General features: G+C 72.2%; 88 protein-coding genes and 3 pseudogenes (1 of these 91 running past the window's edge). 50 read left to right on the top strand and 41 right to left on the bottom strand.

Features of this window, described 5'->3' with window-relative positions; translation table 11 throughout:
• The 4 genes from AQJ11_RS27775 to AQJ11_RS27760 form a co-directional block, all read left to right on the top strand.
• Nucleotides 1–560: the final stretch of an AfsR/SARP family transcriptional regulator gene (locus AQJ11_RS27775; RefSeq protein WP_244218368.1), read on the top strand. 802 nt of this gene lie to the left of the window's left edge; only the last 560 of its 1,362 coding nucleotides appear in the window; its start codon lies beyond the left edge, outside the window; it ends in the stop codon at nucleotides 558–560.
• Nucleotides 561–727: 167 nt separating this feature from the next.
• Nucleotides 728–1,951, top strand: a complete 1,224-nt coding sequence (locus AQJ11_RS27770; RefSeq protein ID WP_014675589.1) for an arginine deiminase — start codon at nucleotides 728–730, stop codon at nucleotides 1,949–1,951.
• Nucleotides 1,952–2,040: 89 nt separating this feature from the next.
• Nucleotides 2,041–3,063 (top strand): ornithine carbamoyltransferase, encoded by a 1,023-nt coding sequence (gene argF / locus AQJ11_RS27765; RefSeq protein ID WP_059264881.1) that lies wholly within the window; start codon nucleotides 2,041–2,043, stop codon nucleotides 3,061–3,063.
• 110 nt (nucleotides 3,064–3,173) lie between these two features.
• Entirely contained in the window at nucleotides 3,174–4,619 is a 1,446-nt protein-coding gene (locus AQJ11_RS27760) for an amino acid permease (RefSeq protein WP_014675591.1), read from the top strand.
• Here AQJ11_RS27760 and AQJ11_RS27755 read toward each other — a convergent pair.
• Nucleotides 4,579–5,031 (bottom strand): ATP-binding protein, encoded by a 453-nt coding sequence (locus AQJ11_RS27755; RefSeq protein WP_014675592.1) that lies wholly within the window; start codon nucleotides 5,029–5,031, stop codon nucleotides 4,579–4,581. The genes AQJ11_RS27760 and AQJ11_RS27755 overlap by 41 nt on opposite strands.
• 322 nt (nucleotides 5,032–5,353) lie before the next feature.
• On the opposite strand from AQJ11_RS27755, the gene AQJ11_RS27750 reads away from it, so the two are divergent.
• Together AQJ11_RS27750 and AQJ11_RS27745 are read left to right on the top strand one after the other, a co-directional pair.
• On the top strand, nucleotides 5,354–6,181 hold the full coding sequence (locus AQJ11_RS27750) for an enoyl-CoA hydratase family protein (protein ID WP_014675593.1): 828 nt from the start codon (nucleotides 5,354–5,356) through the stop codon (nucleotides 6,179–6,181).
• 6 nt (nucleotides 6,182–6,187) lie between these two features.
• The gene (locus tag AQJ11_RS27745) at nucleotides 6,188–8,461 is read left to right on the top strand and encodes a bifunctional salicylyl-CoA 5-hydroxylase/oxidoreductase (RefSeq protein ID WP_059264879.1); all 2,274 of its coding nucleotides are present in this window, start codon (nucleotides 6,188–6,190) and stop codon (nucleotides 8,459–8,461) included.
• Between the two features lie 13 nt (nucleotides 8,462–8,474).
• Here AQJ11_RS27745 and AQJ11_RS27740 read toward each other — a convergent pair whose 3' ends face one another.
• Nucleotides 8,475–9,287 carry a PaaX family transcriptional regulator gene (locus tag AQJ11_RS27740; protein ID WP_059264877.1) on the bottom strand — a complete coding sequence of 271 codons (813 nt, stop codon included), beginning with the start codon at nucleotides 9,285–9,287 and terminating at the stop codon, nucleotides 8,475–8,477.
• Nucleotides 9,288–9,302: 15 nt separating this feature from the next.
• A complete protein-coding gene (locus AQJ11_RS27735; RefSeq protein WP_014675596.1) occupies nucleotides 9,303–10,895 on the bottom strand; it encodes an AMP-binding protein in 1,593 nt (530 codons plus the stop codon).
• Nucleotides 10,896–11,103: 208 nt separating this feature from the next.
• Here AQJ11_RS27735 and AQJ11_RS27730 point away from each other — a divergent pair, with 208 nt between their 5' ends.
• The 3 genes from AQJ11_RS27730 to AQJ11_RS27720 all read left to right on the top strand — a co-directional run bounded on the left by AQJ11_RS27730 (nucleotide 11,104) and on the right by AQJ11_RS27720 (nucleotide 13,202).
• Nucleotides 11,104–12,234, top strand: a complete 1,131-nt coding sequence (locus AQJ11_RS27730; RefSeq protein WP_059264875.1) for an acyl-CoA dehydrogenase family protein — start codon at nucleotides 11,104–11,106, stop codon at nucleotides 12,232–12,234.
• On the top strand, nucleotides 12,231–12,629 hold the full coding sequence (locus AQJ11_RS27725; RefSeq protein ID WP_058082355.1) for a RidA family protein: 399 nt from the start codon (nucleotides 12,231–12,233) through the stop codon (nucleotides 12,627–12,629). Before AQJ11_RS27730 ends, AQJ11_RS27725 begins: the two co-directional genes overlap by 4 nt.
• Before the next feature lie 144 nt (nucleotides 12,630–12,773).
• A complete protein-coding gene (locus tag AQJ11_RS27720; protein ID WP_059264873.1) occupies nucleotides 12,774–13,202 on the top strand; it encodes a DUF6299 family protein in 429 nt (142 codons plus the stop codon).
• A 19-nt stretch (nucleotides 13,203–13,221) separates the two neighbouring features.
• On the opposite strand, the gene AQJ11_RS27715 is transcribed toward AQJ11_RS27720, so the two are convergent.
• On the bottom strand, nucleotides 13,222–14,040 hold the full coding sequence (locus tag AQJ11_RS27715; RefSeq protein ID WP_059264871.1) for a GntR family transcriptional regulator: 819 nt from the start codon (nucleotides 14,038–14,040) through the stop codon (nucleotides 13,222–13,224).
• 302 nt (nucleotides 14,041–14,342) lie between these two features.
• Here AQJ11_RS27715 and AQJ11_RS27710 point away from each other — a divergent pair, with 302 nt between their 5' ends.
• From AQJ11_RS27710 to AQJ11_RS27670, 9 genes are all read left to right on the top strand, one after another.
• Nucleotides 14,343–15,623, top strand: a complete 1,281-nt coding sequence (locus AQJ11_RS27710) for an extracellular solute-binding protein (protein WP_014675602.1) — start codon at nucleotides 14,343–14,345, stop codon at nucleotides 15,621–15,623.
• A gap of 78 nt (nucleotides 15,624–15,701) precedes the next feature.
• Nucleotides 15,702–16,700, top strand: a complete 999-nt coding sequence (locus AQJ11_RS27705; RefSeq protein ID WP_059264869.1) for a carbohydrate ABC transporter permease — start codon at nucleotides 15,702–15,704, stop codon at nucleotides 16,698–16,700.
• The gene (locus AQJ11_RS27700; RefSeq protein ID WP_014675604.1) at nucleotides 16,697–17,527 is read left to right on the top strand and encodes a carbohydrate ABC transporter permease; all 831 of its coding nucleotides are present in this window, start codon (nucleotides 16,697–16,699) and stop codon (nucleotides 17,525–17,527) included. The genes AQJ11_RS27705 and AQJ11_RS27700 overlap by 4 nt, the downstream gene beginning before the upstream one ends.
• Nucleotides 17,528–17,535: 8 nt before the next feature.
• Nucleotides 17,536–19,047, top strand: coding sequence for a glycoside hydrolase family 3 protein (locus AQJ11_RS27695; RefSeq protein WP_059264867.1), 1,512 nt, complete (start codon nucleotides 17,536–17,538; stop codon nucleotides 19,045–19,047).
• 105 nt (nucleotides 19,048–19,152) lie between these two features.
• Nucleotides 19,153–20,184 (top strand): phytanoyl-CoA dioxygenase family protein, encoded by a 1,032-nt coding sequence (locus AQJ11_RS27690; RefSeq protein WP_014675606.1) that lies wholly within the window; start codon nucleotides 19,153–19,155, stop codon nucleotides 20,182–20,184.
• Complete coding sequence (locus AQJ11_RS27685; protein WP_059264865.1) at nucleotides 20,181–21,470, top strand: DUF6271 family protein; 1,290 nt, start codon at nucleotides 20,181–20,183, stop codon at nucleotides 21,468–21,470. The genes AQJ11_RS27690 and AQJ11_RS27685 overlap by 4 nt, the downstream gene beginning before the upstream one ends.
• Complete coding sequence (locus AQJ11_RS27680; RefSeq protein WP_059264863.1) at nucleotides 21,467–22,681, top strand: type III PLP-dependent enzyme; 1,215 nt, start codon at nucleotides 21,467–21,469, stop codon at nucleotides 22,679–22,681. The genes AQJ11_RS27685 and AQJ11_RS27680 overlap by 4 nt, the downstream gene beginning before the upstream one ends.
• A 1-nt stretch (nucleotide 22,682) precedes the next feature.
• Nucleotides 22,683–23,186: a GNAT family N-acetyltransferase gene (locus AQJ11_RS27675; RefSeq protein ID WP_014675609.1), complete on the top strand. Its 504-nt coding sequence runs from the start codon at nucleotides 22,683–22,685 to the stop codon at nucleotides 23,184–23,186.
• Nucleotides 23,186–24,373 (top strand): MFS transporter, encoded by a 1,188-nt coding sequence (locus AQJ11_RS27670; RefSeq protein WP_059264860.1) that lies wholly within the window; start codon nucleotides 23,186–23,188, stop codon nucleotides 24,371–24,373. The genes AQJ11_RS27675 and AQJ11_RS27670 overlap by 1 nt, the downstream gene beginning before the upstream one ends.
• Before the next feature lie 76 nt (nucleotides 24,374–24,449).
• On the opposite strand, the gene sbnA is transcribed toward AQJ11_RS27670, so the two are convergent.
• The 5 genes from sbnA to AQJ11_RS27645 are packed head-to-tail and all read right to left on the bottom strand — an operon-like array spanning nucleotide 24,450 to nucleotide 33,481.
• Nucleotides 24,450–25,472: a 2,3-diaminopropionate biosynthesis protein SbnA gene (gene sbnA, locus AQJ11_RS27665; RefSeq protein WP_014675611.1), complete on the bottom strand. Its 1,023-nt coding sequence runs from the start codon at nucleotides 25,470–25,472 to the stop codon at nucleotides 24,450–24,452.
• 37 nt (nucleotides 25,473–25,509) lie between these two features.
• Entirely contained in the window at nucleotides 25,510–26,580 is a 1,071-nt protein-coding gene (sbnB, locus tag AQJ11_RS27660) for a 2,3-diaminopropionate biosynthesis protein SbnB (protein ID WP_059264858.1), read from the bottom strand.
• Nucleotides 26,577–27,581 carry a TauD/TfdA family dioxygenase gene (locus tag AQJ11_RS27655; protein ID WP_014675613.1) on the bottom strand — a complete coding sequence of 335 codons (1,005 nt, stop codon included), beginning with the start codon at nucleotides 27,579–27,581 and terminating at the stop codon, nucleotides 26,577–26,579. Before AQJ11_RS27655 ends, sbnB begins: the two co-directional genes overlap by 4 nt.
• Before the next feature lie 40 nt (nucleotides 27,582–27,621).
• A complete protein-coding gene (locus AQJ11_RS27650) occupies nucleotides 27,622–30,891 on the bottom strand; it encodes a non-ribosomal peptide synthetase (RefSeq protein WP_059264856.1) in 3,270 nt (1,089 codons plus the stop codon).
• Between the two features lie 13 nt (nucleotides 30,892–30,904).
• Nucleotides 30,905–33,481 carry a Pls/PosA family non-ribosomal peptide synthetase gene (locus AQJ11_RS27645; RefSeq protein WP_059264854.1) on the bottom strand — a complete coding sequence of 859 codons (2,577 nt, stop codon included), beginning with the start codon at nucleotides 33,479–33,481 and terminating at the stop codon, nucleotides 30,905–30,907.
• 338 nt (nucleotides 33,482–33,819) lie between these two features.
• Here AQJ11_RS27645 and AQJ11_RS27640 point away from each other — a divergent pair, with 338 nt between their 5' ends.
• Both AQJ11_RS27640 and AQJ11_RS27635 read left to right on the top strand, forming a co-directional pair.
• Nucleotides 33,820–35,010 carry an NAD(P)/FAD-dependent oxidoreductase gene (locus AQJ11_RS27640; protein WP_059264852.1) on the top strand — a complete coding sequence of 397 codons (1,191 nt, stop codon included), beginning with the start codon at nucleotides 33,820–33,822 and terminating at the stop codon, nucleotides 35,008–35,010.
• 10 nt (nucleotides 35,011–35,020) lie between these two features.
• Entirely contained in the window at nucleotides 35,021–35,959 is a 939-nt protein-coding gene (locus tag AQJ11_RS27635; protein WP_059264850.1) for a sigma-70 family RNA polymerase sigma factor, read from the top strand.
• Between the two features lie 215 nt (nucleotides 35,960–36,174).
• On the opposite strand, the gene AQJ11_RS27630 is transcribed toward AQJ11_RS27635, so the two are convergent.
• A complete protein-coding gene (locus tag AQJ11_RS27630; protein ID WP_059264848.1) occupies nucleotides 36,175–36,825 on the bottom strand; it encodes a peroxiredoxin-like family protein in 651 nt (216 codons plus the stop codon).
• A 153-nt stretch (nucleotides 36,826–36,978) separates the two neighbouring features.
• Between AQJ11_RS27630 and AQJ11_RS27625 the strand changes: the two genes are divergently transcribed.
• Nucleotides 36,979–37,578 (top strand): TetR/AcrR family transcriptional regulator, encoded by a 600-nt coding sequence (locus AQJ11_RS27625; protein WP_058082371.1) that lies wholly within the window; start codon nucleotides 36,979–36,981, stop codon nucleotides 37,576–37,578.
• Nucleotides 37,579–37,788: 210 nt separating this feature from the next.
• On the opposite strand, the pseudogene AQJ11_RS52750 reads toward AQJ11_RS27625, so the two are convergent.
• A pseudogene (locus AQJ11_RS52750) lies at nucleotides 37,789–37,962 on the bottom strand (sodium:solute symporter); the annotation flags it as partial.
• A gap of 348 nt (nucleotides 37,963–38,310) precedes the next feature.
• Nucleotides 38,311–39,840, bottom strand: a complete 1,530-nt coding sequence (locus AQJ11_RS27620; protein WP_014675621.1) for a helix-turn-helix domain-containing protein — start codon at nucleotides 39,838–39,840, stop codon at nucleotides 38,311–38,313.
• Between the two features lie 450 nt (nucleotides 39,841–40,290).
• Here AQJ11_RS27620 and acnA point away from each other — a divergent pair, with 450 nt between their 5' ends.
• Nucleotides 40,291–43,008 carry an aconitate hydratase AcnA gene (gene acnA / locus AQJ11_RS27615; RefSeq protein WP_014675622.1) on the top strand — a complete coding sequence of 906 codons (2,718 nt, stop codon included), beginning with the start codon at nucleotides 40,291–40,293 and terminating at the stop codon, nucleotides 43,006–43,008.
• A gap of 158 nt (nucleotides 43,009–43,166) precedes the next feature.
• Here acnA and AQJ11_RS27610 read toward each other — a convergent pair whose 3' ends face one another.
• The 5 genes from AQJ11_RS27610 to AQJ11_RS27590 form a co-directional block, all read right to left on the bottom strand.
• Nucleotides 43,167–45,896: a SpoIIE family protein phosphatase gene (locus AQJ11_RS27610; RefSeq protein WP_208616626.1), complete on the bottom strand. Its 2,730-nt coding sequence runs from the start codon at nucleotides 45,894–45,896 to the stop codon at nucleotides 43,167–43,169.
• Nucleotides 45,897–46,782: 886 nt separating this feature from the next.
• Nucleotides 46,783–47,232, bottom strand: coding sequence for a nucleotide exchange factor GrpE (grpE, locus tag AQJ11_RS27605; protein ID WP_059264846.1), 450 nt, complete (start codon nucleotides 47,230–47,232; stop codon nucleotides 46,783–46,785).
• Nucleotides 47,233–47,234: 2 nt separating this feature from the next.
• Nucleotides 47,235–49,127, bottom strand: coding sequence for a molecular chaperone DnaK (dnaK, locus tag AQJ11_RS27600; protein ID WP_058082375.1), 1,893 nt, complete (start codon nucleotides 49,125–49,127; stop codon nucleotides 47,235–47,237).
• 35 nt (nucleotides 49,128–49,162) lie between these two features.
• Nucleotides 49,163–49,546: a J domain-containing protein gene (locus AQJ11_RS27595; protein ID WP_244218367.1), complete on the bottom strand. Its 384-nt coding sequence runs from the start codon at nucleotides 49,544–49,546 to the stop codon at nucleotides 49,163–49,165.
• An 85-nt stretch (nucleotides 49,547–49,631) separates the two neighbouring features.
• Nucleotides 49,632–50,018 carry a hypothetical protein gene (locus AQJ11_RS27590; protein ID WP_059264842.1) on the bottom strand — a complete coding sequence of 129 codons (387 nt, stop codon included), beginning with the start codon at nucleotides 50,016–50,018 and terminating at the stop codon, nucleotides 49,632–49,634.
• A gap of 651 nt (nucleotides 50,019–50,669) precedes the next feature.
• Here AQJ11_RS27590 and AQJ11_RS27585 point away from each other — a divergent pair.
• Nucleotides 50,670–53,939 carry a GH92 family glycosyl hydrolase gene (locus AQJ11_RS27585; RefSeq protein ID WP_059264840.1) on the top strand — a complete coding sequence of 1,090 codons (3,270 nt, stop codon included), beginning with the start codon at nucleotides 50,670–50,672 and terminating at the stop codon, nucleotides 53,937–53,939.
• An 88-nt stretch (nucleotides 53,940–54,027) separates the two neighbouring features.
• Here the strand turns inward: AQJ11_RS27585 and AQJ11_RS27580 are convergent, their stop codons facing one another.
• Nucleotides 54,028–57,255, bottom strand: coding sequence for a tetratricopeptide repeat protein (locus tag AQJ11_RS27580; protein ID WP_059264838.1), 3,228 nt, complete (start codon nucleotides 57,253–57,255; stop codon nucleotides 54,028–54,030).
• Between the two features lie 214 nt (nucleotides 57,256–57,469).
• Nucleotides 57,470–61,273: a GH92 family glycosyl hydrolase gene (locus tag AQJ11_RS27575; protein WP_244218366.1), complete on the bottom strand. Its 3,804-nt coding sequence runs from the start codon at nucleotides 61,271–61,273 to the stop codon at nucleotides 57,470–57,472.
• Between the two features lie 342 nt (nucleotides 61,274–61,615).
• Here AQJ11_RS27575 and ngcE point away from each other — a divergent pair, with 342 nt between their 5' ends.
• The 11 genes and pseudogenes from ngcE to AQJ11_RS51270 form a co-directional block, all read left to right on the top strand.
• Nucleotides 61,616–63,061 (top strand): N-acetylglucosamine/diacetylchitobiose ABC transporter substrate-binding protein, encoded by a 1,446-nt coding sequence (ngcE, locus tag AQJ11_RS27570; protein ID WP_041665539.1) that lies wholly within the window; start codon nucleotides 61,616–61,618, stop codon nucleotides 63,059–63,061.
• Between the two features lie 29 nt (nucleotides 63,062–63,090).
• Nucleotides 63,091–64,017, top strand: coding sequence for a carbohydrate ABC transporter permease (locus AQJ11_RS27565; RefSeq protein WP_014675631.1), 927 nt, complete (start codon nucleotides 63,091–63,093; stop codon nucleotides 64,015–64,017).
• A gap of 4 nt (nucleotides 64,018–64,021) precedes the next feature.
• Nucleotides 64,022–64,948: a carbohydrate ABC transporter permease gene (locus AQJ11_RS27560; protein ID WP_014675632.1), complete on the top strand. Its 927-nt coding sequence runs from the start codon at nucleotides 64,022–64,024 to the stop codon at nucleotides 64,946–64,948.
• Nucleotides 64,949–65,152: 204 nt separating this feature from the next.
• Nucleotides 65,153–66,352: an ROK family transcriptional regulator gene (locus tag AQJ11_RS27555; protein WP_059264836.1), complete on the top strand. Its 1,200-nt coding sequence runs from the start codon at nucleotides 65,153–65,155 to the stop codon at nucleotides 66,350–66,352.
• Nucleotides 66,353–66,485: 133 nt separating this feature from the next.
• Nucleotides 66,486–67,595: a sugar ABC transporter substrate-binding protein gene (locus AQJ11_RS27550; RefSeq protein WP_175252294.1), complete on the top strand. Its 1,110-nt coding sequence runs from the start codon at nucleotides 66,486–66,488 to the stop codon at nucleotides 67,593–67,595.
• Between the two features lie 199 nt (nucleotides 67,596–67,794).
• Nucleotides 67,795–68,586, top strand: a complete 792-nt coding sequence (locus AQJ11_RS27545; protein WP_041665540.1) for an ATP-binding cassette domain-containing protein — start codon at nucleotides 67,795–67,797, stop codon at nucleotides 68,584–68,586.
• On the top strand, nucleotides 68,583–69,863 hold the full coding sequence (locus AQJ11_RS27540; RefSeq protein WP_014675636.1) for a sugar ABC transporter permease: 1,281 nt from the start codon (nucleotides 68,583–68,585) through the stop codon (nucleotides 69,861–69,863). Before AQJ11_RS27545 ends, AQJ11_RS27540 begins: the two co-directional genes overlap by 4 nt.
• A gap of 192 nt (nucleotides 69,864–70,055) precedes the next feature.
• Nucleotides 70,056–71,984, top strand: coding sequence for a 1-deoxy-D-xylulose-5-phosphate synthase (gene dxs / locus AQJ11_RS27535; RefSeq protein ID WP_014675637.1), 1,929 nt, complete (start codon nucleotides 70,056–70,058; stop codon nucleotides 71,982–71,984).
• A 149-nt stretch (nucleotides 71,985–72,133) separates the two neighbouring features.
• Nucleotides 72,134–73,654, top strand: a complete 1,521-nt coding sequence (locus AQJ11_RS27530; RefSeq protein ID WP_059264834.1) for an amino acid permease — start codon at nucleotides 72,134–72,136, stop codon at nucleotides 73,652–73,654.
• Between the two features lie 72 nt (nucleotides 73,655–73,726).
• A complete protein-coding gene (locus AQJ11_RS27525; protein WP_059264832.1) occupies nucleotides 73,727–75,181 on the top strand; it encodes a glycosyltransferase family 39 protein in 1,455 nt (484 codons plus the stop codon).
• Between the two features lie 24 nt (nucleotides 75,182–75,205).
• A pseudogene (locus tag AQJ11_RS51270) lies at nucleotides 75,206–75,301 on the top strand (DUF5914 domain-containing protein); the annotation flags it as partial.
• Between the two features lie 173 nt (nucleotides 75,302–75,474).
• On the opposite strand, the gene AQJ11_RS27520 reads toward AQJ11_RS51270, so the two are convergent.
• Nucleotides 75,475–75,870 (bottom strand): PIN domain-containing protein, encoded by a 396-nt coding sequence (locus AQJ11_RS27520; protein WP_059264830.1) that lies wholly within the window; start codon nucleotides 75,868–75,870, stop codon nucleotides 75,475–75,477.
• A 73-nt stretch (nucleotides 75,871–75,943) separates the two neighbouring features.
• Here AQJ11_RS27520 and AQJ11_RS27515 point away from each other — a divergent pair, with 73 nt between their 5' ends.
• Together AQJ11_RS27515 and AQJ11_RS27510 are read left to right on the top strand one after the other, a co-directional pair.
• Nucleotides 75,944–76,960, top strand: a complete 1,017-nt coding sequence (locus AQJ11_RS27515; protein WP_059264828.1) for a PLL family lectin — start codon at nucleotides 75,944–75,946, stop codon at nucleotides 76,958–76,960.
• A gap of 15 nt (nucleotides 76,961–76,975) precedes the next feature.
• Nucleotides 76,976–77,365, top strand: coding sequence for a hypothetical protein (locus tag AQJ11_RS27510; RefSeq protein ID WP_014675642.1), 390 nt, complete (start codon nucleotides 76,976–76,978; stop codon nucleotides 77,363–77,365).
• Between the two features lie 77 nt (nucleotides 77,366–77,442).
• Here the strand turns inward: AQJ11_RS27510 and AQJ11_RS27505 are convergent, their stop codons facing one another.
• Nucleotides 77,443–79,572: a 3-hydroxyacyl-CoA dehydrogenase NAD-binding domain-containing protein gene (locus AQJ11_RS27505; RefSeq protein WP_059264826.1), complete on the bottom strand. Its 2,130-nt coding sequence runs from the start codon at nucleotides 79,570–79,572 to the stop codon at nucleotides 77,443–77,445.
• Complete coding sequence (locus tag AQJ11_RS27500) at nucleotides 79,569–80,786, bottom strand: thiolase family protein (RefSeq protein WP_014675644.1); 1,218 nt, start codon at nucleotides 80,784–80,786, stop codon at nucleotides 79,569–79,571. The genes AQJ11_RS27505 and AQJ11_RS27500 overlap by 4 nt, the downstream gene beginning before the upstream one ends.
• 373 nt (nucleotides 80,787–81,159) lie before the next feature.
• Here AQJ11_RS27500 and AQJ11_RS51265 point away from each other — a divergent pair.
• Nucleotides 81,160–81,261, top strand: a pseudogene (locus AQJ11_RS51265) (carbohydrate ABC transporter permease); the annotation flags it as partial.
• Nucleotide 81,262: 1 nt separating this feature from the next.
• Here AQJ11_RS51265 and AQJ11_RS27495 read toward each other — a convergent pair.
• The 3 genes from AQJ11_RS27495 to AQJ11_RS27485 form a co-directional block, all read right to left on the bottom strand.
• Nucleotides 81,263–82,549 carry a ribonuclease D gene (locus AQJ11_RS27495; RefSeq protein WP_203349044.1) on the bottom strand — a complete coding sequence of 429 codons (1,287 nt, stop codon included), beginning with the start codon at nucleotides 82,547–82,549 and terminating at the stop codon, nucleotides 81,263–81,265.
• Between the two features lie 147 nt (nucleotides 82,550–82,696).
• Nucleotides 82,697–83,356 carry a response regulator transcription factor gene (locus tag AQJ11_RS27490; protein ID WP_014675646.1) on the bottom strand — a complete coding sequence of 220 codons (660 nt, stop codon included), beginning with the start codon at nucleotides 83,354–83,356 and terminating at the stop codon, nucleotides 82,697–82,699.
• A gap of 261 nt (nucleotides 83,357–83,617) precedes the next feature.
• Nucleotides 83,618–84,295: a DUF3000 domain-containing protein gene (locus AQJ11_RS27485; RefSeq protein WP_078611836.1), complete on the bottom strand. Its 678-nt coding sequence runs from the start codon at nucleotides 84,293–84,295 to the stop codon at nucleotides 83,618–83,620.
• Nucleotides 84,296–84,421: 126 nt separating this feature from the next.
• Between AQJ11_RS27485 and hemE the strand changes: the two genes are divergently transcribed.
• Nucleotides 84,422–85,480 (top strand): uroporphyrinogen decarboxylase, encoded by a 1,059-nt coding sequence (gene hemE, locus AQJ11_RS27480; protein WP_014675648.1) that lies wholly within the window; start codon nucleotides 84,422–84,424, stop codon nucleotides 85,478–85,480.
• A 30-nt stretch (nucleotides 85,481–85,510) separates the two neighbouring features.
• Here the strand turns inward: hemE and AQJ11_RS27475 are convergent, their stop codons facing one another.
• Nucleotides 85,511–86,335: a rhomboid family intramembrane serine protease gene (locus AQJ11_RS27475; RefSeq protein ID WP_014675649.1), complete on the bottom strand. Its 825-nt coding sequence runs from the start codon at nucleotides 86,333–86,335 to the stop codon at nucleotides 85,511–85,513.
• A 119-nt stretch (nucleotides 86,336–86,454) separates the two neighbouring features.
• Here AQJ11_RS27475 and AQJ11_RS27470 point away from each other — a divergent pair, with 119 nt between their 5' ends.
• Nucleotides 86,455–86,697: a hypothetical protein gene (locus tag AQJ11_RS27470; protein ID WP_175252444.1), complete on the top strand. Its 243-nt coding sequence runs from the start codon at nucleotides 86,455–86,457 to the stop codon at nucleotides 86,695–86,697.
• 64 nt (nucleotides 86,698–86,761) lie between these two features.
• Here the strand turns inward: AQJ11_RS27470 and AQJ11_RS27465 are convergent, their stop codons facing one another.
• Nucleotides 86,762–88,162: an FAD-dependent oxidoreductase gene (locus tag AQJ11_RS27465; protein ID WP_014675651.1), complete on the bottom strand. Its 1,401-nt coding sequence runs from the start codon at nucleotides 88,160–88,162 to the stop codon at nucleotides 86,762–86,764.
• Nucleotides 88,163–88,493: 331 nt separating this feature from the next.
• Between AQJ11_RS27465 and AQJ11_RS27460 the strand changes: the two genes are divergently transcribed.
• From AQJ11_RS27460 to hemQ, 3 genes are all read left to right on the top strand, one after another.
• Nucleotides 88,494–90,761, top strand: a complete 2,268-nt coding sequence (locus tag AQJ11_RS27460) for an N-acetylmuramoyl-L-alanine amidase (protein WP_244218372.1) — start codon at nucleotides 88,494–88,496, stop codon at nucleotides 90,759–90,761.
• Nucleotides 90,762–90,930: 169 nt separating this feature from the next.
• Nucleotides 90,931–92,400 carry a protoporphyrinogen oxidase gene (gene hemG / locus AQJ11_RS27455; RefSeq protein WP_079082420.1) on the top strand — a complete coding sequence of 490 codons (1,470 nt, stop codon included), beginning with the start codon at nucleotides 90,931–90,933 and terminating at the stop codon, nucleotides 92,398–92,400.
• A gap of 5 nt (nucleotides 92,401–92,405) precedes the next feature.
• Nucleotides 92,406–93,137 carry a hydrogen peroxide-dependent heme synthase gene (gene hemQ, locus AQJ11_RS27450; RefSeq protein ID WP_014675654.1) on the top strand — a complete coding sequence of 244 codons (732 nt, stop codon included), beginning with the start codon at nucleotides 92,406–92,408 and terminating at the stop codon, nucleotides 93,135–93,137.
• Between the two features lie 93 nt (nucleotides 93,138–93,230).
• On the opposite strand, the gene AQJ11_RS27445 is transcribed toward hemQ, so the two are convergent.
• The 5 genes from AQJ11_RS27445 to AQJ11_RS27425 form a co-directional block, all read right to left on the bottom strand.
• A complete protein-coding gene (locus AQJ11_RS27445; RefSeq protein WP_059264824.1) occupies nucleotides 93,231–94,889 on the bottom strand; it encodes an alpha/beta hydrolase in 1,659 nt (552 codons plus the stop codon).
• Between the two features lie 172 nt (nucleotides 94,890–95,061).
• Nucleotides 95,062–95,841, bottom strand: coding sequence for a TIGR04222 domain-containing membrane protein (locus AQJ11_RS27440; RefSeq protein WP_059264822.1), 780 nt, complete (start codon nucleotides 95,839–95,841; stop codon nucleotides 95,062–95,064).
• A gap of 97 nt (nucleotides 95,842–95,938) precedes the next feature.
• A complete protein-coding gene (locus AQJ11_RS27435; RefSeq protein ID WP_059264820.1) occupies nucleotides 95,939–96,838 on the bottom strand; it encodes a DUF4142 domain-containing protein in 900 nt (299 codons plus the stop codon).
• Between the two features lie 206 nt (nucleotides 96,839–97,044).
• Nucleotides 97,045–98,373, bottom strand: coding sequence for an MbnB/TglH/ChrH family RiPP precursor modification enzyme (locus tag AQJ11_RS27430; RefSeq protein ID WP_059264819.1), 1,329 nt, complete (start codon nucleotides 98,371–98,373; stop codon nucleotides 97,045–97,047).
• 146 nt (nucleotides 98,374–98,519) lie between these two features.
• Entirely contained in the window at nucleotides 98,520–99,257 is a 738-nt protein-coding gene (locus tag AQJ11_RS27425; protein ID WP_014675659.1) for an aminoacyl-tRNA hydrolase, read from the bottom strand.
• Between the two features lie 171 nt (nucleotides 99,258–99,428).
• On the opposite strand from AQJ11_RS27425, the gene AQJ11_RS27420 reads away from it, so the two are divergent.
• The 3 genes from AQJ11_RS27420 (at nucleotide 99,429) to AQJ11_RS27410 (ending at nucleotide 101,488) form a co-directional block, all read left to right on the top strand.
• Nucleotides 99,429–99,869 carry a DUF6086 family protein gene (locus AQJ11_RS27420; RefSeq protein WP_059264817.1) on the top strand — a complete coding sequence of 147 codons (441 nt, stop codon included), beginning with the start codon at nucleotides 99,429–99,431 and terminating at the stop codon, nucleotides 99,867–99,869.
• 69 nt (nucleotides 99,870–99,938) lie between these two features.
• Nucleotides 99,939–100,820 (top strand): ABC transporter ATP-binding protein, encoded by an 882-nt coding sequence (locus tag AQJ11_RS27415; protein ID WP_059264815.1) that lies wholly within the window; start codon nucleotides 99,939–99,941, stop codon nucleotides 100,818–100,820.
• Nucleotides 100,817–101,488 carry a hypothetical protein gene (locus AQJ11_RS27410; RefSeq protein WP_058082395.1) on the top strand — a complete coding sequence of 224 codons (672 nt, stop codon included), beginning with the start codon at nucleotides 100,817–100,819 and terminating at the stop codon, nucleotides 101,486–101,488. The genes AQJ11_RS27415 and AQJ11_RS27410 overlap by 4 nt, the downstream gene beginning before the upstream one ends.
• Here the strand turns inward: AQJ11_RS27410 and AQJ11_RS27405 are convergent.
• From AQJ11_RS27405 to zapE, 9 genes are all read right to left on the bottom strand, one after another.
• Nucleotides 101,480–101,662: a hypothetical protein gene (locus AQJ11_RS27405; protein ID WP_014675663.1), complete on the bottom strand. Its 183-nt coding sequence runs from the start codon at nucleotides 101,660–101,662 to the stop codon at nucleotides 101,480–101,482. The genes AQJ11_RS27410 and AQJ11_RS27405 overlap by 9 nt on opposite strands.
• A gap of 17 nt (nucleotides 101,663–101,679) precedes the next feature.
• Nucleotides 101,680–102,525 carry a polysaccharide deacetylase family protein gene (locus AQJ11_RS27400; protein WP_059264813.1) on the bottom strand — a complete coding sequence of 282 codons (846 nt, stop codon included), beginning with the start codon at nucleotides 102,523–102,525 and terminating at the stop codon, nucleotides 101,680–101,682.
• Nucleotides 102,526–102,588: 63 nt separating this feature from the next.
• Nucleotides 102,589–104,157 (bottom strand): FAD-dependent oxidoreductase, encoded by a 1,569-nt coding sequence (locus AQJ11_RS27395; RefSeq protein WP_059264811.1) that lies wholly within the window; start codon nucleotides 104,155–104,157, stop codon nucleotides 102,589–102,591.
• 94 nt (nucleotides 104,158–104,251) lie between these two features.
• Nucleotides 104,252–105,112, bottom strand: coding sequence for a PPK2 family polyphosphate kinase (locus AQJ11_RS27390; RefSeq protein WP_059264809.1), 861 nt, complete (start codon nucleotides 105,110–105,112; stop codon nucleotides 104,252–104,254).
• 41 nt (nucleotides 105,113–105,153) lie between these two features.
• Nucleotides 105,154–106,023 carry a slipin family protein gene (locus AQJ11_RS27385; RefSeq protein ID WP_059264807.1) on the bottom strand — a complete coding sequence of 290 codons (870 nt, stop codon included), beginning with the start codon at nucleotides 106,021–106,023 and terminating at the stop codon, nucleotides 105,154–105,156.
• 104 nt (nucleotides 106,024–106,127) lie between these two features.
• The gene (locus AQJ11_RS27380) at nucleotides 106,128–107,606 is read right to left on the bottom strand and encodes a SulP family inorganic anion transporter (RefSeq protein WP_059264806.1); all 1,479 of its coding nucleotides are present in this window, start codon (nucleotides 107,604–107,606) and stop codon (nucleotides 106,128–106,130) included.
• An 8-nt stretch (nucleotides 107,607–107,614) separates the two neighbouring features.
• The gene (locus AQJ11_RS27375) at nucleotides 107,615–108,193 is read right to left on the bottom strand and encodes a carbonic anhydrase (RefSeq protein WP_014675669.1); all 579 of its coding nucleotides are present in this window, start codon (nucleotides 108,191–108,193) and stop codon (nucleotides 107,615–107,617) included.
• A 77-nt stretch (nucleotides 108,194–108,270) separates the two neighbouring features.
• A complete protein-coding gene (locus tag AQJ11_RS27370) occupies nucleotides 108,271–108,669 on the bottom strand; it encodes a hypothetical protein (RefSeq protein ID WP_059264804.1) in 399 nt (132 codons plus the stop codon).
• 208 nt (nucleotides 108,670–108,877) lie between these two features.
• Nucleotides 108,878–109,981 carry a cell division protein ZapE gene (gene zapE, locus AQJ11_RS27365; protein WP_014675671.1) on the bottom strand — a complete coding sequence of 368 codons (1,104 nt, stop codon included), beginning with the start codon at nucleotides 109,979–109,981 and terminating at the stop codon, nucleotides 108,878–108,880.
• 37 nt (nucleotides 109,982–110,018) lie between these two features.
• Between zapE and AQJ11_RS27360 the strand changes: the two genes are divergently transcribed.
• The 5 genes from AQJ11_RS27360 (at nucleotide 110,019) to AQJ11_RS27340 (ending at nucleotide 114,874) form a co-directional block, all read left to right on the top strand.
• On the top strand, nucleotides 110,019–110,906 hold the full coding sequence (locus AQJ11_RS27360; RefSeq protein ID WP_382565275.1) for a pyrimidine reductase family protein: 888 nt from the start codon (nucleotides 110,019–110,021) through the stop codon (nucleotides 110,904–110,906).
• Between the two features lie 164 nt (nucleotides 110,907–111,070).
• Complete coding sequence (locus AQJ11_RS27355) at nucleotides 111,071–111,544, top strand: hypothetical protein (protein ID WP_014675673.1); 474 nt, start codon at nucleotides 111,071–111,073, stop codon at nucleotides 111,542–111,544.
• A 136-nt stretch (nucleotides 111,545–111,680) separates the two neighbouring features.
• Nucleotides 111,681–113,072 (top strand): UDP-N-acetylmuramate--L-alanine ligase, encoded by a 1,392-nt coding sequence (gene murC, locus AQJ11_RS27350; RefSeq protein WP_059264802.1) that lies wholly within the window; start codon nucleotides 111,681–111,683, stop codon nucleotides 113,070–113,072.
• 15 nt (nucleotides 113,073–113,087) lie between these two features.
• On the top strand, nucleotides 113,088–113,495 hold the full coding sequence (msrB, locus tag AQJ11_RS27345) for a peptide-methionine (R)-S-oxide reductase MsrB (RefSeq protein WP_014675675.1): 408 nt from the start codon (nucleotides 113,088–113,090) through the stop codon (nucleotides 113,493–113,495).
• 80 nt (nucleotides 113,496–113,575) lie between these two features.
• Nucleotides 113,576–114,874: a PP2C family protein-serine/threonine phosphatase gene (locus AQJ11_RS27340; RefSeq protein ID WP_244218365.1), complete on the top strand. Its 1,299-nt coding sequence runs from the start codon at nucleotides 113,576–113,578 to the stop codon at nucleotides 114,872–114,874.
• The last annotated feature ends 469 nt before the right edge of the window (nucleotides 114,875–115,343 follow it).

The following is a 115,343-nucleotide window of genomic DNA, read 5'->3' as shown; positions in this document are numbered from 1 at the left end:
GCCGGGAGAGCGTGCAGGGACAGCTCGTCGACCGCCTCTTCGCGGGCCGGCACCGGCTGCTGGACGACCATCTGCGCCGCGGGCTCAGGGAGGTCACCCCGCTGGCCACCGAGAGCGTCCGGGCCAAGCCGCGCGGCCGGCGCACCCGCTACCCGATCGGCACGGCCGTACCGGTCCCGGTCGGCAACCGCCGGGTCTTCGCCCTCGCCTACTCCCGGCTGGGCAACGACCTGCGCGCCCGGTCCGCCCCGGCCGACCTGCGGCTGAGCCTGGAACGCCTGTGGCCGTCGGTCGCCCAGCACGGCCTGTTCCGGCCGGTGGCGATACCGCTCATCGGCGCCGGCCTGTCCCGCATCGTCGAACTCGACCACACCCAGCTGCTCTCGCTGATCGTCGAGACCTTCACCGAGAGCCTGCGCCAGGACCCGGCCGTCTGCCCCGAGCTGCGGATCGTCGTCCGGGACGAGGAACTGGGGCGCACCGACCTCTCGGCGGCCGAGGCGTTCCTGCGCGACGCGGACGAGCGGAGCCCGGTACTCCCGCCCACTGGCACGCTCTGAGCTGTTCACACCCCCAGCTAAGCTCCCCAGCCGCTTCCACCGACAGTCACCGCCCGCTTCCGGAACGCTTCCGCCGGAGGGCCGGCCGTCACCGGGCGCGGAAACCGGCGGGCGTGGAAACCGCCGAGCAGAGGGTGAAGCGGGGCCCCGGTGGTCAGGATGGAGGCATGGGATTCCATGTCGACTCCGAGGCCGGGCGGCTGCGCCGCGTCATCCTGCACCGGCCGGATCTGGAGCTCAAGAGGCTCACCCCCAGCAACAAGGACGCCCTGCTCTTCGACGACGTGCTGTGGGTGCGCCGGGCGCGCGCCGAGCACGACGGCTTCGCCGACGTACTGCGCGACCGGGGGGTCGAGGTGCACCTCTTCGGGGACCTGCTCGCCGAGACCCTGGCGCTCCCCGAGGCCCGCGCGCTCGTCCTGGACCGGGTCTTCGACGAGAAGGAGTACGGCCCCCTCGCCACCGACCACCTGCGCGCCGCCTTCGACGGGATGACCCCGGGCGAGCTGGCCGAGGCCCTGGTCGGCGGCATGACCAAGCGGGAGTTCCTGGCGGAGCACGCGGAACCGGCTTCGGTCCGCTTCCACGTCATGGAGCTGGACGACTTCCTGCTCCGCCCGCTGCCCAACCACCTCTTCACCCGCGACACCTCGGCGTGGATCTACGACGGCGTCTCCATCAACGCCATGCGCTGGCCCGCCCGGCAACGGGAGACCGTCCACTTCGAGGCGATCTACCGCCACCACCCGCTGTTCCGTGACGAAACGTTCCACGTGTGGTCCCGGGGGCAGGCGGACTACCCCTCCACCATCGAGGGCGGCGACGTGCTGGTGATCGGCAACGGCGCCGTGCTGATCGGCATGAGCGAGCGCACCACGGCGCAGGCCGTGGAGATGCTGGCGCACAAGCTGTTCGCGGCCGGTTCCGCACGCACGATCGTCGCGCTCGACATGCCCAAGCGGCGCGCCTTCATGCACCTGGACACGGTGATGACCATGGTCGACGGCGACACCTTCACCCAGTACGCCGGCCTCGGCATGCTCCGGTCGTACACCATCGAACCGGGCGTCGGCGAACGCGAGCTGAAGGTCACCGACCATCCGCCGGAGCACATGCACCGCGCGATCGCCGCCGCGCTCGGCCTCGGTGAGATCCGGGTGCTGACCGCCACCCAGGACGTGCACGCGGCCGAACGCGAGCAGTGGGACGACGGCTGCAACGTCCTCGCCGTCGAGCCCGGGGTCGTCGTCGCCTACGAGCGCAACTCCACCACCAACACCCATCTGCGCAAGCAGGGCATCGAGGTGATCGAGATCCCGGGCAGCGAGCTGGGCCGGGGCCGGGGCGGCCCCCGGTGCATGAGCTGTCCGGTGGAGCGGGACCCCGTATGAGACCGCACGGCACGGTGGGCCGCATAGAAATGTGAAGGGTCGTATAGACTTCCAGAGTCCCCTGTAGTCGTACATCTGGAGCGCCCCCCATGGCGACAGTCCCGACCGCCCTCGCCGGCCGCCACTTCCTCAAGGAGCTCGACTTCACCGAGGAGGAGTTCCGCGGTCTGGTCGAGCTGGCCGCCGAGCTGAAGGCCGCCAAGAAGGCCGGGACCGAGACCCCGTACCTGCGGGGCAGGAACATCGCGCTGATCTTCGAGAAGACCTCGACGCGCACCCGCTGCGCGTTCGAGGTCGCCGCCGCCGACCAGGGCGCCCACACGACCTACCTCGACCCCTCGGGCTCGCAGATCGGGCACAAGGAGTCGGTCAAGGACACCGCGCGCGTGCTGGGCCGGATGTTCGACGGCATCGAGTACCGGGGCGACAGCCAGGCCAAGATCGAGGAGATGGCCGCGTACGCCGGCGTGCCCGTCTACAACGGCCTCACCGACGACTGGCACCCCACCCAGATGCTCGCCGACGTGCTCACCATGACCGAGCACAGCGCCAAGCCGCTGCGGAAGATCGCCATCGCCTACCTCGGCGACGCCCGCTTCAACATGGGCAACTCCTACCTGGTCACCGGCGCCCTGCTCGGCATGGACGTACGGATCGTCGCCCCGAAGTCCTACTGGCCCGCCCCGGAGGTCGTCGAGCGCGCCCGCGCGCTCGCCGAGACCAGCGGTGCCCGCGTCACCCTCACCGAGGACATCGCCGAGGGCGTCCGGGGCGCGGACTTCGTCGCCACCGACGTCTGGGTCTCCATGGGCGAGCCCAAGGAGGTGTGGGACGAGCGGATCACCGCCCTCGCCCCCTACGCCGTGACCATGGACGTGCTCCACGCCACCGGCAACCCGGACGTGAAGTTCCTGCACTGCCTGCCGGCCTTCCACGACCTCGGCACCACCGTGGGGCAGCGGATCCACGAGACCCACGGCCTGGCGTCGCTGGAGGTGACGGACGAGGTCTTCGAGTCCGCCCACTCAATCGTCTTCGACGAGGCCGAGAACCGCCTGCACACCATCAAGGCGGTGCTGGTCGCCACCCTCGGCCGGGACGTCCTTGCCTGACCCGCCTCACCAGGCCTTATCCTGACCGGCGGCCCGAGCCACCCCTTCTCGGGGCCGACGCCGCGCCCCTACGCCGGGCGCCCGCACCACCAGAAACGAGCACCACCCGCATGCCCGCTCCCCGCATCAAGTCCCCGCACCTGCTCGTCGCCGAATCCGGAGCCGACCGCGAGGGACACGGCCTGAAGCGCACCATGGGCCTCTTCCAGCTCATCTGCTTCGGGGTCGGCGCCATCGTCGGCACCGGCATCTTCGTCGGCCTCTCCGACTCCGTCGCCCAGGCCGGTCCCGCCGTGGTCGTCTCCTTCGTCCTCGCCGCGCTGACCTGCGTCTTCACCGCCTTCTCCTTCGCCGAGCTGGGCGGCGCCATCCCGGTCTCCGGCTCCTCGTACTCCTTCGCCTACGCGGGCCTCGGCGAGTCCACCGCCTTCCTGGTCGGCTGGTGCCTGCTGCTGGAGTACGGCATCTCCATCTCGGCCGTCGCGGTCGGCTGGAGCGAGTACGTCAACGAACTGCTGCACAGCCTCACCGGCCTCCAGCTCCCGGCCGCCCTGTCCGCCGGCCCCGGCGACGGCGGCCTCGTCAACCTCCCCGCCGTGCTCGTCATCGCCATGGCCTCGGTGCTGCTGGTGCGCGGGGTGCGCGAGAGCGCCCGGGCCACCGCGGCCATGGCCGCCGTGAAGCTCGCGATCCTCCTCGCCTTCTGCGCCATCGGCTACAGCGCCTTCAAGGACGGCAACCTCACGCCGTTCTCCCCGGCCGGCCTCGGCGGCATCGGCGCGGGCACCACCGCCGCGTTCTTCTCCTACATCGGCTTCGACGCGATCACCACCGCCGGCGAGGAGGCGAAGAACCCCCGCCGGGACGTCCCGGTCGCGATCATGGTGTGCATGGGTCTCGTGACCCTGCTGTACTGCGCGGTCGCGCTCGCGGCGATCGGCGCCATCGGCGGCGACCGGGTCGCCGGGCACCCCGCGGCCCTCTCCTACGTCGTCAACGAGGTCACCGGCTCCACCGTCGGCGGCGGTGTCATCGCCTTCGGCGCGGTCGTCGCCATCGCCTCCGTGGTCCTCGCCGTGATGTACGGCCAGACCCGCATCCTGATGTCGATGTCCCGGGACGGCCTGATCCCGCGGGTCTTCGAGAAGGTCAGCCCGAAGACCTCCACCCCGGTCGCCGGCACCCTGATCGTCGCGGTCGTCTTCGCGCTCCCGGCGGCCTTCGCCTCCCTGGACGCCGTGATGAACCTGTGCACCATCGGCACGCTCGCCATCATGGCCGTCGTCAACATCGTGGTGATCGCCCTGCGCCGCCGCGAACCGGGCCTCGCCCGCAGCTTCCGGGTGCCGCTGTACCCGGTGGCCCCGCTGCTCGGCGTCGCCTTCTGCCTGTACCTGATGTACGAGACGGGCTGGCGGACCTGGCTCCAGTTCGCCGTGTTCCTCGCGGTGGGCCTGCTGGTCTACGGCGTCTACGGCCGCCGGCACTCCACGCTGGCGCGGCCGGCCGCCGAGGTCACGCCGGCCGGCGCTGAGCGGGAATCACAGGCAGTCTGAACCACACCGCCTTGCCCGACGGGGTGGGGCGGTGCCCGCAGGACGAGCTGAGGGCGCGGATCAGCAGCAGCCCGCGCCCGCCCTCCTGCCAGACGTCGGGCTCCTCGATCACCGGCCGGGTCAGGTGCCCGGGCGGCGCCGGGTCCGGGTCGTGCACCTCGACCTGGCAACCGGTCGGCGCCAGCTCCACCACCAGCTCTATCGGGCCGCGCCCGGCGGTGTGCTCCACCGCGTTGGCCACCAGCTCGGCCGTGAGCAGCTCCGCCGTGTCGCAGTCGGCCACGTGCTCCACCTCGGTGAGGGCCGTGCGCACCAGGGCACGCGCCACGGGCACCGCCGCTGCGGTGTGCGGCAGCGCGATGCGCCAGGAGGCCGATTCGGCGGGGCGTTCGTGCAAGGCGAGTCCGTTCATGGAGCAGGCTGTCCTGCTTTCGACTGTACGAATGGTACGGGCCCGGCCATCCAAGGCCGTCGCCGGGCTTCGTCCGGGACCTCCCCGGGCCCCGGCACCAGGCGGCCTACCCAGGTGAACGGCCCGCCTCGCCCGCGCGTCAGCACTGTTACGGCGCTGTCGACAACCGGTGACCGATGCGACGGGATCCGGCCAACCGCGACAGGCGTGCCGGCAGGCAAGCGATGCCGATGTCGCGCCCCGGTGACGACAGTCACAAACAGGTGATAACTTCATGGGGTAGAGCAACGTACGGCACCGCCGCGCTAGGAGGCCGCACGTCATGAGTCCCTTCACCGGCTCCGCCCCCCGCACCGCCGACTGGGCCCACCTGCGGGTCGGGATCGCCGACGGGGTGGCCACCGTCACCCTCGCCCGCCCCGACAAGCTCAACGCGCTCACCTTCGGCGCCTACGCCGACCTGCGCGACCTGCTCGCCGAGCTGTCCCGGGAGCGCTCGGTGCGCGCCCTGGTCCTGGCCGGCGAGGGCCGCGGCTTCTGCTCCGGCGGCGACGTGGACGAGATCATCGGCGCCACGCTGGCCATGGACACGGCCGAGCTGCTCGACTTCAACCGGATGACCGGCCAGGTCGTCCGGGCGATCCGCGAATGCCCGTTCCCCGTGATCGCGGCGGTGCACGGCGTGGCGGCCGGCGCGGGCGCGGTCCTCGCCCTCGCGGCCGACTTCCGGATCGCGGACCCCTCGGCCCGCTTCGCCTTCCTCTTCACCCGGGTCGGCCTGTCCGGCGGCGACATGGGCGCGGCCTACCTGCTGCCCCGGGTCGTCGGCCTCGGCCACGCCACCCGCCTGCTGATGCTGGGCGAGCCGGTGCGGGCCCCCGAGGCCGAGCGCATCGGCCTGATCAGCGAGCTCGCGGAGGAGGGCCGGGCGGACGAGACGGCCGCCGCGCTGGCCCGCCGCCTCGCCGAGGGCCCGGCCCTCGCCCACGCCCAGACCAAGGCGCTGCTCACGGCCGAGCTCGACATGCCCCTGGCGGCGGCGGTGGAACTGGACGCCTCCACCCAGGCCCTGCTGATGAACGGCGAGGACTACGCGGAGTTCCACGCGGCCTTCACGGAGAAGCGCCCGCCGAAGTGGCGGGGGAGGTGAGGTCCGGTGCGCGTGGCGATCATCGGCGGAGGCCCCGGCGGCCTCTACGCCGCCGCCCTGCTCAAACGCCTCGACCCCGCCCGCGACGTCACCGTCTGGGAACGCAACGCCCCCGACGAGACCTTCGGTTTCGGCGTGGTCCTCTCCGACGAGACCCTCGGCGGCATCGAACACGCCGACCCCGTCGTCTACGAAGCCCTGCGGCGCGACTTCGTGCGCTGGGACGACATCGACATCGTGCGCCGCGGCATACGGCACCGCTCCGGCGGCCACGGATTCGCCGCGCTCGGCCGGCACCGGCTGCTGGAGATCCTGCACACACGCTGCCGCTCCCTGGGCGTGGAGCTGCGGTTCTCCACCGAGGCGCCGCCCGTCGGCCGGCTCGCGGAGGACCACGACCTCGTCATCGCCGCCGACGGTGTCCACAGCACCACCCGCGAGACCTACTCGCCCGTGTTCCGCCCCCAGGTGACCGAACACCGCTGCCGCTACATCTGGCTCGCCGCCGACTTCCCCTTCGACGCCTTCCGCTTCGAGATCGCCGAGACCGAACACGGCGTGATGCAACTGCACGGCTACCCCTACGGGGCCGGCGCCTCCACCGTCATCATCGAGATGCGCGAGGAGGTCTGGCGGGCGGCGGGATACGACGCACTCACCCCCCAGGAGTCCGCCGAACGCTGCGCCAAGGTCTTCGCCGACGCGCTCGGCGGACGCCCCCTGCGCTTCGACAAGTCCGCCTGGACCACCTTCCGTACCGTGGTCAACGACCGCTGGTCGCACGGCAACGTCGTCCTCCTCGGCGACGCCGCCCACACCGCCCACTTCTCCATCGGCTCCGGCACCAAGCTCGCCGTCGAGGACGCCCTCGCCCTGGCCGCCTGCCTGACGGAACAGCCGGACGTGCCCGGCGCGCTGGCCGCCTACGAGGAGGAGCGCAAGCCCGTCGTCGCCTCCACGCAGCGGGCCGCCCGCGCCAGCCTGGAGTGGTTCGAGAACCTGCGGCTGTACCTGGGCCAGCCGCCCCGCCAGTTCGCCTTCAACCTGCTCACCCGCAGCCGCCGGGTCACCCACGACAACCTCCGGCTGCGCGACGCCCGCTTCACCGCGGCCGTGGAGCGCGAGTTCGGCTGCCCGCCCGGCACGCCCCCGATGTTCACGCCGTTCCGGCTGCGCGGCCTGACCCTGCGCAACCGGGTCGTCGTCTCGCCCATGGACATGTACTCCGCCACCGACGGGGTCCCCGGCGACTTCCACCTCGTCCACCTGGGCGCACGGGCCCTCGGCGGGGCCGGCCTCGTGATGACCGAGATGGCGTGCGTCAGCGAGGAGGGCCGGATCACCCCCGGCTGCGCCGGCCTCTACACCGGACGGCAGGCCGAGGCGTGGCGGCGCGTCACCGACTTCGTGCACCGGCAGGCCCCGGGCGCCGCGATCGGCGTACAGCTCGGGCACTCCGGCCGCAAGGGCTCCACGAAGCTGATGTGGGAGGGCATCGACGAGCCGCTGCCCAGCGGCAACTGGCCCGTCCTGGCCCCCTCCCCGCTGCCGTACAAGCCGGGCAGCCAGATCCCGCGCCAGCTCTCCCGCGCCCAGCTCACCGACATCCGTGAGCAGTTCGCGGCAGCCGCCTGGCGGGCCGCCCGGGCCGGCTTCGACCTGCTCGAACTGCACTGCGCCCACGGCTATCTGCTCTCCGGCTTCCTCTCCCCGCTCACCAATCACCGCACCGACGCCTACGGCGGCTCCCTGGACAAGCGGCTGCGGTTCCCGCTGGAGGTCTTCGACGCCGTCCGCGCGGTGTGGCCGGCCGAGCGGCCGATGACCGTCCGGATCTCGGCGACCGACTGGGCGGAGGGCGGGACGACCGCCGAGGACGCCGTCGAGATCGCCCGCGCCTTCGCCGCGCACGGCGCCGACGCCATCGACGTCTCGACCGGGCAGGTGGTGGCCGAGGAGCGGCCGGAGTTCGGGCGGTCGTACCAGACGCCGTTCGCCGACCGGATCCGGCAGGAGGTCCGCGTCCCGGTGATCGCGGTCGGCGCGATCTCCTCGTGGGACGACGTCAACTCGCTCATCCTGGCGGGCCGCGCCGACCTGTGCGCGCTGGCCCGGCCGCACCTGTACGACCCGCACTGGACCCTGCACGCGGCGGCCGAACAGGGCTACGAGGGACCCGGCGCTCTCTGGCCCGCCCCCTACCGTGCGGGCAGCAGGCGCCCGCGCACCGGCCGCACGGACGCCCCACGCCCCCGGCTCTCCCTCAGCCTCGACCGCTAGGCGTCAAGCGGGGTCACAGCCCCGCGAACTCCGCGCCCGCGTCGCGCAGCCGTTCGTGCAGGCGGCGGAAGACCTGGGCCGAGCGGACGCCCGGCCAGTTCGCCGGGAGGAGGTGGGTGGGCAGGCCCGGGTCGGTGTAGGGGAGGTGGCGCCAGGAGTCGAGGGCGAGGAGGTAGTCGTGGTACGCCTCCTGGGGCGGGGTGCCCGGCCGCCGCTCCCAGGACTGGAGCACGGGCGCGTGCGCGTCCAGGAAACGCTCGTGCTCCTTGGCGATCGCGGCCAGGTCCCACCAGCGGCCCACCGCCTCGGCCGTGGCCGCGAAGCCCAGGTGCTCGCCGCGGAAGAAGTCCACGTACGCGTCCAGGCGCAGCCGCCGCAGGGTGTGCTCCGTCTCCTCGTACAGCCGGGCCGGGGCGATCCACACCCCCGGGGCCGCGGTGCCGAAGCCCAGGCCGGCCAGCCGGGAGCGCAGCACGTGCCGCTTCTGCCGCTCCGACTCCGGGACCGAGAACACCGCGAGCACCCAGCCCTCGTCCGCGACGGGCGCGCCGGCGTAGATGCGCCGGTCGCCGTCCTCCAGCAGCTGCCGCGCCTCGGCGGACAGTTCGTATCCCGCCGCGCCCGACTCGGTGCGGGCCGGCGACAGCAGGCCGCGCCGTTTGAGCCGGGACACCGAGGACCGTACGGAGGGAGCGTCCACGCCGACCGCGGCCAGGAGCCGGATCAGCTCGGCGACGGGCACCGGGCCGGGCATGAAGCGGCCGTACGCCCCGTAGAGCGTGACGATGAGGGACCTGGGGGCGTGCTGCTCGGACACGTTGATCATTTTAGGTCGTCGGCATCACTGCTGGTCACCTCCGGTGCGCAGCCGGAACCGCTGCAACTTGCCGGTGGCCGTGCGGGGCAGCGCGTCGAGGAAGACGAACTCGCGCGGGCACTTGTAGGGCGCAAGCTGGGAGGTGAGGAACGCGCGCAGCGCCGCCGCGTCGCGCGGGGCACCGGCGCGCAGCACCGTGTAGGCGATCGCCACCTGGCCGCGGGCCTCGTCGGGGCGGCCGACGACCGCCGTCTCGGCCACGTCCGGATGGCGCAGCAGCACCTCCTCCACCTCCGGGCCCGCGATGTTGTACCCGGCGGAGATGATCATGTCGTCGGCGCGGGCCACGTAGCGGAAGTAGCCGTCGGCCTCGCGGACGTAGGTGTCGCCGGTGATGTTCCAGCCGCCCCGGACGTAGTCCCGCTGCCGGGGGTCGGCGAGGTAACGGCAGCCGACCGGGCCGCGCACGGCCAGCAGGCCGGGCTCGCCGTCGGGCACGGGCCTGCCATCGGCGTCCTGGACGCGCGCCTGCCAGCCCGGCACCGGCAGGCCCGTGGTCCCGGGCCGGATCCGCTCGTCGGCGGCGGAGATGAAGACGTGCAGCAGTTCCGTGGCGCCGATGCCGTTGATGACGCGCAGGCCGGTGCGCTCGTGCCAGGCCCGCCAGGTGGCCGTCGGCAGGTTCTCGCCGGCCGACACACAGCGCCGCAGGGACGAGACGTCGTACGTGTCCAGCTCCTCCAGCATGGTGCGGTAGGCGGTCGGCGCGGTGAAGAGGACCGAGACGCGGTGCTCGGCTATCGCGGGGAGCAGTTGCCGGGGGCCCGCCTGTTCCAGGAGCAGGGCGCTGGCGCCGGCCCGCAGCGGGAAGACCACCAGTCCGCCGAGGCCGAAGGTGAAGCCCAGTGGGGGACTGCCGGTGAAGACGTCGTCCCCCTGGGGGCGCACCACGTGCCGGGAGAACGTGTCGGCTATCGCCAGCACGTCCCGGTGGAAGTGCATGCACCCTTTCGGGCGACCCGTCGTGCCCGAGGTGAACGCGATCAGGGCGACATCGTCGGAGGCGGTGTCGACCGCCGGGTAGGGATCGGCGGGGGCCGGCCGGCGCAGGAGGTCGTCGGGGGTGTCACCGCCGTAGGTCGTGATCCGCAGCCCGGGTATCGCGGCCTTCGCCAGGTCGTCCACCACCCGGACGTCGCACAGCGCGTGCCCGACCCGGGCGATCTCGCACAGGGTCGCCAGCTCGTACGGGCGCTGCTGGGCCAGCACGGTGACCGCGACCGCGCCCGCCTTCAGCACGGCCAGCCAGCAGGCGGCGAGCCAGGGCGTGGTCGGGCCGCGCAGCAGCACCCGGTTGCCCGGGACCACGCCCAGGGCGCCGGTGAGCACGTGCGCGATGCGGTCGACCCGCGCGCGCAGCTCCCCGTAGGTCCAGGTGGGGCCGTCCGGGGTGTGGAACACCGGGCGGGCCGGGTCGGCGTGGTCCAGGAGTTCGGCGGCGCAGTTGAGCCGGTCGGGGTACCGCAGCTCCGGCAGGTCGAACCGCAGCTCGGGCCACTCGTGCGGCGGGGGCAGATGGTCGCGCGCGAAGGTGTCGACGTGGGCCGAGCGATGCATGGCGGTCCGCCCCCTTGCCGTGACAGAGGTCCGCGACATCCGGGACGGATGTCCGAACGGGCTTCCTGGTGGGCTCGCGCTCCCCCAGAGGGGGCGCCCCCAGCGTATCGTGTCGGTGACGGCAGTCAACTGTGCGCGATAACGTCACGAGGTGGGTAGGGAAGGGCGTGGGGACGGCCGCGGGCCCGCCCCGGAGGGAGGACCGGCTGTGTCCGTATTCTCACTCGGACCGGAGCAGACCGCCTGGTGCGCCGAGCTGCGCGAGCTGGCCGCCGGACGGCTGCGCCCGCTCGCCGGCCAAGGGGAACCCGGCCGTGTCAACCGGCCGCTCCTCGCCGAACTCGGCCGGCTCGGCCTGCTCGCGCGACTGTTCGGCTCCGGTGCGCTGGACCTGTGCCTGATGCGGGAGTCCCTGGCCCAGGCCTGCACCGAGGCCGAGACCGCCCTCGCCCTCCAGGGGCTCGGCGCCCACCCGGTGCACGCCCACGGCACCCCCGCCCAGCGGGAGCACTGGCTGCCCCGGGTCGCCGACGGCAGCGCGGTCGCCGCCTTCGCGCTCAGCGAGCCCGGCGCCGGCTCGGACGCGGCGGCGCTCACCCTCGCGGCCGAGCCGGACGGCGACGGCTGGCGGCTCACCGGCGCCAAGTGCTGGATCTCCAACGCCCCCGAGGCCGACTTCTACACCGTCTTCGCCCGCACCACGCCCGGCGCCGGCGCCCGCGGGGTGACCGCCTTCCTCGTCCCCGCCGACCGGCCCGGACTCACCGGCGACCCGCTGGAGATGATCTCGCCGCACCCCATCGGCGCCCTCGACTTCGACGCCGTGCCCGTCACCGCCGCCGATCTGCTCGGCGAGCCCGACCGCGGCTTCGCCGTCGCCATGGGCACCCTCAACCTCTTCCGCCCCAGCGTCGGCGCCTTCGCGGTCGGCATGGCCCAGGCCGCGCTGGACGCCACCGTGGACCACACCAGCCGGCGCGAGGCCTTCCACGGCAGGCTGAGGGACCTTCAGGCCGTGTCCCACCAGGTCGCCGAGATGGCCCTGCGCACCGAGGCGGCCCGGCTCATGGTGTACGCGGCGGCGGCGGCGTACGACGCCGGGGCCGCCGACGTGCCCCGGCGCGCCGCGATGGCCAAGCTGCTCGCCACCGAGACCGCGCAGTACGTCGTCGACACCGCCGTCCAGCTGCACGGCGCCCGCGCCCTGCGCCGCGGCCACCTCCTCGAACACCTCTACCGCGAGGTGCGCGCGCCCCGCATCTACGAGGGCGCCAGCGAGGTCCAACGCGGCATCATCGCCAAGGAGTTGTACGCCACGGCACAGAAGGAGGCACGGTGACGACCGAACGCGTCAACCCGCCCGGGCTGTCCCCGCCCACGGGCTTCTCGCACGCCGTCGTCGCGGCCGGCTCCCGCGTGGTGTTCCTCGCCGGGCAGACCGCCCTGGACGGCGACGGCAAGATCACCGGCGACACGCTGCCCGAGCAGTTCGCCAAGGCCCTCGGCAACCTCCTCACCGCCCTGCGCGCGGCCGGCGGCACCCCCGCCGACCTGGCCCGGGTCACCGTCTACGCCACGGACGTCGCCGCGTACCGCGCCCACGCGCGGCAACTCGGCCGGATCTGGCGGGAGTCGGCGGGCCGCGACTACCCGGCGATGGCCGTCGTGGAGGTCGTCCGCCTGTGGGACGAGCGGGCGCTGGTGGAGCTGGACGGGTTCGCCGTACTGCCCTAGAAGGTCTCTCGCCCGGCGGCAACCCGCGTGACCTGGCCCGTTCGGTTTCATGACGCGCCACCGATGGGGTGACGGTCACGGCCGCCGGACCGGCCGCCCGGTACCAGTGGAAGCCCTCGAACCCCTGGATCCGGGAGGTACCCCATGCCCGTACGCCGCCCCCTCCTCGCCGCGGCCCTCGGTGCCGCGGCCCTGCTGTGCGCCGCCGTCGCCCCGGCCTGCGCCGACCCCTCCGAGCTGATCACCGTCGACCCCGTCGGCCGGATCGCGCCCGACGGCACGGTGACGCTGTCCGGCACCTACCGCTGCACCGGCGGCACCGGCCCGGTGTTCGTCAGCTCCTCGGTCAGCCAGGGCGACGCCCGCCTCCGGCACGGCGTCGGCGGCGGCACCGCCCGGTGCGACGGCGCCGAGCACCGCTGGGAGAACTCAGGCAAGGTCACGGCCGGGGCGCTGAAGGAGGGGACGGCACGGGTGGAGGCCACGCTCACGGAGCTGCGCCCCTCGGGCATCCTCCTGCTGCCGGCCTTCCACGCGGCGACGGACCGGACCGTCACGCTCACCCAGGAGTGACGCCGGGCGCGGCCTCCCGTCAGACGCTGCCGGTCCCGTCCGGGTCCGGCGGAGCCGTCCTGCGCCGGACCACCGGGGCGCCCGGCCGGCGCAGGGCGGCGACGAACTTGTAGCGGGAACCCCGGTACACCGAGCGCACCCACTCCACCGGGGTGCCCGCCGCGTCCCGCGAGTGCCGGGACAGCAGCAGCATCGGCAGCCCGACGTCGGTGCCGAGCAGCTGTGCCTCGCGCGGGGTCGACAGCGAGGTCTCGATGGTCTCGTCGGCCTCGGCGAGATGGACGCCGTACACCTCGGCGAGCGCCGTGTAGAGCGACGGGTAAGTGGCGAGGGACCGGCGCAGTCCGGGGAAGCGGCGTACGGACAGATGGGTCGTCTCGATCGCCATCGGATCGCCGCTGGCCAGCCGCAGCCGCTCGATGCGCAGCACCTTCTCGCCGATCCCGATGCCCAGCAGGCCCGCCAGCTTCTCGTCCGCCGGGACCTCCCCGATGTCGAGCGTCTGCGAGGCGGGCGTGAGGCCCTGGGCCCTCATGTCCTCGGTGTGGGAGGTGAGTTGCAGTGTGCGGTACAGCTTGGGCTGGGCGACGAAGGTGCCCTTGCCCTGGATCCGGTCGAGCCGGCCCTCGCCCACGAGTTCCTGGAGCGCCTGCCGGACGGTGGTCCGCGAGGTGTCGAACCGGACGGCGAGCAGACGTTCCGCGGGCATGGCCGAACCGGGTTGCAGTGCCTCGGCCATGGAGAGCAGCTGCTGTTTGATCCGGTAGTACTTCGGCACGCGCGCGGTGCGGCCGGACGCCCCCCTGTGCGGCTGGGCGCTGCTGACGTCGGTGGTCATGCCTGCCTTCCCGGCTGTGTCGATGGGCTCCCGTTATAGCGACCAACTGCCCTATGGTCTAGTCCAACTGAACGCTCCGGGCGAAAGGGCCGGAATGCGGACGGACGCGCTCCGGTGACTTTCTCGTAACGGCCCGGACCGGCTTTCCGAACCACCCTTGACACTCCAAAAGGTCTAGGCCAAGCTCCACCGTACTGGTCTACACCATTAGTGGCCAGGTCCCGAGCCCTACGTGCAACAGCGTCGTACGCAGGTCACCGCCGAGGGCGTGGGGGGTTAGTGGCATCCCTGAGGAGGGTGGCGTGAAGCGCAAGCTTGCGGCCGCGATCGTGATCGCGGGCATGATGGTCTCCGTGTCGGCGTGCGGCGGGGACGACGGCGACGACAGCGGCAAGAACGCGGGACCGGACAGCTTCAAGGGCCAGACCCTGACGGTCTGGGCGATGGACGGCTCCACGCCGGACCAGTGGGTCAAGGACGTCACGGCCGCGTTCGAGAAGAAGACCGGCGCCAAGCTGAAGTTCGAGACGCAGAAGTGGGACGGGATCCAGCAGAAGATCACCACCGCGCTCTCCGAGTCCACCCCGCCGGACGTGCTGGAGGTCGGCAACACCCAGACCCCGGCCTACGCGGTCACCGGCGGCCTCGCCGACCTGAGCGACCTCAAGAAGGAGATCGGCGCCGACTGGACGCCGTCGGTCTCGCAGTCCTCCGTCTACGACGGCAAGCAGTACGCCGCCCCCTGGTACTTCACCAGCCGCGTCGTCATCTACAACAAGAAGATCTGGGCCAAGGCCGGCATCAAGGACACCCCGAAGACCCGGGACGAGTTCTTCAAGGACCTGGAGACCATCGGCAAGAAGACCGACGCCGAGCCGATCTACCTGCCCGGCCAGAACTGGTACTTCTTCGACGGCCTCACCATCGGCCAGGGCGCCGACCTGGTGAAGAAGGACGGCGACAAGTACGTCTCCAACCTCGGTGACCCCAAGGTCGCCAAGGCCATGGAGATCTACAAGAAGTACCAGTCCTACTCCAAGGCCCCCAAGGACAAGGACGAGGCCACCCCGCAGCAGGCCGAGGTCTTCGCCAAGGGCAAGACCGGCGCCTTCATCGGCATGGGCTGGGAGGCCGGTACGGCCGTCACCGCCAACAAGGCCATCGAGAAGGACCTCGGCTACTTCCCCATCCCGGGCGAGACCGCGGACAAGCCCGAGAGCGTCTTCCTCGGCGGCTCCAACCTCGCCGTCGCCGAGGGCAGCAAGAAGCAGGCCCTGGCCAAGGAGTTCCTGAAGATCGCCCTCTCCGACCAGTACGAGGGCGAACTGGCCAAGCTCAACGGCGTCATCCCGAACAAGAAGTCCCTGGAGACCAACCTCAAGGGCAACGTCGTCGCCGAGGCCATCGCTCCGGGTGCCGCGGTCGGCGGCACCACCCCGCTGATCCCCGAGTGGGGCGCGGTGGAGAACAACCCGAACCCGATCAAGTCGTACATGACGGCCGTGCTCAACGGCAAGTCCCCGGCGGACGCCGCCAAGCAGGTCGAGGGCGAGATCAACAAGCGCCTGGCCCAGCAGAACTGATGACCGCGCCGGGGGCGCCGCGCTCGCGCCCCCGGCTCACCAGTGTCGTCCGTACGGCCACGGAAGAGATGGCAACTCATGTCAGTGCAGACCGAAGGCACGGACACGGCCGGGGAGCCCGCTGTCCGCAAGGCCCGGGTGCCGGCCCCGCCGCGCGGTGACAGCCGCACCACCGGCGCCCCGTCCCGGCGCGCAGCCGCCGCCCCCTACCTGCTCCTGCTGCCCGCGCTGCTGGCCACCGCGGTGCTGCTCGGCTGGCCCCTGGTCAAGAACGGCGTGCTGTCGTTCCAGAACCTCAACCCGCGCCAGCTCATCCAGCACCTCACGGAGTGGAACGGCGTCGACAACTACCAGGAGGTGCTGAGCGGCGGGGACTTCTGGCGCGTCGTCGAGCGCTCCGTCTTCTTCACCGCCGTCAACGTCGCACTGATCATGGTGCTCGGCACCCTGGTCGGCCTGCTGCTGGCCCGCCTCGGCGCGAAGATGCGGCTGCTGCTGATGATCGGTCTCGTCCTCGCCTGGGCCATGCCGGTCATCGCGGCCACCACCGTCTACCAGTGGCTGTTCGCCCAGCGCTTCGGCGTCGTCAACTGGGTGCTGGACAAGCTCGGCTGGCACTCCATGGCCGACCACAACTGGCTCCAGACCCAGTTCTCCACCTTCGCCGTGATCACCCTGCTCCTCGTCTGGCAGTCCATACCCTTCGTGGCGATCAACCTCTACGCCGCGACCACCACGATCCCCCGGGAGCTGTACGAGGCGGCCTCCCTGGACGGCGCCGGAGCGTGGAAGAGCTTCACCTCGGTGACCCTGCCCTTCCTGCGGCCCTTCCTGTACGCCACGACCTTCCTCGAAGTCATCTGGATCTTCAAGGCGTTCCCGCAGATCTTCGCGATGAACGAGGGCGGCCCCGACCACCTCACCGAGACCCTGCCGATCTACGCCTACGTCGAAGGCGTCGGCAACCAGCACTTCGGAGTCGGCGCCGCCATCTCCTTCCTGACCATCCTGGTCCTGCTCGTCATCACCTCGTACTACCTGCGCATGGTGCTCAAGCAAGAGGAGGACGAGCTGTGAAGCGCTCGCTCTTCGGCCGCTTCTGGCCCAACGCGACCGCCGTCGTCCTCTTCGTCGGCTTCGTGTTCCCCGTGTACTGGATGTTCGCCACGGCCTTCAAACCGACCGGCGACATCATCTCCGAGGACCCGGTGTGGTTCCCGACCGACGCCACCCTCGAACACTTCAAGAAGGCCGTCGACGCCGACCACTTCTGGACCCTGGTCGTCAACTCCGTCACCGTCACGGTCCTGTCGGTCGTCTTCTCGCTCGTCATCGCCCTGCTCGCCGCCTTCGCCCTCGCACGGATGCGGTTCAAGGGCCGGCGCGGCCTCATCGTGACGTTCATGCTGGCGCAGATGGCCCCCTGGGAGGTCATGATCATCGCCATCTACCTGATCGTCCGGGACAACGACATGCTCAACAGTCTGGTCCCGCTCACGGTCTTCTACACGATGATGGTGCTGCCGCTGACCCTCCTCACGCTGCGCGGCTACGTCGCCGCCGTGCCCAAGGAGCTGGAGGAGTCGGCGATGGTCGACGGCTGCACCCGCACCCAGGCCTTCGTCAAGGTGATCTTCCCGCTGCTCGCACCCGGTCTGATGGCGACCTCGCTGTTCGGCTTCGTCACCGCCTGGAACGAGTTCCCGCTCGTCCTGATCCTCAACAAGGACATCGAGAAGCAGACCCTGCCGCTGTGGCTGTCCCAGTTCCAGACCGCCTTCGGCGACGACTGGGGCGCCACCATGGCCGCTTCGTCCCTGTTCGCGCTGCCCATCCTGATCCTCTTCATCTTCCTGCAACGCAAGGCTGTCAGCGGTCTGACCGACGGCGCCGTGAAGGGATGACGCCCCCGATGACCACCATCGCCACCACCGCGTCCGGCGGCGGCTCCGCCGCGGGCGACGCCCTGACCCGGGACGCCCTCGCGGTGCTGCAACCGGGGTTCGACGGCACCACCGCGCCCGACTGGGTGCGCCGCCGCATCGGCGAGGGTCTCGCCTCCGTCGCCCTGTTCGGCCGCAACGTCGTCAGCGAGGAGCAGGTCACCGCCCTCACCGGGCAGTTGCGGGCCGAACGCGACGACCTGCTGGTCGCCATCGACGAGGAGAGCGGCGACGTCACCCGCCTCGACGTGCGCACCGGCTCCTCCTTCCCCGGCAACCACGCCCTCGGCGCCGTCGACGACCCCGACCTCACCCGGGCCGTCTCCCGCGAACTCGGCCGCCGCCTGGCCGCCTGCGGCGTCACCTTCGACTGGGCGCCCTCCGCCGACGTCAACGCCAACCCCGACAACCCCGTCATCGGTGTCCGCTCCTTCGGCGCGAGCCCCGACCTGGTGGCCCGGCACACCGCCGCCTGGGTCGAGGGCCTCCAGTCCACCGGCGTCGCCGCCTGCACCAAGCACTTCCCCGGCCACGGCGACACCAACGTCGACTCCCACCACGCCGTACCCCGCATCGACGTCGACGCCGACACCCTGTACGCGCGGGAACTGCCCCCGTTCCGCGCGGCCATCGCCGCCGGCACCCGGGCGATCATGAGCGCCCACATCCTCGTCCCCGCCCTGGACCCCGACCGCCCCGGCACCCTGTCCCGGCGCGTCCTCACCGACCTGCTGCGCGGCGAACTCGGCTACCAGGGCCTCATCGTCACCGACGGCATGGAGATGCGGGCGATCGCCGGCACCTACGGCCTGGAGCACGGCGTGGTCCTCGCCATCGCGGCCGGCGCCGACGCCATCTGCGTGGGCGGCGGACTGTGCGACGAGGGCACCGTGCTGAAGCTCCGGGACGCGCTCGTGGCCGCCGTACGCTCCGGTGAACTGCCCGAGGAACGGCTCGCCGACGCGGCGGCCCGGGTCCGCGGCCTGGCCGCCTGGACCGTCGCGGCCCGCGGCGACGCGGAGAGGACCCCGGCCGACCCGCGGATCGGCCTGGTCGCGGCCCGCCGCGCGCTGAGCGTGACCCGCACCGGCGCCGCCGCACCGGTCACCGGACCGGTGTACGTCGCCCAGTTCAACCCCGCGCCGAACATCGCCGTCGGCGACCAGACCCCCTGGGGCGTCGCCGACGAACTCAAGGGGCGGCTGCCCGGCAGCGCCTCCGGCTCCTTCACCGGGGACGGCGCCGGCGCCGCCGTCCTCGCCGCGGCCGAGGGTCGCCGGATCGTCGCCGTGGTCCGCGACGAACACCGCCACGACTGGATGCGCTCCGCGCTCGACACCCTGCTCGCCGCCCGGCCCGACACCGTCGTGGTCGAGATGGGCCTGCCCCAGGCCCCGCCGCGCGGCGCCCTGCACATCGCCACCTACGGCGCCGCACGTGTCTGCGGTGTCGCGGCGGCCGAAGCCGTCGTCGCGGGCTGACCCACGGGTTCACCGGCCGCCCGCCGCAGCGGGCGGCCCACTCGATCGTGCTCTTTTCCCGGATCTCCACCGCACCCCTTCGTGCTCCAGTTCCAGAGGAATCGCATGCAGACGCCCCACCCCTTCCTGCACCGCGCGGCGACGGGCCGCCCCTACTTCAGCGCGGACGGCGAGACCTACCTCGCCCCGACCCCGCTGCGCGAGCTGAAGAAGACCCAGCCGCTGCGCGTGCTCTCCGAGGAGGACTTCGCCTTCTGGCAGACGTACGGCTACGTCGTCGTGCGCGAGGCCATCACGCCCGGCGAGGCCAAGGAACTCCTCCATTTCGCCTGGGAGTTCCAGGGACTCGACCCCGACCGCCCCGACACCTGGTACGAGGAGCCGGAGTTCCGCTCCGAACTCGACCGCCACCTCTACATCTACGGCTTCGTCGAGGCCTACCACCACCAGCTCATCTGGGACAGCCGGCAGAACCAGCGCGTCTACGACGCCTTCGTGGACGTCTGGGACAGCCCGGAACTGTGGGTCACCCTCGACCGCCTCAACCTCAACCCGCCCAACATCCGCACCCGTTCCCGCTCCCTGATCGAAGCCACCGACGAGGGTTTCGACATCGAGCTGCACTGGGACGTCGACACCACCCTCGCCGTCCTGCCGCAGCGGGTGCAGGGCATCATCGCCCTCACCGACACCCGCCCCGAACTCGGCGGCTTCCAGTGCGCGCCCGAACTCTTCCGCCGCTTCGAGGAATGGCGCGTCGCCCAGCCGGCCGGCCGCGACCCGGTCCGCCCGAACACCGACCGCGCCGAGTTCCCGGTGGTCCGCCCCGACCTCCAGGCCGGCGACCTGCTGATCTTCAACGGACTGCTCGCCCACGGCGTGGCGCCCAACCTCTCCGACCAGGCTGTCCGCGCCGTCCAGTACCTGTCGATGATGCCCGCGCTGGAGGAGCACACGGCCCTGCGCGACTCCCGCACGGAGTCCTGGCGCACCCTCGCCACCCCCGACTGGAACGCCACCCTGCTCGGCGACGCCCGCGTGCCCGAAGCCCTCCGCTACGGCCCCGCCGCACTGAACGACCTGGGGCGCAAGCTGCTCGGCCTCGACTCCTGGGCCGCCGCGGAAGGTGCCCGGTGAACCGCGTCTGCCTCACCCTGCCCACCAACCGCGCCTGCTCCGCCACCATCACCGCCCTGCACGCCGAAGCCGCCTACGCGGCGCGGCACTTCGGCGCCGACGTCCAACTGCTGATCCTGGACTCCGCCGACGACCGCACCCGGACCGGGCACACCCGCACGGTCGCCGCCCTGCCCGCACACCAGGGCGTGACCGTCCACCACTACGACGAGGAGGCCCAGCGGGACTTCCTGCGCCGGGTCATCCGGAAGGCGGGCCTGCCCGAGCCGGACCGGCTGCTGCGCCTCATGCTCCCGCCCGCCGTCTCCTACGGCGCCTGCACCAACCGCGCCTTCCTGCTGGCCGCCGCCCTCGGCTGCGACTCGGTGCACCGCCGCGACTCCGACAGCACCTACCAACTGCACGCCGGCCGACCGGTGTTCCCCGTCCACCACGAGCTGCCCTGGCTCGGCCGCCCCGCCGCCGAGGCCTCGGCCGCCGTCACCCGCACCGACCTCGACCCGGCACTGGCCCACCGCCCGGTCTCCCTGGCCGGAGCCTCCTTCATCGGCGAACTCTCCGTGGACATCGAGGAGATACGGCGCCTGGACGAGGCGGTCTACCACGACGTGGTCGCCCTCTGGGCGCCCGGCGACTGGCCGGAGGACCGCAGGCGCGCGCTGGTCGAGGAGTCCTTCACCGGCGCGGGCACCGCCGCCTTCACCGGGGACCACTCCACCCTCACCCTGGTCGACCCGATGCGCGTCGACATGTGCAACGTCGCCTTCGACCGCGCGGTGTACGAGCGCGTCCCGCTCCCGCCCGCCACCGACACCATCGGCAGCGACTACTTCCTCCTCCACCTCGTCCACGACGCGGGCCTGCCCGGCATCCTCCACAACCGCCACATCGAGAACTTCCACACCCCCGAACGCCGCACCGACACCGGCTTCCCGGCCTACCAGCGCCGGTTCGTGAAGTTCCTGCTGTCGATGCTGTACTTCCACGACGTGTACGACCGGATGGCGGCCGAGGGAGCGGGTCTGCTGGACGAGCGGCAGCGGGTCCGCCCCGGCCGGATCGTGGACTTCCTGCGCGAGAGCACGGCCCTGGACCGAGCCGAGAACATCTGGCGCCTGGACCGGGTCGACACCGCCTACCGCAAACTGGGCGGTCGGTACGCGGCCTTCGCGGACCGGCTCCGGGCGGAACGGGGAGGGTTACTCGACCAGGCCGAACGGGACATCGAGGACTTCGCCCACTTGACCGAATGCTGGCCGGCACTGATCAAGGCGGCCCGCACATGAGCGCCCCGGAGGGGCGCGGGGAACAGCGCGCTCGACCGCGAGGGACCGGCAGCCGCACGACGGCACTCCGTGCCACTCCGGACCGCCTCCTCTACGACCTCACCGGCATAGAGCGCCAATACGACACCCTGCGCGAAGAACTGCCCGGAACCCGCGTCCGCTTCGCCCTCAAAGCCTGCCCGGTCGACGACGTCCTGCGCACCCTGGCCGCCCGCGGAGCGGGATTCGACGCGGCCGGCCCCGCCGAGATCGAGCAAGCCCTGCGCGCCGGTGCGCACCCCGGCCACATCCACTACGGCAACACCATCAAGTCGGACCAGGACATCGCCAAGGCCCACCGCCTGGGTGTCCGCACGTTCGCCACCGACAGCGTCGAGGACGTCACCGCCATCGCCGCGCACGCGCCCCGCGCCCGTGTGTTCTGCCGCCTCGCCACCAGCGGGGACGGCGCCCTGTGGGGCCTGAACCGCAAGTTCGGGTGCGCACCGGACGACGCCGTCCGTGTCCTGCGCACCGCCCGCGCCGCCGGCCTCGTCCCGGCGGGCCTGTCCGTGCACGTCGGCTCGCAGCAGATGACTGGCGAGGCCTGGCAGCAGGCCCTGGACACCCTCGCCGCGACCCTGACGGCGCTGGCCGGGCGGGGGATCGTACCCGACCATGTGAACCTCGGCGGCGGGCTGCCCGCGCTCGGCTATCTCGACCGGCGCGGCAACCCCCTCGACCCGCCGCTGGACAAGATCTTCGCCGTGCTCCGCGAGGGCATGGAACGCCTGAACGCGCTGGCCGCCGCCCCGCTCGACTTCGTGCTGGAGCCGGGGCGCCACCTGGTGGCCGATCACGGCGTGATCCGCGCCCACGTGGTCCGGCTGACCGAGCGGACGCAGCCGGACGGCGGGCGGGCCCGCTGGCTGTACCTGAGCGTGGGCAAGTACAACGGCCTGTACGAGATGGACCAGGTCACCCACCCGCTGGTCTTCCCGGGGCGGGAGACGGAGGAGCACGTCCCCGCGATCGTCGCCGGACCCACCTGTGACAGCGACGACGCCTACGGCGGCGGCCGGTACCCGGTGCGCGTGCCCCGGTCCGTCCGCTCCGGCGACCCGGTCCGGATCCTCGCCGCCGGCGCCTACGCCAGCAGCTACATGACCCAGGGGTTCAACGGCATCCGCCCGCTGCCGACCGAGTGCACCCGCGAGGAAGGACACCACTGAGATGACGGGCCTCATACGGGGCATCACCGAGGCCGACTGGCCCCAGGTCGCCGCCCTGGAGGCCGGGGCGTACACGGACACCTCGCTCACGGAGGGCGAGGCCGGCCTGCGGTCCCGGGCCCCGGCGGGCACCAGCTTCGTCCTGGACCTCGACGGCCGGATCGCGGGCTACGTCCTCGCCCTGCCGTACCCGCGGCTGCACTGTCCCGACCTCTCCCGCCCGGAACAGGTCGCCCACCACGCCACCAACCTCCACCTGCACGACCTGGTCGTCAGCGCGCCACTGCGGCGCCGGGGCCTGGGCACCCGACTGGTCGCGCACCTCACGGACGCCGCCCGCGCGCGGGGCTTCGCGACCATGTCGCTGGTCGCGCTCGCCGGCAAGGAACCCTTCTGGCAGGCCAACGGCTACCGCCCCCACCACGAGGCGCGCGTGCCGGCCGGCTACGGCAGCGGCGCGGTGTACATGTCGGCCCGGGTCGCCGTCCTGCGGAAGGCGAGCTGATGATCGCACCCACCGCACCCACCCCGCCCTCCTTCCAGCGCGCCAAGTGGTCGATCGCGGCGCTGTTCTGCTTCCTCGGCTTCCAGTACGGCACCTGGGTGTCCCGGCTGCCCGCGCTGAAGACCCGGCTGGACCTGGGCGCCGGCGAGGTGGGCCTGCTGCTGATGGCCTGCGGGGCCGGCGCGGCGGCCTCCTTCCCGCTGGTCGCCGTCCTGATGCGGCGGCTCGGTTCCCGCTTGCTGTCGCTCGTCTCCGCCGCGGCCCTGATCGCCGTCCTGGCCGCCCTGTCCGCCGTACCGGACTACCCGCTCGCGCTGCTGGCGGTGTGCGCCGACGGGGTCGCGGTCGGCTGCCTCAACGTGGCCATGAACGCGCAGGGCGCCGCGCTGGAGAGCGCCCACGGGCGTACGGCCATGTCCCAGCTGCACGCCACCTTCAGCGGCGGGCTGCTCGCCGCCGCCCTGCTGGCCTCCGGCGTGACCACCCTGACCGCGTCCGTTCCGGCGCACTTCGCCGTGGCCGGGACCCTGTTGCTGCTCCTGCTCGGCGGCGCCCGGCCGGGCCTGCTGACGCACCGGGAGCCGGAGCCCTCGGCCGCGGACGGGCCGAAGCGCCGCGGCCGTCGCGCCCTGCCCTCCGGCACGACCCTCCTGATGGGCTGCGCCATGGCCTTCGGCACGATCACCGAGGGCGCGATGAACGACTGGTCGACGCTCTACCTGAAGGACGTCGTGAAGGCGTCGGCGACCGTCGCCCCGCTCGGCATCGCGGTCGTCTCGGTGATGATGCTGCTGGCCCGCGCCTGGGCGGACCGCTGGCGCACCCGCTGGGGAGACGGACGCGTGGTGCGGGCCGGCAGCGCGGTGGCCGCCGTGGGCCTCGCCCTCGCGCTGCTCGCCGGGGGAGTGGTGCCCACGCTGCTCGGCTTCGCCTGCGTCGGCCTCGGCGCGGCGGCCGTCACCCCGTGCGTGTACGTGGCGGCGGCCGGCCGTGGCGCGGACGCGCTGGCGCTGGTCGCCGCGATGGGCACCGTCGGCCTGCTGGCCGGTCCGGCCCTGATCGGCTTCGTCGCCGGCGTGGCGAACCTGACCGTGGGCATGGCCACGGTGGCGGCCTCGGCCCTGATCGTCACGGCGACCGCCTTCCGGATCCCGTGGCGGGCCCGCACCCCGGAACCGGTCGGCTGAACCGGAGCAGGCGTGTTACGGCGCCGCCCCCGGGGTGACGGGGGCGGCGCCGTACTTCCGCTGAACCGTCCTTTCCCTACGCTCTGTGGCGGCGCCCCGGCGTGCGTGACGCGGAGTTCTCCTCCCAGGCGGTGTACATCTGGGCGGAGTCCAGCAGGTGCTCGCCGTAGAGGTCCTGGAGCCAGTTGCTCTGGTAGATGGTGTCGAGGTAGCGCTCGCCGAGGTCGGGGGCTATCGCCACCGCCGTGAGGTCACGGGTGCCGTGCCGGGCCAGCCAGTCCGTCGCGGCGCTCACCACGGTGCCCGTGGAGCCGCCGAACAGGAAGCCGCGTCGGGCCAGGCGGTGGCAGGTGCGGATGGTGTCCGCCTCCTCCACCCGGACCACCTCGTCCACGTACTCCTCGTCGAGCAGCGGTGGGCGCATGCTCATGCCCAGGCCGGGGATCATCCGGCGGCCGGGCGTGCCGCCGAAGGCCACCGAGCCCACGCTGTCCACGGCGACGATCCGCACCGGCCGGTGCCACTTGCGGAAGTAGCGGGCGCAGCCCATCAGCGTCCCGGCGGTGCCGGTCCCGAGGAACAGCACGTCCAGGCGCGGGAAGTGGACGGCGATCTCCGGCGCCGTCGTGCGGTAGTGCGCCCGCCAGTTGCCCGCGTTGGTGTACTGGCTGAGCCACACGTAGCGGTCGTCGGACGCGCACAGCGAGCGGACGTATTCGAGCCGTGTGCCCAGGAAGCCGCCGCCCGCGTCCAGGTCGGTCACGACGTGCACATGGCTGCCGAGGGCTTCCATCAGCAGTTTCGTCGACAGGTTGCACCGGGGGTCCGTCACGCACAGGAACCGGTAGCCCTTGCTGGCGGCGATCATGCTGAGCGCGACGCCCAGGTTTCCGGACGAGGACTCCACGAGGATGGAGTCGGGCGTCAGGGATCCTTCCCGCTCGGCGCTCTCCACCATCTCCTTCGCGGCCTTCAACTTGATGGAGCCGGCGAAGTTGAAGCCCTCGCACTTGAGGTAGAGGCGGTGTCCGAAAATCGACTCTAGGTCGACGAAGAGACTTCCTTCGTTGAAGGCGTGGGGAGCGGAGATGACGGGCACGGCAGGCCTCCTGGTCCCAGGGCTGAGGGCAACGGCCTCAGCCGTACCGGCGCAGATCGTGGAAGAAGTCGTCGATGAGGCGGAGTTCTCCCGCCCTGGCCACTTGGTCGTAGACGTACTTGCCGACGGCCAGGTCGAGGACGCCCAGGCCGAAGGGCGAGAAGATCACCGGCTGGTCGTGGGGCGGGGCGGCCCGTCCTTGCAGCACGTCGTACAGGGTCCCGTTGAGGAAGTCGCGGTTCCCGGTGCGCTGCTCGACCAGGTGCGGGGAGGTGTCCGCCTTCAGACAGTGCTCCACGTCGTCCACGAAGTTGGCCGAGGCGAGCAGGACCTCGGGCGCGAGGTCGCGCAGTGACACGTGCAGCACCAGGGGGTTGTGGGCGAACCAGCCGGGGGCCGTGACATGGGGCCGCCCGGCGACGGTGGCGAAGACCACCAGGTCGCTGGAGCGGACGAGGTCCTCGGCGCTGTCGTGGACGGTGACGTGACCGGTGGCACCCGCCTGGCGCAGGTAGCCGCAGAAGCCCGCGGTGCTGTCGGGGGACACGTCGTGCACGCCGACGGCGTCGAAGGTCCAGCCGGAGCCGGCCAGGAACGTGTGGATGTACCGGGCGATCAGCCCGGTGCCGAAGAACCCGACGCGGCGGGGGCGGCTCCGGGTGCGGCTGAGCCAGTCGGCCGCCAGCGCCGCGGAGGCCGCGGTCCGGGTGGCGCTGATGACGGAACTCTCCAGGCACGCGAACGGGTAGCCGGTGTCGTGGTCGTTGAGGATCAGCACCGCGGAGGCCCGGGGCAGCCCGGTCCGCACGTTGTCGGGGAAGCTGGAGATCCACTTCAGGCCGTCCACCCGCGCCGGACCGCCGATGGAGGCGGGCAGCGCGATGATCCGGGCCGTCGGACGGTCGGGGAAGCGCAGGAAGTACGAGGGCGGGTTGACCGAGTCCCCGGCACCGTGCAGCCGGTAGGTGGCCTCCACCAGGTCCACCAGCTCCTTCTCGCGCCCGCCGAGGGCCTGCTCCACCTGCTTGCCGGAGATCACCGCGAAGGAGGGCACGGACTCCGCGTGGGGCGTGTCCGGTTCGGTGGCGGTCGACAGCATGTCGGTCATCGGCGGCTCGCCTCCTCCGTGGGAAGGGAATCGGCCAGGCGCCGCGGCTCGGCCAGGCCGACCAGCACCTGCCGGTCGCCGGTGAACGCCTCCCGGCTGTGCGCGGAGCCGATGTTGTCCACGAGCATCAGGTCACCCGCCTGCCAGGGTTCGCGCCGGGTGTGCTCCTCGTAGGTGGCGTTCAGCAGCTGGACGACGTCCTCGCCGATCGGGCTGCCGTCGCCGTACCGGGTGTTGAACGGCAGGCTGTCGGCGCCGTACTCGTCCACCAGGTACTCGCGCACCTCCGGGGCCAGCGTCCATTCGTTGAGGAACGCGATCTGGTTGAACCAGCACCGCCTGCCGGTGACCGGGTGCCGTACGACGGCGCGGCGGCGCTGCTCGGTGCGCAGCGACCCGTCCTGCTGCCACTGGAAGTCGATGGCGTTGGCCCGGCAGTAGCGCTCGATCCCGGCACGGTCCTCGGTGCCGAACGACTCCGCCAGGGACGCCCCGATCTCCTCGTTGTAGCTGCGGGTCAGCAGCCAGCCCTCCCGCTCGAACCGCTCGGTCAGCTCGGCCGGCAGGGCCTCCAGGACCTGCTCGGCGTCGGCGACCGCGGTCGCCCCGCCCTGTTCGGGCGCGGTCAGACACGCGAACAGCAGCAGGCCGGGCACCTCCAGCGGGTAACTCAGCTCGTGGTGCATGCACATCGGCTGGTTGGCCGGCCAGGGCGTGGAGGAGTACAGGCCGTGGCCGTGGTCCTCCCGGGGGGCGAAGGCCTCCCGCTCCGGCATGAGCGTCCCGGCCAGCCGCGCGAAGACGGCACCGACCTGGTCCGCGTCCTTCAGGCCGAGCCCGCGCACGAGCAGCGCCCCGTGCTCGGTGACCTGGGCCCGCAACGCCTCGCGGTGTTCGGCCGCCCAGCTCGCGACGTCGGCGGGCCGGTCCACGCGCACCAGCGCGGGTTTGTCCGGCCGCAGCTCCACGTCGAGCGGTGCTGCCAGGGATGAGGACGGCATCTCGGTTTCCTTTCGGTCGCCCGTCGCGTGGACGCACGGGTCAGGTGGAGGCCAGGGGGACGGCCGCGCTCACGACGGCGTGCGCGGCCTCGGCCGGGCGGGTGCGGAGGAAGTAGTGGCCCCCGTCGGCCAGTTCGTGGAGGTCCACGTGCTCCGCCAGGAGCAGCCAGTCGCGGTGGTGGTCGGCGTGGCCGGCGGTGTGCGGGTCGTCGGCGGCGACCACCACCGATACCGGCGCGGCCAGCTTCACCGGCGGCGGGGCGTGCAGGACCGCCTGGAAGTAGCGGTGGGCGGACACGCAGTCGTGCCGGTAGGCGGCACCGATGTGCTCGGCGTGCCGCGCGTTCAGTTCGGCGAGCTCGGTGTAGCCGCCGTCCGCGGCCAGCCGCGCCGCGATCTCCGCGTCGCTCAGGCCCGTCAGCTCGGCGACGGCGGCGGCGCGGTCCTCGGCGGTGCCGAGCAGTTGTGCTCCGAGGAACACCCGGGGGACCCGCACACCGCGCTCCTGGAGCCTCCTCGCCGTCTCCAGGGCCGGTGCGGCGCCCGAGGAGTGGCCCCAGAGCATGACCCGGGTCAGGCCGCGCGCCGTGACCTCGTCGGCGACCCGCGCCGCGACGTCCGCGATCGACGCGAACGGCTCCCGGTGCGCCGCCAGGTCGTGGCCGGGCAGGTCCACCGCGAGGACCGCCGGGCCGCTGCCCGCCAGCGCCGCCGCCAGCGGCCGGTAGTTCACCGCGTTGCCGCCCGCGTACGGGAAGCAGACCAGCGCGCACTCCGGGGCGCCGTCCCCCTCCGACAGCGGCTGGAGCAGCTCCGGACGCCGCCGGGCGGCGCCGTCGAGGAGGGCGGCCAGGTCGGCGAGCACGGGGTGCCGGGTGATGTCCCGCAGGGAGACCGCGCGGTCGAGCGCGATGCTGAGCTTGACGGCCGACAGGGAGGTGCCGCCCGAGTCGAAGAAGTGGTCCGTGCGGCCGATCCGGTGCTCGGGCACGCCCAGCAGTTCGGCCCAGGCCGCCGCCAGCCGCCGCTCGGCCGGGCTGAGCGCGTCCCGGTCCGCGCCGGCCGCCGCGTCGGGTCCGGCGCCCGTCCGCGCGGCCTCGGCGGTCAGGGCCTTGCGGTCGATCTTGCCGTTGGCGGTCAGCGGCAGGCGCTCCCGCCAGTGGAAGGCCGCCGGGACCATGTAGGCGGGCAGTGCCGCCGCGAGCGCCTCGCGCAGCACGTCCGGCTCGTGACGCCGGCCGGAGTGGAAGGCGATCAGCTGCGTGTTCCCGCCGCCCCGCTCGACCACGACCACCGCACCGTCGCGCACCCCGTCCACCCGCAGCAGGGTGTTCTCGATCTCGCCGATCTCGATCCGGAAGCCGCGGATCTTGACCTGGCTGTCCCGGCGGCCGAGGAACTCCAGCTTGCCGCCGGGGTGCCAGCGCCCCCAGTCACCGCCCAGGTACAGCCGCTCCCCGGGCCGGTACGGGTCCGTCCGGTAGGCCTCCCGGGTCCGCTCGGGATCGTTGACGTAGCCCCGGCCCACACAGACCCCGGAGAACGCGATCAGCCCGGGAGCGCCCAGCGGCACCAGCGCGAGCTGCTCGTCCACGACGTACACGCGCACGTTGTTGACCGCGCGCCCCAGCAGCACGCGGTCGGGGACGCCGTCCAGGACCTCGTGGTTGGTGTCGTCCGAGGTCTCCGTCAGCCCGTAGGCGTTGAGCAGCCTGATGCCCGGCTGGAGCGCGAACCAGCGCTGCACCAGCTCCCGTTTCAGCGCCTCGCCGGTCACCGACACCCACCGCAGGTCCGGCAGCGCCCGCGGGCGCTGTTCCAGGTACGAGACCACGACCTCCAGGTAGGAGGGCACGAGCTGGATCACGGCGACCCGGCCCCGCACCAGCGTGTCGACGAACCGCTCCACGTCCACGACCACGTCCTGGCCGATCAGCAGGGTGCGCCCGCCGACCAGCAGCGCGGACACCAGCTGCCACAGGGAGATGTCGAAGCACTGCGGGGCGGTCTGCGCCACCACGGACCCCTCGCCGATCCCCAGGTCGTCGATCTTGGCGTACAGGTGGTTGAGCAGGCCCGCGTGCTCGCACATCGCGCCCTTCGGCTCGCCGGTGGAGCCGGAGGTGAAGAAGAGGTAGGCGAGCTGACCGGGGTCGACCCGCACCCCGGGGTCGTCGTCGGCGTGCGGTTCCGCGTACGCCGTTTCGACCAGCAGCTTCTCGGCGTCCGGCACGGTGGCCAGCGCCTCGTCCAGGGTCCCGGTGCTGCCGGACTCGGTGAGGACCAGCCGGCACCCCGCCCGCGACAGCGTCGTCGCGATACGGCCGGCCGGGAAGTGCGGTTCGATCGGCAGGTACGCGCCACCCGCCTTGAACACCGCCAGCGTCGCCGCCAGCCAGTCGAGGTTCCGCTCGGTGACGACGGCGACCACGTCCTCCCGGCCCAGCCCGCGCGCCAGCAGCGCCCGCGCCAGCCGGTTGGCCCGCGCGTTCAGCTCCCCGTACGTCCACTCCCGCTCGCCGTGCACCGCGGCCACCGCCTGCGGATGCGCCCGCACCCGCTGCTCGAACAGTTCGTGCGCGCGTGCGTCCGGCAGCGCCCGGTGCGGCCCCGCCAGCCCTTCCAGCTGCTCCCGCACCTCCACCGCCGACAGCAGGCTCTGCTGGGTGTGGTCGGCGTCCGGATCGGCCGCCAGCAGCCGCAGCGCCTTCAGGTGGTAGCCGCCGATACGGTCCGCGCTCTCCGCGTCCAGCACGTCCGTGCGGTACCGCAGGCGCAGCTTCAGCCGGCCGCCCAGGTCGCACCAGCGCACCTGGAGCACCCCGTCGTCGTGGTGGTCCTCCTCCGCGTCCATGGGACCGAACACGACCTCGTACGACGGCTCCGTGACCCCCAGTTCCCGCCGCAGTTCCGGCACCGGGAACTCCCGGTGCGCCAGCACCTCCGCCTCGGCGCGCTCGGCGGCCGACACCAGGGCCCGCCAGGACCCGGGGGGCACGGTCAGCCGGCACGGCAGCGGCTCGCCGCGCACTCCGGCGGCGTACCCCGTGACCACCTCGCGCTCGCCGGACAGCGCGGCCAGCACCTTGGCGTGCGCCGCCAGCAGCAGCGCGCTCAGCGGCAGTCCCGACCGCCGCACCAGTGCGCGCACCGAGGTCACCACGTCGTCCGGGACCTGCGTCTCCTGCTCCGACGCTCCCGGAACCGGCTCCCTGACCCACCGCGGCACGGCGGTGCTGCCGCCCGCGGTCAGCACACGGCTCCAGAACTCCCGGTCGGCTTCCACCGCCGCTTCCACGCGCGTTCCCATCGAATGGCCTTCCTCACCTCGTGACGGACGCGGGGGCGTCGGTCGCTTCCAGGGCCCGGACCGTGCCGCCGGGCCGGTTGCCGGCCCCGGACATGTCCACGGCCGGGTTGCCGCCCCACTGAGCGTTCGGGGGGACTTCCTCGCCTTTCATGAGGAAGGAATCGGCTGCCAGCACCGAGCCGTCGCCCATGGTCACGCCGTAGTGCACATGGGCGCCGACGCCCAGCGTGCAGCCGGTGCCGAGCGTGGTGCCGTCGGACTTGAACGTGCCGTCCTCCTGGGAATGGCACTGGATCTTGCTGCCGGCGTTGAGGGTGCACCCGTCGCCGATGGTGGCCAGGGTGCGTTCGGTGATGTAGCAGCCGTCGTCGAACACCCGGCGGCCGATGCGCACTCCGAGCAGTCGCCAGACCAGGGCCTTGAAGGGAGTCCCGTTGAAGATGTTGAGATAGTGGCTCGGCATTTTCCACACGCGCTCGTGCCACCAGAAAATCGGGTGGTAGATGGAACACAGTTGGGGGGTGAGCGCGCGGAACCTCAGCAGGCAGCGCTCCACGAGGATGTAATAGCCGGTGGAAAACGCGAGCGTCATGGCCAGATACAGGGCGATCACCACGTGCCCGACCACGCCGTACAGGTCCACGGAGACGAGTCCGAACAGGGTGAGCGCGAAGACGAGGAACCAGCGCATGCACAGCATCAGGGCCATCGAGCGCAGGTTGTAGCGGTTCTTCGCGCTGAGCTGGCGGTGCAGTTCGTCGCCTTCCCGCAGATGGTCGAACCGGGCGTCCCGGTCCACCGAGCGGGGAATCTCGAAACACGGCGAACCGAGCAGGCCCACGCCTTCCCGTACCTCGCCGTCGAGGGGAATCATCACCTTGGTGGCGAGCAGGCAGTTCTCACCCGTCCTGCCCCCCACGGGATAGGCGATGTTGTTCCCCAAGAAATTGCGCGGCCCGATCTCCACCCGGGACACCCGGAAGGACGTGCTGGAATAGTCGGCGTTGATGACGGAGAGTCCGTCGGCCACCATTGTTCCGCTGCCGACCCTGACCATGAAAGGCGTCTCGTGCTGCATCTCGGTGCCGAAATTGGAGCCGGTCTGCTCCACCCGTGACAGGTTGTAGCCGAGCCCGCGCAGATAATGCACGATGTACGAACTGTCACCGAAGAGCCAGGGGAAGAACTTGACGTTCGTCATGCGCGCCGCTGTCCGGTGCAGGGTGTAGTGGAATCCGTAGAGCGGATACACCCGGTCGGGTTTGACGAACAGACCCAGCAGCCGGGGAACGGTGTACTGGACGACGAGGCCCAGGACGAGGAAGCCGGAGAACAGGGCCAGCGAGACGCCGAGCGCGTCCGGGATCAGCTCCGGCCGGGTCAGCACCGCCGTCTCGGGATTGAGTCGCTTGCCGATCGCCGGGACCTCGGTGAACAGCATGTACACGCCGCCGAGGGTGAGCGGCAGGTACAGGAAGATCGTCTGCGCCAGCGTGAGGCCACCGAACCAGAACCGGCGCGCGGTGCCGCACCTGGCCGGCGGGACCCGCAGGTAGTCGACCTGGGTGGGCTCCGCCGGGGAGCCGTGCCAGTGCTCGCCGTCCGGCACCGCCTGGCCGCTGTGCAGCGCGGAGGAGTGGCCCAGTTGCGCGCCGTCGCCCAGCGAGGTGTCGATGTCCAGGATGGTCTTCTCACCGATGTACGCGTCCCGGCCCAGCGTGACCCGGCCGGTCTGGATCCGGCTCGCGTGGGCCCGGTAGCAGAGGAAGAACGTGTCCTTGCGGATCACCGTGCCGGCGCCGACCGTCAGCAGGTCGGTGCAGACCGGGACGGAGCGGGAGAGGATCGTGACGCCCTTGCCGATCCGCGCGCCCAGCGCCCGCAGGTACAGCACGTACAGCGGGGTCCCGACGAAGAACACCATGGGATTCGCGTGCAGCAGCACCTTCACGAACCAGAAGCGCAGATACGCCAGCCCCCAGATCGGGAAATCACCCGGTTTCCAGCGGCCGACGAGCAGCCATTTCGCGATGACCGGAAATATGCACAGGGCGAGGAAGCCTATGCCGCCGAACAGCAGCGCCCGCACATAGATGCCGACGAATCCGGAACCGGCGGCGATCCACTCGTATCCCCGGGCGGTGACGAATCCCCAGACGAGGGAGTACACCAGGAAGATCAGCAGCTGGGCCGTCCCGCACAGCAGATGGTGGGCGGGGCTCGTGCGCGTCACCGCGGCGGAGGGACGCGTGGGTTCCGGCGAGGGTGTGGCCGTATCGGCGGGAGCGGTCTGTACGAGGGCCGCCGTCAGACTCCGAATCGTGGGATGCCGGTAGATGTCCCGCATGGACGGCGAGGGAAGATCCGGGATTTTCCGCAGCCGTGCGCAGAACTGGGCCATCACCAGGGAATTCGCACCGAGGTCGTTGAAGAAGTTACTTTCGGCCGGAACGTCGTCGCAGCCGGTGACCTCGGCCAGTGTTTCCGCGAGTTTCCGCTCGGTCCGCAGCCTGTCGGACCCGATGTCGCTCAGGGTGACGGCAGGATCATCGGGCCGGGATATCGGGACCTCGGAGGACTGCTCCACCATTACATCTCCTGAGGACGTAAGGATCGCCAATGGCCGGCCGGACGGTTCCTGATCGGGAACCATCGGTTTCAGTCTGGCGAGGCGGACAGCAGGCTGCCACTTCGCACCGTTCCATTCCCATCGCCCCGAAGCGCCGATGTGTCCGTATTCCTTGGTTTCCGCGCGGCGCGGCCCCCGCCACACCTCACCCGAACGGCGGCGCCCCGGCCGATCCAGCCGCCCTCCGGAGCGCCGCCGGGGGCTGTCCCGCGGCGGTGACCCGTGTCACACGCGGCTCCTGTCAGACATCGGGTCGCCGTCTCGTCCAAGGGGCACGCGAACGAGACAGGAGCAACGCCATGAAGCACCGCATCGTCGTACTCGGCGCCGGATATGCCGGGGCCTTCGCCGCCGGAAACCTGGCCCGCCGGCTCTCCCCCGCCGACACCGAGATCACCGTCGTCAACGCCGAGCCCGACTTCGTCGAGCGGATGCGGCTCCACCAGCTCGCGATCGGCCAGGACCTCAGGTTCCGCCGGCTGTCCGACGTGTTCGCCGGCACCGGGGTGCGGCTGCGTATCGCGCGCGTCACCGGCGTCGACCCCGAGCGCGGGACCGTCGCCGTGACCGGCGAGGACGGCGACGGCGAACTCGCGTACGACACGCTCCTCCACGCGCTCGGCAGCTCCGTGGCCCACCATGGCGTCCCCGGCGCGGCCGAGTACGCCTTCGACGTGACCGGCCGGTCCGCTGCGCTGCGTCTGCGCGAGCGCCTCGCCGGCCTGGGCGAGGGCGGCACCGTGCTGGTCGTCGGTGAGGGACTGACCGGCATCGAGACCGCCACCGAGTTCGCCGAGTCACGGCCCGACCTCTCGGTCGCGCTCGCCGCCCGCGGTGAGCTGGGCGCTTGGCTCTCCCCGAAGGCCCGCCGCCACCTGCGCCGGGCCTGCGACCGGCTCGGCATCACCGTCCACGAGCACACCCGCGTCGAAGCCGTCGAGCCGGCCCGGGCGATCGCCGCCGACGGCACCTCCCTCCCGGCCGACGTGACCGTGTGGGCGGCCGGGTTCGCCGTACACCCCATCGCGGCGGCCAGCGGCCTGGAGGTCGACGGCAGCGGCCGGATCGTCGTCGACCGCAGCATGCGCTCGGTCTCGCACCCGGACGTCTACGCCGCCGGTGACTGCGCCTACGCGCTCGGCGACAACGGCCGGCCGCTGCCGATGTCCTGCGCCTCGGCCGGCTTCACCGCCATGCAGGCAACGGCCGCGATCATCGCGCGGCTGACGGGCGGTGAGGTCCCGACGGTCGGGCTGAAGTACTACGGCAACCACATCAGCCTCGGGCGGCGGGACGCGATCTTCCAGATGGTGGACGGGGACGCCCGGTCGACGTCCTGGTACCTGGGCGGCCGGACCGCCGCGCGGCTCAAGGCGGGTGTGCTCCGGGGGGCCGGGTGGAGCATCGCCCACCCGACCTACGGCACGCCGCGGCGCAGGCGCCGCCTGGCCACCGCGCCCGAGCGGGCCGTTGTGCGGGCCGCCGCATAGGCTGCTTGGCATGGACAGCGCAGACGTTGACCGGTTCGAGGCCGGCCGGGCCCGGCTGGCCTCGCTCGCCTACCGTCTGCTCGGCTCGGCCGCCGACGCCGAGGACGCCGTGCAGGACACGTTCCTGCGCTGGCAGGCCGCGGACCGGGACCGTATCGAGGTGCCGGAGGCATGGCTGACCAAGGTCGTCACCAATCTCTGCCTCGACCGGCTGCGCTCGGCACAGGCCCGCCACGAGCGCGCGGCCGGTGCCTGGCTGCCCGAGCCGCTCCTCGCCGGCGACCCGATGCTCGGCCCCGCCGACACCGTCGAGCAGCGCGCATCGGTGTCCTTGGCCGTACTGACCCTCATGGAGCGCCTCTCGCCGGTCGAGCGGGCCGCCTACGTCCTGCGCGAAGCCTTCTCCTACGGCCATGCCGAAATCGCGCGGATCCTCGACATCACCGAGTCCGCGAGCCAGCAGCATGTGCACCGGGCCCGGCGCCGGGTCGCCGCCGAGCGCCGCGGCGGCGGCGAGGTGGACCCCGCGTCCGCGCGCAGGGTCGTCGAGGAGTTCCTCGCCGCTGCCGTGTCGGGGCGTACCGAACGGCTGGTGGCGCTGCTGACCAACGACGTGACGGCGGTCTCGGACGGCGCGGGCCTGGCCAGGCGGCTGCTGCGGTACACCTCGCGCGAACGCGTCGCCGTGTTCGTGCGGGCAGGCTTCAAGCCCACGCCGGCGAAGCGGCGGCTGGCCGGCGGCTCGCCCGCGTTCCACATCGCGCCGGTCAACGGCTCCCCGGCCGTCCTCGCCGTGCTCGACGACCGGGTCGTGGGCGCCGTGGTGTGCGAGGTCGGCGACGGCAGGGTCGCGTTCCTGTGCGGCATCGCCGCCGCGGACCGGCTCGCGCGCCTCAACGAGACCTGGCGGCGGCACGCACCCGACTCACCGGTCATCGACACGTGGTGACCGAAGCCGACCGGAGCCACCGAATCCGGTACCCCTGGTCGCCCTGCCCTGCACACGGTCCGTCAGGAAGGCGCCCCGGCCCGCCGAGCAGACCGGGCGCCGGGTCGAGTGGAGCGACCGCAACCCCCAACCGTTGAGCCTTCCCAGTCACAGCTCTGGCCCCGTGTGGGCGTTCGCGGTCGTCAGTGGGGGATGCCCGGACCGGCTGCCCGCGATCAGCTCATTGCGTCGAGGGCGGCGAGGATGTCGGCCGGTTCGGCGCGGGTCGTGTAGTCGGTGTTGACGAAGGCCCAGCGGATCGTGCCGTCGCGGTCGATGACGTAGGTCGCGGGCAGCGGGAGCGTGCGCGGATGGCCGTCGTTGACGCGCTGGAGGTCGAAGCCGAGTTCGTCGTAGACGGCGGCGAGGTCCTCGGGGAGGTCGAAGGCGAGGCCGTACTGCTTGGCGGTGTCGGAGCCGATGTCGCTGAGGACGTCGAAGGCGAGGGCGTGCTTCTCGGTGAGAGTGAGGGACTCGTCGGGGATCTGCGGGGAGACGGCCACCAGGCGGGCGCCGCGGGCGGTGATGGCCTCGTAGTGCTGCTGGAGGGAGCGCAGGGCGATGTTGCAGTACGGACACCAGGCGCCGCGGTAGAAGGTCAGCACGACCGGGCCCTCGGCGAGCAGGTCGTCCAGGGCCAGGGTCTGCCCGGTCGCGGACGGGAGGCCGAAGCGCGGGGCCTGCGCACCGGCGGTCAGAGCCCGGTCGGCCTGACCGGAGTCGGCGAGTTCCTGGCCGGCCCGGTGCATGATCTCCCGGATCTCGGCGGGGATCTGCTGCTGACGCGCTTCGTAGAAGGTGCGCAGTTCGGCGTTCAGGGTGGTCATGGCGCTGATTCCTCCCGGTTGACGGCTGGAGCGAGCCCAAAAATCTTGAAACGCTCGTTCCAAGATAAGGATGTGCGGGGCCCCGCGCCAGCCGTGCGGCGTGGTGGACGGGGAGTATCTTGGAATCCTCATTTCAGGATGGCAAGGTGAAACGTGCCGGACATCAAGCACTTCGACCCGGATGCCACCCTGGAGACCGTGGTGCGGCTGTTCTGGCGGCAGGGCGTGGCCTCGACCGGGATCCAGGACGTGGTGACCGCGACCGGGCTCAACCGTTCCAGCCTGTACGCCACGTTCGGCGGGAAACAGGAGCTCTACCTCGCCGCGCTGCGCCGCTATCTGGAGCAGCGGTCCCAGCCGGTGTTCCGGCGCCTGGCCGAGGACGAGCGGGGTCTGCCGGCCGTCTCCGAGTTCTTCGCCGGCCTGATCGAGGCGCGCTGCTCGGGCGAGTACGCCCAATGGGGCTGCATGGTCTCCAACGCGCACGCCGGGGCCGAGAACAGTGATCCGGAGGTGCGCGGCGTCCTGGACCAACACCACCGGGAGCTGCGCGAGGCGATGTACGCGGCACTGGTCACCGCCGAGCGTCAGGGGCAGCTCGCCCCCGGGACCGATCCCGGCGCTTCCGCGGATCTCCTGGCGCTGCTCGCCTACGGGGTCAACTTGCGCTCGCGTGCCGGTGCCGACGCCGCGTCGCTGCGAAGGACGGTGGCCGCCGCCCTGGACTCGCTCGGCGTCAGGGCGACGGCGTAGGCATCCGGGGATCGAGTTCTCGGCTGGGGTCGGGGGCGGGCGAAGTGCCCTGACTTCAGGGGGAAGCTGACACGGCTTCGGGTTCTGCCGCATCCGCTGTGCAGTTCCCCCGGGGCTGTGGCGTCGGTGCCCTCGGGGGCCTTGGCCGCCTTCAGGGCGAAGGTGAGGACCACCGCCACGGCGACGCCACGGCGACGTTGGGCACGAACGCAGGGACACCAGCTCGGAGAGCTTGGTCTCCTCCTCCGGCGCCGCGTCCGGCTTGACGAAGTCCTCGCAGATGTCGCAGGTGAAGAGGTTCGCGGCCGCGATGGACATGATGGCCGCCGGGACGAGCGCGCCCATGCCGATCGCCGCGAAGGACGCGCCGGCGAACCAGCCCGGGGGAGGCCGGCGAGTCGGTCGTCTCCCCGGCCCGGTGGCTCGGCCACTCGGACCCGGGGTTCACGCTCCGGAAGTACACGCACCGCCGAGTCCCCGTACGGCGCGAGCCAGGGGAGCCGGGGACCCGCCGTCCCTGGGGTGAATCGTGCGCCCGCGCGGCTGCGTTCCGCCCCGCGCGGGTGCATGAGGCCGCTCCGCCATCGACGCGGTCTTCGCGTCGCCATGACCCCGAGCGGCCGGGAACAGCCCGCTCCCGGCCCAACGTCCCGGAGAAGTCCCAGAGGTGCCGCCGCACCCCCTCGCGACCCGCATCAGCGCGGGTCGGAGGGATGCGGCGGCATCTGCCGGTCAGATGTCCCGGAAGATCTCGATCTGTGCCCCGACCGAGTTCAGGCGCTCGGCCAGGTCCTCGTAGCCGCGGTTGATGACGTACACGTTGCGCAGCACCGACGTGCCCTCGGCCGCCATCATCGCCAGCAGCACGACCACCGCGGGGCGCAGGGCCGGCGGGCACATCATCTCGGCGGCGCGCCAGCGGGTCGGGCCCTCGACCAGCACCCGGTGCGGGTCCAGCAACTGGAGCCGTCCGCCGAGGCGGTTGAGGTCGGTCAGGTAGATCGCCCGGTTGTCGTAGACCCAGTCGTGGATGAGGGTCTGACCCTGCGCCGACGCGGCGATGGCCGCGAAGAACGGGACGTTGTCGATGTTCAGGCCGGGGAACGGCATCGGGTGGATCTTGTCGATCGGCGCCTCCAGCTTGGAGGGGCGGACCGTGAGGTCGACCAGGCGGGTGCGGCCGTTGTCCGCGGAGTACTCCGGCGACCGGTCGTGGTCGAGGCCCATCTCCTCCAGGACCGCCAGCTCGATCTCCAGGAACTCGATCGGCACCCGGCGCACCGTCAGCTCCGACTCGGTGACCACGGCGGCGGCCAGCAGGCTCATCGCCTCGACCGGGTCCTCGGAGGGGGAGTAGTCGACGTCCACGTCGATGTTCGGCACGCCGTGCACGGTGAGCGTGGTGGTGCCGATGCCCTCCACCTTGACGCCCAGCGCCTCCAGGAAGAAACACAGGTCCTGGACCATGTAGTTGGAGGAGGCGTTGCGGATGACCGTGACGCCGTCGTGCCGGGCGGCGGCCAGCAGCGCGTTCTCGGTCACCGTGTCGCCGCGCTCGGTCAGCACGATCGGCCGGTCGGGACGGACGGAGCGGTCCACCCGGGCGTGGTACTGGCCCTCGGTGGCCGCGATGTCCAGGCCGAACCGGCGCAGCGCGATCATGTGCGGCTCGATGGTCCGCGTACCCAGGTCGCAGCCGCCGGCGTACGGCAGCTTGAAGCCGTCCATGCGGTGCAGCAGCGGGCCCAGGAACATGATGATCGAGCGGGTGCGGACGGCGGCCTCCGCGTCGATCGCGTCCATCTCCAGCTCGGCGGGCGGGACGAGTTCGAGGTCGACACCGTCGTTGATCCAGCGGGTGCGCACGCCGATGGAGTTGAGCACCTCCAGCAGGCGGTACACCTCCTCGATCCGGGCCACCCGGCGCAGCACCGTGCGCCCCTTGTTCAGCAGCGAGGCGCACAGCAGCGCCACGCACGCGTTCTTGCTGGTCTTGACGTCGATGGCGCCGGACAGGCGGCGACCGCCGACCACGCGCAGATGCATCGGACCCGCGTAGCCCAGCGACACGATCTCGCTGTCCAGGGCTTCACCGATTCGGGCGATCATCTCAAGGCTGATGTTCTGGTTGCCGCGCTCGATGCGGTTGACGGCGCTCTGGCTGGTTCCGAGCGCCTCCGCGAGCTGCGTCTGTGTCCAGCCCCGGTGTTGCCGGGCGTCACGGATGAGCTTGCCGATGCGTACGAGGTAGTCGTCTGACATGAGGTTGAGGCTATCTCAGATATGAGATGGCGCCCGTCAGGGGGTCCATTCGGGTGACGCCGGTGACGGACTGTCAGGACCGGTGGGCCGAACGCATGCTGTGTACCCATAAAGATCGTGACAAATCCCCCGATGTCACCCGGGTGTCCGTTCGGCGCCGACCGTGCTCGCCGGGTGCGCGCCCCGGTCGGCGGGGACTCGCCGGCCGGGGGGGGGGGGGCCGCGACCGCGCTGCGGCGGGTGACGTACCGGAGCCCCGGGGCCGGGTCGGGCATGACCGAGCCGCGCCCATGTACTAGAGTTATCTCGACATCGAGATATCTGCCGAGGCGCACCGTAGCCGCCACTCCAGTAAGGCTTGCCTAACTTAGCCTGACCTCACTGGTTCGGCCGAGCCGGCGTGGCGGCACGATTGACGGTGGTACGCGCACATCAATGAAGGAGACTGTCGTGTCGGCGAACAGCTTCGACGCCCGCAGCACGCTGCAGGTGGGCGACGAGTCGTACGAGATCTTCCGGCTGGACAAGGTGGAGGGCTCGGCCCGCCTGCCGTACAGCCTCAAGGTCCTGCTGGAGAACCTGCTCCGCACGGAGGACGGCGCGAACATCACCGCCGACCACATCCGCGCCCTCGGCACCTGGGACTCCCAGGCCCAGCCCTCCCAGGAGATCCAGTTCACGCCGGCCCGCGTGATCATGCAGGACTTCACCGGCGTGCCCTGTGTCGTGGACCTCGCCACGATGCGTGAGGCCGTGAAGGAGCTGGGCGGCGACCCGGCCAAGATCAACCCGCTGGCGCCGGCCGAGCTGGTCATCGACCACTCCGTCATCGCCGACAAGTTCGGCACGAACGACGCCTTCAAGCAGAACGTCGAGCTGGAGTACGGCCGCAACAAGGAGCGCTACCAGTTCCTGCGCTGGGGCCAGACCGCCTTCGACGAGTTCAAGGTCGTCCCGCCGGGCACCGGCATCGTCCACCAGGTGAACATCGAGCACCTGGCCCGTGTCGTGATGGTCCGCGACGGCAAGGCCTACCCGGACACCCTGGTCGGCACCGACTCGCACACCACCATGGTCAACGGCCTCGGTGTCCTCGGCTGGGGCGTCGGCGGCATCGAGGCCGAGGCCGCCATGCTCGGCCAGCCGGTCTCCATGCTGATCCCGCGCGTCGTCGGCTTCAAGCTCACCGGTGAGCTCCAGCCCGGCACCACCGCCACCGACCTCGTGCTCACCATCACCGAGATGCTGCGCAAGCACGGCGTCGTCGGCAAGTTCGTCGAGTTCTACGGCGAGGGCGTCGCCGCCACCTCGCTCGCCAACCGCGCCACCATCGGCAACATGTCGCCGGAGTTCGGCTCCACCGCCGCGATCTTCCCGATCGACGACGAGACCCTGAACTACCTGCGCCTGACCGGCCGCTCCGCGCAGCAGGTCGCCCTGGTGGAGGCCTACGCCAAGGAGCAGGGCCTCTGGCTGGACCCGGCCGCCGAGCCCGACTTCTCCGAGAAGCTGGAGCTGGACCTCTCCACCGTCGTCCCGTCCATCGCCGGCCCGAAGCGCCCGCAGGACCGCATCGTCCTCGCGAACGCCGCCGAGCAGTTCAAGCTGGACGTCCGCAACTACGTGGACGACATCGACGAGGCGGGCAAGGAGTCCTTCCCGGCCTCCGACGCCCCGGCCGTCGCCCCGAACGGCTTCCCGAGCAACCCGGTCCCGGTGACCGCCGCCGATGGCACCACCTACGAGCTGGACCACGGTGCGGTGACGGTCGCGGCCATCACCTCCTGCACCAACACCTCCAACCCGTACGTCATGATCGGCGCCGCCCTGGTCGCCAAGAAGGCGGTCGAGAAGGGCCTCACCCGCAAGCCGTGGGTCAAGTCCACCCTCGCCCCGGGTTCGAAGGTCGTCACCGACTACTTCGAGAAGGCCGGCCTCACGCCGTACCTGGACAAGCTGGGCTTCAACCTCGTCGGCTACGGCTGCACCACCTGCATCGGCAACTCCGGCCCGCTGCCGGAGGAGGTCTCCAAGGCCGTCAACGACCACGACCTCGCGGTCACCTCGGTCCTCTCCGGCAACCGGAACTTCGAGGGCCGCATCAACCCCGACGTCAAGATGAACTACCTGGCGTCCCCGCCGCTGGTCGTCGCGTACGCCATCGCGGGCTCCATGAAGGTGGACATCACCCGGGACGCCCTCGGCACCGACCAGGACGGCAACCCGGTCTACCTGAAGGACATCTGGCCGACCGAGGCCGAGGTCAACGAGGTCGTCGCCAACGCCATCGGCGAGGACATGTTCGCCAAGTCCTACGAGGACGTCTTCGCCGGCGACGCCCAGTGGCAGTCGCTGCCGGTCCCGACGGGCAACACCTTCGAGTGGGACCCGGAGTCCACCTACGTCCGCAAGCCCCCGTACTTCGAGGGCATGGGCATGGAGCCGGCCCCGGTCGAGGACATCTCCGGCGCCCGCGTCCTCGCCAAGCTGGGCGACTCGGTCACCACCGACCACATCTCCCCGGCCGGTGCCATCAAGGCCGACACCCCGGCCGGCAAGTACCTCACGGAGCACGGCGTCGAGCGCCGCGACTTCAACAGCTACGGCTCCCGCCGCGGCAACCACGAGGTCATGATCCGCGGTACCTTCGCCAACATCCGCCTGCGCAACCAGATCGCGCCGGGCACCGAGGGCGGCTACACCCGCGACTTCACGCAGGAAGGCGCCCCGGTCTCCTTCATCTACGACGCCTCCCAGAACTACCAGGCCGCCGGCATCCCGCTGGTCGTCCTGGCCGGCAAGGAGTACGGCTCCGGCTCGTCCCGCGACTGGGCGGCCAAGGGCACCGCGCTGCTCGGCGTCAAGGCCGTCATCGCCGAGTCCTACGAGCGCATCCACCGCTCCAACCTCATCGGCATGGGCGTGCTCCCGCTCCAGTTCCCGGAGGGCGCCTCGGCCCAGTCCCTCGGCCTGACCGGTGAGGAGACCTTCTCCTTCTCCGGCGTCACCGAGCTGAACGAGGGCCGGACGCCGCGCACGGTCAAGGTCACCACCGACACCGGTGTCGAGTTCGACGCGGTCGTCCGCATCGACACCCCCGGTGAGGCCGACTACTACCGCAACGGCGGCATCATGCAGTACGTGCTGCGCAGCCTGATCCGCAAGTAAGCGGTAACGGCCCCGGCCGTTCAGGGCCGTATCCCCGGCAGCGGGGGTACGGCCCTTCGCCGTACCCGTGGCCGCGAGACCGCGCGCACCCTGCCCGCGCCGCTCCCTCCGGCTCCCGCGCGGTCGCCGGGGCACCCGGCAGGGCCCGGGCCGAACCGTCAGTCCCCGAGCTCCCCGAGGTCCTCCAGGTCCGCGAAGTCCCCGATCAGCCGCGAGAGGTCCGGCGCCGACAGCTCCGCCCAGATCACCTTGCCCTGGGGCGTGTAGCGGGTGCCCCAGCGCTCGGCCAGCTGGGAGACCAGGAACAGGCCCCGGCCGCCCTCGTCGGTCGTCGCCGCGTACCGCAGATGCGGCGAGGTGCTGCTGCCGTCGGCCACCTCGCAGATCAGCGTGCGGTCATGGATGAGGCGCACATGGATCGGGTCGGAGCCGTACCGGATGGCGTTGGTGAGCAGCTCGCTCAGCACCAGCTCCGTTGCGAAGTCCAGCTCGGACAGCCCCCACTCGGCCAGCTTGTCCGAGACCGTCCCGCGCATCCCCGACACGGCGGCCGGGTCGCGCGGCACGTCCCAGTCGGCGACCCGGTCGGCCGGCAGAGCCCGGGTGCGCGCGACGAGCAGGGCGACGTCGTCACCGGGGCGCTCGGGCAGCAGGCGCTCCAGCACCGCCTGGCAGCTCTCCTCCGGCGACCGGCCGGGGTGCCCCGCCAGCGCCCGGCGCAGCAGCTCCATGCCCTCGTCCAGGTCGCGCCTGCGGTCCTCGATCAGACCGTCGGTGTACAGGACGAGCTGGCTGCCCTCCGGCAGCTCCAGCTCGGCCGTCTGGAACGGCAGGCCGCCCAGGCCCAGCGGGGGCCCGGCCGGCACATCGGGGTAGGTGACGCTGCCGTCGGGAAGGACCAGCGCGGGCGCGAGATGCCCGGCCCGGGCCATCTCACAGCGGCGCGTCACCGGGTCGTAGATCGCGTACAGGCAGGTGGCGCCGACGATCTCGCCGGACTTCTCCGGGCAGGGCTCCTCCTGGTCGAGGCGGCCGACCAGGTCGTCCACGTGCTGGAGCAGCTCGTCGGGCGGCAGGTCGAGCGTCGAGAAGTTGTGCACCGCCGTCCGCAGCCGGCCCATCGTCGCGGCGGCGTGCAGACCGTGCCCCACCACGTCACCGACGGCCAGCGCCACCCGGCCGCCCGACAGCGGGATCACGTCGAACCAGTCCCCGCTCACCCCGGACTGCGCCGGCAGATAGCGGTAGCCGACGTCGAGGGCGCTCTGCTCGGGCAGGGCCCGCGGCAGCAGACTGCGCTGGAGGGTGACCGCGAGGGCGTGCTCGCGGGTATACCGGCGGGCGTTGTCGATGCTGACCGCGGCCCGGGCCACCAGCTCCTCCGCCAAGGTCAGCTCCTCCGCGTCGAAGGGCTCCCGCTTGGACCGCCAGAAGGTGGCCATGCCCAGGACGACACCGCGCGCCCGGATGGGGGCGGCGATGAGCGAGTGGATGCCGTAGTCCAGGATCCGCCGGGTCCGCTCGGGGTCCTGCGCCTGCCAGCCCTCGGCCCTGCTCAGGTCGGTCACCAGCTCGGAGCGTCCGGCGCCGTAGCCGCGCGCCTGCGGGGTGGAGGGCAGGAAGTCGATCAGCCGGCCCAGCTCGTAGAGGGGGTGGTCGTCCTGGACGCCGTTCACGGCGACCCGGCGGATGTCGTGCGCCGTCGGCGCCGGTTCCTCGCCGTGCAGGACGGCGTCGGCCAGGTCGACGGTGACGAAGTCGGCGAACCGGGGGACGGCGACCCGCGCCAGTTCGTCGGCCGTGCGGACCACGTCCAGGGTGCTGCCGATGCACAGCCCCGCGTCGTACAGCAGCTCCAGCCGCTCGCGGGCGGCCTCGGCCCGGCCGGACACCGCCTGGAGCTCAGTGGAGTCGCGGAGCGTCACGACGGTGCCCCGGGGGCCGCCCGCGTACTGCGTGGGCCGCTGGTTGACCGCCAGCAGACGCCCCTTGGCGAAGTGCACCTCGTCGCTGGCCTCGCGCCCGGAGGCGAGCAGCTCCACCGTCGCCGGGTCGAGTTCCGGCAGCTCCCGCACCGTGCGGCCCTCGGCGTCCGGGGGCAGCTCCAGCAGGCGCCGGGCCTCGTCGTTGGCGAGCAGCAGCCGGCCGTCGGGGCCGATGATGAGGACGCCCTCGCGCACCGAGTGCAGGACCGCGTCGTGGTGCTCGTACATGCGGGTCATCTCGTCCGGGCCGAGGCCGTGGGTCTGCCGTCGCAGCCTGCGGCCGACCAGGGCCGTGCCGCCGGTCGACACCACGAGCGCGCCGCCCCCGGCGGCGAGGATGATCGGCAGCTGCCGGTCCAGCTCGCTGGTGACGTGCTTGACCTTCAGCCCGGCGGAGACGAGGGCGACGACCTTGCCGTGGCCGTCGTCCACGGGCACGGTGGCCTGGACCTCGTGGCCCAGCGGGCCCTGGACGCTCTCGGTGTACACCTTCCCGGCCAGCGACGGCCCTATGGTGCCCACGAACCGCTCGCCGATCCGGGCGGGTATGGGGTGGGTGTAGCGGATGCCGTGGGTGTCCATGACCACGATGAAGTCCACGCCCGCCGATCTGCGTCCCGCCTCGGTCAGCGGTTGGAGGACACGGGACGGGTCGGGGCTCTTCAGGGCGCGCAGCAGGCCCGGGGCGTGGGCGAAGGTCTGCGCGACGGCTATGGACCGACGCCTGGCCTCCGTGCCGGTGTCCCGTTTCGACTGGAGCACGAGGGCGACGACGGCGCAGAGCACGAGCAGCATCACCAGCGCCACCTGGAGCAGGAAGACCTGTCCGGCGACGCTGCGGGGGCTCTTGTCGATCACAGTGCGCCATGAGAAGCGCCTGAATCGAACAGACGCGTCCGACATGCGGCATTTGTAGCATCACGTTCCGCCGGGTGGCTATGGTCCGTCCACGAGATGGACACGGGGGCCTCCGGCCTGCGGGCGGCCGGGCGGGGCCGTGGGCGGCGGGTGAGGCGGGTCTGCGGTGGTGCGTCAGCCGGGCCGGTCTCGCGGACTGGTGGCCACGGCGGGACCACGGCCAGTGGCCGGACGGGTGGGCGCACGCGCGGGATGCGGCGGGTCGGCGGTTCCGTTGGTCGAGCGGGCGACGGCGGGTTGGTCCTCGGATGGCTACGGCGGTCCCGTGTGGCGTCGGCGGGGCCGGGGCCGGGGCCGAGGCTGTGGGCGGCGGATGAGGCGGGTCTGCGGTGGCGCGTCGGCCGGGCCGCCTCGCGGACTGGTGGCCACGGCGGGACCACGGCCAGTGGCCGGACGGGTGGGCACGCGCGGAAAGCGCCGGATCAGCGGCCCGTTGGCCGAGCGGGGTTCGCCCCGGGTGGACACGGCGGGCCCGCTGTCGCCCGTCAGCCGGGTCGTCCACCCGCTTCCGGATCACCGCCCCGCCTCGCCTCGGGCACCGCCCGCCCCGCTCCGGACCCCCGCCCCACCTCCGAACCGCCCGCCCCGTCTGCACGCCCCCGCGTTCGGGCGGCCCCGCCCTTCAGGGCACGGCGGCCCGGTCACCGTCATCCGGTTCGGTCGCCCCACCCCCGCCCAAAGCGGTCACCGCGGCACGGTCGCCCCCGCGTTCGGGCCGCCCCCATCACCGGGGTCACCGCGGCCCAGTCGCCCCCGCGTACGCCCCCATCCCCGGGGTCACCACGGCCCGGTCGCCGTTGCCTGGTTCGGTACCCCCGCCCCCGCCCAACGGGGCACCGCGGACCGGTCCGCCGCCGCCCGCCCGACGGCGTCACGGTGGCCCGGTCACCGTGACGTGGGCGGGGCGTAGGAGGCGGTCGCCGAGGCGGTAGCCGGGGCGCAGGATCTCCGCGCAGACCAGCCGCCGCGCGCCCGGCGCCGTACGGTGCACGATCGCCTCGTGGCACGCCGGGTCGAACGGCTCGCCCTCCTCCCCGAACGCCTGGAGCCCCAGCGAGCCCAGCTGGGTCCGCACCGTGTCGGCGATGTCCTTCAGGCCGGGGGTCAGCGGCTCGTGCGCGCACGCCCGGTCCACGGCGTCCACCACCGGCAGGAGCGCCGTCAGCACGTTGGCGACGGCGATCTCCCGCACGGCCATGCGGTCCCGCCGCACCCGCTTGCGGTAGTTGTCGTACTCCGCCTTCACCCGCTGGAGATCGGCGGTGCGCTCGCGCAGCAGGCGCTCCACCTCGTCCGAGCTCCGCGTCCGCGCCCCGTCCATCGTCAGCCCGCCTCCGGCTTGTCGTCGTCGACGATCTCGGCGTCCACCACCTCGTCGTCCCCGCCGGCGCCCGCCGTACCACCGGCACCGGCCTGGCCGGTCTGGCCGGCTTGGCCTGCCTGCCCGCTCTGCCCGGCCTGCTCGCTCCGCGACCGCTCGTACAGTGCCGTACCGATCTTCTGCGCGGCCTGCGCGGCATGGTCCAGGGCCTGCCGGATCGCCGCCGTGTCCTGAGACTTCAGCTTCTCCTTCAGCTCGTCCAGCGCCGTCTGGGTCTCGGACTTCACGTCGGCCGGGATCTTGTCGCCGTTCTCCCTGATCAGCTTCTCGGTGGAGTAGACGAGCTGCTCGGCCTGGTTCCGCGTCTCCGCGGCCTCCCGCCGGGTGCGGTCCTCCTCCGCGTGCTGCTCCGCCTCCCGCACCATCCGGTCGATGTCGTCACGGGGCAGCGCCGAACCGCCGGTCACCGTCATCTTCTGCTCCTTGCCGGTGCCGAGGTCCTTCGCCGAGACGTGCATGATGCCGTTGGCGTCGATGTCGAACGCCACCTCGACCTGCGGCACCCCGCGCGGAGCGGGCGCGATGCCGGTCAGCTCGAACATGCCGAGCTTCTTGTTGTACGCGGCGATCTCCCGCTCGCCCTGGTAGACCTGCACGGTCACCGAGGGCTGGTTGTCCTCGGCCGTCGTGAAGATCTCCGCGCGCCGGGTCGGGATCGTCGTGTTCCGCTCGATGAGCTTGGTCATGATGCCGCCCTTGGTCTCGATGCCGAGGGACAGCGGGGTGACGTCGAGCAGCAGGACGTCCTTGACCTCGCCCTTGAGCACACCGGCCTGGAGGCTGGCGCCGACGGCCACCACCTCGTCCGGGTTCACGCCCTTGTGCGGCTCCTTGCCGGTCAGCTCCTTCACCAGCTCGGTGACGGCCGGCATCCGCGTCGAACCGCCCACCAGGACCACGTGGTCGATGTCGGACACCTTGATCCCGGCATCCTTGATCGCGTTGTGGAACGGTGCCTTGCAGCGCTCCAGCAGATCCGCGGTGAGCTGCTGGAACTGCGCGCGCGTCAGCTTCTCGTCCAGGTGCAGCGGACCCTCGGCGGACGCGGTGATGTACGGCAGGTTGATCGAGGTCTCGCTGGACGACGACAGCTCGATCTTCGCCCGCTCCGCCGCCTCCCGCAGCCGCTGCACGGCCATCTTGTCCTTGGACAGGTCGACGCCGTAGTTGTTCCTGAACTGCGTGACCAGGTGGTCCACGACCCGCTGGTCCCAGTCGTCGCCGCCGAGACGCGTGTCGCCGTTGGTGGCTTTCACCTCGATGACGCCCTCGCCCATCTCCAGCAGCGACACGTCGAAGGTGCCGCCGCCCAGGTCGAAGACGAGGACGGTCTGGTCGTTGCCCTTGTCCAGCCCGTACGCCAGCGCCGCCGCCGTCGGCTCGTTGATGATCCGCAGGACGTTCAGGCCCGCGATCTCACCGGCCTCCTTGGTCGCCTGCCGCTGGGCGTCGTCGAAGTACGCGGGCACGGTGATCACCGCGTCGGTGACGTCCTCGCCGAGGTACGCCTCCGCGTCCCGCTTCAGCTTCTGCAACACGCGCGCGGAGATCTCCTGCGCGGTGTACCGCTTGCCGTCGATGTCCCCCTGGTCGGGGAACCGCCACGAGTGGTCCCCCATGTGCCGCTTGACCGAGCGCGCGGTGCGCTCCACGTTCGTCACGGCCTGCCGCTTGGCGACCTCGCCGACCAGTACCTCGCCGTTCTTGGCGAACGCGACGACCGACGGCGTGGTCCGTGCGCCCTCCGTGTTGGTGATGACGGTGGGCTCGCCGCCCTCCAGGACGGAGACCACCGAGTTCGTCGTACCGAGATCGATTCCGACCGGACGCGCCATCTGCGTGCTCCCTCTTCCTCGTCGGCCCGAGTGCCCTACGGCCGCTCACCGGGTGGTTCCCAGCGCACCGGTCCCGCGCGCAGCGGCGGCTCGGCAGCCGCGCCGCCCGGCACGAAGAGGTACCGGAGGCGGGTCAGCGGGCTCGCCGCGGCGGCGGCGTCGGACGGAGCGCGGTGCCGGTGCCGGTGCCGGGACGACCGTTCGTACGCCCGGTCGTAGACCGCGCGCCGCACCGGGTCCCGGAGCGTCTCGTACGCCGTACGCACCTCGTCGAACCGGGCCGCGGTGACCGCGTCCACCCGGGTGTCCGGCCGCAGCTCCCACGCCCTGCGGCGGAAGGCGGAGGTGATCGCCCCGGCCGTGGCGGACGGCGCCACACCGAGCACCGCGTACAGGTCCGGCTCCACCGTGCGGGTCACCTCCTCACCCACCACGAACTGCGCGTTCGAACCGAATTGCCTATCAATCGGGATAAAACTTGAGTGGACGTGTGTCAAGTGCGGCCTATGCCGGGGCCGGCCGCTCCGGCACCCTGTGTCGCCGCAGGTCTTCGAGCAGCTCACCGGCCTCCTCGGGCGGCACCGAGACCGCGACCCGTGAGAGGTGTGCGGGGGAGGGGGTGGGCCACAGGTCGACGACAACGGCCGGGTACCCACTCCGCAGCGCGACGAAGTCCCGTCCGCGCGGATGCCGCCATTCGCCCAGGGGGCGGGCGGGCCGTCGCCGGCCGTGCTCCGGCTCTCCCCGCAGCGCGCGCCACCAGTCGGGCTCGGCCCACGCGTCCCTGATCACCGCGTCCGGCAGCCGGACCTCCCGGCGGCGCGCCCGGAGCCGCTCGCCCCAGGACAGCCGCACCACGAGGTCGTCGCCGTCGATCAGCAGCCGTGCCACGGAGACCTCCCGAGAGCGGAACTCCGGTACTTCTCTCCCCGCCGGGTTCCCCCACGCCGAGCCGCTGACCGAGGCGGGGGGAGAGAGACTGCCGACCCCGGCGGCTCGGACGCGAGCCCGGCGGGCGGGAGAGGAACCACCGGCCCCGGTGGCTCGGACGCGGGCCAGGCTCCCGCACCTCGGCCTCGTCGCCGCGCGAGTCCGGGGCGGCCCCGGCCTCCGCGCCTCTCCCTCGAACAGCGCGGCGACCGCGAGCCCGGACCGCGTCGACGCGATCACGGGCTCGCCGACGCCGGTGAACCCCTTCCGGCTCTGCCGGGCCGCTCTGGGCGGACCCGGTGGCGTTCGCACCGGGTCCGCGAGCCGGGCAGGCGAGGGGGGTGGGCTGCCTGTCCGGAGGGAATTGGCCTGTAACCGCGTGGCTTGTGCGGCGAGATGGCGAGCGACATCGTTGTCAATCGTCGTGCACATGACTCTACCGCCTCAACCGACAACGATGTCAAGCCATTTGGCTCGTCCGGCCGGGTGATGAGGGCGTACGCCTCCCGGCGCGTACGCGGTCTTCCGTGGTACCGGTGGCGCACGTTACTGTCCCTGCGGCTTGTGCGACCTGTGGTGCGCGACCCGTCCGTTAGGAGGAAGGGCCGCGTCATGCGTTTCAGACCCACGTCCCTGCTGCTGGCCGCGCTCCTCGCGACCGCCGGCACCGCAACTCCCGCCCTGGCGGCGCCCGCCGCGCCCCACGGCCTCGTCAAGGACCCGACCCCGTACGTCGACCCGCTGATCGGCACCAGGAACGGCGGCGACGTCTTCCCGGGCGCCGTCGTGCCGTTCGGCATGCTCTCCTGGAGCCCGGAGAACACCCGCGGCGACGCCACGAGGACCGCCGCGCCGGGCGGCTACCAGTACGACGCCACCCGCGTCCGCGGCTTCAGCCTCACCCACATGTCCGGCACCGGCTGCGCCGGCGGCAGCGGGGACATCCCGTTCTTCCCGTACGCCGGCGAGGTCACCTCCTCCCCGGCGAGCGACACCAAGGACGCCGTCTACGCCTCCGACTTCCGCCACGCCGACGAGACCGCCGAGCCCGGCCACTACAAGGTCGGCCTGGCCTCCGGCGTCACCGCCGACCTCACCGCCACCGCGCGCACCGGCTCGGCCCGCTTCACCTACCCGGCCGGCAAGCCCGCCTCGCTGCTGGTGCGCACCGCCAACTCCGAGGTGGGCTCGCAGGACTCGACGGTCTCGATCGACCCGGACACCCGGACCATCTCCGGCTCGGTCACCTCCGGGAACTTCTGCGGCTACCTCGACCCCGAGGGCCAGCGCGCCTACTACACCCTCTACTTCACCGCCCGCTTCGACCGCGCCTTCCAGGCCACCGGCACCTGGCGCGACGACCGGCTCGACCCCGGCTCCCGCGAGGCGTCCGGCGGCACCGGCGGCTTCTCGCACGGCGGGCGCCCGGTCGCCGGGAAGGGCGCGGGCGGGTACGTCCGGTTCGCGCCCGGCGACGGTCCGGTCAACGTCAAGGTCGGCATCTCCTACGTCAGCCGGGAGGCGGCCGAGGCCAACCTGGCCGCCGAGAATCCGCCGGGGCGGTCCTTCGACGCGGTCCGGGAGGCGGCCCGCCGGGCCTGGCGGGAGCGGCTGGGAGCCATCCGGGTCGGCGGCGGCACGGACGCCGAGCGCACCACCTTCTACACCGCGCTCTACCACGCGCTGCTGCACCCCAACGTCATCAGCGACGCCGACGGCAGGTACCGGGGCGCCGACGGACGCGTGCACACGGTCGACCGGCGGCGGCACGCCCAGTACGGCACCTTCTCCGGCTGGGACGTCTACCGCGACCAGGTCCAGCTGCTGACGCTGCTCGACCCGCGCACGGGCTCGGACATCGCGCAGTCCCTGTACGAGCTGGCCCGGCAGAACAACGGCGTCTGGGACCGCTGGCTGCACGGCGCGAGCGGCACCCACGTCATGAACGGCGACCCCTCGCCGGCCGCGCTCGCCGGCATCCGCGCCTTCGGCGGCACGGACTTCGACCTCAAGGGCGCCCTGAAGTCCCTCGTGCGGGCGGCCACCGTCCCCACACCGCAGGACCTGTCCCCGGCGGGCAAGCCCGTGCTGTCGGTGGGTCAGCGCCCCTCCCTCGACAAGTACCTCAAGCTGCACTACATGCCGAGCGTGTCCAACGCCTGGGGCGGGGCCGCCGAGACCCTGGAGATGTCCGGCGCGGACTTCGCGATCTCCCAACTCGCCCGCGCGGCGGGGGAGAAGGACACGGCGGACACCTTCGCCCACCGCGCCCAGTGGTGGCAGAACAACTTCAACGTCGCCGCCGCGCCGGACGGCGGCTACATCGCGGGCCGCAAGGCCGACGGCAGCTGGGTCACCGGCTTCACCCCGGACACCGGCAACGGTTTCGTCGAGGGCACGGCCGCCCAGTACACCTGGATGGTCCCGCACGACCCGGCGGGCCTCTTCGCCGCGCTGGGCGGCCGGGAGGCGGCGCTCGCCCGGCTGGACGACTTCTTCCACGACGCCGACGGCGGCTGGGCCTTCACCGGCAACGGCGGCACCAAGTCCGAACTGGACAACGAGCCGTCGATCAACGTCCCCTACCTGTACGACTACGCCGGCGCCCCCTACAAGACGCAGGAGACCGTCCGCGCGGCGATGCGGCAGCTGTGGTCCACCGAGCCCGGCGGCATCCCCGGCAACGACGACCTCGGCGCGATGTCCGCCTGGTACGTCTTCTCCGCCCTCGGCATGTACCCGCAGGTGCCGTCCCGCGCCGAACTGGTCCTCGCCTCACCGCTGTTCGAGCGGATCGAGATCGACCGCCCGCACGGCAACGACATCTCCGTGCGCGCCACGGGAGCGGCGGCCGACGCACCGTACGTCCGGTCCCTGAAGGTGAACGGCCGCAGCAGCGACCGGCCGTGGCTGCCCGCGTCCTTCGTCCGCGACGGCGGCCGGCTCGACTACACGCTGTCCGCCACCCCGGACCACGACTGGGGCGCGAGCAGCCCGCCGCCGTCCTTCCGGGAGGGCGAGCAGCCGTACCAGATCGGCGTCGGGCCCACCACGGCCACCCTCGCCCCCGGTGACAGCACGACCATCGGCATCCGCGCGCTGTCCCTGACCGGCGGCACCGGTCCCGAGGTCCGCTTCCGGGTCCAGACCCCGGCCGGGGTGACGGCCACGCCCGCCGAGGGCACGGTCACCGACGGCGCCCAGCAGATCACGCTCACGGCGGCGCGGGACGCCGAGCAGGGCTTCGCCGACGTCGGGGTCACGGTGACCTCGGGCGACTCCTCCTACGAGCAGCCGGTGGCGCTCACCGTGGCCGCGCCGGGCACCCTGCTCGCCGCCTACAACAGCACCGGCGTCTCCGACGACGACGGCGACCACGACGAGGCCGACTACGACGGCGGCGGCTGGAGCTACTCCCGGCAGGCCCTCGCGGCGGCCGGCCTCACCCCGGGCAAGCAGGCGACGGCCGGCGGTCTCGCCTTCACCTGGCCCGCCTCACCCGCCGGCCGCCCCGACAACGCCTCGGCGTCCGGCCAGACCATCCTGCTGAACGCCCCGGCAGGCGCCCTGTCCTTCATCGGCAGCGCCGTCAACGGCAACCAGCAGACCAAGGCGACCGTCACCTACACCGACGGCACCACCGGCACCGTCGACCTGTCCTTCACCGACTGGACCGTGGGCGGCGGTGGCGGCTCCGTCCAGTACGGCAACGAGGTCGTCGCCAAGACCGCGTACCGCAATGTCGCCGGCGCCGACAAGGACCCGGTGGCGACGTACGTCTTCGCCACCAAGCCGTACCAGGCCCCGGCGGGCAAGCAGATCAAGAGCGTCACGCTCCCGCGCGACACGGACCTGCACGTGTTCACCCTCGCCACGGGCTGACACCGGCGGTGCGGGGCGCACCCACACGGACTCCGCGCTCCGCACCGTGCCGGTGCACCTTCGTCACGGCCCCGGCCGGCGGCTCGCCTCACCCCAACTGGTGGAGCAGTTCCTGCACCGTGGCGAGCAAATCGTCCGGCACAAGTCCGTCCTCCTCGTACACCGCCACGACGCGTCGAAGCTGGCGTCTGGCTGCCGCGTCGGCGTCGAGCTGCGACTGTGCGAAGGCCAGATTCGACCGCGCGATCAGGGAGTCCCGGTGGTTGCGGCCCAGGGCGGCGTCCAACGGATCGACGAGCGCCACGAGTTGTCTGGCCGCGAGAGCTGTGTGTCCCTGGCGCAGCAGGACGGCCGCCAGAGCCTGGCGGTCCTGGAGGGTCTCCGGGTGGTCGGCCCCCAGGTCCCTGCTCTTCGTGGCGACGATCCGGCGGAGTTCGTCCTCCGCCTCGGCGTCTCGGCCCAGCTCGAAGTAGATGTCGGCCAGTTTCCGGCGCGCCGCCAGCAGGCGGGGCCCCTCGCCGTCGGCCGTATCCACCAAGGTTCCCACGACGGCACGGAGCAGGGCTTCCGCGTCCGCGTGCCGGTTCAACCGGTGCAGGGACTCCGCGTGGTTGAGCCGGGCGTCGACGGTCTCGCGATGGCCGGCGCCGAAGATCCGCTCCAGCGCGAGGGCCGCTGTCCGCAGCAGCTTCTCCCCCTCGGCCGCCCGGCCGGTCGTGGCGAGCAGACCACCGAGGGCTCCGCGCGTGACGAGTGCCATGGGGTGAGCCCCTTCACCGATACGGTCCCACGCGGCGAGCGTCTCGCACAGCTCCGCCTCGGCCTCGTCGAGCCGTCCGAGTTCGACGAGGGCGCGACTGAGGTTGTTCCTGGTGACCAGGGTGCTGGGGTGGGCGGGTCCCTGCGTCCGGTCTTCCAGCGCCAGGATCTCCGTGAAGGCGGCATGGGCCTGTTCCACCTCGCCGAGTTCGAGGAGCAGGTCAGCGAGTTCATGACGGGTCACGAGCGTCGGCAGTGCCGCCTCGCCCAGGGAGTCCGTCTTGACGCTGACGATCTGCTCGAACAGGGACCGGGCCCCGGCCAGGTCGCCTCGGGCGCGCAGGGTGCGGCCGAGCTCGTGCCGAGCCGCCAAGGTGACCGGGTGGTCGGGCCCCAGCACCTCCGCCGTGCGGGAGACGACGACGGACAGCTCGGCATGGGCGTAGGCGACGTCCCCGCGGTCCAGACGGAGCCTGGCCAGTTCATGGCGTGCCGCCAGGGTGGTCCGGTGATCCGGGCCGAGGGTCTTCAGCGCCGATTCCAGGACGTGGGCGAGCTCCGCCTCGGCCTCGTCATAACGTCCTTGATCGTGCCGGAGGTAGGCCAGGTTGTGCCGTGTCGCCACGATGCGCGGCGCGTCCGCGGGAAGGCAGTGCCCGAGGGCGTCCAACGCGTGGCGGAGCTGCTCCTCCGCCAGCGCCCACACACCGGCCGTGTGAGCGTACGCGGCGGTCAGCGCGGCGAGGTCACCGCGGACCATCCACTCCTCCCCGGCCGTGTGGGAGGTGTCGGACGCGACCCACGTGCAGTGCGGTGCGAGCAGACGCCACAGCGGCCACGTCGACGTGTCGTCGCTCGGCAGCCCGCCGGCCACCTTCGCCAGCAGCACTACGGCCAGGGTCGTGTACTCGGGTGCGCCCGCGACGGCGTCCGGCTGCATGCGCGTAATCTCACGGACGAGCGGGTGGACGACCAGGGTGTCCACCGTCGTACCGTCCGCCTCGATCCGGCGGCGGTTCAGCAGCCCGCAGCCGAGGAGACCGCGCACGGCCTCCTCCAGACCGGTCGCCGACAGCCCGGCGAACACGCTCGCCCGCGCCAGCACGCTGCCGATGAGCAGCACGACCGGCAGGGGGTCGGGCGCGAAGAAGGAGATGAGCCGGAACAGCGGCCGTGCGACGACGGCGCCTTTCGCCTCCAGCAGATCCAGGGACATCTCCCAGGTCCGCGTCAGCGGACCGGACGGGTCGTGCGACAGGGCCGAGACGGTTTCGGGGAACTCCCGGTCGAGCGCCGCCCGGTACGCGGCGAACGAGCGCGGCGTGTGCGACTCCGGGAGCACCGGGTCGTCGCTCGTCATGGCGAGATACCTGCCCACCAGTAGCAGGGCGAGCGGCAGTCCGCCGAGCCGCCGGGACAGGCTCCGGGCCTCTTCCTCTGTCCCGGCCCGCGGGGCGAGTTCCCGGAGCATCGCGGCGCCGTGCGCCTCGCCGATCGGGTCGACGGTGTGCACGGCCGCCTGCCTCCACCAGGCGGCGGGCCGTTGCTCCCGGCTGGTGACCAACACGGTGCTCCCCGGCCGGGGTGTCCTGATCCAGTCGCGCACCGTCGACGGGTCGTCGGCGTTGTCGACGACCAGCAGCCATCGCCCCGTACCCGGGGCGTCCAGCGCGCGCCACAGTACGTCCCGGGCCGCCTCGCGCCGTGACCACACCTCGCGGGCCTCCACGCGGGACACACCCGCCTGCACGGCGACCTCGCGCAACCCTTCCTCGAAGGTGCTGCGGGTCGCGGCGTCGACCCACCACACCTGCAACCCGGCGGCGCGGCCCCGGCGGGCGAGCGCCAGCGCCACCGTGCTCTTGCCACAGCCGCCGACCCCGCACAGCACCACCCGGTCGCCGCCACGCGTCATCTGCTCCGCCAGCTCGGCCAACAGCGCGTCCCGGCCACGGATGTGGTGTTCGATCGCGTCCTCGGGGACTGCGACCGACAGGTCTCCCGCGGGCTCACCGCCCATGCCCGGGAGCGAGGGCAGCCCCAGGTGCCGCTGGGCCAGGTGGATCAGGTCCGGCGCGGTGAGGAAGTCGGTGAGGGCGACCGCGTCGAAGACGTCCAGCTCGACGTCGTGGACCTCCCGTGCCTCACGTTGCAGCGCGTGCCGTGCGGCCACCGGCACGGGGGCGACGGTGAAGTACAGGACACGGTCCACGGCGCGGCCCTGTCCGTTGATCGCTGCCAGATCCTTCCTGACCTTGGCCGGGACGTTGGTCCTCTGGATGGTGCAGGCCAGGACGACCCGCTGCGGCGACGCGAGAGCGGCGAACTCCGAGGCCGGGGGGTGCGGCGGGTGGACCAGGGCCGTCCAGAAGCTCTCGCCGTCCCGTCCCTGGTCGCCCCCGCTGCTCACCGGTCCGGTGGCCAGCAGCAGGTTGCTGACCAGACGCCGGCGGGCGACCTCAAGGCAGAGCCGCTCGAACTCGTGGTGCGCGTTGCGCTCGCCCATCGTGTGCAGCGCGAAGCGCACCAGCTCACGGATGTCCACGGGAGCGTGCATCGGTCGACCCCCCTCGTCGTACGCGGTGCGTGACAGGGGTCGATTCTGCCTCGGCGCACTGACAGAGGTGGGCGGAGCCGACCGGATCATCCTGGCGTGTGGCACCCCCGGGTACGCTGGCCGCCGAGCCCGGCGACGATGTCGTACGGCCCCGGGGGACGCCTGGTGTCCGGCGGACCCCCGGGGCCTCGTGTCATCGCGGGTGGGCCGCTGTTCAGCCCAGCAGTTCCACCTCCGCCAGGGTCGACTCGCCGTCCAGGACCAAGCGGTACTTGGTGTAGGTGCCCGGTGCGGCGATGGTGAAGGCGCGGGTCTGGCGGTCCCACGTGAACGTCTCACCGGAGCGGTGGTCCAGGGTCCGCCAGGTCGTGCCGTCGGTGGAGCCCTCCAGGGTCCAGCCGGCCGGTGCCTTCGTGCGGTCGGCTCCCGAGGTCAGCGTGTACTGCACCGGCCGTACGTCGCCCTGAACCGGGAGGTCCGCCGAGGTGAGCGTCGCGCTCGTCGCCGAGGTGTCGTCGAAGAGCGGGCCGTCACCCTTCAGCACGTCCGCGCGGGGCGCCGGCACCTTGTCGTCCTGGGTGACGGAGACCGGTGCCGCGTCCTTCCCGGTGCCCCACGCCGACGGCTTGGAGCCCATGAAGAAGTCCAGCACCCCGCCCTTGGACAGCAGCGAGTGCGGCAGCGACGTCGACTTCCAGGGGCGGCCGTTGACCATGACGCCCTGGACGTAGACGTTCTTCGCGCTGTTCCCCGGCGCCCGCACCACCAGGTCCCGGCCGTTCTCCAGGTGCACGGTGACCTTCTTGAACAGCGGGGAGCCGATGGAGTACTCGCCGCTGCCCATCACCAGCGGGTAGAAGCCGAGCGCGGAGAAGAGGTACCAGGCCGACTGCTCGCCGTTGTCCTCGTCGCCGTGGTAGCCCTGCCCGATCTCGCTGCCGGTGTAGAGCCGGGACAGCGCCTCACGGACGTACGCCTGCGCCTTCCACGGCTGGCCGGCCGCGTCGTACATGTAGATGACGTGGTGCGCGACCTGGTTGGAGTGGCCGTACATGCCCATCCGGACGTCCCGCGCCTCGGTCATCTCGTGGATGACACCGCCGTAGGAGCCGACGTGGTCGGGGGAGGCCGTCTCCGGGGTGGCGAAGTACTCGTCCAGCTTGTCCGCCAGACCCTGCCGGCCGCCGTACAGGTTGGCCAGGCCCCGGCTGTCCTGAGGGGCGGTGAAGGCGTAGCCCCAGCCGTTGGTCTCGGTGTAGTCGTACCCCCACACGCGCGGGTCGTACTTCGCGGAGTCCACGCGCCAGTCGCCCTTGGCGTCGCGCCCCTGGAAGAAGCCGGCCTTGGCGTCGAACAGGTTCACGTAGTCGCGGGCCCGGTTGAGGAAGTACTCCGACTCCTCCCGGTAGCGCTTCTCGCCGGTCTTCTTGTAGAGCGCCTCACCCATCTTCGCGATGCCGTAGTCGTTGACGTAGCCCTCCATCGCCCACGACAGGCCCTCGTGCGTGTCGGTCGAGGTGTAGCCGAGGAAGGGCGAGGTGGACATGCCCTTGCGGCCCACGCCCGACATCGGCGGGACGACGGTCGCGTTCTTCACGGCCGCGTCGTACGCCGCCTTCGCGTCGAACTGCACGCCCTTGACGTAGGCGTCGGCGAACGCCACGTCCGAGGAGGTGCCGGTCATCAGGTCGGCGTAGCCGGGGGAGGACCAGCGGGAGGTCCAGCCGCCGTCCTTGTACTGCTGCACGAACCCGTCGACCATCTCGCCCGCCTGGGACGGGGTCAGGAACGAGTAGGCGGGCCAGGTGGTCCGGTAGGTGTCCCAGAAGCCGTTGTTGACGTACACCTTGCCGTCCACGATCTTCGCGCCGGTGTGCGTCGGGGTGTCCGGACCCGGCATCGCGGAGAACGGCGAGGCGTACCGGTCCTTGCCGTCGACCCGCTCGAAGCCCGAGTTGGGGTACAGGTACAGCCGGTACAGGCCGGAGTACAGCGTGGTGAGCTGGTCCGGGGTCGCCCCCTCCACCTCGACCTTGCCGAGCAGCTTGTCCCAGACCTTCTGAGCACGCTCCTTGACCGTGTCGAAGGAGGTGCCGTCCGGGATCTCCTGGCGCAGGTTGTCCTTGGCCTGGTCGACGCTGATGAGCGAGGTCGCCAGGCGCAGGGTCACCGTGTGGTCGGCGCCCGCGTCGAAGCGCAGGAAGCCCTTCACCCCGCTGGAGGCGCCGTCGGTGACCGGCTTGTCGAACTCGCCGTACACGAACAGCCGGGTCGCGCCCGTCGACAGGCCCGACTTCACGTCCGAGTAGCCGGTGACGGTCCCGTGCTCCTTGTCGAGCGTGAGTCCGGCCTGCTCGGTGACGTTGTCGAACAGCACGCTCGCGTCGTCACCGGGGTAGGTGAAGCGCAGGGCGGCGGCGTGGTCGGTCGGGGCCATCTCGGCCTTGAGGCCGTTGACGAACCGGACGCCGTAGTAGTACGGCCGCGCGGTCTCGTCCTCGTGCCGGAAGGGCAGTTCCCGCGCCTCGCGGCCGGTGTCCGGGGTGCCGGACGCGGCCGACGGCATCAGCTGGAAGGTCTGCCGGTCGCCCATCCACGGGCTCGGCTCATGGCTCGCGCTGAACGCCTGGATCGTCGGCAGGTTGTCCGCGTTGTTCGCCCGTGCGTACTCGTACAGCCAGCTCAGCGAGGACGCGTTGGTCACCGGGGTCCAGAAGTTGAAGCCGTGCGGCAGGGCCGTCGCCGGGAAGTTGTTGCCGCGCGAGAAGCTGCCGCTGGAGTTGGTGCCGCGGGTGGTCAGCGCGTAGTCCGACAGATGCGCCTTCGGCTTCTCGGGCGCCACCGGCTTCAGCGTCACGTCGTCCAGCCAGCCGCGGAACTTCGCCGGGCCGTCGGGGGAGTCGTACGCCACCAGGATGCGGTCGACGGTCTTGCCGGCCGCGACCGAGCCGATCCGCGCGGCCACGTTGTTCCACTGGTTGACGTACAGGGCCTTCGACGCGCCCTGCCCGCGCGGGGTGAGCGGGAAGCCGTGCTGGTCCAGCGCGCCCAGGCCGCTCAGATAGGTGCCGTCGGTGAAGGCCAGGTCGACGGAGACGTTGGTGGCGTCGTAGTCGCGGTCGCCGTCGGCCATCGACGGGAAGAGGCGGTACGACAGCTCGGTGTCGCCGCCGACCTTGACGTTCACGTCGAAGACCTTGTTGTACGAGTAGGCCCGGCCGGCCGCCGTGTGCCGCCCGGCGTAGCGCAGGGCACGCTTCCCGGTGAACCCGGCACGCGCCTTGGCGGTCGGGGAGCCGCTCGGGCCCTTGTCGACCAGGGTCAGCATGTCCTGCGGCACCGGACCACCGCCGCTGCCGGTGGAGAACTGCACGTCGGCGAGCTGGAGGATGTCCGGCGCGCCCGCGTTCTTCGTCACCTCCAGCCGGAAGTGCTGGTACTCGGCCGGCTCGGCGAGGTCGTACGACTTCGTCTGGAACCGCTCGGCGAAGTTCTCGCCCGAGCGGGTGTCGACCGTCTTCCAGTCCTTGCCGTCGGTGGAGCCCTTCAGGGTCCAGTCCTCGGGGTCGCGCTCGCCGAAGTCATTGGCCGAGGTGAGCGCGTACGTCGTTATCTTCACGGGCTTGTCCAGGTCGAACTCCACCCAGCCGGTGGGCTCGAAGGTCAGCCACTTGGTGCCGGGCTCGCCGTCGACGAGGTTCTCCTTGACCTCGCCGGCGCCGGTGTTCTCGCCGCTGGCCCGGACTTCGGTGACATGGTCGGTGACATTGCCCGGAATGCCCGTGCTGTAGCCGCCGTCCACGCCCGAGGCGCGCTTGGTGCCGTCCCGTCCGGTGTCGACGGTGTTCAGCCAGTCCGGCGCCGGGTCGCCCGCCTCGAACGAGGATGCGAACTCCCGGTCGGGCGCCGGAGCCTTGCCGGGCAGGGCGACCGCCGCGCCCTGCGCGCCGACGGCCATGACAAAGGCGGCCGTGAGGACGACCGCCGGGCCCCATCTGTGCCGCGTTCTCCGCTGCATCTACCGATTTCCCCTCCTGCGCCCCCTCCGGACAACGTTGTCAACTACGGGGCGCAGGAACCAGTAGGTGGTCAAGTGGTCCGTGATGTCAAGGGTGTTGGCTGTGGCATTCAGGGAGTTATGTCGCGACTTTTTCCGGCGGGCCGTTCCGCGGGCCTTCATATTTCCGCGAGGTCTCAACTCGGAAAAGACCCCACGCGAACCGTGCATTCGATCTTGCCCAGTTGGCGGGAAGTGGACTATACCTGTCGGCGTTTCCAGCACGAGCCAGCACTACCCGACAGCGGTGCCGGGGAGGATCCGGTTCACCGCCTGAGTCCTGGAGAAGGCGAGGACTTGAGCATGGGATCCACTGCGCACCACGACGTCGAAGGTGTGGGCCGTCGTGACCTGATCAAGCGGTCCGCGGCGCTCGGCCTGGTCGCGGCCCCGGGAATGGGCCTGTTGTCCGCCTGCGCCAGCGGGGGCGGTGACGGACAGGACAAGGCGAAGGCGGGCAAGAAGACCGCGAAGAACCCCCTCGGCGTCAACGACACCGCGGGCATGGAGTTCGTCCTCTTCGACGGCGGCTTCGGCAAGGAATACGCCCAGGACGCGGTGAAGGTCTACGAGAAGGACTTCCCCAAGGCCAAGGTGAAGTTCGCCACCACCCAGAAGATCCAGTCCACCTTGCAGCCCCGCTTCAACCAGGGCAACCCGCCGGACCTCATCGACAACTCCGGGGCCGAGCAGATGGACATGGGGGTGCTCGTCGGCAAGAACCAGCTCGCCGACCTCACCCCGCTGCTGGACGCGCCGTCGTACGACGACCCGGCCAAGAAGGTCCGCGACACGCTGCGCCCCGGCATCGTGGAGATGGGCCAGTTCGACGGCGAGCCGGTCTGGGTCCTGTACTACGCCTACACGGTCTACGGCGTCTGGTACTCGCAGAAGGCCCTCGACTCGCTGGACGCGCAGTACCCGCAGACCTGGGACGAGATGCTGGCGGTCTGCGCGAAGGCCAAGAAGAAGGGCATGGCGGGCTGGACGTACGCGGGCAAGTACCCGTACTACATCCCCTTCTCGCTCTACCCGATGATCGCCAAGGTGGGCGGCCGGGAGGTCCTCGACGCCATCGACAACCTGGAGCCGAACGCCTGGAAGCACCCCGCGGTCAAGGCCTGCTTCGAGGCCTACTACGAGCTGTACAAGAAGGGCTACGTCCTCAAGGGCACGCCGGGCCTGGACCACATCCAGTCCCAGACCGCCTGGGCCAAGGGCGAGGCGCTGTTCATCCCGAACGGCTCCTGGGTGGAGAACGAGTCGGCCAACGTCATCCCGGCCGACTTCGACCTCGCCGTGTCCGCGCCCACCGGCATCGACTCCTCCGACAAGCTGCCGTTCGGCACCATCTGGGCCTCCGGCGGTGAGCCCTTCGTCGTGCCGGCCAAGGCGAAGAACACCGAGGGCGGCATGGAGCAGCTGCGCATCCTGCTCTCCGAGGCGTCCTCGAAGAACTTCACCACCAAGGTGAAGTCACTGACCGCGTACAACGGGGGCACCAGCGGCATCAGCCTCACCCCGGGTCTGAAGTCGGGCGTGGCGGCGCTGGACAAGGCGGGGTCCAACGTGGTGAATCCGCGTCTTCAGGACTGGTACGTGCAGTTGCAGAAGGAGAAGATCGGCGTGTCCGGTCTCGGCGAGATGATGGCCGGACGGCTCACCCCGGCCGAGGCCATCAAGAAGATCCAGGGCTTTGCCGACGAGGCGGCGAAGGACACCTCGATCAAGCACTACAAGCACCAGTAATCCAGCACCCTGACAGCACCGGAGTGGCGATGCAACACGGCAAGTACCGGTTCATCGTGGGGTTTCTGGCACTGCCCCTCGGACTGTACGCGCTCTTCGTGGTGTGGCCGTTCATCCAGTCCATCTACTACTCGTTCACGGACTGGACGGGCCTCAGCCCCGAATTCCACATGGTCGGCTTCGACAACTACAAGAGGATGTTCGACGACGACATCTTCTGGAAGTCGCTGGAGCACAGTCTGCTGTTCGCCCTGGTGCTGCCGGTGGTGACGATCAGTCTCGCGCTGTTCCTCTCCTTCATGATCAATGTGGGCGGACGGCACCGAAGGGGCGGCCCCGTGATCTCCGGGGTCCGGGGCTCGTCCTTCTACAAGATCGTCTACTTCTTCCCGCAGGTGCTGTCGATCGCGATCGTCGCGCTGCTGTTCGCCTTCGCCTACAACCCGGACAGCGGCGCGATCAACTCGCTCCTGCGCGGCATCGGCCTCGACGGCGTGCAGCCGCTGTGGCTGGGCGACCCGAGCCTCGCCCTGTGGTGCGTGATGGCGGTGCTCGTGTGGTCCACGGTCGGCTTCTTCGTGGTGCTGTTCTCCGCGGGCATGGCCTCGATCCCGGCCGAGCTGTACGAGGCGGCGCTGCTGGACGGCGCCGGCCGCTTCACCACCTTCTTCCGCGTCACCCTGCCGCTGCTGTGGGACACCGTGCAGTCCGGCTGGGTGTACATGGGCATCCTCGCGCTCGGCGCCGAGTCGTTCGCAGTCGTACAGATCATGACGACCGGACCGGGCGGTCCCGACTACTCGACCACGGTGATGGTCCTGTACGTGTACCAGAAGGCGTTCCGGGACGGTCAGGCCGCCTACGCCACCACCATCGGCGTCGCCCTGCTCGTCGTCACGCTCGCGTTCGCCGCGATCGTGATGCGGCTGGGCCGTCGCGAGCGGCTGGAGTACTGAAGCGATGAAGACGACCGAGACCCCCGCGCCGCTGCCGGCCGAGTCCGGCGCCGGCGTCTCCAAGGTGGACGTGCCGCCCACCGGGCGGCCCGCCGTGCGCAAGAGGGAAGGCAACGTCCTCAACGTCTTCTCCCACGGCATCCTGGTCATCTGGGCGATCATGGTGGTCCTGCCGCTGGTGTGGGCGGTAATGACCTCCTTCAAGGACGACAGCTCCATCTTCGGTTCGCCCTGGTCGCTGCCCGACAGCCTGCACTTCGACAACTGGGCGCGGGCGTGGACCGACGCCAACATGAGCGACTACTTCCTGAACACCGTGCTGGTGGTCGGCGGCTCGCTGATCGGCACCCTGGTGCTCGGCTCCATGGCGGCGTACGTGCTGGCCCGCTTCGACTTCCCCGGCAACCGCTTCGTCTACTACCTGTTCGTCGGCGGCATGAGCTTCCCGATCATGCTCGCGCTGGTCCCGCTGTTCTACGTCGTCAACAACATGGGGCTGCTGAACACGATCCACGGCCTGATCCTGGTCTACATCGCCTACTCGCTGCCGTTCACGGTCTTCTTCCTCACCGCGTTCTTCCGCACCCTGCCCACCTCGGTGGCGGAGGCGGCCTTCGTCGACGGCGCCTCGCACGCGCGGACGTTCTTCCAGATCATGCTGCCCATGGCGAAGCCGGGTCTGATCAGCGTCGGCATCTTCAACTTCCTGGGCCAGTGGAACCAGTACATGCTGCCCACGGTGCTCAACACCGACCCCGACAAGAAGGTCCTCACCCAGGGACTGGTCCAGCTGGCGGCCAGCCAGGGCTACAAGGGTGACTGGTCGGGGCTCTTCGCGGGCCTGGTCATGGCGATGCTGCCGGTGCTCGCGGCGTACATCGTCTTCCAGCGCCAGGTGGTGCAGGGGCTGACCGCGGGGGCGCTCAAATAGCTGTTCCGGCCCGGCGGGGCAGTCCCGCGGCCGTCCCGAGACGCACACCGTCCCGTCGCCCGGGAGGGTGTGCGTCGCCGTGTCCATGTACCCGGAAACGGTTCAACCTCTTGACGGGAGTCGCCCCGAACGGCTCAGCTTAGAGTTCACTAGTTGGACATACACGGGGCCTCGCCGAAGCGGCCCCGCGCTCAGGAGGTCGTCGTGGAGACTCCAGGGTCGCAGTCGTCACTGCACCGAGCCAACCTGGAGCGGGTGGTACGGGCCGTACGGCTGGCCGGGTCCCTCACGCAGGCGGAGATCGCGCGGACCACCGGGCTGTCCGCCGCGACCGTCTCCAACATCGTGCGGGAGCTGAAGGACGGCGGAACCGTCGAGGTCACGCCCACCTCGGCCGGCGGGCGGCGGGCCCGCAGCGTCAGTCTGAGCGGGGACGCCGGCATCGTGATCGGGGTCGACTTCGGGCACACCCACCTGCGGGTCGCGGTCGGGAACCTCGCCCATCAGGTGCTGGCCGAGGAGGCCGAGCCGCTGGACGTCGACGCCTCCGCCGACCAGGGCTTCGACCGGGCGGAACAGCTGGTCAACCGGCTGATCGCGGCGACGGGCGTGGACCGGGCCAAGGTGGCCGGCGTGGGGCTCGGCGTGCCGGGTCCGATCGACGTCGAGTCGGGCACGCTCGGCTCGACCGCCATCCTGCCCGGGTGGGGCGGCACCAAGCCCGCCGAGGAACTGCGCGAACGGCTCGGCGTGCCGGTGCACGTGGACAACGACGCCAACCTCGGCGCCCTGGGCGAGCTGGTCTGGGGCAGCGGCAAGGGCGTCCGGGACCTGGCGTACATCAAGGTCGCGAGCGGTGTCGGCGCCGGTCTGGTGATCGACGGGAAGATCTATCGCGGCCCGGGCGGCACAGCGGGCGAAATCGGGCATATTACACTCGACGAATCCGGCCCGGTCTGCCGCTGCGGAAACCGCGGCTGCCTGGAGACGTTCGCGTCGGCGCGCTATGTGCTCCCGCTGCTCCAGCCCAGCCACGGCTCCAGCCTGACGATGGAAGGCGTCGTACGGCTGGCCAGGGACGGTGACCCGGGCTGTCGTCGGGTGATCGCCGACATCGGCCGCCACATCGGAAGTGGAGTGGCGAATCTCTGCAATCTGCTGAACCCGAGCCGGGTGGTCCTCGGCGGTGATCTCGCCGAGGCCGGTGAGCTGGTGCTCGGGCCGATCAGGGAGTCCGTCGGCCGCTACGCCATTCCCAGCGCGGCGCGCCAACTGTCCGTTCTCCCGGGGGCACTTGGTGGCCGCGCGGAGGTGCTCGGGGCGCTCGCCCTCGCCCTCAGCGAGATGGGCGATTCAACCCTTTTGGAGGGGGCGTTGTCCGTGGCGACCCCTGCCTTCACTTAGAGAACGGATGGCACCGTTGCCATCTCGTTAAGGATTTACTTCTTGACGTCGCACGTGTGGCCGAGTTGACTTCCAGCCACCTCGGCCGCAACGACGCGGCCTCGTCAGGGAGGTTTGAAGAGTGAACAAGCGCATGCGTCGTGCTGCCTTTGCTTTCTGTGCCACCGCAATGACCGTCTCGCTCGCCGCCTGCGGCAGCGCGAAGGAGTCCGGCGGCAACGGCGACAGCGGGAAGACGACCACCCACAAGGGTGACGACATCACCGTCGGTCTGCTCCTGCCGGAGAACCAGACCGCCCGCTACGAGCAGTTCGACAAGCCCATCATCGAGAAGCAGATCAAGGATCTGACGAACGGCAAGGGCAAGGTCGACTACCTCAACGCCAAGCAGGACGCGACCCTCCAGTCGCAGCAGATCGACACGATGATCACCAAGAAGGTCGACGTGCTGATCCTGGACGCGGTCGACTACAAGGCGGTCGCGCAGGGCGTCAAGAAGGCCAAGGACGCGGGCATCCCGGTCGTCGCCTACGACCGCCTCGCCGAGGGCCCCATCTCCGCCTACACCTCGTTCGACAACGTCGAGGTCGGCAAGACGCAGGGCGAGGCCCTGCTGAAGGCCCTGGGCGGCAAGGCCAAGTCCGGCAAGATCGTCATGATGAACGGCTCCGTGACCGACCCGAACGCCGCGCAGTTCAAGAAGGGCGCGCACGAGGTCCTCGACGGCAAGGTGAACATCGGCAAGGAGTACGACACCAAGGAGTGGAAGCCGGAGAACGCCAACGCCAACATGGAGGGCGCCATCTCCGCCCTCGGCAAGGACAAGATCGTCGGCGTGTACTCCGCCAACGACGGCATGGCGGGCGGCATCATCACCGCGCTCAAGGGCGCGGGCCTCAAGACGCTTCCCCCGGTCACCGGCCAGGACGCCGAGCTCGCGGGCGTGCAGCGCATCGTGGCGAACGAGCAGTACATGAGCGTCTTCAAGTCCTACCCGCAGGAGGCCGAGACCGTCGCCAAGATGGCCGTCTCGATCGCCAAGACCGGCAAGGTCGACAGCTCGCTCGGTGCCACCACCGTCGACAGCGGCACCGAGAAGGGCATTCCGTCCGTCATCGTCCCGGTAGTCTCGCTGACGAAGGACAACGTCAAGGACACGGTCATCAAGCAGGGTTACTACACGGTCCAGCAGATCTGCACGGCCAAGTACAAGGCCGCCTGCGACAAGATCGGCCTGCGCTAACACCCCACGGAGCCGCCCAGGCGGCGGCTCCACCGGCCCGCACGTGAGGCGCGCGCCCACTTGTTCGCGCGCCCCGTGCCGGCACGTCCGGCGCCCCGCCGCCGACAGCCCCGCAGCACAACGGCGGGGCGCCGGACGGAACGCCCCTCACTCTTCATGTTCAACCTCCCGCCGGGGTCAGGCTCGGGCGGCGAAGGAGATGGTTCACGTGTCCGCTACGCCCGTGCTGGCGTTGCGCGGGGTCTCCAAGCGATTCGGTGCCGTTCAGGCGCTCACCGACGTAGAGCTTGAGGTCCACGCCGGAGAGGTGGTTGCCCTCGTCGGCGACAACGGCGCCGGCAAGTCCACCCTTGTCAAGACGATCGCGGGTGTGCACCCCATCGATGACGGTGTCATCGAGTGGGAGGGCCTCCCCGTCACGGTCAACCGGCCGCACGACGCCCAGAACCTGGGCATCGCGACGGTCTACCAGGACCTCGCCCTGTGCGACAACATCGACGTCGTGGGCAACCTGTTCCTCGGCCGTGAGATCAAGCGCCGCGGTGTCCTGGACGAGGTCGAGATGGAGCGCCGCTCGCGCGAGCTGCTCCAGACGCTCTCCATCCGCATCCCCAGCGTGCGCATCCCGATCGCCTCGCTCTCCGGCGGTCAGCGCCAGGTCGTGGCCATCGCCCGCTCCATGCTCGGCGAGCCCAAGCTGGTCATCCTCGACGAGCCGACCGCCGCCCTCGGCGTCGAGCAGACCGCCCAGGTCCTCGACCTCGTCGAGCGGCTGCGCGAGCGCGGCCTCGCGGTCATCCTGATCAGCCACAACATGGCCGACGTGAAGGCCGTCGCCGACAAGGTCGCCGTCCTGCGGCTCGGTCGCAACAACGGCGTGTTCGAGGTCAAGACCACCTCGCAGGAAGAGATCATCTCCGCCATCACCGGCGCCACGGACAACGCCGTGACCCGTCGTGCGGCGCGCACCACCGCGGAGGCTCAGAAGTGAGCATCGACAAGACCCAGGCCGAGCCCGTCGACGCGCCCGCCGTCGCGGCCGACGCCGCCCCCGCCGTCGACCCCCGCCTGCTCGTGCGCGAGCAGGGCTTCGCGGGCTATGTCACCGAGTTCAAGCGGAAGATGCGCGCCGGCGACCTCGGCGCCCTGCCGGTCGTGGTCGGCCTGATCGCCATCTGCGCGATCTTCCAGAGCCTGAACTCCGCCTTCCTCGGCGCGGAGAACCTCAACAACATCTTCGTCGCCATGGTGGCCACCGGCATGATGTCGGTCGGCATCATCTTCGTGCTGCTGCTCGGCGAGATCGACCTCTCCGTCGGCTCCGTCTCCGGTGTCTCCTCGGCGATCACCGCCGTGATGAGCGTCACGCACGGCGTCAACGAGTGGCTCGCCGTCCTCGCCGCCCTCGCGGCCGGCGCGGTCATCGGCGCCCTGCACGGCTTCTTCTTCGCCCGGATCGGCGCTCCCGCCTTCGCGGTCACCCTGGCCGGCCTGCTGTTCTGGAACGGCTTCATGCTCCAGATCCTGGGGTCGAACGGCACGATCAACATCGACGGCGACGGCGTGGTCGGCAAGCTCACCACGTACTACTTCTCGGACGTGGCCGCCGCCTACCTCCTCGCCTTCGTCGCGGTCGCCGGATACTTCCTGTCGGCCTTCCTCGGCAACCGCCGCCGCGCGCTCGCGGGCATCCCGTCCCGCCCGCTGAGCGACATCGTGCTGCGCACCGTGCTGCTCGCGGTCGCCGCGTTCGGCGTCGCGGTCATGTTCAACCAGTACAAGGGTCTGCCGCTCGCGGTGCTGCTCTTCGTGATCGTCTTGGTCGGCAGCGACTTCGTGCTGCGCCGCACCGCGTACGGCCGCAAGGTCTTCGCGCTCGGCGGCAGCGTGGAGGCGTCCCGCCGCGCCGGTATCAACGTCACCCTGGTGCGCGTCTCGGTCTTCGCCATCGCGGGCTTCTTCGCCTCGGTCGGCGGTCTGTTCTGGGCCTCCAAGATCGCTGCCGCCAACCAGAGCGCCGGCTCCGGCGACCTGCTGATGAACGTCATCGCCGCGGCCGTCATCGGCGGCACCAGCCTCTTCGGCGGCCGGGGCCGCACCTGGAACGCGCTGCTCGGTGTCCTCGTGATCACGTCGATCCAGTACGGCCTCGCCCTTCAGGGCATCGCCACCCCGATCCAGTACATGATCACCGGTGGCGTGCTCCTCGCCACGGTCGTCATCGACTCGATCACCCGCAAGACCCAGAAGTCGGCCGGCCGCGCCTGAGCGCACCCGACGCACCATCCTTGCCCGGCACCGTCCCACGGTGCCGGGCAAGGGCGTGTCCGGGCCGGCCGCACGGGTACAGCCGTTCGCGTGAGTCATGACCCCCCGCCCGGCCATCGGGCGTGCGGACGGAACATTAGACTCGTCCAAGCCCGGCAACAGCTCGATCAGCTCTACTGCAAGGAGGCACGGGTGCCGCTGCTGACCCGCATCAGGGGACCGCGCGATCTGGACCGGCTCAGCCTGGAGGAGCTGGACCAGCTGGCGGAGGAGATCCGGACCTTCCTCGTCCAGGAGGTCTCCAAGACCGGCGGGCACCTGGGCCCCAACCTGGGTGTGGTGGAGCTGACCATCGCCCTGCACCGGGTCTTCGAGTCCCCGAAGGACAAGGTGCTGTGGGACACCGGCCACCAGTCCTACGTGCACAAGCTGCTCACCGGCCGGCAGGACTTCTCCAGGCTGAAGATGAAGGGCGGCCTGTCGGGCTACCCCTCGCAGGCCGAGTCCGAGCACGACGTCATCGAGAACAGCCACGCCTCCACCGTGCTCGGCTGGGCCGACGGCATCGCCAAGGCCAACCAGCTGCGCCGACGGGACAGCCATGTCGTCGCCGTCATCGGTGACGGGGCCCTGACAGGCGGGATGGCCTGGGAGGCGCTCAACAACATCGCCGAGGCCAGGGACCGGCCGCTGGTCATCGTCGTCAACGACAACGAGCGGTCGTACGCCCCCACCATCGGCGGGCTCGCCAACCACCTGGCCACCCTGCGCACCACCGACGGCTACGAGCGCTTCCTGGCGCGGACGAAGGACATCCTCGACCGCACCCCGGTCGTCGGCAAACCGCTGTACGAGACCCTGCACGGCGCCAAGAAGGGGCTGAAGGACTTCATCGCCCCGCAGGGCATGTTCGAGGACCTCGGCCTGAAGTACGTCGGCCCGATCGACGGCCACGACATCGAGGCGCTGGAGTCGGCGCTGGCCCGGGCCAAGCGGTTCGGCGGGCCGGTGATCGTGCACTGCCTGACCGAGAAGGGCCGCGGCTACCAGCCCGCCCTCCAGGACGAGGCCGACCGGTTCCACGCCGTCGGCAAGATCCACCCCGACACCGGGCTGCCGATCGCCTCCTCCGGCGCCGACTGGACCTCGGTCTTCGGCGAGGAGATGGTCAGGCTCGGCGAGGAGCGCGAGGACGTCGTCGCCATCACGGCGGCCATGCTCCAGCCCGTGGGCCTCGACAAGTTCGCCAAGCGGTTCCCCGAGCGGGTGTACGACGTCGGGATCGCCGAGCAGCACGGCGCCGTCTCCGCCGCCGGCCTCGCCTACGCCGGGCTCCACCCGGTCTTCGCCGTGTACGCCACCTTCCTCAACCGCGCCTTCGACCAGGTCCTCATGGACGTGGCCCTGCACAAGTGCGGTGTCACCTTCGTGCTCGACCGGGCCGGCGTCACCGGCACCGACGGCGCCTCGCACAACGGCATGTGGGACATGTCGATCCTCCAGGTGGTGCCGGGGCTGCGGCTCGCCGCGCCGCGCGACGCCGACCAGGTGCGGGCCCAGCTGCGCGAGGCCGTCGCCGTCGACGACGCGCCGACCGTGGTGCGTTTCTCCAAGGGCGCCGTCGGCCCCGCCGTACCCGCCGTGGGCCGGATCGGCGGCATGGACGTGCTCCGGGAGCCGGGCACCGACCGGCCGGACGTGCTGCTGGTCTCCGTCGGCGCGCTCGCCCCGATGTGCCTGGAGATCGCGGAGCTGCTGAACAAGCAGGGCATCTCCACCACCGTGGTCGACCCCCGCTGGGTCAAGCCCGTCGACGAGGCCATGGCCCCGCTGGCCGAACGGCACCGGGTCGTCGTCACCGTCGAGGACAACAGCCGCGTCGGCGGTGTCGGCTCCGCCGTCGCCCAGGCCCTCAGGGACGCGGGCGTGGACGTGCCGCTGCGCGACTTCGGCATCCCGCCGCGCTTCCTCGACCACGCCTCCCGCGCCGAGGTCATGGCCGAGATCGGGCTGACCGCGCCCGACATCGCCCGCCAGGTCACCGGGCTCGTCTCCAAGCTGGACGGGCGGTTCGACCGTACGGAGGGTGCCGTGGACCCCGTGGAGCCCGCGCGCGACTAGAAACCGCCGCAACGGGCCGGTTCCGCCGCTTCTCCCGGTGGCGGAACCGGCCCGTTTGCGTGAACCTGCCTGTGCCGGGGAATACGCTCCCAGGCCCTCTCGATCATGTTGAGCCATATCGAGGTCTCACAAGCGTGGGAGGTAGGTACGTGAGCAACGCGCTGTTCCGGACGAAAAACGTCGAGCAGTCCATCCTGGACACCGAGGAACCCGAACACTCGCTCAAGAAGTCGCTGACCGCCCTCGATCTGACCGTGTTCGGCGTCGGTGTCATCATCGGCACCGGCATCTTCGTCCTCACCGGCACGGCGGCGAAGAACACCGCCGGCCCCGCCGTGTCGCTGTCCTTCGTCGTGGCCGGTGTCGTCTGCGCGCTCGCCGCCCTCTGCTACGCCGAGTTCGCCTCCACCGTCCCCGTGGCGGGCTCCGCCTACACCTTCTCCTACGCCTCGCTCGGCGAACTCCCCGCCTGGATCATCGGCTGGGACCTCGTCCTGGAACTGGCGCTCGGCACGGCCGTGGTCGCGGTCGGATGGTCCGGCTACATAGCCTCGCTGCTCGACAACGCGGGCTGGCACCTGCCCGAGGCCCTCTCCGGCCGGGACGGCGCCACCGGCTTCGGCTTCGACATCCTCGCCGCGGCCCTCGTCCTGGTGCTCACCGCCATCCTCGTCATCGGCATGAAGCTGTCCGCACGGGTCACCTCCGTCGTCGTCGCGGTCAAGGTGGCCGTCGTCCTCGTCGTGATCATCGCTGGTGCCTTCTTCGTGAAGGGCGGGAACTACGACCCGTTCATCCCGAAGGCGCAGTCCGCCGAGGCGGCCGGGAACCTCAAGGCGCCCCTGATCCAGCTGATGGTCGGCTGGGCGCCCTCGCACTTCGGCGTCATGGGCATCTTCACCGCGGCCTCCGTGGTCTTCTTCGCGTTCATCGGCTTCGACGTCGTCGCCACCGCCGCCGAGGAGACCCGCAACCCGCAGCGCGACGTCCCGCGCGGCATCCTCGGCTCCCTGATCATCTGCACCGCCCTGTACGTCGCCGTGTCGATCGTCGTCACCGGCATGCAGAAGTACAGCGCGCTGTCCGTGAAGGCGCCCCTCGCCGACGCGTTCAAGGCCACCGGGCACCCCTGGTACGCGGGCCTGATCAGCTTCGGCGCCGCCGTCGGCCTGACCACGGTGTGCATGATCCTGCTGCTCGGCCAGTCCCGGGTCTTCTTCGCCATGAGCCGCGACGGGCTGCTGCCCCGCTTCTTCTCGCACACCCACCCGAGGTTCCGCACCCCGTACCGGTCCACCATCCTGCTCGGCGGCGTCATCGCGATCGTCGCGGGCTTCACCAGCCTCAGCGAACTCGCCGAACTGGTGAACATCGGCACGCTGTTCGCGTTCATCGTCGTCGCCCTCAGCGTCATCATCCTGCGCAAGTCCCGCCCGGACCTGCACCGGGCCTTCCGCACCCCGTGGGTCCCGGTCGTCCCGGTCCTGTCCGTGTGCGCCTCGCTGTGGCTGATGCTCAACCTGCCCGCCGAGACCTGGATCCGGTTCGCCATCTGGATGGTCATCGGCTTCTTCGTCTACTTCCTCTACGGCCGCTCGCACAGCCGCCTCGCCCGGCGCGAGGAGACCACGGCCGGCGAGGCCGCGCGCCCGCCGAAGGCGACCGGCTGACCCGCACACTCGCGGCCCGGTCCCGTATGTCCCGCTTCGGCTGGGACGGCGGGGCCGGATAGCGTGCGGAGCATGCTCGCCGCCCCGCTCGCCCCCGCACGGACCACGGTCACCCGGACGGCGTACTGGGCACGGCTGCTGCCCCTCCTGGCGACCCTGGCCTGCGTCACCCGGATCCCCTCCTTCCGCAGGCCGCTGTGGAACCCGGACGAGGGCTTCCTCGCCGTACAGGCGCGTCTGCTCGCCCAGGGCGGGGAGCTGTACGACACGGTCGTCGACCGCAAGCCGCCGCTGCTGCCCTGGCTCTACCAGGCCGCGTTCGCGCTCTGCGGCTCCGGCTCCCTGACCCCGCTGCGGGTGCTCGCCGTCCTCGCCCAACTGCTCACCGCCGCGCTGCTGGCCTCCCTGGCCCGCCGCCGCTGGGGCGAGCGCTCCGGCCGCACCGCGGGGGTGCTGTACCTGCTGGTCTCCGTCGGCCTCAACCCCGAGGACGCGCAGGCCGCCACCTTCGAGGTGTTCATGCTGCCCTGGACGGTCGCCGCCCTGTGGTGTGCCGACCGGGGGCGCTGGGGCGCCGCCGGGGCCGCCGTCGCCGCCGCGTTCCTCACCAAGCAGACCGGCGGCGCGGTGCTGCTGCCGGTGGCCTGGTTGCTGCACCAGCGGGGCGGCACCCGCGCGGGCCTGCCACGGCTCGTGGCCGGCTGCGCCGCACCCGTGCTCGGCGCGGCCCTGGCGACGGACCCGGCCGGCTTCCTGTTCTGGACGGTGACCGGCTCCGCCGCCTACGCCTCCGTCACCGGCTCCGAACTCCACGTCCTGGTCCGCGCGCTGACCAACACCGCGATCCTGGCGGTGGCGTCGGCGGGGCTGCTCCCGCCGGTCGTACGGGCCCTGCGGGGCGTCCGCGCCCAAGCGGCCGAGGCGTGGCTGTGGCTGTGGCTGGCCTCCTCGGCGGTCGCCGTGGTCCTCGGCTGCCACTTCTTCGGCCACTACTACCTGCAACTCACCCCGCCGCTCGCCCTGCTGGCCACCGCAGCGCTGCGCGTCCTGCCCCGGGACGGGCACCCGGCCGCCGTGCTCACCTCGGCCTGCTGCTGCGCCCTCTTCGTCGGCTGGGGCCTGTTCGCCCCCCGCCCCGACCTCGCGCACGCCGAACGGCTGGCGGCGGCCCTCGCGCACCGCACGGCACCCGCCGACCGGGTCCTCGTCTGGGGGATACACCCGGAGACGTACTGGCTGGCCGGCCGCACCCCCGCCACCCGCTACCTCACCGCGGGCCTGCTCACCAACTACAGCGGCGGCCGGGACGGCCCCCAGGTCGGCGAGAAGTACGCCGTCGCCGGTGCCTGGCCGGTCTTCCGGCGCGAGATGGCCGCGCACGCCCCCGCCCTGGTCGTCGACGACTCCCGCGGCAAGCCGTACGCCCCCGCCCGCCTGCCCACCCTGCACCGCCTGCTGACGGCGGGTTACACGGAGGTGGCCAGGGTGGACGGCGCGGTCCTGTACGCCCGGGTGCCGGAGGGCTGACGGCGAGGCCGCCGTGCCGACGGGATGTTGCGCGCCGCGGCCGGGCGGTTGTGGCGCGATGACCTGGCCTATGCCGAGCGGCGCCGGCAGCCGCGGTCCCCCGGCCGGTTCCCGGCCTGAGCGGCGCACGGGGGCTTCCACGGCCGTCCTCGCGTCTGCGGTCACCGGTCGGAGGCGGCACGGCGGATCGCTCTGCGCCGACTCGGGACGGTGGCGCCCGGGCGCCGGGCCTCACGGGCACCAGGGGCGGGTGCCGGAGGGGGCTCCCCGGCCGTATGGACGGGTGGTGCCGCTCAGTCCAGGACCGTGCGGGGGCCGGTCACCTCCGCGCCCAGGGCCGTGACGCGGCGGCGCAGTTCGCGGTCGGCGGTCACCACCAGACGGGACCGGCCGGGGTGTTCGGCGGTCAGCTCCACGATCCGGTCGTCCCCGCTGCCCGGCGCCGACTCCACCCGCACGCCGGGCACGGACGCCACGTCCCGGGCCGCGCCCTCGACCACGAGCACGATCTCCACGGGCCCCGTGTGCCCGGGCAGGCCCTCGCTCGCCAGCCGGTCCCGCAGCCGCTCGGCCGCCCCCTTGCGGTCCCGCCACCAGCCGTCGGGCCGCGACCCGACGACGTTCGCGCCGTCCACCACGACGAGCAGGGGGGAGGGGGCGGGGGACACGGGGCCGAGGGGGTCGGTCATGCACCCCAGGGTCCCATGACCGTGGCCAGGGGGCGGGCCCCGGGGCCGGTACCGAGCGGCTTAAAGTGAACCGGTGAACGGCGACTGGCTCCTCCGCGGCCGAGACGGCCGGCTCAGTGTCTACCAGCTGTCGGGCGACGCCGTCCTGTGCCGGGCCGAGCGTGGCCCCCGCGGCCCCTGGTCCGCCCCGCGCAGGGTCGGCGGCGAGCAGAGACTGCACACCGTCCTGGCGGTCGGCCAGGGCGCCGACGGCTACGCCCACCTGGTCTCCTGGCGACCCACCGTCAAGGGCGAGTCCGGGCTGGTGCACTCCACGCACTTCCGCCCGCACCTGGCGGCCCTGGACTGGCACCCGGTCGGCCACCCGGACAAGAAGGGCGACCGCACCGGCACGCCCGCCGTCGCGGTGGACGCCCAGGGCCGCGCCCATGTCTTCGTCCGCAACAAGGGCGGCGGGATCTCCATGCTCGCCCAGAAGGAGAAGGGCGGCTGGGACCCCTGGCGGGACCTCAAGGGCAAGGAGGTCCAGGACGGACTCGCGGCGGTCACGGGGGAGTCCGGCCGGGTCGAGCTGTACGCGGCCGTCCCGCAGGGCCTGCTGTACTGGCGTCAGGAGGAGCCGGGCACCCAGCCCGTGCTCCAGGAGGCGCTGAAGGCACCGGTCCGCCCGGGCACCCTGCGCGCCCTGGCCACCTCCCCGGAGCGTACGACCGTCTTCTACACCAGCACCTCCGGCGACCTGTGCGCCTGGCGGCCGGGCGGCGAGCCGGTCACCCTGCTGCCCGCGGCCGGCCCCGGCCCGGTGTCGGCGGTCCGCTGCGACCTGGACGGCCACGACTGCACCCTGCTGGTCCAGCGGACCGCAAGCCGCCGCGTCGCCTTCGCCGCGTATCCGACCGAACTGGAGTCGGCGGGCGCCTGGTGGACCGAGTCGGGTCCCGAACTCCCGCTGGACGCGCTGGTGTCCCTCACGACGGACGAGGAGGACCGGGTGGTGGCGGCAACGTTGTCCCCGTCGACCGGTCGGCTCCTGCTGACCCGGCGCAAGGACGAGCCGGGGCTGGCGCTGGAGGCGTGGCGGGAGGTCTGAGCGCGCCATGATGTGATGGCCGTCGTGGACACCGAGACACTCATCGACGCCTGGCGGCGTCTCCTCGCCGGATCCGGAAAACCGTGGGTGCTGTTCGAGCACGGCACGTGCGTGGTGCTGGAGGAGCCGGGGGAAGGGCTCGCCGAGCGGGCCACCGAGATCCTGCGCGCGTACGGCCCCGTGAGCGTGGGCGGCCCAGCGGGCGACTTCCGTGTGCTCGAACTGAAGAACGGCGAGGGCTGGCTGGTGACGGGCCACCATCCGGACGTCGTCACCTTCGTCGCCCTTGCGGAGTCCGAGGACCCCTCGCACCTGGCCGTGGGCATGCTCGGGCGCTCCCGCCGCGACCGGGACGGCAGGGACCTCCACGTCGTCCACGTCGAGGACGGCCGGCCCCGGACCTGAGCCCCGGCCGGCACCCGGAAACGCGGGTGCCCGCACCCCGGCAGGAGTGCGGGCACCCGGCGGTCACCGGCGGAGCGTCACGCAGGGACGCTCGCCACGCCCGGAGCGAGGAACCGCTTGCCGTTGACGCGCTCGCTGACGCCCTCACGGTCCAGGTACGGCGTGATGCCGCCCAGGTGGAAGGGCCAGCCGGCGCCCGTGATCAGGCACAGGTCGATGTCCTGGGCCTCGGCGACGACGCCCTCGTCGAGCATGAGCCCGATCTCCTGCGCCACCGCGTCCAGCACCCGCGCCCGCACCTGCTCCTCGGTCAGCACGACGTCGCCCTGCTTGAGCAGCGCGGCGACCTCCGGGTCCAGCTCCGGCTTGCCGCTGTCGTAGACGTAGAAGCCGCGCTTGCCCGCCTCCACGACCGCCTTGAGGTTCGGGGAGACCGTGAAGCGGTCCGGGAACGCGCCGTGCAGCGTCTCGGAGACGTGCAGACCGATGGCGGGGCCGACCAGCTCCAGCAGCACCAGCGGGGACATCGGCAGACCGAGCGGCTCGACGGCCTTCTCGGCCACCTCGACCGGGGTGCCCTCGTCGATGACGTTCTGGATCTCGCCCATGAAGCGGGTCAGGATGCGGTTCACGACGAACGCCGGGGCGTCCTTGACCAGCACCGCGGTCTTCTTCAGCTTCTTGGCGACGGCGAACGCGGTCGCCAGGGACGCGTCGTCGGTCTTCTCGCCGCGGACGATCTCCAGCAGCGGGAGGACGGCCACCGGGTTGAAGAAGTGGAAGCCCACGACCCGCTCGGGGTGCTTGAGCTTCGACGCCATCTCCGTCACCGACAGGGACGAGGTGTTGGTGGCGAGGATCGCGTGCGCCGGGGCGACCGCCTCGACCTCCGCGAACACCTGCTGCTTGACACCGATCTCCTCGAACACGGCCTCGATGACGAAGTCCGCGTCGGAGAAGCCCTCCGCCTTGTCCAGGACACCGGTCACCAGCGCCTTGAGGCGGTTGGCCTTGTCCTGGTTGATCCGGCCCTTGCCGAGCAGCTTGTCGATCTCGGCGTGGACGTAGCCCACACCCTTGTCGACCCGCTCCTGGTCGATGTCGGTCAGCACGACCGGCACCTCCAGGCGGCGCAGGAAGAGGAGCGCGAGCTGCGAGGCCATGAGGCCCGCGCCGACCACGCCCACCTTGGTGACCGGGCGCGCCAGGTTCTTGTCCGGGGCGCCGGCGGGACGCTTGCCGCGCTTCTGCACGAGGTTGAACGCGTAGATGCCGGCGCGCAGTTCACCGCCCATGATCAGGTCGGCGAGGGCCTGGTCCTCGGCGTCGAAGCCCTGCTGGAGGTCCTCGTTCTTCGCGGCGGCGATGATGTCGAGGGCGCGGTAGGCGGCCGGGGCCGCGCCGTGCACCTTGGAGTCCGCGATGAAGCGGCCCTTGGCGACGGCCTGGTCCCAGGCCTCGCCGCGGTCGATCACCGGGCGCTCGACCTTGACGTCGCCCTTGAGTACCTGGGCGGTCCAGATCAGCGACTGCTCCAGGAAGTCGGCGCCCTCGAAGAGCGCGTCGGCGATCCCGAGGTCGAAGACCTGCTGGCCCTTGAGCTGCTTGTTCTGGTTGAGCGAGTTCTCGATGATGACCGAGACGGCCTTCTCGGGGCCGATCAGGTTCGGCAGCAGCGTGCAGCCGCCCCAGCCGGGCACCAGGCCGAGGAAGACCTCCGGCAGCGAGAACGCCGGGATCGCCTTGGAGACGGTGCGGTAGGTGCAGTGCAGGCCGACCTCGACGCCGCCGCCCATCGCCGCGCCGTTGTAGTAGGCGAAGGTCGGCACGGCCAGCTTCGCCAGGCGCTTGAAGACCTCGTGGCCGCCCTTGCCGATGGCGAGCGCGTGCTCGTGCTCCTTCAGCAGTTCGACGCCCTTGAGGTCGGCGCCGACCGCGAAGATGAACGGCTTGCCGGTGATGCCGACACCGACGATCTCGCCGTCCGCGGCCTCCTTCTCGACCTGGTCGATCGCGGCGTTGAGGTTCGCGAGCGAGGCGGGGCCGAAGGTGGTCGGCTTGGTGTGGTCCAGGCCGTTGTCCAGCGTGATCAGCGCGAAGCGGCCGGCGCCGGCGGGGAGGTCGAAGTGGCGTACGTGCGCGCTGGTGACGACCTCGTCGGGGAACAGGTCCGAGGCCTGCTTCAAAAGCTCGGCGGTGGTGCTCACTTGTCCCCCTCGAAGTGCGGGTTCTCCCAGATGACCGTCGCGCCCATGCCGAAGCCGACGCACATGGTGGTCAGGCCGTAGCGGACCTGCGGCTGCTCCTCGAACTGGCGGGCCAGCTGCGTCATCAGGCGGACGCCGGAGGAGGCCAGCGGGTGGCCGAAGGCGATCGCGCCGCCGTACTGGTTGACGCGCTCGTCGTCGTCCGCGATGCCGTAGTGGTCGAGGAAGGCCAGCACCTGCACGGCGAAGGCCTCGTTGATCTCGAACAGGCCGATGTCGGAGATGGACAGGCCCGCCTTGGCGAGGGCCTTCTCCGTGGCCGGGATCGGGCCGTAGCCCATGACCTCCGGCTCGACGCCCGCGAAGGCGTACGACACCAGGCGCATCTTGACCGGCAGGCCGTTCTCGCGGGCGAACTCCTCGCTCGCGATGATCGACGCGGTGGCGCCGTCGTTCAGACCGGCCGCGTTGCCCGCGGTGACCCGGCCGTGCACACGGAACGGCGTCTTGAGGTTCGCCAGGTTCTCCAGGGTGGTCCCCGGGCGCATCGGCTCGTCGGCGGTGACCAGGCCCCAGCCGGTCTCCCCGCCCTCCGGGCTGGTCCGGCGCACCGAGATCGGCACCAGGTCCTGCTGGATCTTGCCGTTGGCGTACGCCTTGGCGGCCTTCTCCTGGGAGCGCACGGCGTACTCGTCGGCGCGCAGCTTGGTGATGTGCGGGAAGCGGTCGTGCAGGTTCTCCGCGGTCATGCCCATGAACAGGGCCGACTCGTCCACCAGCTTCTCGCTCACGAACCGCGGGTTCGGGTCGACGCCCTCGCCCATCGGGTGGCGGCCCATGTGCTCGACGCCACCGGCGATGACGGCGTCGTAGGCGCCGAAGGCGATCGAACCGGCGGTGGTCGTCACGGCGGTCAGCGCGCCGGCGCACATGCGGTCGATGGAGTAACCGGGCACGGACTGCGGCAGGCCCGCGAGGATGCCGGCGGTACGGCCCAGGGTCAGGCCCTGGTCACCGATCTGGGTGGTCGCCGCGATGGCGACCTCGTCGATCTTCTTCGGGTCCAGACCGGGGTTGCGGCGCAGCAGCTCCCGGATCGCCTTCACGACAAGGTCGTCGGCGCGGGTCTCGTGGTAGATGCCCTTCGGGCCCGCCTTGCCGAACGGGGTACGGACGCCGTCGACGAAGACGACGTCCCTGACGGTACGAGGCACGATGGCTCTCCTCCTGTGCGGATGGCACTGCTGCGTTGCGCTGAGCGCGCGCTCAGGACCCATGCTACTTATGAGTAACGTAGCTGCACAGTCCGGGAGGCGGGAGCGGCGAAGGTCACATCTTCCGGGGCTCACCGGGGCGGCGCCGACCTCGGGGCGTCAGGACCGGCATGGGCCATCGCCGACAGGGTCGGATGCGTCGGCCGGGGCCGCCGTCAGCGGCGGACCGCGTCGCCCGCGCCCCGACCCGCCGGAGACATCGGTCGCCGCCTGTCACGCCCCGGCCGGCGCCGGTGCCCCCGCGGAGGTGAGCCCGCCGGTCGGTGAGGGATGGCCGACGGCGACCACCGGCAGCCCGAGCCGCCGACGGGGCTCTCAGGATCTTGGCGTGATCTCGACGTCCCTGTCCCGCTTCCGCGGCCCCTGCGGCGCTCACTGGAAGAGCGTCTGGGCGGGCACGGTCCTGGCGCGACTCCTCAGTCCCGCGCCGACAGCGCGTCGACCAGCACCGGCGTGACCAGCTCGATCTGCCAGGGCCGCGCGCCGTACCCGGCCAGCGCGGCACCCACGGACTCCTCGTCGACGGACGCCGGCGGCTCCCAGCAGATCCGCCGCACCGTGTCCGGGGAGATCACGTTCTCCTGGGGCATGGTGAGCCGCTCGGCCAGCGCGGTCACCCCCGCGCGGGCGGCGGACAGCCGGGCCGCGGCGGCCGGATCCTTGTCGGCCCAGGCACGCGGCGGCGGAGGCCCCGTCACCGGCTGCCCCGGCTGCGGCAGCGCACTGTCGGGAAGGGCCTTGGCCCGGTCCACCGCGGCCTGCCACTGCTCAAGCTGCCGCCGCCCCATCCGGTGCCCGAACCCGTTCAGCCCGGCGAGGACGTGCACATTGCCCGGCAGGGCCAGCGCCGCCTCCACGATGGCCGTGTCGCTCAGCACCTTCCCCGGCGACACGTCCCGCCGCTGCGCGATCCGGTCCCGCGTCTGCCAGAGCTCGCGCACGACCGCGAGCTGCCGGCGCCGGCGCACTTTGTGCATCCCGGAGGTGCGGCGCCAGGGGTCCTTGCGCGGCTCGGCCGGCGGCGCCGACGCGATCGCGTCGAACTCCTCAAGGGCCCACTCCAGCTTGCCCTGCCGGTCCAGCTCCTTCTCCAGGGCGTCCCGCAGGTCGACGAGCAGTTCGACGTCGAGCGCCGCGTACCGCAGCCAGGGCTCGGGCAGCGGGCGGGTCGACCAGTCGACGGCGGAGTGGCCCTTCTCCAGGACGAAGCCGAGGACGCCCTCCACCATGGCGCCGAGACCGACCCGAGGGAAGCCCGCGAGCCGGCCGGCCAGTTCGGTGTCGAACAGCCGGCTCGGGACCATGCCTATCTCGCGCAGGCACGGCAGGTCCTGGGTGGCCGCGTGCAGCACCCACTCCACGCCGGACAGGGCCTCGCCGAGGCCGGACAGGTCGGGGCAGGCGACGGGGTCGATCAGCGCGGTCCCGGCGCCCTCGCGGCGCAGCTGCACCAGGTAGGCGCGCTGCCCGTAGCGGTAGCCGGAGGCGCGCTCGGCGTCCACGGCGACCGGGCCGGTGCCGGCGGCGAAGGCGGCGATCACCCGGTCGAGGGCCGCCTCGTCGGCGATCACGGGCGGAATGCCCTCGCGCGGTTCGAGCAAAGGAGTCGGCGCCCCCATCACAGAAGAACCTGCGTCGTCCGGAGGGGTGCCCCCGGTGGTGCGCAGGGAACTGTCTGCTGCGGTGTCTTGGGCGTCGGTCACCTGTCAAGGGTATCCGTGTGTGGACCGCGTCCGTCGACGGAACGTTCCGTCGACGGACGCGAGAGGGGCGTAAACCAGTCAGCTCGGGGCAAGGGCTGGTTCACACGAGTGAAGGCCGGATCCGCCGAAGGGAGGCGTCCGGTCGGCTCAGTGGATGATCCCGGTACGCAGGGCCACGGCCACCATGCCGGCCCGGTCGCCCGTTCCCAGCTTGCGGGCGATGCGGGCCAGGTGGCTCTTCACGGTCAGGGCGGACAGGCCCATGGACACGCCGATCGCCTTGTTCGACTGGCCCTCCGCGACCAGCCGCAGCACCTCGACCTCGCGTCCGGACAGCTCCCGGTAGCCGCCCGGGTGACTCGGGGCACCCGGGGGGCGGCGGTGCATACGGGCGGCGGCGCCGAGGGGAGCGGCGCCGGGCCGGGCGGGGAGCCCGATGTTGGTGCGGGTGCCGGTGACGACGTAGCCCTTGACGCCGCCGGCCAGCGCGTTGCGGACGGCGCCGATGTCGTCGGCGGCGGAGAGGGCGAGTCCGTTGGGCCAGCCCGCGGCGCGGGTCTCGGACAGCAGGGTGAGACCGGAGCCGTCGGGGAGGTGGACGTCGGCGACGCAGATGTCGCGCGGGTTGCCGATGCGGGGACGAGCCTCCGCGATGGACGAGGCTTCGATGACATCGCGCACGCCGAGCGCCCACAGATGGCGGGTGACGGTGGAGCGGACGCGCGGGTCGGCCACGACCACCATGGCGGTCGGCTTGTTCGGGCGGTAGGCGACCAGGCTTGCGGGTTGCTCAAGGAGAACGGACACCAGGCCTCCTGGGTGGGGGGGACGGGGCCGGCTTGTGGGGAGGAAGCCGGGACGAACCGTGCTTTCAAGGTCACAGTCGTCTTCGGCAGCAAACTCGTCCGCCTTTAGAGAATGATCACGATCTAGTGAGTAACAATCTGGGCAATTCGGACACGCGATCGATCATCCGAAGATCAAGTCGGTTCGAGCGAGTGCGATTCGAGTACGGAAAATGGCCGTATCGACAAAGAGACGGTCAATGAAGGGTCCGGTGCCGGCCGGTCACCGGGACTGCGGGCCCCTGCGCTGCGGCAGGGTCACCACCGACGCGTCCCCCGGCCCGGCCGGCGGCAGGCCCGCGACCTGCGCCAGCAGATCGCACCAGGAGGCCAGGTGGGAGGCCGTGTCCGGCACCCCGCCCAGGCCCTCCCGGGGCGTCCAGGACGCCCGGATCTCGATCTGCGAGGCGGCCGGCCGCTCGGCCAGCCCGCCGAAGTAGTGCGAACTGGCCCGCGTGATCGTGCCGCTCGGTTCGCCGTAGCCCAGCCCGCGCGCCGCCAGCGCCCCGGTCAGCCACGACCAGCACACCTCCGGCAGCAGCGGATCGGCCGCCATCTCCGGCTCCAGCTCCGCGCGCACCAGCGTCACCAGCCGGAACGTGCCCCGCCAGGCGTCGTGCCCGGCCGGGTCGTGCAGCAGCACCAGCCGCCCGTCGGCCAGCTCCTGCTCGCCGTCCACCACCACCGCCTCCACCGCGTACGCGTAGGGGGCGAGCCGCTGCGGGGCGGGCGTCGGCTCCACCTCGACCTGGGGCCGCAGCCGGCTGCCGCGCAGGGCCTCGACCGCGGTGCGGAAAGCCGGCGGACCCGAGGCACCGGGGTGCCCGTCCGTCTCCTCGGTGTCCTTCACGTCGCCCGTTCCGTCAGCGCTGTCCGACATTCGTCCGTGAGCCGCAGCCATGCGGGGAAGAGTAAGGGGAACCGGGGCGTCGTGCAGGGCAAGACACCCCCCTGCGGCCCACGCGGCTGCGCCCGGCCGGCGGGACACCGGCCAGGTCCCTGTCCGGCGGCATGCGAAACTTGCCTCGTGACCGCCAATGACACCCCGCAGCCGACAGCGACGTACGACAGCGCCTTCCTCAAGGCGTGCAGGCGCGAACCCGTGCCGCACACCCCGGTGTGGTTCATGCGCCAGGCCGGCCGCTCCCTGCCGGAGTACCGCAAGGTGCGTGAGGGCATCCCCATGCTGGAGTCCTGCACGCGTCCCGAGCTGGTCACCGAGATCACCCTCCAGCCGGTACGGCGGCTCGGCGTGGACGCGGCGGTCTTCTACAGCGACATCGTCGTCCCCCTCAAGGCCATCGGCGTGGACCTCGACATCAAGCCCGGCGTCGGCCCGGTCGTCGAGCAGCCGATCCGCACCCGCGCCGACCTCGCCCGGCTGCGCGACCTCACCCCCGAGGACGTCACCTACGTCACCGAGGCCATCGGCCTGCTCACCCGCGAGCTGGGCGCCACCCCGCTGATCGGATTCGCGGGCGCGCCGTTCACCCTCGCGAGCTACCTGGTCGAGGGCGGTCCCTCGCGCACGTACGAGAACGCCAAGGCGATGATGTACGGCGACCCCGAGCTGTGGGCCGACCTGCTGGACCGGCTCGCCGACATCACGGCCGCCTTCCTGAAGGTGCAGATCGAGGCGGGCGCCAGCGCCGTCCAGCTCTTCGACTCCTGGGCCGGAGCCCTGGCCCCCGCCGACTACCGGAAGTCGGTCATGCCGGCCTCCGTGAAGGTCTTCGACGCGGTCGCCGGGTACGGCGTCCCGCGCATCCACTTCGGCGTCGGCACCGGTGAGCTGCTGGGGCTCATGGGCGAGGCCGGCGCGGACGTCGTCGGCGTCGACTGGCGCGTCCCGCTGGACGAGGCCGCCCGCCGCGTCGGCCCCGGCAAGGCGCTCCAGGGCAACCTGGACCCGACCGTCCTGTTCACGGACAAGGACACCCTCGCCGCCAAGGCCCGCGAGGTGCTCGACGCCGCCGCCGGCCTGGAGGGGCACGTCTTCAACCTCGGCCACGGCGTCATGCCGAACACCGACCCGGACGCGCTGGCCCGGCTCGTGGAGTACGTCCACACCGCCACCGCGCGCTGAGCCGCCGGCCGGCTCACCACGAGGACCGGCTCACCACGAGTAGTGGGGCCGCGCGCGCCTGCCGAACAGCAGGCCGGGCGGCTCCGGCGGGGGCGGCGTGCCGGGCTTGAGCGGCCAGGCCAGCAGCATGCCCGCCACGAAGCCGACCACGTGCGCCGCGTACGCCACCGTGCCGGCGCCGGACACCCCGTGCCCCGACGAGTACACCGCCTGGAGCCCGAACCAGAAGCCCAGCACCAGCCAGGCGGGCAGCCTGAGCGGCAGGAAGACCAGGAACGGCACCAGGACCCACACCCTGGCCTTCGGGTAGAGGACCAGATAGGCGCCGAGGACGCCGGCGATCGCGCCGGACGCGCCGATCAGGGGGTCCGAGGAGGTGGCGTTGAGCAGCGCGAAGCCGTAGCCGGCCGCGTAGCCGCAGACGACGTAGAAGAGGAAGAAGCGGATGTGGCCCATCCGGTCCTCGACGTTGTTGCCGAAGATCAGCAGGAAGAGCATGTTGCCCAGCAGGTGCAGCCAGCCGCCGTGCAGGAACATCGCCGTGAACACCGACAGCGGCGGGGACTTGTCGTAGCCGGGCGGCCCGACGACGCAGCCCGGTCCGCCGGGGCCCACGCCGACCTCCCCGGTCGGGACGAGCCGGGGCAGCTGATGGTGGATCAGTTCCCGGGGGACCGCCGCGTAGTGGTCCATGAAGGCCTGGAGATGGCACAGCTGCGCCAGCCGGCTGCTGCCGGCCACGGAGCCGGCTATGCCGGGCATGGTGAGGAACACCAGCACGTTGGCGGCGATGAGGGCGTACGTCACCCAGGGGGTGCGGCGTACCGGGTTCACGTCATGGACGGGGATGACCACACAGAAGTAGTGCCCGCGATCGGGCGTACGAATCGGTGAACGCCGCCGGGCAGGCGCGCGTATCTGTTCTCAACCGACGTGAGGAACAGGCGATGACGAACGCTCCGCAGGTTTCGGCGATGCACGCTCTGCCCGACGGTGAGGCGGAGATCTCTCTGGTCGTACGGCTCCCCTGGGAGGACGTCGCGCGGCTCGGCCAGGAGGCGGGCCGGCTCGCCACGCAGATGCAGCGGCCGGTGACGCTGGACGAGGCGGTGAGTTACCGGCTGCGCTCCACCCGGCCGCCGGCGTCCCACGCGAAGCCCTCCGGGGAGCAGCCGGCGGCGGTCTCGGCCCTGCCGCGGATCACCGGCACGGCGTAGGCGCGCGGCAGGGGTGCGGCGCCGTCGTGGCCGGTCGGGCCGCTCCCCGCGCCCCTTCGGCCGGTCAGGCCGCCCGTACCTTCGAGACGGCCTTCCTCGCCGCCACCAGGATCGGGTCCCACACCGGTGAGAACGGCGGGGCGTAGCCCAGGTCCAGGGCCGTCATCTGTTCCACCGTCATCTGCGCGGTCAGCGCCACCGCAGCGATGTCGACCCGCTTCGCCGCCCCCTCCCTGCCGACGATCTGCACGCCCAGCAACCGGCCCGTGCGCAACTCGGCGAGCATCTTGACCGTCATGGGGGCGGCGCCGGGGTAGTAGCCGGCGCGGCTGGTCGACTCGATGGTGACCGTCTCGAAGCGCAGACCCACCCTGCGGGCGTCCTTCTCCCGCAGTCCGGTGCGGGCGATCTCCAGGTCGCAGACCTTGCTGACCGCCGTACCGACCACACCGGGGAAGGTGGCGTAGCCGCCGCCGGCGTTGGTGCCGATGACCTGGCCGTGCTTGTTGGCGTGGGTGCCGAGCGGGACGTACTGCTCCTGCCCGGAGACCAGGTTCAGCACTTCCACGCAGTCGCCGCCCGCCCAGATGTTCTCGTGCCCGCGCACCCGCATCGCTAGGTCGGTGAGCAGCCCGCCGTGCGCGCCGAGCGGGAGGCCGGCCGCCCGGGCGAGGGCGGTCTCCGGGCGGACGCCGATGCCCAGGACCACCAGGTCGGCCGGGTACTCGGCGTGCTCGGTGGCCACCGCGCGCACCCGGCCGTCGTCCCCGGTGAGGATCTTGGTGACCTCCGCGTTGTTCACCATGGCGATGCCGAGCCCCTGCATGGCCCGGTGCACCATCCGGCCCATGTCCGGGTCGAGCGTCGACATGGGCTCCTTGCCGCGGTTGACGACCGTCACCTCGAAACCCCGGTTGATCAGCGCCTCGGCCATCTCGACGCCGATGTAGCCGGCCCCGACGACCACCGCCCTGCGGCCACGCGTGCGGGCCAGCGTGTCCAGCAGGGCCTGGCCGTCGTCCAGGGTCTGCACGCCGTGCACGCCGGGCGCGTCCACTCCGGGCAGGTCCGGGCGGACCGGGCGGGCGCCGGTGGCGATGACGAGCCGGTCGTACGGCGTCCAGGACTCCGCGCCGGAATCGACGTCACGCGCGCGTACCCGCTGCCCCGGCACGTCGATCTCCGTGACCTCGGTGCGCAGCCGCAGATCGATCCCGCGGGCCCGGTGCTCCTCCGGCGTCCGGGCGATGAGCCGGTCCCGCTCGGGGACCTCGCCGCCCACCCAGTACGGGATGCCGCACGCCGAGAAGGAGGTGGAGTGGCCGCGCTCGAAGGCCACGATCTCCAGCTCCTCCGGGCCCCTCAGCCGTCGCGCCTGCGACGCCGCGGACATGCCCGCGGCGTCGCCGCCGATCACGACCAGCCGTTCCCTGCCGCCGCTGCCCCGCCCACCGCTCATGCTCATGGGAACACGCTACGGGGCGCGGTTCCTTCCGTCCCGGCCGCCTCCCCGGCTCCGTCCGGGCTCGCTTCCCGTCGTCCCGCCCCCGTGTGCCGTCCGCACCGGGGCGGGCGCAAGGCCCCGACCGCTGGTGGCGCCCGCCCGAGTCGCAGTGATCTACACCACAACATTCCCAGGGCCCGTGATGTTTGACGGCCGGGGTGCGCTGGACCGATGAGCCGCCCATGTGACGGGTGTGCTTCCTGTGCTCTTCTTCTACGGCCTCTTCGCGGGCCTTGTGTGGGGTGGATACGTCGTGAGCCGTCGTACGTCGCATGCGTACAGACCGCTGAACCTGAAACGCCGGGTGTGGCTGACGCTGGGTGCCGTGGTGCTGGGAGGCGGCGGGGTGACCTACGCCGTCGCCAGCCCGTCGTCCGATTCCGGCGCGACCGGCCGGGCCAAGCGGCCGGTCAAGGTCTACGCCCTCGCGCTGAAGGGCACCGCTGCCGACCGGCAGGATCTGGCGCGCACGGACACCTCGCAGTTCTCGATGCTCGGCGTCTCCTGGGCGGGTGCCACCACGCGGCTGCACGGCACGGCGCAGGTGCGCACCCGCAGCACGGCGACCGGGGAGTGGAGCGCCTGGCGCGACCTGGAACTGAACGTGGATCCGCTGGAGAAGCCGGGACGCCGCGTGCGCGGCGCGTCCGAGCCGCTGTGGGTCGGGTCCTCCAACGGTGTGCAGGTACAGGTCGTCCGCAAGAACGGCTCCACCACTGCCCTGCCCAAGGGGCTGGAGGTCAACCTGGTCGATCCGGGTGTGGTGACCGACGCCGAGGCCGAGGCGCCCGGCAGCGAGCCGGCCGCGTTCGTCGCAGAGGGAAGCCCCGACGCCACGAGCAGCAGCACCCCCGCCGATCCTGCCTCTCCCGGCGACGGCACCGTCGTGACGCCCACGGACGGCCAGACCGCCACGTCCCCGGCCCCGACGGACACCACCACGTCCACGGCCGCTCCCACCGACTCAAGCTCCGCCTCCGCCTCCGCCTCGGCGAGCCCGTCCGCCAGCCCGTCGCCCACCGGGCCGACCGCGCCGCCGTCGACTCGGCCCCAGCCGCCGATCGTCGACCGCGCGGGCTGGGGCGCTGACGAGTCGATCAGCCCGCAGGCGCCGGAGTACAACGCGGACGTGAAGGCCGTGTTCGTCCATCACACCGACGGCGCCAACGACTACTCCTGCACCGACTCGCCGTCGATCGTGCGGAGCATCTACGCCTACCACGTACAGGTCGAGGGCTGGAAGGACATCGGCTACAACTTCCTCGTCGACAAGTGCGGCACGATCTTCGAGGGCCGCAAGGGCGGCGTGGACCTGCCCGTGCTGGGTGCCCACACCTACGGCTGGAACCGTGAGTCCGCGGGCATCGCGGTCCTCGGCGACTACACCACCACCAGCGCCTCCAACGCCGCGCTGGCCTCGATCGCCCGTCTGGCGGCCTGGAAGCTCGGCCAGTACGGCGCCGACCCGGCCGGCACCACCCAGCTCACCGCCGGCGCCACCCAGAAGAACTACTTCAGCACCGGTTTCACCGCAGGAAGCGCCTACACCTTCCAGCGGATCTCCGGCCACCGGGACGGGTACAACACCCAATGCCCCGGAAACACCCTCTACCCCCAGCTGCCGACCATCCGGGCCTGGGCGGCCGGACCGGTGCAGGGCCTGAAGATCACCTCACTGGGCGGCGCGACCGCGTCCGGATCGACCTACTACACCAAGGGCGCGATCACCGCGCACTGGACAGCCACCACACCCGGCTCGCTCATCAAGAGCTTCCAACTGCTCGTCGACGGCAAGACCGTGGCCACCGCCTCCGGCACCGCCACCTCCGTCGGCGCCACCCTGCCCCTCGGCAGCCACACCATCGCCGTGCGGGCCGTACACCAGTCCGGCAAGACCGCGGCCAGCTCCGCGCTGACCGTCGTGGCGGAGACGACCGCGCCGACCTTCACCACCACCCCGCGGATCTCCCTGCGTTCCGGCACCGTCAACACGTCCGCCGTGCCTGTCACTCTCGGTTGGAAGGCCACCGACGACAAGGCGCTGCAGAGTGTGAAGCTGCTGTCCCCGACCACGGCGACGTTCAGCCCGACCACCACCAGCTCCAGCCGCACCGCCACATCCGGGACCGCCACGACCTGGTCGATGCGGGCCTACGACTACGCCGGCAACTACCGCACCTCCTCCCCGGCCTACACCCCTGCGATCCTCCAGGAGAGCTCCGCCACGAAGACCGGCAGTTGGACCACCCGGTCGTCCACCAGCTACCTCGGCGGCAAGTCCTACTCCAGCGGCTCGAAGGGCGCCGGCCTCACCTGGACCTTCACCGGCCGCTCCGCGGCCTGGGTGGTGTCCCGGGCCTCCACCTCCGGCCAGGCGTACGTCTACGTCGACGGCACCAAGGCGGCCACCGTCGACCTCAAGTCGGCAACCACCCTGTACCGGCAGGCGATCTGGACCAAGAGCTGGTCCAGCAGCGCCAAGCACACGATCAAGGTCGTCGTCGTGGGCACCAGCGGCCGTCCCACCGTCACCACCGACGGCCTCGTCTACATCAAGTGACCATGTGAGCCGAGCCGGGCCGAGCCGGTCGGCGCATGCGGGACCGCATGCGCCGACCGGCGGCCGGCACGACATGCGTCCCACCCCGAGGGGACCGAAACACACAACGGTCACGGCCCGGACCCCGCCTCCCGGAGGGCGTGCCGGCGGGGTCTGAGAGAGTGGGGGGATGAGCGCAACGGGTAGCAGCGCGCCGGGCGGGAGCCCGGGGCACGTCGTCGTCATCGGGGCCGGCATCGCCGGGCTGGCCGCAGCGCACCGGCTGCTGGGGCGCGGAGCGCGGGTGACCGTGCTGGAGGCCGGCGACCGGGTCGGCGGCAAGCTGCTGCCCGGCGAGATCGCCGGCGTGCGCGTCGACCTGGGCGCCGAGTCCATGCTCGCCCGCCGCCCCGAAGCGGTGGCCCTCGCGCGCGAGGCCGGACTCGGCGAGCTGCTCCAGCCGCCCGCCACCGCGACCGCCTCGATCTGGACCCGGGGCGCCCTGCGGCCCATGCCCAAGGGCCATGTGATGGGCGTGCCCGGCACCGCCGCCGCCCTGGCCGGCGTCCTGTCGGACGAGGGCCTGGCCCGCATCGAGCGCGACGCCGACCTGCCCCGCACCGAGGTCGGCGACGACGTGGCCGTGGGGGAGTACGTGGCGGCCCGGCTCGGCCGCGAGGTCGTCGACCGGCTCGTCGAACCCCTGCTCGGCGGGGTGTACGCGGGCGACGCCTACCGCATCTCGATGCGCTCCGCCGTCCCCCAGCTCTTCCAGGCCGCCCGCACCCACGCCTCCCTCACGGAGGGCGTCCGGGAGATCCAGGCGAAGGCCGCCGCCCAGCAGCAGACCGGGCCGGTCTTCATGGGCATCGCCGGCGGGGTCGGCCGGCTGCCGCAGGCGGTCGCCGACTCGGTGCGCGCGCGGGGCGGCGAGATCCTGACCGGCACGCCCGCGCGTGAACTGCGCCGGGAGGCGGCCGGCGGCTGGCGGATCACCGCCGGGGAGCGCGTGCTGCGCGCCGACGCCGTGATCGTCGCCGTACCCGCCCCGGCCGCCGCCGCCCTGCTGCGCGCCGAGTCCCCGGGGGCCGCCGCCGAGCTGGACGCCGTCGAGTACGCCTCGATGGCCCTGATCACCCTCGCCTACCGGCGCGCCGACCTGAACCTGCCCGCGGGCAGCGGCTTCCTGGTGCCGCCCGTCGACGGCCGCACCATCAAGGCCTCCACCTTCGCCTCCCAGAAGTGGGGCTGGATCGCCGAGGAGGACCCGGACGTGGTCGTCCTGCGCACGTCCGTGGGCCGCCACGGCGAGACGGAGGTCCTCGGCCGGGACGACGCCGACCTGGTGGAGGTCTCCCGGCACGACCTGCGGGAGGCCACCGGCCTGGCCGCCGCACCCCTGCGGACCCGGGTCACCCGCTGGACCGACGGCCTGCCGCAGTACCCGGTCGGGCACCACGCGCGCGTGGCCCGCGTCCGCGAGCAGATCGCCAAGCTGCCGGGGCTCGCGGTGTGCGGCGCGCAGTACGACGGCGTCGGCATCCCGGCCTGCATCGCGAGCGCGTACGCGGCGGTGGACCAGCTCGGCGGCGACCTCACCGGGGTCCGGGAGCTCACGGCCAACCCGGTGCAGAGCCTGCACGGCGGAGCGGGAGAATAGGGACCATGAGTGACGACGCCCCCACCACCGAGTCCGGCAGGATCCCGAACAAGGGCAAGCTGGCCAAGGACCTCAACGAGGTCATCCGCTACACCCTCTGGTCCGTCTTCAAGCTGAAGGACGTGCTCCCGGAGGACCGCGCGGGTTACGCCGACGAGGTCCAGGAGCTGTTCGACCAGCTCGCCGCCAAGGACGTGACGATCCGCGGCACCTACGACGTCTCCGGCCTGCGCGCCGACGCCGACCTCATGATCTGGTGGCACGCCGAGACCAGCGACCAGCTCCAGGAGGCGTACAACCTCTTCCGCCGCACCAGGCTGGGCCGCGCGCTCACGCCCGTGTGGTCGAACATGGCGCTGCACCGCCCCGCCGAGTTCAACCGCTCGCACATCCCGGCGTTCCTCGCCGACGAGACGCCCCGCAACTACGTGAGCGTCTACCCGTTCGTCCGCTCCTACGACTGGTACCTGCTGCCCGACGAGGACCGCCGCCGCATGCTCGCCGACCACGGCAAGATGGCCCGCGGCTACCCGGACGTGCGCGCCAACACGGTCGCCTCGTTCTCCCTCGGCGACTACGAGTGGATCCTGGCCTTCGAGGCCGACGAGCTGTACCGCATCGTCGACCTCATGCGCCACCTGCGCGCCTCCGAGGCCCGCATGCACGTCCGCGAGGAGGTCCCGTTCTTCACGGGCCGCCGCAAGGACATCGGTGAACTGGTGGCGGACCTCGCCTGAAGCGCCCCGAAGGGGCGCGGGGAACGGCGCGACTCAGGCAGTACGAACCCGCGGCCGACCGACGACCCGGCCCCGGCACCCCGGTAGTCGCGCCTAACGCCGGTCGGCTTTCCCCTTGAGCGCGTCCCGCCGGACCCCCTTCTCGGCCGGACCGCCGGAGGCGACCGGTTCGGGGCGCGGCGCGCACGACGCGTGCCGCGCCGGGACACGGCCCTCCAGCAGGTACGCCTCCAGGTACCCGTTGACGCACCTGTTGGGCCCGCCCCCGACGCCGTGCGTGCCCGCGTCCCGCTCGGTCACCAGCACCGAGCCGGCCAGCCGCCGGTTCATCTCCAGCGCGCCCTGGTACGGCGCGGCGGCGTCCCGCTCGGCCGCCAGGACCAGCACCGGCGGCAGCTCACCGAGCCCGGTCCGCACGTCCAGCGGCCGTTGCCGGGGCGCCGGCCAGTAGGCGCACGGCAGGTTCATCCACGCGTTGTCCCAGGTCTCGAAGGGCGCGACCCGGGCGAGGCGCGTGTTGTCCCGGTCCCACACCGCCCAGTCCGTCGGCCAGGGCGCGTCGTTGCACTCCACGGCCGTGTACACCGCGCTGCCGTTCTCCGCCTCGGCGGCGCTCTCCGGGCTCGGCGTGGCCAGCCGGACCAGCGGCTTCGGGTCGCCGTGCAGATACGCCGAGAGCGCCGCCGCGCGGCTCGGCCAGAAGTCGTCGTAGTACCCGGCCGCCAGGAAGACGTTCTGCAACTGGCCGGGACCGACCGTCCCGCCCGCCGCCTTCCCGGCCAGCCGTTCGCGCGCGGTGTCGTAGCTGCGCTGCACCCGCGCGGGCGTGGCACCGAGCCGGTACACGTCGTCGCGCCGGGCGATCCAGTCACGGAAGTCTGCCCAGCGCTCCTCGAACGCCACCGACTGGTCCAGGTTGCTGCGGTACCAGATCTTCTGCGGGTCCGGGTTCACCGCCGAGTCCAGCACCATGCGCCGCACGTGGGAGGGGAACATCGTCGCGTAGAGCGCGCCGAAGTAGGTGCCGTACGACGCCCCCATGAAGGTCAGCCGGTCCTCGCCCAGCGCGGCCCGCAGGACGTCCAGGTCACGGGCGTTGTTGAGCGAGTTGTAGAACCGCAGCCCGCTCCCGGACCGCTGGGCGCAGCCGCGCGCGTACGCCTTCGCCTGCGCGATGCGCTGCCGCTTGTACGCCTCCGACGGATGCGTCGGTGACGCGGTGGGCGCCTTGAAGAAGCGCTTCGGGTCCTCGCAGGACAGCGGCGCCGACCGGCCCACCCCGCGCGGGGCGTAGCCGACGAGGTCGTAGGCGGCGGCGATCCGCTGCCACGCCGGGATCGTCCCGATGAGCGGGAAGTACATGCCGGAGGCGCCGGGGCCGCCCGGGTTGAAGACCAGGGCGCCCTGCCGGGGAACCCTCCGCTTGCTGTTGCGCGGGTCCTTGTGGGTGGCCTGGGCGCGGCTGACGGTCAGCCGGATCCGCTTGCCGTTCGGGTGCGCGTAGTCCAGCGGGACGCTCACCGTGCCGCACCGCACGCCGGCCGGTGCCTCCGGGACGTCGGCGGCGGCGCAGGGACCGAAGTCGATCCCGGCCGCCCGGGCGCGGGCCACGGCCACCGCGGTGCCGCGCAGTTCGGCCGCGCCGGGGGCGCCCACCGTGTCGGGGGTGCCGGGCGTGCCGCCCGCCGGGGCCGCGGCCAGGGCGGTCAGGAGCAAGGAACCGGCGGCCGAGTAGAGGGCGGCAGCTTTCATCGCGTATCCCTTCGGTGCGCGGCGGCGATGGCACGGCTGCCACGGCCCGGCGACGACAGAAGGGATATTTCGGTCGGCAGTGGGGGAAGGCAAGCACCGTCGGGCCGGTGTCGGCCCCAATGCCCCCTGTGCGCCCCCTGAAGCCGCCCCCTGCGGATCCCGCCCGGGGTCCTTACTCCCGCCAGGGCTGGTCGCGGTGGGTGAAGGCCGCGCGCAACCCCGGTTCGCCTATCGCGCGGATGCCGCGGACGGCGACGGAGGTGAGGAACGACCGCTCGTCACCGGCCGGCTCGCCGGGCAGCGCGCTCAGCAGCCGCTGCCCGGCGGGGGAGGCCCACCGCGAGTACGGATGCACCTCGAACCGGGCGATGGCCAGACAGCTCAGCGCCAGGATGAGGGGCAGGGTGAACCACAGGCCCACCAGCAGGCGGGGCGTCCCGGTCTGGACGGGCAGCAGCAGCGCGGTCACGCCCAGCGCGGCCACGGCGAGCACGGAGGCCCGCACCTGGCGGACGGCGGCGCCCACGGTCGTCCCCGTGCCCTCGGGCACCGCGAGACCCGCGCGGACCAGCCCGTCGGCCAGCCGGCGCACGGCCTCGGCCCCGGCCGCCCGGTCCCGTACCGGCGCGATCCGCGACTGCCCCTCCGGCCCTATGGCTCCTATGACGGACCGCTCCATCTCGTCCCGCCCGTGCGGGTCCACGACCGTGGCCCAGCCGGTGTGCGCGAGCAGCAGCCGGCGCTGACGGGCCATGGAGAGCAGGGTCACATCGGCGACCCGCGCGGGGCCGCCGGAGAGGAAGGCCGCCTCGTACAGCGTCAGATCACGCTCCCCGTCCGTCGGCGCGTCACGCACGTCCGCGGCTGCCGCGCGAACGGCCGCCAGGCACAGCCGGGTGCAGGCCGTACCGGCGAAACCCCAGGCCAGGAGCAGGAGAAGGACCCAGAACATGACGTGTTTCTATGCCAGAGGACCGGGCGCACGCCATGCCCATTTCAGAATCCGGACGCAGTGTTGCCGGTCTGTGACGTTCCGCTTTCCGGGCTGGTCAGGGGCTGTTCGTGTCCGGAGGCGGGCTGCTGGTTGCGGGCGGCAGCGAGACGGTCTCGCCGGGCGATGCCTGCGGCTGCGACGCCTGGCCCTGCGCTGCCTGGTCCAGCGATGCCTGGCCCGCTGACGGATCGGCCGCTGACGGATCGGCCGCTGAAGGCACGGCCGCTGACGGATCGGTCGGTGACGGCTCGACCGGTACCGCCGCGCTCGGGTCGACCTCCGACGGGGTCGGCACCGGGGAGGCGGCGGCCGCCAGATCCCTGGCCAGCGCGGCGAAGTCGACGTACCCGGTCGCCTCCAGGACCTTGATGTGGTCCAGAACGGTCGCGTTGGCGTCGTCGGCGAGATCGCGGACCAGGGAGTTCTGGGTGCCGGCCCGGATCTGCGCGACCAGGGAGAACACCCGGCCGTGGGCGAGCCGGAGGAGGCCGGCGAACTGGCGGTCGAAGTCCTGGCCCTCGGCCGTGTCCAGGGTGGCCAGCCACTGCTTCTGCTGCTCGTTCGGCTCGTTGGGCAGGGCGATGCCGAGCTGGGTGGCGACCGTCCGGACGTGCGCGTCGAGGGAGGTGTGGCCGTCGACGAGGTGCCGGCCGGCCGTGCGGACGGCGGGCGTGGTCCCCTTCCGCTGCGCCAGCTCCCCGGCGGGCAGCTCCCACAGCCCGGCCAGCCGCACCTTGGTGACGAAGTCCCGGTCCTGCGCGGACAGCGGGCCGTACGGCGTCGTCACCGTCCGCGCGCTGAGCACGCTCGCGCTCGCCGGGTCGTCCTGCCGGTCGGCGTACGACCACAGCGGGACGAGCAGCGCGACGACCGTCGCCGCCAGGGCGGTGACGATGAGCCCGGTGCCGCTGAATATGCCTCGTCCGTTGACCGGGGGTCGCGGTCGCGGTCGCATGATGCCTCCTGCGCCGCACGCCGGGGGTGCTGGGGGTGGGTGCGGGGTTGGCATATTACTGGGGGGTCCGAAGGGGCTTTCGGGCGCGGGCCGCGGGGCCGGTTCGCGGCGCCGACGGGGTGGTTGCGGTGACGTCGGCGCGTGCGGGTGCGTCGTGGCTGGTCGCGCGGTTCCCCGTGCCCCTTCGGGGCGCTCGGGGCAACCCGTCAGACGCCGCGTCGCAGCACCCGCTCCACGAACCCCCGCTTCCGCGGTGCCGGGCCCGAGCGGTGCAGCCACCAGTCCCGCAGTTCGCGCCGTGCCCCCGCGTCGGCCGGCCGGCCCAGCTTCAGCAGGTGGCCGGCGAAGTCGAGCGCGTCCAGCCGGTACCCCCCGCGCATCGGCCGCTGCCGGGCGTACTCCAGGAACGTCTCCCGGTACCCCGGCCCCAGGATCACCGGCAGCTCGGGCGCCACCTTCGCCACGACCCCCGCCCGCTTCGCCGCGAGCGCCCGCGCCTGCACCCCCATCCGCACCCGGTCGAACCCCTCGGGCACCGGCGTCCCCGCCACCAGGGACGACAGCACGGCGGTCTGCGCGACCCCGACCCGCTCGCGCACGCCCGCCACCGGCCCCGCCACCGGTCGCGCCAGGACACCGACACCGCCGGCCCGGGCGGCACCGCCGAGGGCCGGTGTCCGCGCCGTACCCCGCACCGCGTCCTCCGTCGCGCGCCCGACCGTCACCGCTTCCCGGATCGCGTCCAACTCCCGCTCCAGCTCCGCCGGTTCCGGGAAGTTCTCGTCCCGCTCCAGGAGCACCCCCGGCGGCGCGACCCGGGCGGCGAGGCCGGTCAGGATGTCGAGGACCGGACGCGGCACGGGATGCGCATGGCTGTCGTGCCAGACGCCGTCGCGCTCGAAGCCGCCCGCGACGTGGACGTAGGCGATCGCCTCAAGGGGCAGCGCGGCCAGCGCCTCGGCGGGGTCCTCGCCCCGGTTGACGTGGTTGGTGTGCAGGTTGGCCACGTCGATCAGCAACCGTACGCCGGTCCGCTCGACCAGCTCGGACAGGAACTGGCCCTCGGTCAGCTCCTCGCCCGGCCAGGAGAACAGCGCGGCGATGTTCTCCAGGGCCAGCGGCACCGGCAGCGCGTCCTGCGCGATGCGGACGTTCTCGCACAGCACGTCCAGCGCGTCCCGGGTGCGCGGCACGGGCAGCAGATGGCCGGCCTCCAGGCGCGGGGAGGCGGTGAGCGCGCCGCCCGCCCGGACGAAGGCGATGTGCTCGGTGACCAGCGGCGAGCCGAGCGCCTCCGCCCGCTCGGCGAGCGCCGTCAGCCGCCCCTCGTCGGGCCGGTCGGCGCCGCCGAGACCCAGTGAGACACCGTGCGGGACCACCGTCACACCGCGCTCGCGCAGCCGCAGCAGCGACTCGGGCAGGTGCCCGGGGCAGACGTTCTCCGCCACGACCTCCACCCAGTCGATGCCGGGCATGCGCTCCACGGCATCCGCGATCTCCGGCCGCCACCCGATCCCGGTCCCCAGTCGCCGCATGGTGCTTCCCCCTCCTCGGCCCGTGCTGCTGCGTCGAGTGACGGGGATATGGCCCCGGCGACCGCCCTCGAACCCCCCGCCTGTCGCGTTCAGAGCAACATTTGAGGTTGCGAGCGGCCCGCCTCCGGCCGCGCCGGCCTCCCCGGTCAGCGCAGGGCCGGGTGCTCCGCCACCACCGTGCAGGAGCCCGGGGCGATCTCGGTGAAACCGGCGTCGCGGACCACGGGCAGGCCGCTCGTGGTCAGGCGGGGCCAGTCGGCCGGGGCGGCCGTGCGGACGGAGAGGGGGAAGCCGGCGTCGCGCCAGGCGGTGCGGGCGGCGTCCGGCAGGGCCCACCAGGCCAGTTGGGCACCGTGGCCGGCCTGGGCCATCGCCTTGCCGGCCGACATCTCCAGGTCCGGGTTCAGCCAGAGCACGGGCCGGCCGGCCGGGTCGGCGGGAGCCGGCGGTTCGGGGTCGTCCAGCTCGGTGCCCGACACCTGGAGCTTCGCCAGGTCCTTCGGCCAGCCGTCCAGCGGGATCGGCGGGAAGACCCGGACCTCCGCGGAGGCGCCGTGCACCGTGATCCCGGGCAGTGCCTCGGCGCGCCGCCACTCGGCGCCCCGGGCCCGGCGGACCACCTTCCGGATCCGGGCGTCCTCCCAGTCGCGTACCGCCTCGGCCCACTCGCCGTCGCCGTGCGCCCGCTCGTCGCCGAGCAGGGTCAGGACGGCCCGGGCGGCGGTCTCCAGCGCGTCGGTACGGGCCGGCGGGGCGCCCCGCTCGATCCGTACCACCAGCGGCAGGACGAACTGGGGCGCCTCGTCACGCGGATCGCGTGCGGGCTCGACGGGGCTGTCGGCAGTGGCGGCGGCGGGGGCGGCGGGGGCGGGAACGTGGCTCACGGGAACCCAGCCTACGAAGCCCCGGTCGGACCGATCAACGCGCGGGCGGGACGAGAGGCTCACGCGGGCGGGACGAGAGGGTCCGCGCGGGGGATTTTCCGGCGACGCCGGTGAACCTGCTGGCTACGCTCACCCCTCTTGACCGATGGAAGGGACCGGAGGGGGAGTGCCATGAGTCAGTACTTCGACATCGGCGACGAGACGCTGTGGAACCCGTCCAACGGGGCCGCCCGGCTCTTTCTGCGGCAGGTGGAGGTCTTCGAGGCCGAGCTGGGGCTGCCGTCCGGTATCGGGCCGATGCGGAACGACGAGTGCCAGATCGATCCGGACGCCTTCGGGGTCTTCGTGCACGCCCTGCTCGCCCGGCACCGGCGGACCGGCCACACCGTCATCCTGGCCCTCTCCGAGGGCTTCGTCGGCACCGTCGTCGCCCTCGCCCAGCGCGCCGGGACCGACATCGACTGGGGCCGCCTCGAAGCCTCCCCGGACGGTCCGCTGTCCGACGTGCAGGTCTCGGCCACCGGGGTGTCCGCGCCGCCGGGGGACGGAGGACCCTGGGCCGCGGCGGTGCGGGCCAGGGCCGCCGAGCTGAGCCGGGGCATGGCCCGCTGAGCCCGGCCGGCGCGGTGAGCGCCGTACCGGACGACCCCGTACCGGATCCCCTGCAACAGGATGACCCCCATGCACCGTGACCTGCGCCTGACCGCCGTGGGCCGTCGCTACGGCATCCTCGGCCCCTGGGTGCTGCGAGGCGTCGACCTCGTCATCGCCCCCGGCACCCTCACCCGGATCGAAGGGGCGAACGGGACCGGGAAGTCCACCCTGCTCCGGCTGCTCGCCCGGCTCGACGCGCCCAGCGAGGGCCGGATCAGCGGTCGCCCGCGCACGGCGTACGTGCCGGAGCGGTTCCCGTCCGCCCTGCCCTTCACGGCGGCCGGATACCTCACCCACCTCGGCACCGTCCACGGCCTCGGCCGGGAGGCCGCCGCACGCGCCGCGGACACCTGGCTGGAGCGGTTCGGGGCGGGCGCGTACGCCGGTACGCCGATGGCGCGGCTGTCCAAGGGCGGCAGCCAGAAGGTCGCCGTCGCGCAGGCCCTGCTCGCCGACCCTGAGCTGCTCGTGTTGGACGAGGCATGGACCGGGCTCGACGCGGCGGCGCGGACCGAGCTGGAGCGGGCGGTGGCCGAGCGGACGGCGGCCGGGGGTGCCGTGGTCTTCGTGGACCACGACCCGCGCCGGCTCGCCGGGGCCCCGCACGCGGCCTACGCGGTGATCGACGGGGGCCTGGAACGCCGTACCGACCCGCCGGGTACGCCGACCGGACCGGTCACGGTCGTCACCGTGCGGGGGGCGCCGGGCGGGCGGCTGCCGCCGGACGCGGTGCGGATCGCCGTGTCCGCCGAGGAGACCGCCCCCGGCAGCCACCGGCTCGCCGTCCCCGCGTCCCACTCAGACATCCTGCTGCGCACCCTGCTCACGGCCCACCCGCCCTGGCACGTGGTCCGCGTCGAACCGCCGTCCCCCGAACCGCCGTCCCCCGACCCCGGAAGCCGCCCATGACCGCGCTCCTGCGCTACCAGGCCGACCTGCTGCTGCGCTCCCAGCGCTGGCTGCCCCCGGTGATCCTGTACGTCGTGTTCCTGGGCGTCGGCGTGCAGAGCGGCCAGCCGGTGCTCGGCTCGCTCGGCTACACCGCCGCCGGTCTGCTGCCGGTGGCCGCCTGGCTGGTACGGATCTGTGTCACCGCGGAGCCGCCCGCGGCCCGGGCCTGCGTCGCCGCCGCCCGCGGCCCCGCCCGCGCACACCTCGCCTGCCTGCTCACCGCGCTGCTCGTGGCCGTGCTGCTCGGGGTGGCGGCCACCGTGGTGGTGACGCTGATCAGCGACCCGGCGAGCAACGGCCACCGGGTCCACGTGCCCCGCCTGCGGGCCGCCGCCGCGGGTCTGCCGGCCACCCTCGCCTGCGCCCTGCTCGGTGCGGCCGTCGGCGCGCTCACCAGCCGGCCGGTGCTGCGGTCCAGGGGGCGTGCGGTGCCGGCGATGCTGCTGGGCGCGCTGCTGGCGGTGGTGCTGACCGGTTCCCCGGCGCAGGCGGCGGTCAGCGGCCTGGTCATCGGCTCGCAGACCGGCCGGGCACCGGTGCCGCTGCTGCCGCTGGCGGGCGCCGCCCTGCTCACGGTCGCCGCCTTCGCCGCGACCGGCCGGCTCGTCTCGCGCCGCTCACCCTGAGCAGGCGGTGCGCTGCGCCTCCTGCCACTCGCAGACGGGGCACAGCGTGATGCCCTTGTACGACTCCGGGTACTCCGTCGGCTCCCGGCACAGCACGCACTCCGCGTACGGCGGTCCGTCGGCCTTCGCCGGCTTCACGGTCTCGGCGATCGTGCAGTAGTCCTCGTCGCTCATGCCTTCAGCGTAGGACGTCAGCGGCCGTCGCCCGCCTGGCCGATCAGCTCGGAGACCTTCACGAACCGGTAGCCGCGCTCGCGCAGCTCCGGTACGACCGTGCGGACGACCCGCTCGGTCGTCGGGGCGGCGCTGCGGGTGCAGTGCATGACGACCACCGAGCCCGGCTTCACCCCGTCGAGCACCTGCCTGACCACCGCGTCGGCGTCCGTGGCGAACGCGTCTCCGCTGACCACGTCCCACTGCACCGCGGTCACCCCGAGCCCGCTCAGCGCGCGCAGCGCCCGCTGGTCGTAACAGCCGCCGGGGAAGCGGAAGTACGGCATCGCGTGGGGCACGCCGGCCGCGCGGAGGGATTCGTACGCGTGCTGCACGTCCGCCCGCATCCCGTCGGCCTCGACGGTCGGCAGGCCGTAGCAGTCGGCGGTGAACGCGTAGTGGCTCCAGGAGTGGTTGGCCACCTCGAACTGCGGGTCGTTGCCCAGGGCGCGGGCCTCGGCCGGGTACTCGTCGGCCCAGCGGCCGGTCATGAAGACGGTCGCCGGCACCTTCAGCGCGCGCAGCGCGTCGATGAGGCCCGGGTTGTCGAAGTGCTCGCCGGAGGCCGCGCGGGGCCCCTCGTCGGCGGTCATGTCGGCGTCGAAGGTGAGCGCGACGGTCTTGCCCCGGGTGCGCGGGCCGTGCTCGAAGACCGGGGTCAGCCCGCCGGGGCCGGGCGCGAGCACGGGCGGACGGGCGGGAGAGGGGGGCGCGGAGACGCGGGAGGCGGCCGGGGCGGGCCGCTCACCGCCCGCGGCGCCGCAGGCGGTGAGCGCCGCGCCCAGGAGGCAGACGGCGATGAGATGACGTGCTCGTGGGATCACCGTACGAACGTAGGACTGAAAGTGGGTTTGTATGGTGATATGTTCCGCGGCGCGGCGGTACGGTCACCCGCGCGGCGGCGACTGTTCCCCGCCGGGGTCGGCCGCAGACCGGTCCAGCTCGCGCCGCTCCAGCGGCTTGACCGCCGGGCCCTGGAGCACCATGCCGTCGACGGCGAACCGCGAGCCGTGGCAGGGGCACTCCCAGGCGCGCTCGGCGCGGTTGAACGAGACCAGGCAGCCGAGGTGGGTGCAGCGGGCCGACACGGCGTGCAGGGCGCCCTCCGCGTCGCGGTGGACCGCCAGCCGTTCCCCGCCGGAGCGGACCAGCGCGCCGTCGCCCGGCGCCAGGTCGTCCACCGAGACCGGCGGCTTCAGCCGGTCGCCGACGAAGTGCCGGGCCACCTCGGCCTGGGTCTTCAGCAGCGACGGCGCCTCGCGCACCACCGACTTCAGCCGGCGCGGGTCGTACAGCTCCCGCCAGGCGCGGTCATGGCCGGTGATCAGCGCGCTCAGCAGCAGCCCGGCCATGATGCCGCTGCTCAGGCCCCAGCCGCCGAAGCCGGTGGCGACGTAGGTGTGCCGTGCGCCGGGGTGCAGGGGGCCGACCAGCGGGACGGTGTCGGTGGACTCGTTGTCCTGGGTGGCCCAGGCCAGATCCAGCTTCACCCCGGGGAAGTTCACCTCGGCCCAGCCGGCGAGCCGCTCGAAGCCCGCCTGCGGGTCGCCGGTGCCGGGCGTGAAGTGCTCACCGGTGACGACCAGCAGCCGCTGCCCGTCCGGGCCGTACGGCGCCGTGCGCACCGAGCGGGTGTTCTCGTCCGGCGTGATGTACATGCCGTGGGGGTCCGGCCCGTCGCCCAGCGGCCCGGCGACGACCAGTTCCCGGCGCGGGGAGAGCCGGGCGAACAGCAGCGCGCGGTCGAACAGCGGATAGTGCGTGGCGACCACGACGTCCCGGGCCGTCACCGTGGCACCCGCCTCCGTCGTCAGCCGGCACGGCTCGCCCTCCGACAGACCGGTGACCCGCGTCCGCTCGTACACCTCGCCGCCGCGCGCGAGCAGATCGGCGGTGACCGCCCGCAGGTACTTGACCGGGTGGAACTGCGCCTGCCCGGTCACCCGGACCGCGCCCGCCACCGGGAAGGGCAGTCCGGTCTCCGTGGTGAACACGGCCGGCAGCCCCGCCTCCCGGGCGGCCTCCGCCTCCGCGCGCACCTCGGCCACCCGCGACCGGTCCCGGACGTAGGTGTAGGCGTCCCGGGTCTCCCACTCGCAGTCGACGCCCAGCTCGGCCGCCAGCGCCGCCGCGTGCTCGATCGCCTCCGACTGCGAACGGGCGTACAACCGCGCCCCGTCGGCTCCCCGGGTGCGCCGGAGCCGGTCGTAGACCAGGGCGTGCTGGGCGGTCAGCTTGGCGGTGGTGTAGCCGGTGACGCCGGCCGCGACCCGCCCCGCCTCCAGCACCGCCACCCGCCGCCCGGCCCGGGCCAGCTCATAGGCGGTGCTCAGCCCGGCGATGCCCGCGCCGACGACGGCCACGTCCACGTCGAGATCCCCGTCCAGGGCGGGATGGGGCGGCCCCGGGGCGGTCCGCAGCCAGTACGAATCGGTGACCTTCCGCTGCTCGTGCATGCCCGCCGGGTACCCCTGCCGCCCCGGCTCACGTCCGCCCGAACCGGAGCCCCGCCCCGGCTCACGTCCGCCCGTGCCGCCCCGCACGTCCCGCTCACGTCTGCTTCAGCAGTCGCTCCCGGCAGTCCGCCACGTCGAAGTCCGCCTCCGGGTACCGGGGGTCCAGGTCCCGCAGCCGCTCCAGCAGGAGCCGGCTGATGGCCCAGTCGCGGTACCACTTGCGGTCCGCCGGGACCAGGTACCAGGGCGCGTACGGCGCCGCGCAGCGCTCCAGGGCCAGTTCGTACGCCGCCTGGTAGTCGGGCCACAGGGCGCGTTCGTCGATGTCGCCCGGGGCGAACTTCCAGTGCTTGTCGGGGCGGTCCAGCCGGCGCAGCAGACGGCGCCGCTGCTCGTCGTAGGAGAGGTGCAGGAAGCACTTGACGAGGGTCACGCCGTCCTCGGCGAGGGAGCGCTCGAAGTCGTTGATCAGACCGTAGCGGCTGCCGATCTCGGCCGGCCGGGCGAGGTGCCGGACCCGGGCGATGAGCACGTCCTCGTAGTGCGAGCGGTCGAAGATGCCGATCTCGCCGGGCTCCGGCAGCGCCCGCCGCACCCGCCACAGGAAGTCGTGCTCCCGCTCCTCCTCGGTGGGTGCCTTGAACGCCGTGATCCGGCACCCCGACGGGTTGAGCTGGCCGATCACATGCTTGACCGTGCCGCCCTTGCCGCTGGTGTCCATGCCCTGGAGGACCAGCAGCACCCGGCGGTGGTCGCCCGCGGTGGCCGCCGCCCACAGCCGCTCCTGGAGCCGGGCGAGCTGCTTGCCCATGCGGTCCGCTGCCGCCTGCGCCGCCTGCTTGCCGCCGTCCGGGGCGCCGGGGGTGGCCCGGGCGTCGTACCGGGACAGGTCGACCCGTTCGCCCGGTGGCAGCCGCAGCAGCTCCTGGAGCTTCCTGGCCGGCTTGTTCCGCACACGCGCTCCTTCCGTCCCGGTCGGGGTGGCTCAGGTGCTCGTCAGCCGGGATGCGGTCCGCCGTCGGTGTGCGCCGCGGGCTCCCGGTCCTGTTCCCCAGTCTCCGGCTTCTCCGGCTTCTCGGGCTTCTCGGGCTTCTCCGTCAGCGAGGGCTGCCCGCCCCGCTCCAGGAAGTGCAGCAGTTCCACCGGGATGGGCAGGACCAGCGTCGAGTTCTTCTCGGCGGCCACCGCCATCACCGTCTGCAACAGCCGTAGCTGGAGCGCGGCCGGTGTCCCCGACATCTGCTGGGCGGCCTCGGCGAGCTTCTTGGAGGCCTGGAGTTCCGCGTCGGCGTTGATGATCCGGGCCCGGCGCTCGCGGTCCGCCTCGGCCTGGCGGGCCATCGACCGCTTCATCGTGTCCGGCAGGGACACGTCCTTGATCTCGACCCGGTCGACCTGGATGCCCCAGCCCACCGCCGGACTGTCGATCATCAGCTCCAGGCCCTGGTTGAGCTTCTCGCGGTTGGAGAGCAGGTCGTCCAGATCGCTCTTGCCGATGATCGACCGGAGGGACGTCTGGGCCATCTGCGACACCGCGAACTTGTAGTCCTCGACCTTGATCAGGGCGCTCGACGCGTCGACCACGCGGAAGTAGACCACCGCGTCCACCCGGACCGTGACGTTGTCGCGGGTGATGCCCTCCTGGGCCGGGATCGGCAGGGTCACGATCTGCATGTTGACCTTCTGCAACCGGTCCACGAAGGGGATGATCAGGTTCAGACCCGGCGGCCGTACCTCCCCCGCCACCCGGCCGAGCCGGAACAGCACACCGCGCTCGTACTGCTTGACCACCCGCGCCGCCATCGCCAGGTACACCACACCGGCGGAGCCCGCCGCCGCCAGGGTCACCACAAGGTCCTCGACCATGGTGACCTCCTCATCCAGAGGCCGGTTTGTCTGCTGTTGCCACGATAGGCCCGTGGGGCCGGGATGCCGAGAGGTCCCGGCGCCCCGGCCCCACGGGCGGGCCGTCAGGCCGCCGTGACCAGCTTCACCGGCTCCGTGCCCGCCGCGCTGTGCCGCGCGGCCCAGTTCTCCAGGGCCGTACGGCAGGCGTGGTCCAGGTGGTGCAGCCCGGACAGGTCGAGCCGGACCGGGCGGTCCTGGGGCAGCGCTTCCAGGCTGTCGAGGATCTTCGGCAGCCGCAGGAAGGTCGCGTTCCCGGACAGGTGCGCCTCGACCGGTCCCGCGCCCTTGTCCACGATCTCCAGCTTGACGTGCGAGGCCTCCCAGGCGGTCTTCACCACCGCCAGCGCGAGGCCGATGAGCACGCCCTCGAACATGCTGACCGCCACGATGGAGACGGCCGTGGCGGCGAGGACCAGCGCCTCCCCGCGGTGCTCGCGCCACAGCACGGTCAGGGCCCGGAGCGGGACCAGCTTGGCGCCCGCGTGGATCAGGATGCCCGCGAGGGCCGGGACGGGGATGTAGGCCAGCACGCCGGGCAGCAGCGCCGCGAACAGCAGCAGCCAGACGCCGTGCATGACCCGGGAGGCCTTCGTGCGGGCACCGGCCTGCACATTGGCCGCGCTGCGCACGATCACCGCGGTCATCGGCAGCGCGCCGAGCACCCCGCACACCATGTTGCCGGCGCCCTGGGCGACGAGCTCCTTGTTGTACTGGGTGCGCGGACCGGAGTGCAGCCGGTCCACGGCCGCCGCGCTGAACAGCGACTCGGCGGAGGCGATCAGCGTGAAGGCGACGACCGTGCCCAGCAGCCCCACGCCGGTCAGCTCGCCGAAGGCGCTCAGCGGCGGCGGCTGGATCGAGCCGAGCAACCCCCGCACCTCCACGGTGGCCACCGGCAGGTCCAGCGCGAACGCGGCCAGCGTGGCGAGCCCGACCGCGGCCAGCGGGCCGGGCACCGCCCGCACCTTCGCCGGGGTGTGCTTCCACAGCAGCAGCACCGCGATCGTGCCCGCGGCCACCGCGAGCGAGGCGAGGGCGCCGGTGTCGCCGAGGGCGTCCAGGAACGCGCCGGGCACCCCGGCGATCTTGCCCAGGCCGGAGTCGGGGGCCTTCGCCGCCAGCGCCGGATACAGCTGCCCGGCGATGATCACCAGGCCGATTCCGGCCAGCATGCCCTCGACGACGGAGACGGAGATGGCGCGGAAGTAACGGCCCAGCCGCAGCAGGCCCATGGCCACCTGGAGCGCTCCGGCCACGAGCACGATCACGCCGAGCACCGGCAGGCCGAACTCCTTGACCGCCTCGAAGACGAGCACGGTCATGCCGGCCGCCGGTCCCGACACCTGGAGGCTGCTGCCGCGCATCAGCCCGGTGACGATGCCGCCCACGATGCCGGTGACCAGGCCGAGTTCGGCCGGCACCCCGGAGGCGACGGCCACGCCCACGCACAGCGGCAGCGCGACCAGGAAGACCACCAGGGAGGCGGCGAAGTCCTGCCTGAGGTGGGGGAAACGGGATATGAGGGTGCGGTTGTCGGTCATGGGCGCGCTCACAGGGCCTCGAAGGTGTCGGTCTGCGGGCGGTGCGTCCGTACGGCGCCGGTGTGCACCTCGTAGTACCAGGCGTGCAGGGCCAGCTGATCCTCCTTCAGCTTGCGCTCCACGCAGGGGTACGAGCGCAGTCGCAGCAGCTGGGTCAGTACGTGGCTCTGCACGCCCTCGGCGACCTCCGGGTCCTCGGCCGCGCCGGCCGGGCGCGGGGTGGCGGACGCCAGCCAGTCACGCACGGCCGGTACGGCGGTCAGGTCGTCACCGCGCACCAGCGCGCCGACGGCGCCGCAGTGCGAGTGGCCGCAGACCACGATGTCGCGGACGCCGAGCACCTCCACGGCGTACTCGATGGTGGCCGCCTCGCTGGTGGGGTGCTCGGAGGCGTGGGGCGGGACGATGTTGCCCGCGGTGCGCAGTTCGAACAGCTCGCCGGGGCGGGCGCCCGTGATCAGGGCCGGGACGACCCGGGAGTCGGAGCAGGTGATGAACAGCACCTGCGGGGACTGGCCTTCGGCGAGTTTGGCGAACTCCTCAGGGCGCTGTCCGAAGGTACGGGCGTTGTCGATGAGGGGCTGCATGTGTGTGGGTTCCTCCTGGCGCGCCTGCCTGGCGCGTCGGACTTGAACGACGGTTGTGGGGGGGAGCTGCCCGTCCGTCAGCAGCGGAAGACCTGGAGCGCTGCCGGGGTGTGGGTTCTGGAGGCTCTCGGGGTGGGGTGGTGCGGTCCGCCGGAAGGCTCCGACGGGCCCGTCTCGGCCATCCGGCCGGATATGAGGGCACGCTCCTGCGCGCAGCCGGAGGCCGGGCCGCGCTGCCGGTCGCGGACGTGCGGGATGCCCGCGGGGTCGCCTGGGCAGCCGGGGGCGCGGACCTTGTCCGCCGCCCCTTCGCGCACCGGCAGTGCGGAGGGGATGGTTCCGGTCTCGGCCTTGGCCAGCACCTGACCGAACGTGTGCGCGGGTGCGAAGGATCCCGTGGGAGTGAAGAACTGGAAGGCGAGCAGTGTCACGCCGAGGAGGGTGAGCAGCGTCCGAACGGTCGTACCTCGGAACATGAGCCCCCCTCCGCCGCGTTCGCGTTTCTTGTCCAGACCAAGGGTTGGTCAATGGATGGTCAAGAAACACGTTAACCCTGCAAAGTCCTTTGCAGGGTTAACTGCGCGTTAAGCGCGCAAGAGAGCGTGAAAAGAGCGGGTGGCGTGGCGTGAACTCGCCCTTGACCCGCAGGGGTTGATCGACTATTGGACGGCCGGGGAGGGGCGGCTAGGCGCCGACCAGTCCCTTCGCGTCCCGCGCCAGCGCGGTGAGCCGGGATATCGCGCGGAAGTACTTCTTGCGGTAGCCGCCGTTCAGCATCTCCTCGCTGAACAGCCGGTCGAACGGCAGCCCCGAGGCCAGCACCGGGACCTCGCGGTCGTAGAGCCGGTCCGCGAGCACCACCAGGCGCAGCGCCGTCGACTGGTCCGGCACCGGCTTCACCCCGGTCAGGCACACCGCCCGCACCCCGTCGGTGAGCGCGCCGTACCGGCTCGGGTGCACCTTCGCCAGGTGCTCCAGCAGACGCCCGAAGTCGTCCAGCGAGGCGCCCTCGGTGGCGAACGCCGTCTTCGTGACGTCCTCGTCCGAGAAGGGGGCCGGGGCCTCGGGCAGGCCGCGGTGCCGGTAGTCCTCGCCGTCGATGCGCAGGGTGCGGAAGTGGGCCGACAGGCCCTGGATCTCGCGCAGGAAGTCGGCGGCGGCGAACCGCCCCTCGCCCAGCTTGCCGGGCAGCGTGTTGGAGGTGGCGGCGAGTGCCACGCCCGCCTCGACCAGCTTGCCGAGCAGCGTCGACACCAGGACCGTGTCGCCGGGGTCGTCCAGCTCGAACTCGTCGATGCACAGCAGCCTGTGCTCGGAGAGCGTCCGCACCGTCTGCTGGAAGCCGAGCGCGCCGACCAGGTTGGTCAGCTCCACGAAGGTGCCGAACGCCTTGCGGGACGGGTCGGCCGGGGTCGCGTGCCACAGGGAGGCGAGCAGGTGGGTCTTGCCGACGCCGTAGCCGCCGTCCAGGTACACCCCGCGCGGGCCGGCCGGGGTCTTGGGCGCCTTGGCCCGGCCGAAGCCGAAGAGGCCGCGCCGGCCGGCGCCGGAGGCGTGCGCCCCGCCGAGCCCGGCCGCGAAGCCCTCAAGGACCCGGACGGCCTCGGTCTGGCTGGGCTGGTTCGGGTCCGGGATGTACGTGGCGAAGCGGACCGAGTCGAAGCGCGGCGGCGGCACCATCTCGGCGACCAGCCGCTCCGCGGGCACGTGCGGCTCACGGGCGCACAGGGACAGGGGGCCGGCTTCCGGCAGCGGACTGGAACCGGGGGCGGCGGTGGAGGACGACACAGTTCTCCATGCTAAGCGCCGTGTCACACTGCACGGCATGCGACGCCTGTTCCCTGTGACGGAAGAAACAGCAGCCCAGGCCCCCGCGGGGGGTGCTCGGACCCCCGGGCGCGGTCCGGAGGGGGAGGTGGGTCCGGCGGGCGGTGTGGCCCGCCCGCCCGTCGGGGGGCCCGTCGGGGCCGCCGCGGTCGTGGACCGGGAGTGGAGCCTCGCCGAGCTGGCCGCCGCGTACGCCTACCCGGAGCCCGCGCCGGGCGCCCCGCGGCCGTGGCTGCGGGCCAACATGGTCTCCTCGCTCGACGGCGCCGCCCAGCACGAGGGCCGCTCGCAGCCCATCTCCAGCGCCACCGACATGCGGATCTTCGGCACGCTGCGGGCGCTCGCGGACGTCGTCGTGGTCGGTGCGGAGACGGTACGGCAGGAGGGCTACCGGCCCGCCCGGGTGCGGGACGAGTTCGCCGGGGCCCGCGCAGCCGCCGGGCAGACCCCGGTCCCGGCGATCGCGATCGTCACCGCGAGCCTGGAGCTGGACTTCACGCTGCCGCTGTTCACCTCGCCCCTGGTGCCGACGCTGATCCTGACCGGCGCCGCGGCCTCTCCCGACCGGATCGCCGCCGCCGAGCGGGCCGGCGCCCAGGTGGTGATCGCCGGCGAGGGCATGGGCGTCGAACCCGCCCGCGCGGTCCAGGCCCTGGCCGGCCTCGGCCACACCCGGCTGCTCACCGAGGGCGGGCCCCGGCTGCTCGGCCAGCTGATCGCCGCGGAGGTGCTGGACGAGCTGTGCCTGACCCTCTCGCCGACGCTCACCGCGGGGAACGCGCAGCGGATCTCCGGGGGGCCGTCGGTGGCCGTTCCGCACCGGTTCGCACTCGCGTCCCTGCTGGAGCAGGACGGATTCCTGTTCGGTCGTTACTGTCGGTCCTGACGCCATCGTTGGTGCTGACGTCACTGTCAGTCCCGACACCGGCGGAATCGATCGTTCCGGTTAGCTTCCGGCGGGCAGACGTGGACCGGCAGTACCCGTGCGATCACGGGGAAGGATGGTTTCCGCACGGGCCCTGCCGGGCCCTCCGAGGAGAGAGGCGCCTGGTGTTCACAAGCGTTCTGATGATCGAGAAGGCTCTGACGTCCGCCGACGTGGAGTTCGTCACCACCTTGCACGGGGACGAGCCCGTCTCCTTCCACGTCCTGCTCCAGCCGCGCGGCGAGCAGGCGGACCGGCTGCTGCGGGCCATCGACGACATCGCGCTCGGCGAACTCGACGAGGCGGTGCGGGAAGGGGAGACGCCGGAAGGGCAGGAGGCCCGGAGCGTGGGGCAGCAGGCCCTCGACGTGTCGCTCCAGGCGCTGCGCTCCGCGGGGAGCCGGGCGGAGGGGCGGCTGGTCGAGGACCACCCGTTGGACGCGCTGAAGACGCTGGTGGCCGAGGTGGGCGCCGACGAGGTGATCGTGCTGACGGACCCGCACTACGTGGAGGAGTTCTTCCACCGGGACTGGGCCTCCCGGGCCCGGCACAAGGTGGGGGTGCCGGTGCTGAAGCTGTTCTCGCACAGCAAGGCGTAGCCGCTGCGCCAGGCCGGCCGGTGAGCGCCGTTCGGGTCGCGGCGCGTGCGCGGGGCGCGGGTGCGCGCGAGGCGCCCGGTGCCCGAGCGCATAGGCTAGGCCTGCTCTAGCCCGTACCGTCTCTGGGGAGAAACACATGGCACCCGGCCTTCCTGACGCCATGGACCGACCGCACTTCATCGGCATCGGCGGCGCCGGGATGTCGGGGATCGCCAAGATCCTGGCCCAGCGCGGGGCCCAGGTGGCCGGCAGCGACGCCAAGGAGTCGGCGACCGCCGAGGCGCTGCGAGCGCTGGGCGCGACCGTGCACATCGGGCACGCCGCCGAGCACCTCGCCGACGACGCCAGCTGCGTCGTCGTGTCGTCGGCCATCCGGAAGGACAACCCCGAGCTGGCCCGCGCCGCCGAGCTGGGCATCCCGGTGGTGCACCGCTCCGACGCGCTGGCCGCGCTGATGGAGGGGCTGCGGCCGATCGCCGTGGCGGGCACGCACGGCAAGACCACCACCACCTCCATGCTGGCGGTATCCCTCACCGAGCTGGGCCTGGAGCCGTCGTACGCCATCGGCGGCGACCTGGACGCGCCCGGCTCCAACGCGCTGCACGGGACCGGCGACATCTTCGTCGCCGAGGCCGACGAGTCGGACCGCAGCTTCCACAAGTACGCGCCCGAGGTCGCCATCGTCCTCAACGTCGAGCTGGACCACCACGCCAACTACGCCTCGATCGACGAGATCTACGAGTCCTTCGAGACGTTCGTGGACCGGATCACCGAGGGCGGCACGCTGGTCGTCTCCGCCGACCACGAGGGCGCCCGCGAGCTGACCCGGCGCGTGCGGGGCCGGGACGTGCGGATCGTGACCTACGGTGAGGCGGCCGACGCCGACGTCCGCGTCCTGGCGGTGGTCCCGCAGGGGCTGAAGAGCCAGGTCACCGCGGTGCTGGACGGGCAGGAGCTGACCTTCGAGGTGTCCGTGCCGGGCCGGCACTACGCCCTGAACGCGGTCGCCGCACTCGCCGCCGGCGCCGCCCTCGGCATCCCGGCCGCCGAGCTGGCGCCCGCGCTCGCCGCCTACACCGGCGTCAAGCGGCGCCTCCAGCTCAAGGGCGAGGCGGCCGGCGTCCAGGTGATCGACTCCTACGCCCACCACCCGACCGAGATGACGGCCGACCTGGAGGCCATGCGCGCCGCCGCCGGTGACGCCCGCATCCTCGTCGTCTTCCAGCCGCACCTCTTCTCCCGCACCCAGGAGCTGGGCAAGGAGATGGGGCAGGCGCTGGCCCTCGCCGACGCCTCGCTGGTCCTCGACATCTACCCGGCCCGCGAGGACCCGATCCCCGGCGTCACCAGCGAGCTGATCATCGAGGCCGCGCGCGCGGCCGGCGCCGACGTCACGGCCGTGTCCGACAAGGCGGAGGTCCCCGCGGTGGTCGCGGGAATGGCGAAGCCCGGTGATCTCGTTCTCACCATGGGCGCGGGAGACGTGACCGACCTGGGCCCGCTGATCCTGGAACGCCTGTCGCAGTAAAGGGGCTGAGAACTGATGTCGTACGACGTCGAGAAGCCGGACGAGCAGTGGCGCGCGGAGCTGACCTCCGCCGAGTACGCCGTACTGCGCCAGGCCGCCACCGAGCCGGCCTTCACCGGTGAGTACACCGACACCAAGACCAAGGGCGTCTACTCCTGTCGGGCCTGTGGCGCCGAGCTGTTCACCTCGGACACCAAGTTCGAGTCGCACTGCGGCTGGCCGTCCTTCTACGATCCGAAGGACACCGACGCGGTGGAGCTGGTCGAGGACCGCTCGCACGGCATGGTCCGCACCGAGGTGCGGTGCGCCCGCTGCGGCTCCCACCTCGGGCACGTCTTCGAGGGTGAGGGATACCCGACCCCCACCGACCAGCGGTACTGCATCAACTCCATCTCCCTGCGGCTGGAGCCCCAGGAGGGCTGAGGCCCCTGCGCGGGACCGCCGGGGCGGCCGGGGCCGGTGCCCCGGCCGCCCCGTTTTGAGATCCTGTGAGGGTGTGGGGTGTGGCGCGGTGGATCCGGTCCCGTCGCGGGCCCCTGCCCGTCGAGCGAGCCCGCCGCCGTCCCGGCGGCGGCCCCGGCGAGGCCGAGCGGCCCGTGTGGCCGGGCGCGCGGCCGGCCGACCTGCGGGAGATCCTGGCCGGGATCGGTACGACCCTCGACGCGGCCACCACCCGCACCGAACTGACCCGGGCCGCCGTGCGGCTGGCCGGGGGAGCCGCCGCCGTGACGGGCGGCACCCCGGACACCGCCTCCCGCTACGCAGCGATCACCGGGGACGCCGGACTGCTGCCCGACGTCCGGTGGGCCGCCGCGGCGGCCCGCGAGGCGCACGTCCCGGCCGTCGGTGCGGCGCCGGACCCCTGGCTGGAGTACCCGGGCAGCCGGGGCGCCGGTCTGTGTGCCCCGCTGACCAGCGGGGACGAGGTGTACGGCGTCCTGGTGTGGGCGCGGCCCGGAGGAGCGCTGCGGCGCGCCGAGGCCGAACTGCTGGCCCTGCTCGCCGAGCGGGCCGCCTCCCACCTGCGGCACGCCCGCGTCCATGAGCAGGTCAGCCGTACCGCCGGTGACCTCCAGCGTGCCCTGCTCGCCGAGCCCGGCCGGCCGCACCCCAACCTGGACATCGCGATCCGCTACCTCCCGGTGGGCCGGAGCACCCTGGTCGGCGGCGACTGGTGCGAGACCGTCCGGCTGCACTTCGGCCGGACCCTGCTGGTCGTCGGTGACGTCATGGGACACGGCCTGGAGTCCGCCGTCGACATGAGCGCCTACCGCTCCTCCCTGCGCTACATCGCCTCCGCCGACCTCCCCCCGCACCGGGTGCTGCGGCAGATGGACGACATCGCCTCCGGGGAGGCCGAGCGCAGGCCCGCGACCTGTCTGCTCGCCCGCGTCGACCCCGGCCGGGGCCAGGTCACGCTCGCCAGCGCCGGCCATCTGCCGCCCGCGCTGATCGACCAGGACGGCGCGACCGGCCTGCTGCCCGTGCCGGTCGGGCCGCCGCTGGGCACCGGGCTCGGCGGGTACGAGTCGGCCACGCACCGGCTGGCGCCCGGCCAGACGCTGGTGGCGTTCACCGACGGGCTCGTGGAACGCCGCGGCGAGGACATCGACCGCTCCCTGGCCCGGCTGGCCGCCCTGCGCTTCGCCGCCGGGGACTCCCTCGACGCGGTCCTGGACACCATCCTCGGCCGCCTCGACGCCCGCCACGCCGAAGACGACGTCGCGATCCTGGCGGCACGCCCGCACACGCGCCAGGGAGGTCCGGCGGGGGCGGGGGGTGCGGGGGCGACGGTCGGCTGACTGCCGGGGGTGGGATGAGGGCTGCCGCCCCTGCGTGTCGGGCCTGCTGGTGTCCGCCGGGTACGCGTCATCGGCGGCGTGCCCCCGGCCCCTTGCGGAACCGTTCGCTGATCGTGCGGCCGAGGCCCGCGCGGGCCGGGCGGGTCCCCTCGCCGCAGCGGTCCGGCAGCGGCGGCCGCAACCGGGGCCAGGCGTCGGCGAGTCCGAGGCCGGCAGCGCAGCCGGACGCGGGTCGCCGGGGCGCGCGGCCGGTGCCCGACCCAGAGGTGGCGCTCCGGCCGGACCGGGGCCACCGCGTTCCGCTCGGCCTCCCGCTCGGCCGACGCGTCGGTGCCCGGCCGGGCCCTGACGCGGGTGGCGCGGCACGGGAAACCGGCCACGCGGCAGCGCCCGTTGCCCATCATGATCAGCGGGTGGCGGGCGCGCCGGCCATGGTGCCGCCAAAGTGCCGCAACACTGGCGGTCTAGA

This window comes from Streptomyces corchorusii, from assembly GCF_001514055.1.
Classification (GTDB): Bacteria; Actinomycetota; Actinomycetes; order Streptomycetales; family Streptomycetaceae; genus Streptomyces; species Streptomyces olivaceoviridis.
The sequence above is the reverse complement of the archived record's forward strand: the minus strand, read 5'-3'. Positions and strand labels throughout refer to the sequence as shown.

What these genes read in the sequence shown, in the direction of transcription:
- AQJ11_RS27560 (WP_014675632.1), top strand. Translation starts at nt 64,022, where the DNA reads ATGAAGACGACCGAGACCCCCGCGCCGCTGCCGGCCGAGTCCGGCGCC.
- AQJ11_RS27440 (WP_059264822.1), bottom strand. Translation starts at nt 95,841, where the DNA reads ATGTTCTGGGTCCTTCTCCTGCTCCTGGCCTGGGGTTTCGCCGGTACG.
- AQJ11_RS27750 (WP_014675593.1), top strand. Translation starts at nt 5,354, where the DNA reads ATGAGTCCCTTCACCGGCTCCGCCCCCCGCACCGCCGACTGGGCCCAC.
- AQJ11_RS27715 (WP_059264871.1), bottom strand. Translation starts at nt 14,040, where the DNA reads ATGACCACCGACGTCAGCAGCGCCCAGCCGCACAGGGGGGCGTCCGGC.
- AQJ11_RS27645 (WP_059264854.1), bottom strand. Translation starts at nt 33,481, where the DNA reads ATGGTGGAGCAGTCCTCCGAGGTCCCGATATCCCGGCCCGATGATCCT.
- AQJ11_RS27670 (WP_059264860.1), top strand. Translation starts at nt 23,186, where the DNA reads ATGATCGCACCCACCGCACCCACCCCGCCCTCCTTCCAGCGCGCCAAG.
- AQJ11_RS27360 (WP_382565275.1), top strand. Translation starts at nt 110,019, where the DNA reads ATGCGACGCCTGTTCCCTGTGACGGAAGAAACAGCAGCCCAGGCCCCC.
- AQJ11_RS27405 (WP_014675663.1), bottom strand. Translation starts at nt 101,662, where the DNA reads ATGAGCGACGAGGACTACTGCACGATCGCCGAGACCGTGAAGCCGGCG.
- AQJ11_RS27445 (WP_059264824.1), bottom strand. Translation starts at nt 94,889, where the DNA reads ATGAAAGCTGCCGCCCTCTACTCGGCCGCCGGTTCCTTGCTCCTGACC.
- AQJ11_RS27470 (WP_175252444.1), top strand. Translation starts at nt 86,455, where the DNA reads ATGCACGCTCTGCCCGACGGTGAGGCGGAGATCTCTCTGGTCGTACGG.
- AQJ11_RS27610 (WP_208616626.1), bottom strand. Translation starts at nt 45,896, where the DNA reads ATGTCGGACGCGTCTGTTCGATTCAGGCGCTTCTCATGGCGCACTGTG.
- hemG (WP_079082420.1), top strand. Translation starts at nt 90,931, where the DNA reads ATGAGCGCAACGGGTAGCAGCGCGCCGGGCGGGAGCCCGGGGCACGTC.
- AQJ11_RS27375 (WP_014675669.1), bottom strand. Translation starts at nt 108,193, where the DNA reads ATGCAGCCCCTCATCGACAACGCCCGTACCTTCGGACAGCGCCCTGAG.
- AQJ11_RS27690 (WP_014675606.1), top strand. Translation starts at nt 19,153, where the DNA reads ATGCAGACGCCCCACCCCTTCCTGCACCGCGCGGCGACGGGCCGCCCC.
- AQJ11_RS27620 (WP_014675621.1), bottom strand. Translation starts at nt 39,840, where the DNA reads ATGTCAGACGACTACCTCGTACGCATCGGCAAGCTCATCCGTGACGCC.
- AQJ11_RS27720 (WP_059264873.1), top strand. Translation starts at nt 12,774, where the DNA reads ATGCCCGTACGCCGCCCCCTCCTCGCCGCGGCCCTCGGTGCCGCGGCC.
- dnaK (WP_058082375.1), bottom strand. Translation starts at nt 49,127, where the DNA reads ATGGCGCGTCCGGTCGGAATCGATCTCGGTACGACGAACTCGGTGGTC.
- AQJ11_RS27510 (WP_014675642.1), top strand. Translation starts at nt 76,976, where the DNA reads ATGGCCGTCGTGGACACCGAGACACTCATCGACGCCTGGCGGCGTCTC.
- AQJ11_RS27735 (WP_014675596.1), bottom strand. Translation starts at nt 10,895, where the DNA reads ATGCATCGCTCGGCCCACGTCGACACCTTCGCGCGCGACCATCTGCCC.
- AQJ11_RS27545 (WP_041665540.1), top strand. Translation starts at nt 67,795, where the DNA reads ATGGTTCACGTGTCCGCTACGCCCGTGCTGGCGTTGCGCGGGGTCTCC.
- ngcE (WP_041665539.1), top strand. Translation starts at nt 61,616, where the DNA reads ATGGGATCCACTGCGCACCACGACGTCGAAGGTGTGGGCCGTCGTGAC.
- grpE (WP_059264846.1), bottom strand. Translation starts at nt 47,232, where the DNA reads ATGGACGGGGCGCGGACGCGGAGCTCGGACGAGGTGGAGCGCCTGCTG.
- AQJ11_RS27415 (WP_059264815.1), top strand. Translation starts at nt 99,939, where the DNA reads ATGCACCGTGACCTGCGCCTGACCGCCGTGGGCCGTCGCTACGGCATC.
- AQJ11_RS27675 (WP_014675609.1), top strand. Translation starts at nt 22,683, where the DNA reads ATGACGGGCCTCATACGGGGCATCACCGAGGCCGACTGGCCCCAGGTC.
- AQJ11_RS27550 (WP_175252294.1), top strand. Translation starts at nt 66,486, where the DNA reads ATGCGTCGTGCTGCCTTTGCTTTCTGTGCCACCGCAATGACCGTCTCG.
- AQJ11_RS27580 (WP_059264838.1), bottom strand. Translation starts at nt 57,255, where the DNA reads ATGCACGCTCCCGTGGACATCCGTGAGCTGGTGCGCTTCGCGCTGCAC.
- AQJ11_RS27585 (WP_059264840.1), top strand. Translation starts at nt 50,670, where the DNA reads ATGCGTTTCAGACCCACGTCCCTGCTGCTGGCCGCGCTCCTCGCGACC.
- argF (WP_059264881.1), top strand. Translation starts at nt 2,041, where the DNA reads ATGGCGACAGTCCCGACCGCCCTCGCCGGCCGCCACTTCCTCAAGGAG.
- AQJ11_RS27740 (WP_059264877.1), bottom strand. Translation starts at nt 9,287, where the DNA reads ATGATCAACGTGTCCGAGCAGCACGCCCCCAGGTCCCTCATCGTCACG.
- murC (WP_059264802.1), top strand. Translation starts at nt 111,681, where the DNA reads ATGGCACCCGGCCTTCCTGACGCCATGGACCGACCGCACTTCATCGGC.
- AQJ11_RS27770 (WP_014675589.1), top strand. Translation starts at nt 728, where the DNA reads ATGGGATTCCATGTCGACTCCGAGGCCGGGCGGCTGCGCCGCGTCATC.
- msrB (WP_014675675.1), top strand. Translation starts at nt 113,088, where the DNA reads ATGTCGTACGACGTCGAGAAGCCGGACGAGCAGTGGCGCGCGGAGCTG.
- AQJ11_RS27465 (WP_014675651.1), bottom strand. Translation starts at nt 88,162, where the DNA reads ATGAGCATGAGCGGTGGGCGGGGCAGCGGCGGCAGGGAACGGCTGGTC.
- AQJ11_RS27395 (WP_059264811.1), bottom strand. Translation starts at nt 104,157, where the DNA reads ATGCACGAGCAGCGGAAGGTCACCGATTCGTACTGGCTGCGGACCGCC.
- AQJ11_RS27640 (WP_059264852.1), top strand. Translation starts at nt 33,820, where the DNA reads ATGAAGCACCGCATCGTCGTACTCGGCGCCGGATATGCCGGGGCCTTC.
- AQJ11_RS27420 (WP_059264817.1), top strand. Translation starts at nt 99,429, where the DNA reads ATGAGTCAGTACTTCGACATCGGCGACGAGACGCTGTGGAACCCGTCC.
- AQJ11_RS27520 (WP_059264830.1), bottom strand. Translation starts at nt 75,870, where the DNA reads ATGACCGACCCCCTCGGCCCCGTGTCCCCCGCCCCCTCCCCCCTGCTC.
- AQJ11_RS27650 (WP_059264856.1), bottom strand. Translation starts at nt 30,891, where the DNA reads ATGGGAACGCGCGTGGAAGCGGCGGTGGAAGCCGACCGGGAGTTCTGG.
- AQJ11_RS27575 (WP_244218366.1), bottom strand. Translation starts at nt 61,273, where the DNA reads ATGCAGCGGAGAACGCGGCACAGATGGGGCCCGGCGGTCGTCCTCACG.
- hemQ (WP_014675654.1), top strand. Translation starts at nt 92,406, where the DNA reads ATGAGTGACGACGCCCCCACCACCGAGTCCGGCAGGATCCCGAACAAG.
- AQJ11_RS27630 (WP_059264848.1), bottom strand. Translation starts at nt 36,825, where the DNA reads ATGACCACCCTGAACGCCGAACTGCGCACCTTCTACGAAGCGCGTCAG.
- AQJ11_RS27385 (WP_059264807.1), bottom strand. Translation starts at nt 106,023, where the DNA reads ATGGTCGAGGACCTTGTGGTGACCCTGGCGGCGGCGGGCTCCGCCGGT.
- AQJ11_RS27370 (WP_059264804.1), bottom strand. Translation starts at nt 108,669, where the DNA reads ATGTTCCGAGGTACGACCGTTCGGACGCTGCTCACCCTCCTCGGCGTG.
- AQJ11_RS27760 (WP_014675591.1), top strand. Translation starts at nt 3,174, where the DNA reads ATGCCCGCTCCCCGCATCAAGTCCCCGCACCTGCTCGTCGCCGAATCC.
- AQJ11_RS27380 (WP_059264806.1), bottom strand. Translation starts at nt 107,606, where the DNA reads ATGACCGACAACCGCACCCTCATATCCCGTTTCCCCCACCTCAGGCAG.
- AQJ11_RS27635 (WP_059264850.1), top strand. Translation starts at nt 35,021, where the DNA reads ATGGACAGCGCAGACGTTGACCGGTTCGAGGCCGGCCGGGCCCGGCTG.
- AQJ11_RS27755 (WP_014675592.1), bottom strand. Translation starts at nt 5,031, where the DNA reads ATGAACGGACTCGCCTTGCACGAACGCCCCGCCGAATCGGCCTCCTGG.
- AQJ11_RS27525 (WP_059264832.1), top strand. Translation starts at nt 73,727, where the DNA reads ATGCTCGCCGCCCCGCTCGCCCCCGCACGGACCACGGTCACCCGGACG.
- AQJ11_RS27695 (WP_059264867.1), top strand. Translation starts at nt 17,536, where the DNA reads ATGACCACCATCGCCACCACCGCGTCCGGCGGCGGCTCCGCCGCGGGC.
- sbnB (WP_059264858.1), bottom strand. Translation starts at nt 26,580, where the DNA reads ATGACCGACATGCTGTCGACCGCCACCGAACCGGACACGCCCCACGCG.
- AQJ11_RS27680 (WP_059264863.1), top strand. Translation starts at nt 21,467, where the DNA reads ATGAGCGCCCCGGAGGGGCGCGGGGAACAGCGCGCTCGACCGCGAGGG.
- AQJ11_RS27655 (WP_014675613.1), bottom strand. Translation starts at nt 27,581, where the DNA reads ATGCCGTCCTCATCCCTGGCAGCACCGCTCGACGTGGAGCTGCGGCCG.
- AQJ11_RS27485 (WP_078611836.1), bottom strand. Translation starts at nt 84,295, where the DNA reads ATGGCTGCGGCTCACGGACGAATGTCGGACAGCGCTGACGGAACGGGC.
- AQJ11_RS27430 (WP_059264819.1), bottom strand. Translation starts at nt 98,373, where the DNA reads ATGCGGCGACTGGGGACCGGGATCGGGTGGCGGCCGGAGATCGCGGAT.
- AQJ11_RS27435 (WP_059264820.1), bottom strand. Translation starts at nt 96,838, where the DNA reads ATGCGACCGCGACCGCGACCCCCGGTCAACGGACGAGGCATATTCAGC.
- AQJ11_RS27705 (WP_059264869.1), top strand. Translation starts at nt 15,702, where the DNA reads ATGTCAGTGCAGACCGAAGGCACGGACACGGCCGGGGAGCCCGCTGTC.
- AQJ11_RS27565 (WP_014675631.1), top strand. Translation starts at nt 63,091, where the DNA reads ATGCAACACGGCAAGTACCGGTTCATCGTGGGGTTTCTGGCACTGCCC.
- AQJ11_RS27410 (WP_058082395.1), top strand. Translation starts at nt 100,817, where the DNA reads ATGACCGCGCTCCTGCGCTACCAGGCCGACCTGCTGCTGCGCTCCCAG.